This is a genomic window from Erwinia sp. 2186, from assembly GCF_057812255.1.
Genome location: NZ_JBSZSZ010000002.1, coordinates 1 through 95522, shown reverse-complemented (window position 1 = coordinate 95522; position 95522 = coordinate 1). Strand labels below are relative to the sequence as shown.

Annotated in this window: 101 protein-coding genes and 3 pseudogenes; 32 read left to right on the top strand and 72 right to left on the bottom strand. The window is 52.8% G+C overall.

Annotated elements, in window-relative coordinates; all coding sequences use genetic code 11:
* The first annotated feature begins 504 nt into the window (after positions 1–504).
* The 5 genes and pseudogenes from ACXKZG_RS24030 to ACXKZG_RS24010 all read left to right on the top strand — a co-directional run bounded on the left by ACXKZG_RS24030 (position 505) and on the right by ACXKZG_RS24010 (position 4670).
* Positions 505–828 (top strand): TrfB-related DNA-binding protein, encoded by a 324-nt coding sequence (locus ACXKZG_RS24030; protein ID WP_110412208.1) that lies wholly within the window; start codon positions 505–507, stop codon positions 826–828.
* A 14-nt stretch (positions 829–842) separates the two neighbouring features.
* Positions 843–1220 carry a S24/S26 family peptidase gene (locus ACXKZG_RS24025; RefSeq protein WP_133846937.1) on the top strand — a complete coding sequence of 126 codons (378 nt, stop codon included), beginning with the start codon at positions 843–845 and terminating at the stop codon, positions 1218–1220.
* A 58-nt stretch (positions 1221–1278) separates the two neighbouring features.
* Positions 1279–1506 (top strand): annotated as a pseudogene (locus ACXKZG_RS24020) (Y-family DNA polymerase); the annotation flags it as partial.
* 73 nt (positions 1507–1579) lie between these two features.
* A pseudogene (locus ACXKZG_RS24015) lies at positions 1580–2565 on the top strand (tyrosine-type recombinase/integrase).
* Complete coding sequence (locus ACXKZG_RS24010; protein WP_039389833.1) at positions 2565–4670, top strand: tyrosine-type recombinase/integrase; 2106 nt, start codon at positions 2565–2567, stop codon at positions 4668–4670. The pseudogene ACXKZG_RS24015 and the gene ACXKZG_RS24010 overlap by 1 nt, the downstream one beginning before the upstream one ends.
* A gap of 159 nt (positions 4671–4829) precedes the next feature.
* Here the strand turns inward: ACXKZG_RS24010 and copM are convergent, their stop codons facing one another.
* The 7 genes from copM to ACXKZG_RS23975 form a co-directional block, all read right to left on the bottom strand.
* Positions 4830–5180 (bottom strand): CopM family metallochaperone, encoded by a 351-nt coding sequence (copM, locus tag ACXKZG_RS24005; RefSeq protein WP_039389835.1) that lies wholly within the window; start codon positions 5178–5180, stop codon positions 4830–4832.
* Positions 5181–5308: 128 nt separating this feature from the next.
* Positions 5309–6718, bottom strand: coding sequence for a heavy metal sensor histidine kinase (locus ACXKZG_RS24000; RefSeq protein ID WP_039389837.1), 1410 nt, complete (start codon positions 6716–6718; stop codon positions 5309–5311).
* On the bottom strand, positions 6715–7395 hold the full coding sequence (locus ACXKZG_RS23995) for a heavy metal response regulator transcription factor (protein ID WP_039389839.1): 681 nt from the start codon (positions 7393–7395) through the stop codon (positions 6715–6717). The genes ACXKZG_RS24000 and ACXKZG_RS23995 overlap by 4 nt, the downstream gene beginning before the upstream one ends.
* Before the next feature lie 31 nt (positions 7396–7426).
* A complete protein-coding gene (copD, locus tag ACXKZG_RS23990) occupies positions 7427–8359 on the bottom strand; it encodes a copper homeostasis membrane protein CopD (protein WP_061716749.1) in 933 nt (310 codons plus the stop codon).
* 4 nt (positions 8360–8363) lie between these two features.
* Complete coding sequence (gene copC / locus ACXKZG_RS23985) at positions 8364–8744, bottom strand: copper homeostasis periplasmic binding protein CopC (protein ID WP_039389843.1); 381 nt, start codon at positions 8742–8744, stop codon at positions 8364–8366.
* 31 nt (positions 8745–8775) lie between these two features.
* The gene (locus ACXKZG_RS23980; RefSeq protein WP_488876437.1) at positions 8776–9705 is read right to left on the bottom strand and encodes a copper resistance protein B; all 930 of its coding nucleotides are present in this window, start codon (positions 9703–9705) and stop codon (positions 8776–8778) included.
* Between the two features lie 34 nt (positions 9706–9739).
* Positions 9740–11581, bottom strand: coding sequence for a copper resistance system multicopper oxidase (locus ACXKZG_RS23975; protein WP_192073427.1), 1842 nt, complete (start codon positions 11579–11581; stop codon positions 9740–9742).
* Between the two features lie 297 nt (positions 11582–11878).
* Here ACXKZG_RS23975 and ACXKZG_RS23970 point away from each other — a divergent pair, with 297 nt between their 5' ends.
* Entirely contained in the window at positions 11879–12109 is a 231-nt protein-coding gene (locus ACXKZG_RS23970) for a hypothetical protein (RefSeq protein WP_133846930.1), read from the top strand.
* A gap of 849 nt (positions 12110–12958) precedes the next feature.
* Here the strand turns inward: ACXKZG_RS23970 and ACXKZG_RS23965 are convergent.
* The 3 genes from ACXKZG_RS23965 to ACXKZG_RS23955 form a co-directional block, all read right to left on the bottom strand.
* On the bottom strand, positions 12959–13381 hold the full coding sequence (locus ACXKZG_RS23965) for a copper-binding protein (protein WP_192073428.1): 423 nt from the start codon (positions 13379–13381) through the stop codon (positions 12959–12961).
* A gap of 267 nt (positions 13382–13648) precedes the next feature.
* Positions 13649–15103 (bottom strand): Cu(+)/Ag(+) sensor histidine kinase, encoded by a 1455-nt coding sequence (locus ACXKZG_RS23960; protein ID WP_192073429.1) that lies wholly within the window; start codon positions 15101–15103, stop codon positions 13649–13651.
* The gene (locus ACXKZG_RS23955; protein WP_133846927.1) at positions 15093–15776 is read right to left on the bottom strand and encodes a copper/silver response regulator transcription factor; all 684 of its coding nucleotides are present in this window, start codon (positions 15774–15776) and stop codon (positions 15093–15095) included. Before ACXKZG_RS23955 ends, ACXKZG_RS23960 begins: the two co-directional genes overlap by 11 nt.
* 194 nt (positions 15777–15970) lie before the next feature.
* On the opposite strand from ACXKZG_RS23955, the gene silC reads away from it, so the two are divergent.
* The 4 genes from silC (at position 15971) to silA (ending at position 22302) form a co-directional block, all read left to right on the top strand.
* Complete coding sequence (gene silC, locus ACXKZG_RS23950; RefSeq protein ID WP_192073430.1) at positions 15971–17356, top strand: Cu(+)/Ag(+) efflux RND transporter outer membrane channel SilC; 1386 nt, start codon at positions 15971–15973, stop codon at positions 17354–17356.
* A gap of 29 nt (positions 17357–17385) precedes the next feature.
* A complete protein-coding gene (gene cusF / locus ACXKZG_RS23945) occupies positions 17386–17739 on the top strand; it encodes a cation efflux system protein CusF (protein WP_192073431.1) in 354 nt (117 codons plus the stop codon).
* 113 nt (positions 17740–17852) lie between these two features.
* Complete coding sequence (locus ACXKZG_RS23940) at positions 17853–19145, top strand: efflux RND transporter periplasmic adaptor subunit (RefSeq protein ID WP_192073432.1); 1293 nt, start codon at positions 17853–17855, stop codon at positions 19143–19145.
* Positions 19146–19155: 10 nt separating this feature from the next.
* Positions 19156–22302: a Cu(+)/Ag(+) efflux RND transporter permease subunit SilA gene (silA, locus tag ACXKZG_RS23935; RefSeq protein ID WP_192073441.1), complete on the top strand. Its 3147-nt coding sequence runs from the start codon at positions 19156–19158 to the stop codon at positions 22300–22302.
* Between the two features lie 199 nt (positions 22303–22501).
* Here the strand turns inward: silA and ACXKZG_RS23930 are convergent, their stop codons facing one another.
* Positions 22502–24952 carry a heavy metal translocating P-type ATPase gene (locus ACXKZG_RS23930; RefSeq protein WP_061704436.1) on the bottom strand — a complete coding sequence of 817 codons (2451 nt, stop codon included), beginning with the start codon at positions 24950–24952 and terminating at the stop codon, positions 22502–22504.
* Between the two features lie 259 nt (positions 24953–25211).
* On the opposite strand from ACXKZG_RS23930, the gene cadR reads away from it, so the two are divergent.
* From cadR to arsC, 4 genes are all read left to right on the top strand, one after another.
* On the top strand, positions 25212–25670 hold the full coding sequence (gene cadR / locus ACXKZG_RS23925) for a Cd(II)/Pb(II)-responsive transcriptional regulator (protein WP_192073433.1): 459 nt from the start codon (positions 25212–25214) through the stop codon (positions 25668–25670).
* A 262-nt stretch (positions 25671–25932) separates the two neighbouring features.
* On the top strand, positions 25933–26286 hold the full coding sequence (locus ACXKZG_RS23920) for a metalloregulator ArsR/SmtB family transcription factor (protein WP_006785991.1): 354 nt from the start codon (positions 25933–25935) through the stop codon (positions 26284–26286).
* A 96-nt stretch (positions 26287–26382) separates the two neighbouring features.
* Positions 26383–27666, top strand: a complete 1284-nt coding sequence (locus ACXKZG_RS23915) for an arsenic transporter (RefSeq protein ID WP_006785992.1) — start codon at positions 26383–26385, stop codon at positions 27664–27666.
* A 49-nt stretch (positions 27667–27715) separates the two neighbouring features.
* Positions 27716–28144, top strand: a complete 429-nt coding sequence (gene arsC / locus ACXKZG_RS23910; RefSeq protein ID WP_039389871.1) for a glutaredoxin-dependent arsenate reductase — start codon at positions 27716–27718, stop codon at positions 28142–28144.
* A gap of 56 nt (positions 28145–28200) precedes the next feature.
* Here the strand turns inward: arsC and arsH are convergent, their stop codons facing one another.
* From arsH to ACXKZG_RS23880, 6 genes are all read right to left on the bottom strand, one after another.
* Positions 28201–28923, bottom strand: coding sequence for an arsenical resistance protein ArsH (arsH, locus tag ACXKZG_RS23905; protein WP_061716754.1), 723 nt, complete (start codon positions 28921–28923; stop codon positions 28201–28203).
* Complete coding sequence (locus ACXKZG_RS23900; protein ID WP_039389876.1) at positions 28920–29255, bottom strand: ArsR/SmtB family transcription factor; 336 nt, start codon at positions 29253–29255, stop codon at positions 28920–28922. The genes arsH and ACXKZG_RS23900 overlap by 4 nt, the downstream gene beginning before the upstream one ends.
* Before the next feature lie 519 nt (positions 29256–29774).
* Positions 29775–30611, bottom strand: a complete 837-nt coding sequence (locus ACXKZG_RS23895) for an aminoglycoside O-phosphotransferase APH(6)-Id (RefSeq protein WP_000480968.1) — start codon at positions 30609–30611, stop codon at positions 29775–29777.
* Positions 30611–31414: an aminoglycoside O-phosphotransferase APH(3'')-Ib gene (aph(3'')-Ib, locus tag ACXKZG_RS23890; RefSeq protein ID WP_001082319.1), complete on the bottom strand. Its 804-nt coding sequence runs from the start codon at positions 31412–31414 to the stop codon at positions 30611–30613. Before aph(3'')-Ib ends, ACXKZG_RS23895 begins: the two co-directional genes overlap by 1 nt.
* A 106-nt stretch (positions 31415–31520) precedes the next feature.
* Positions 31521–32650 (bottom strand): IS3-like element IS1133 family transposase gene (locus ACXKZG_RS23885; protein WP_085959879.1). Its coding sequence is split into 2 segments (ribosomal slippage): positions 31521–32404 and positions 32404–32650, totalling 1131 coding nucleotides; the frame shifts between segments, so codons are not numbered across the junction.
* Between the two features lie 64 nt (positions 32651–32714).
* The gene (locus tag ACXKZG_RS23880) at positions 32715–33269 is read right to left on the bottom strand and encodes a recombinase family protein (RefSeq protein WP_096207643.1); all 555 of its coding nucleotides are present in this window, start codon (positions 33267–33269) and stop codon (positions 32715–32717) included.
* Positions 33270–33293: 24 nt separating this feature from the next.
* Between ACXKZG_RS23880 and ACXKZG_RS23875 the strand changes: the two genes are divergently transcribed.
* On the top strand, positions 33294–33998 hold the full coding sequence (locus ACXKZG_RS23875) for an IS6-like element IS26 family transposase (protein ID WP_001067855.1): 705 nt from the start codon (positions 33294–33296) through the stop codon (positions 33996–33998).
* A 351-nt stretch (positions 33999–34349) separates the two neighbouring features.
* Positions 34350–34478 (top strand): type VI secretion protein, encoded by a 129-nt coding sequence (locus tag ACXKZG_RS23870; RefSeq protein ID WP_001260374.1) that lies wholly within the window; start codon positions 34350–34352, stop codon positions 34476–34478.
* Positions 34479–34533: 55 nt separating this feature from the next.
* Here the strand turns inward: ACXKZG_RS23870 and tet(C) are convergent, their stop codons facing one another.
* A complete protein-coding gene (gene tet(C), locus ACXKZG_RS23865) occupies positions 34534–35709 on the bottom strand; it encodes a tetracycline efflux MFS transporter Tet(C) (RefSeq protein WP_000841448.1) in 1176 nt (391 codons plus the stop codon).
* 92 nt (positions 35710–35801) lie between these two features.
* Between tet(C) and tetR(C) the strand changes: the two genes are divergently transcribed.
* From tetR(C) to ACXKZG_RS23850, 3 genes are read left to right on the top strand one after another with little or no spacing between them, the layout of a single operon-like run.
* Complete coding sequence (gene tetR(C), locus ACXKZG_RS23860; protein ID WP_001038045.1) at positions 35802–36461, top strand: tetracycline resistance transcriptional repressor TetR(C); 660 nt, start codon at positions 35802–35804, stop codon at positions 36459–36461.
* Positions 36448–36741 (top strand): helix-turn-helix domain-containing protein, encoded by a 294-nt coding sequence (locus ACXKZG_RS23855; protein WP_089591181.1) that lies wholly within the window; start codon positions 36448–36450, stop codon positions 36739–36741. The genes tetR(C) and ACXKZG_RS23855 overlap by 14 nt, the downstream gene beginning before the upstream one ends.
* A 36-nt stretch (positions 36742–36777) precedes the next feature.
* Entirely contained in the window at positions 36778–37482 is a 705-nt protein-coding gene (locus tag ACXKZG_RS23850; RefSeq protein ID WP_001067855.1) for an IS6-like element IS26 family transposase, read from the top strand.
* Positions 37483–37527: 45 nt separating this feature from the next.
* Here the strand turns inward: ACXKZG_RS23850 and ACXKZG_RS23845 are convergent.
* Positions 37528–37641: pseudogene (locus tag ACXKZG_RS23845) on the bottom strand (recombinase family protein); the annotation flags it as partial.
* A gap of 125 nt (positions 37642–37766) precedes the next feature.
* Here ACXKZG_RS23845 and ACXKZG_RS23840 point away from each other — a divergent pair.
* Genes ACXKZG_RS23840 through umuC form a run of 3 tightly spaced genes read left to right on the top strand, consistent with a single transcriptional unit; the run spans position 37767 to position 42642 of the window.
* On the top strand, positions 37767–40652 hold the full coding sequence (locus tag ACXKZG_RS23840) for a Tn3 family transposase (protein ID WP_001138082.1): 2886 nt from the start codon (positions 37767–37769) through the stop codon (positions 40650–40652).
* 6 nt (positions 40653–40658) lie between these two features.
* Positions 40659–41570, top strand: coding sequence for a translesion error-prone DNA polymerase V autoproteolytic subunit (gene umuD, locus ACXKZG_RS23835; protein WP_488876439.1), 912 nt, complete (start codon positions 40659–40661; stop codon positions 41568–41570).
* Positions 41571–41607: 37 nt separating this feature from the next.
* Entirely contained in the window at positions 41608–42642 is a 1035-nt protein-coding gene (gene umuC / locus ACXKZG_RS23830; protein WP_316248559.1) for a translesion error-prone DNA polymerase V subunit UmuC, read from the top strand.
* Between the two features lie 403 nt (positions 42643–43045).
* Here the strand turns inward: umuC and ACXKZG_RS23825 are convergent, their stop codons facing one another.
* Complete coding sequence (locus tag ACXKZG_RS23825; RefSeq protein WP_128755156.1) at positions 43046–43297, bottom strand: hypothetical protein; 252 nt, start codon at positions 43295–43297, stop codon at positions 43046–43048.
* On the bottom strand, positions 43284–44078 hold the full coding sequence (locus ACXKZG_RS23820; protein ID WP_187493225.1) for a ParA family protein: 795 nt from the start codon (positions 44076–44078) through the stop codon (positions 43284–43286). The genes ACXKZG_RS23825 and ACXKZG_RS23820 overlap by 14 nt, the downstream gene beginning before the upstream one ends.
* 421 nt (positions 44079–44499) lie before the next feature.
* Between ACXKZG_RS23820 and ACXKZG_RS23815 the strand changes: the two genes are divergently transcribed.
* Both ACXKZG_RS23815 and ACXKZG_RS23810 read left to right on the top strand, forming a co-directional pair.
* Positions 44500–44679, top strand: a complete 180-nt coding sequence (locus tag ACXKZG_RS23815; protein WP_192073408.1) for a hypothetical protein — start codon at positions 44500–44502, stop codon at positions 44677–44679.
* A 61-nt stretch (positions 44680–44740) separates the two neighbouring features.
* Complete coding sequence (locus ACXKZG_RS23810) at positions 44741–45190, top strand: hypothetical protein (RefSeq protein ID WP_192073409.1); 450 nt, start codon at positions 44741–44743, stop codon at positions 45188–45190.
* Between the two features lie 53 nt (positions 45191–45243).
* Here ACXKZG_RS23810 and ACXKZG_RS23805 read toward each other — a convergent pair whose 3' ends face one another.
* Positions 45244–45999, bottom strand: a complete 756-nt coding sequence (locus tag ACXKZG_RS23805; RefSeq protein WP_244641256.1) for a hypothetical protein — start codon at positions 45997–45999, stop codon at positions 45244–45246.
* Positions 46000–46436: 437 nt separating this feature from the next.
* Entirely contained in the window at positions 46437–46649 is a 213-nt protein-coding gene (locus ACXKZG_RS23800; protein ID WP_192073410.1) for a hypothetical protein, read from the bottom strand.
* A 913-nt stretch (positions 46650–47562) separates the two neighbouring features.
* Between ACXKZG_RS23800 and ACXKZG_RS23795 the strand changes: the two genes are divergently transcribed.
* Positions 47563–48231: a recombinase family protein gene (locus ACXKZG_RS23795; protein WP_192073411.1), complete on the top strand. Its 669-nt coding sequence runs from the start codon at positions 47563–47565 to the stop codon at positions 48229–48231.
* Positions 48212–48610: a hypothetical protein gene (locus tag ACXKZG_RS23790; protein WP_110412217.1), complete on the top strand. Its 399-nt coding sequence runs from the start codon at positions 48212–48214 to the stop codon at positions 48608–48610. Before ACXKZG_RS23795 ends, ACXKZG_RS23790 begins: the two co-directional genes overlap by 20 nt.
* A gap of 32 nt (positions 48611–48642) precedes the next feature.
* Here the strand turns inward: ACXKZG_RS23790 and ACXKZG_RS23785 are convergent, their stop codons facing one another.
* The 16 genes from ACXKZG_RS23785 to ACXKZG_RS23710 form a co-directional block, all read right to left on the bottom strand.
* Entirely contained in the window at positions 48643–50151 is a 1509-nt protein-coding gene (locus ACXKZG_RS23785; protein ID WP_110412218.1) for a conjugal transfer protein TraG N-terminal domain-containing protein, read from the bottom strand.
* The gene (locus tag ACXKZG_RS23780; RefSeq protein WP_110412225.1) at positions 50151–50516 is read right to left on the bottom strand and encodes a hypothetical protein; all 366 of its coding nucleotides are present in this window, start codon (positions 50514–50516) and stop codon (positions 50151–50153) included. The genes ACXKZG_RS23785 and ACXKZG_RS23780 overlap by 1 nt, the downstream gene beginning before the upstream one ends.
* Before the next feature lie 14 nt (positions 50517–50530).
* Positions 50531–51985 (bottom strand): integrating conjugative element protein, encoded by a 1455-nt coding sequence (locus tag ACXKZG_RS23775; protein WP_140034358.1) that lies wholly within the window; start codon positions 51983–51985, stop codon positions 50531–50533.
* A 9-nt stretch (positions 51986–51994) separates the two neighbouring features.
* The gene (locus ACXKZG_RS23770; RefSeq protein ID WP_187508902.1) at positions 51995–52969 is read right to left on the bottom strand and encodes a TIGR03756 family integrating conjugative element protein; all 975 of its coding nucleotides are present in this window, start codon (positions 52967–52969) and stop codon (positions 51995–51997) included.
* A complete protein-coding gene (locus ACXKZG_RS23765) occupies positions 52969–53364 on the bottom strand; it encodes a TIGR03757 family integrating conjugative element protein (RefSeq protein WP_192073412.1) in 396 nt (131 codons plus the stop codon). The genes ACXKZG_RS23770 and ACXKZG_RS23765 overlap by 1 nt, the downstream gene beginning before the upstream one ends.
* A 238-nt stretch (positions 53365–53602) precedes the next feature.
* Complete coding sequence (locus tag ACXKZG_RS23760) at positions 53603–53860, bottom strand: hypothetical protein (RefSeq protein ID WP_313701544.1); 258 nt, start codon at positions 53858–53860, stop codon at positions 53603–53605.
* Between the two features lie 215 nt (positions 53861–54075).
* A complete protein-coding gene (locus ACXKZG_RS23755) occupies positions 54076–54471 on the bottom strand; it encodes a hypothetical protein (RefSeq protein WP_192073413.1) in 396 nt (131 codons plus the stop codon).
* Entirely contained in the window at positions 54468–57317 is a 2850-nt protein-coding gene (locus ACXKZG_RS23750) for a conjugative transfer ATPase (RefSeq protein ID WP_192073436.1), read from the bottom strand. Before ACXKZG_RS23750 ends, ACXKZG_RS23755 begins: the two co-directional genes overlap by 4 nt.
* Positions 57317–57733 carry a TIGR03751 family conjugal transfer lipoprotein gene (locus ACXKZG_RS23745; protein ID WP_110412167.1) on the bottom strand — a complete coding sequence of 139 codons (417 nt, stop codon included), beginning with the start codon at positions 57731–57733 and terminating at the stop codon, positions 57317–57319. Before ACXKZG_RS23745 ends, ACXKZG_RS23750 begins: the two co-directional genes overlap by 1 nt.
* 11 nt (positions 57734–57744) lie before the next feature.
* The gene (locus tag ACXKZG_RS23740) at positions 57745–59286 is read right to left on the bottom strand and encodes a TIGR03752 family integrating conjugative element protein (protein ID WP_192073414.1); all 1542 of its coding nucleotides are present in this window, start codon (positions 59284–59286) and stop codon (positions 57745–57747) included.
* Positions 59276–60193, bottom strand: coding sequence for a TIGR03749 family integrating conjugative element protein (locus ACXKZG_RS23735; protein ID WP_413787410.1), 918 nt, complete (start codon positions 60191–60193; stop codon positions 59276–59278). Before ACXKZG_RS23735 ends, ACXKZG_RS23740 begins: the two co-directional genes overlap by 11 nt.
* On the bottom strand, positions 60193–60849 hold the full coding sequence (locus ACXKZG_RS23730) for a PFL_4703 family integrating conjugative element protein (protein ID WP_110412169.1): 657 nt from the start codon (positions 60847–60849) through the stop codon (positions 60193–60195). The genes ACXKZG_RS23735 and ACXKZG_RS23730 overlap by 1 nt, the downstream gene beginning before the upstream one ends.
* Positions 60846–61211, bottom strand: a complete 366-nt coding sequence (locus ACXKZG_RS23725; protein ID WP_067437301.1) for a TIGR03750 family conjugal transfer protein — start codon at positions 61209–61211, stop codon at positions 60846–60848. The genes ACXKZG_RS23730 and ACXKZG_RS23725 overlap by 4 nt, the downstream gene beginning before the upstream one ends.
* 13 nt (positions 61212–61224) lie before the next feature.
* Positions 61225–61614: a TIGR03745 family integrating conjugative element membrane protein gene (locus tag ACXKZG_RS23720; RefSeq protein ID WP_110412170.1), complete on the bottom strand. Its 390-nt coding sequence runs from the start codon at positions 61612–61614 to the stop codon at positions 61225–61227.
* 29 nt (positions 61615–61643) lie between these two features.
* Positions 61644–61886, bottom strand: coding sequence for a TIGR03758 family integrating conjugative element protein (locus ACXKZG_RS23715; RefSeq protein ID WP_110412171.1), 243 nt, complete (start codon positions 61884–61886; stop codon positions 61644–61646).
* Positions 61886–62221 carry an integrative conjugative element protein, RAQPRD family gene (locus ACXKZG_RS23710; protein WP_110412172.1) on the bottom strand — a complete coding sequence of 112 codons (336 nt, stop codon included), beginning with the start codon at positions 62219–62221 and terminating at the stop codon, positions 61886–61888. The genes ACXKZG_RS23715 and ACXKZG_RS23710 overlap by 1 nt, the downstream gene beginning before the upstream one ends.
* 297 nt (positions 62222–62518) lie before the next feature.
* On the opposite strand from ACXKZG_RS23710, the gene ACXKZG_RS23705 reads away from it, so the two are divergent.
* On the top strand, positions 62519–62761 hold the full coding sequence (locus tag ACXKZG_RS23705; RefSeq protein WP_133846904.1) for a DNA polymerase III subunit theta: 243 nt from the start codon (positions 62519–62521) through the stop codon (positions 62759–62761).
* A 42-nt stretch (positions 62762–62803) separates the two neighbouring features.
* Here ACXKZG_RS23705 and ACXKZG_RS23700 read toward each other — a convergent pair whose 3' ends face one another.
* From ACXKZG_RS23700 to ACXKZG_RS23635, 14 genes are all read right to left on the bottom strand, one after another.
* A complete protein-coding gene (locus ACXKZG_RS23700; protein WP_192073415.1) occupies positions 62804–63574 on the bottom strand; it encodes a TIGR03747 family integrating conjugative element membrane protein in 771 nt (256 codons plus the stop codon).
* On the bottom strand, positions 63567–65672 hold the full coding sequence (gene traD, locus ACXKZG_RS23695) for a type IV conjugative transfer system coupling protein TraD (protein WP_192073416.1): 2106 nt from the start codon (positions 65670–65672) through the stop codon (positions 63567–63569). Before traD ends, ACXKZG_RS23700 begins: the two co-directional genes overlap by 8 nt.
* Positions 65665–66237 carry a restriction endonuclease gene (locus ACXKZG_RS23690; RefSeq protein ID WP_192073438.1) on the bottom strand — a complete coding sequence of 191 codons (573 nt, stop codon included), beginning with the start codon at positions 66235–66237 and terminating at the stop codon, positions 65665–65667. Before ACXKZG_RS23690 ends, traD begins: the two co-directional genes overlap by 8 nt.
* Positions 66237–66743 (bottom strand): integrating conjugative element protein, encoded by a 507-nt coding sequence (locus ACXKZG_RS23685; RefSeq protein WP_192073417.1) that lies wholly within the window; start codon positions 66741–66743, stop codon positions 66237–66239. The genes ACXKZG_RS23690 and ACXKZG_RS23685 overlap by 1 nt, the downstream gene beginning before the upstream one ends.
* A complete protein-coding gene (locus tag ACXKZG_RS23680; RefSeq protein WP_110412178.1) occupies positions 66740–67411 on the bottom strand; it encodes a lysozyme family protein in 672 nt (223 codons plus the stop codon). The genes ACXKZG_RS23685 and ACXKZG_RS23680 overlap by 4 nt, the downstream gene beginning before the upstream one ends.
* Positions 67390–68109, bottom strand: coding sequence for a TIGR03759 family integrating conjugative element protein (locus ACXKZG_RS23675; protein WP_110412179.1), 720 nt, complete (start codon positions 68107–68109; stop codon positions 67390–67392). The genes ACXKZG_RS23680 and ACXKZG_RS23675 overlap by 22 nt, the downstream gene beginning before the upstream one ends.
* A gap of 10 nt (positions 68110–68119) precedes the next feature.
* Complete coding sequence (locus ACXKZG_RS23670) at positions 68120–68863, bottom strand: DUF2275 domain-containing protein (RefSeq protein WP_192073418.1); 744 nt, start codon at positions 68861–68863, stop codon at positions 68120–68122.
* Entirely contained in the window at positions 68860–69480 is a 621-nt protein-coding gene (gene pilL2 / locus ACXKZG_RS23665; RefSeq protein WP_110412181.1) for a PFGI-1 class ICE element type IV pilus protein PilL2, read from the bottom strand. Before pilL2 ends, ACXKZG_RS23670 begins: the two co-directional genes overlap by 4 nt.
* Before the next feature lie 127 nt (positions 69481–69607).
* Complete coding sequence (locus ACXKZG_RS23660; RefSeq protein ID WP_064703432.1) at positions 69608–69856, bottom strand: DUF2442 domain-containing protein; 249 nt, start codon at positions 69854–69856, stop codon at positions 69608–69610.
* Positions 69840–70082 (bottom strand): DUF4160 domain-containing protein, encoded by a 243-nt coding sequence (locus ACXKZG_RS23655; RefSeq protein ID WP_064703431.1) that lies wholly within the window; start codon positions 70080–70082, stop codon positions 69840–69842. Before ACXKZG_RS23655 ends, ACXKZG_RS23660 begins: the two co-directional genes overlap by 17 nt.
* A gap of 103 nt (positions 70083–70185) precedes the next feature.
* A complete protein-coding gene (locus ACXKZG_RS23650) occupies positions 70186–70674 on the bottom strand; it encodes an STY4534 family ICE replication protein (RefSeq protein WP_110412182.1) in 489 nt (162 codons plus the stop codon).
* Between the two features lie 325 nt (positions 70675–70999).
* Positions 71000–73042, bottom strand: a complete 2043-nt coding sequence (locus ACXKZG_RS23645) for a DNA topoisomerase III (RefSeq protein ID WP_192073419.1) — start codon at positions 73040–73042, stop codon at positions 71000–71002.
* 15 nt (positions 73043–73057) lie between these two features.
* On the bottom strand, positions 73058–73612 hold the full coding sequence (locus ACXKZG_RS23640) for a hypothetical protein (RefSeq protein WP_476447762.1): 555 nt from the start codon (positions 73610–73612) through the stop codon (positions 73058–73060).
* 1 nt (position 73613) lies between these two features.
* Positions 73614–74327 (bottom strand): PFL_4669 family integrating conjugative element protein, encoded by a 714-nt coding sequence (locus tag ACXKZG_RS23635; RefSeq protein ID WP_110412185.1) that lies wholly within the window; start codon positions 74325–74327, stop codon positions 73614–73616.
* Positions 74328–74392: 65 nt separating this feature from the next.
* On the opposite strand from ACXKZG_RS23635, the gene ACXKZG_RS23630 reads away from it, so the two are divergent.
* Complete coding sequence (locus ACXKZG_RS23630) at positions 74393–74581, top strand: hypothetical protein (RefSeq protein WP_133846899.1); 189 nt, start codon at positions 74393–74395, stop codon at positions 74579–74581.
* Positions 74582–74602: 21 nt separating this feature from the next.
* Here the strand turns inward: ACXKZG_RS23630 and ACXKZG_RS23625 are convergent, their stop codons facing one another.
* The 6 genes from ACXKZG_RS23625 to ACXKZG_RS23600 form a co-directional block, all read right to left on the bottom strand.
* Positions 74603–75778: an STY4528 family pathogenicity island replication protein gene (locus ACXKZG_RS23625; protein WP_192073422.1), complete on the bottom strand. Its 1176-nt coding sequence runs from the start codon at positions 75776–75778 to the stop codon at positions 74603–74605.
* Positions 75779–75861: 83 nt separating this feature from the next.
* Entirely contained in the window at positions 75862–76110 is a 249-nt protein-coding gene (locus ACXKZG_RS23620; RefSeq protein ID WP_110412187.1) for a ParE family toxin-like protein, read from the bottom strand.
* A gap of 70 nt (positions 76111–76180) precedes the next feature.
* Complete coding sequence (locus ACXKZG_RS23615) at positions 76181–76762, bottom strand: DUF2857 domain-containing protein (RefSeq protein ID WP_110412188.1); 582 nt, start codon at positions 76760–76762, stop codon at positions 76181–76183.
* Positions 76752–78329 (bottom strand): ParB family protein, encoded by a 1578-nt coding sequence (locus tag ACXKZG_RS23610; protein ID WP_110412189.1) that lies wholly within the window; start codon positions 78327–78329, stop codon positions 76752–76754. The genes ACXKZG_RS23615 and ACXKZG_RS23610 overlap by 11 nt, the downstream gene beginning before the upstream one ends.
* Entirely contained in the window at positions 78326–79705 is a 1380-nt protein-coding gene (gene dnaB-PI / locus ACXKZG_RS23605; protein WP_110412190.1) for an SPI-7-type island replicative DNA helicase, read from the bottom strand. The genes ACXKZG_RS23610 and dnaB-PI overlap by 4 nt, the downstream gene beginning before the upstream one ends.
* A gap of 48 nt (positions 79706–79753) precedes the next feature.
* Positions 79754–79996, bottom strand: coding sequence for a hypothetical protein (locus ACXKZG_RS23600; RefSeq protein ID WP_110412191.1), 243 nt, complete (start codon positions 79994–79996; stop codon positions 79754–79756).
* Positions 79997–80264: 268 nt separating this feature from the next.
* Between ACXKZG_RS23600 and ACXKZG_RS23595 the strand changes: the two genes are divergently transcribed.
* Genes ACXKZG_RS23595 through ACXKZG_RS23585 form a run of 3 tightly spaced genes read left to right on the top strand, consistent with a single transcriptional unit; the run spans position 80265 to position 81678 of the window.
* Complete coding sequence (locus tag ACXKZG_RS23595) at positions 80265–80840, top strand: helix-turn-helix transcriptional regulator (protein WP_110412192.1); 576 nt, start codon at positions 80265–80267, stop codon at positions 80838–80840.
* Positions 80822–81292, top strand: a complete 471-nt coding sequence (locus ACXKZG_RS23590) for a hypothetical protein (protein ID WP_133846897.1) — start codon at positions 80822–80824, stop codon at positions 81290–81292. Before ACXKZG_RS23595 ends, ACXKZG_RS23590 begins: the two co-directional genes overlap by 19 nt.
* Entirely contained in the window at positions 81292–81678 is a 387-nt protein-coding gene (locus ACXKZG_RS23585) for an acyl-CoA thioesterase (protein ID WP_110412194.1), read from the top strand. The genes ACXKZG_RS23590 and ACXKZG_RS23585 overlap by 1 nt, the downstream gene beginning before the upstream one ends.
* 32 nt (positions 81679–81710) lie before the next feature.
* Here ACXKZG_RS23585 and ACXKZG_RS23580 read toward each other — a convergent pair whose 3' ends face one another.
* The 12 genes from ACXKZG_RS23580 to ACXKZG_RS23525 all read right to left on the bottom strand — a co-directional run bounded on the left by ACXKZG_RS23580 (position 81711) and on the right by ACXKZG_RS23525 (position 91917).
* Positions 81711–83483 carry a TraI domain-containing protein gene (locus ACXKZG_RS23580; protein ID WP_488876438.1) on the bottom strand — a complete coding sequence of 591 codons (1773 nt, stop codon included), beginning with the start codon at positions 83481–83483 and terminating at the stop codon, positions 81711–81713.
* A gap of 51 nt (positions 83484–83534) precedes the next feature.
* Positions 83535–84950 (bottom strand): UvrD-helicase domain-containing protein, encoded by a 1416-nt coding sequence (locus ACXKZG_RS23575; RefSeq protein WP_110412196.1) that lies wholly within the window; start codon positions 84948–84950, stop codon positions 83535–83537.
* 164 nt (positions 84951–85114) lie between these two features.
* Positions 85115–86047: a DUF1281 domain-containing protein gene (locus tag ACXKZG_RS23570; protein WP_133846895.1), complete on the bottom strand. Its 933-nt coding sequence runs from the start codon at positions 86045–86047 to the stop codon at positions 85115–85117.
* Between the two features lie 101 nt (positions 86048–86148).
* Positions 86149–87135, bottom strand: coding sequence for an ArdC family protein (locus ACXKZG_RS23565; protein ID WP_110412198.1), 987 nt, complete (start codon positions 87133–87135; stop codon positions 86149–86151).
* 74 nt (positions 87136–87209) lie between these two features.
* Positions 87210–87806: a hypothetical protein gene (locus tag ACXKZG_RS23560; RefSeq protein ID WP_110412199.1), complete on the bottom strand. Its 597-nt coding sequence runs from the start codon at positions 87804–87806 to the stop codon at positions 87210–87212.
* Between the two features lie 69 nt (positions 87807–87875).
* A complete protein-coding gene (locus tag ACXKZG_RS23555) occupies positions 87876–88487 on the bottom strand; it encodes a hypothetical protein (protein ID WP_110412200.1) in 612 nt (203 codons plus the stop codon).
* A 257-nt stretch (positions 88488–88744) separates the two neighbouring features.
* Positions 88745–89164, bottom strand: coding sequence for a hypothetical protein (locus tag ACXKZG_RS23550; RefSeq protein ID WP_476447764.1), 420 nt, complete (start codon positions 89162–89164; stop codon positions 88745–88747).
* Between the two features lie 68 nt (positions 89165–89232).
* Positions 89233–89577 carry a hypothetical protein gene (locus ACXKZG_RS23545; protein ID WP_192073424.1) on the bottom strand — a complete coding sequence of 115 codons (345 nt, stop codon included), beginning with the start codon at positions 89575–89577 and terminating at the stop codon, positions 89233–89235.
* Between the two features lie 13 nt (positions 89578–89590).
* The gene (locus tag ACXKZG_RS23540; protein WP_187501718.1) at positions 89591–89932 is read right to left on the bottom strand and encodes a hypothetical protein; all 342 of its coding nucleotides are present in this window, start codon (positions 89930–89932) and stop codon (positions 89591–89593) included.
* Positions 89933–90025: 93 nt separating this feature from the next.
* Entirely contained in the window at positions 90026–90373 is a 348-nt protein-coding gene (locus ACXKZG_RS23535) for a hypothetical protein (protein ID WP_110412204.1), read from the bottom strand.
* A gap of 78 nt (positions 90374–90451) precedes the next feature.
* Complete coding sequence (locus ACXKZG_RS23530) at positions 90452–90709, bottom strand: hypothetical protein (RefSeq protein WP_192073425.1); 258 nt, start codon at positions 90707–90709, stop codon at positions 90452–90454.
* Positions 90710–91023: 314 nt separating this feature from the next.
* A complete protein-coding gene (locus tag ACXKZG_RS23525; protein ID WP_192073439.1) occupies positions 91024–91917 on the bottom strand; it encodes an integrase domain-containing protein in 894 nt (297 codons plus the stop codon).
* Between the two features lie 938 nt (positions 91918–92855).
* Here ACXKZG_RS23525 and ACXKZG_RS23520 point away from each other — a divergent pair.
* Positions 92856–93482 (top strand): hypothetical protein, encoded by a 627-nt coding sequence (locus ACXKZG_RS23520; RefSeq protein ID WP_476447765.1) that lies wholly within the window; start codon positions 92856–92858, stop codon positions 93480–93482.
* Positions 93483–94835: 1353 nt separating this feature from the next.
* On the opposite strand, the gene ACXKZG_RS23515 is transcribed toward ACXKZG_RS23520, so the two are convergent.
* The gene (locus ACXKZG_RS23515) at positions 94836–95522 is read right to left on the bottom strand and encodes a replication initiation protein (protein WP_064691066.1); all 687 of its coding nucleotides are present in this window, start codon (positions 95520–95522) and stop codon (positions 94836–94838) included.

Below are 95522 nucleotides of genomic sequence, written 5' to 3'. Positions count from 1 at the left end.
AGCAATAATCTTTTATGGGTTAATTTATGTGCCCCACAATATCATTCAGTACACACAAGTCAACTAATTATTAATTTGTGTGTGATGTAGGGCTAATTCCCATAGCATGTAGGGCTGATTCCCATAAGAAGAAGGGCTGATTCCCATATTAAGTAGGGCTGATTCCCACAATATGTAGGGCTAATTCCCAGAAACAAGGCAATTTTCCTCAATAAAATCATTAATTTAAGCCACTCTAAAAAGCTTTAAAAAGATATAAAATACTAATTAAAAAGCTATTAAAAGTAGTGCTGTGGATAAGTGGATAAGTTAACCTCGGCATAGAAACCGGCTTCACTACGTTCACCCGGTCAACCCCTCTGCAGCGCAAAAACAAGTTTTGCACTGCCTCGCGGTTTTGATTCAAAACGAACGAATCTTCACAAGTACAGTGACTTTATACTTCTATTGACTATGACAAGCGCTACACTTAACCTTCTACAAAATGATGATTTTAGGTGACATATGGCGCAGAAAAAACAAATGACACAGCAGGAATGGGATCGATTAGTTCCAGCTATGGCAACTTATGCGCACATAACAACTGAGATCGGTTATGCAGTTTTAGTTGATGGCGAAAGGCAGACAGATGTAGCCGTTCGCGTTGGTCGGACAAAGCAAAACGTAGCGAATGCAGTAAAACGCATATGGGAACTGTACCAACAGGTGACAACTGATGATGGAGAAAACCTTGAATTAGTCAGTGTTTGGTTGCCAAAACCAGAAGCGGATAAAGTAAGAATGATCGCGGCTAAATTTTCGATCAACGGTGATAAAGTTAAATCGTAGAAGATGGAGCACAAATGGCGTTTCAATCCCCTGCAGCTAACTTCACAGAACAGCGTCTTGATTTTACTAACCTGGTAAACCTCTCCTCACATTCCTCATACGTCTTCAAAAGCGCAAGCGATTACCCTGATATTGGTATACTGAAAGGGTCATTGCTGGCAGTAGATCGAGCAATCCCCTTTAAACATGATCAAATCGTCATTGCTAACGTTGGTGATGATCTTGTACTTCGCCGCTTACTACTCACTCCGATAGCAGCTCTCCAAGAACTGGATGGTCCTAAAACAATCACACCAATGCCGTCCAACCAAGATGTACCAGTCTGGGGTGTAATCGCATACGTCCTGACTGATATGGCTGGCTCAGGCTTTAATTTCAACGAAGAAGCCTAACTAATCCCCCGCAGAACAAATACTGTATACATAAACAGTATTTTGATGAGCTATCCCTATGTTTGCGCTTGCTGACGCTAATAATTTTTATGCCTCTTGCGAAAGGATCTTCCGCCCTGACTTGAAGGGGAAGCCAATTTGCGTTGTGTCTAACAACGACGGATGCGTGATAGCACGCTCAGCTGAAGCCAAAAAGTTGGGAATCCCTATGGGTGCCCCACTTTTTAAAAATGAGCGTTTTTTCCGCGAAAATGGCGTGATTGTTTTCTCAAGTAACTATGCCTTATAGTAAGTTAAGTGGAATGCAACATTGACTGGGTAAACTTTGAATAGCAATGCTGCTGTCAGAGGTAAACACAATGATGATTCCACCAAATCAGGACGTTCTGGTACTGGCGGAGCGCTGGCTGAAACTGCTGTCCGACCTGGGCAGGGCTCAGGCCACACTCTCCGCCTACCGCAGTGCCCTCAGCCATTATTTTGCGTTCTGCAGCCAGAACAGCATTGAACCTGAAAAGGCCCGGTTTGAAGACCTGGCCGCCTACATCAGCCCTCAGCTACCCGGCATGCCTTTTCCCGCGGCCAGCGCCACGCTCCAGCTGCGCCTTTCTGCGATCCGTCTCTGGTATGACTTTCTGGTTTATCAGGATATCTGCAGTCTCAACCCGTTACCCCGTTCGGGTTTGCCGGGGAGCGCTTATACGGGACGCGGTCTGGTTCCCCGTATCACACGTCTGCCCGTTATTCCTGATGATGAGCAATGGCTAAGATTCCTGATGCATGTCTCTGCCGCCTCCCTGCGTGACAGACTGATGCTAGCCCTGGCGTATTACGGTGCGCTTCGTCGCGCAGAAGTAGCCTCCCTCATGCTTGAAGATATTGATCCTGCTCATCGTCTGATTCGTGTTCGCGCCGAAACGACGAAAAACAGGCGGGAAAGGATAGTCTGCTACAGTTCCGCCGTAACACCGGTGCTGACAAATCATTTCCGGCAGTTACGGCTCGCGGGTTACCGAGAAGGTGCATTGTTTCGCTCGGCTTCTGATCGTAACCACGGTGCCCCCCTGTCTTTCTGGAACTGGAGTAAAACTGTCCGGAAATGGGCACTTGATGCCGGCCTTCCACAAATCACCACACATACCTTCCGCCATCTTCGTCTGACGCACCTGCACGCTTTGGATGGAAACTCCATGAACTAGCCGCATACGCAGGACACCGCGATCCGCGTACTACCCAGATTTACATCCATCTTTCAGGTTCTGATTTGGCTGGTCGGATGGCCGCTGCAGTAGCTGAAATTGATCGAAAAGTTGCCGGCCTTATTTTTCAGACGGAGACTCGCTGATGAAAGAAGAAATAATCATGTGTACTTATAGCCCCTTTGAACGTACAGATTATCAGCTGAATGATGTGCTCACTGCTGAAGAACGGGCAGCGCTAAGTACAGGCCATCGCAGATCAGCCGCTCTCGAACAGCCGGATTCTTTGTCATTGTTACTGATGCCTTTGCAGGATATTGCCACTCGCAGTGGAACCAGTGACAGGCTGATCAGAATCATAATTCTTTCCGTTCTGGCAGAAACACACCGGACAGGGAAACCCTGCTGGCAGTGGCCGCAGGAAAAATGGATTTATCTGTTACAGCAGCATGAATCAGGCAGGCCGCTGCTTGCCGCTTTTGCCTTTCATCTTGGCCCATTTTCTTCTCCGTTCAGTTTGCCGCATCAGGGCGCGCCGTCGCTGTATGCCCGAGCCATTTTTGGACAGAACATTTTCAGTCAGGAGCTCAGCCGTCTGACTGAAGTTCTGGTTTCGCTTGGGTATAAAAGTCAGAACCAGAAAAATGCTCTGTCAGCCATACTCGGCGTACTGATGCTGATGAATAAAAATCCTCAACTTGAAAGCTTTACGATCGATCTGCTGTGGCGGGCGCAGAATTATCACGACCGGGGAATAGCAAAAACAGCTGGCAGGGTTTCACACGCACTTGCCGCAATGGGCATCATAAAAAATTCTGTGCGTATGCGGAATTATAAAGAATGGCATGAAAAACCCACGCAAGGTATCGCGGCAGACTGGGTCAGGTGGTGCCGGAAATGGAGGCATACGTCAGTGCTTCGCCCCCGATCGCGGGAGAACCAGTACAGTTTTATTCTCCGCTGTGGGCTGTGGCTTGCCCGTGAATATCCGGATATTCACGAACCGGCCGACTGGACAATGGAAACCTGTGCCAGCTTTATTGCGGCAGTTGGACGAATGAAGGTGGGCGAGCTGTCACTGGGCACCGAAGGAGGTGCCCGGCAATCTGCCCGGATAGGTGAGCCCTTGCTGCCGAATTCCCGTAGTGGATTTGTTTATGCGGTTCGCCGTTTCATGATCGATTATGAAAACTGGGGCTGGGGGCGACTGAAATTCAGTCCGGCACGACATCTCTCTACGCCTGGCACTCCACTGTTCCGTCAGAGTGTAAATCCCCGCGTCATTGATGATCCGGTCTGGCTGAAGCTGATCTGGGCAAGCCTCAATCTGCGCCATGAAGATCTCCTGAGTGACATTCACTATCCTCTGTCCATGTTGCAGGCGATGGCCGTTATCTGGACACATGCCGGGCTGCGCCAGAACGAGTTAATGCGTCTTACTGCTGGCTGCATCACTCTGCAGGCGGATGATATCAGGCGGGAGGATGGCAACATCATTCCGGCAGGAACGCTTTGCTACCTCAGCGTACCGGCAGGAAAAACGTCTAAAACCTTTGTAAAACCTATCTCTGCCGTCGTGAAAAAGTACGTTGATATCTGGCTCAGCGAACGTCCACAGGAACAGGCAGCTCTTACGGATGAGCGTACCGGTGAAAAAGTCCGCTTCCTGTTTCAGTTTCGGGGCAAACCTGTCGGCAGGGATGTCATAAACCGGACTGTCATCCCGGTTCTCTGTGCCAGAGCGGGTGTGCCTGCGCAAGACAGCCGGGGGCCAATTACCAGCCATCGGGGGCGCGCTTCAGCAGTTACAGCCCTGGCCAGTGTTCCACAGGGCATGACTTTGTATGAGCTGATGCAGTGGTCAGGTCATTCTACGCCTCAGTCCACCATGCATTATATTCGTATACGTCCTACCCAGCTGGCTGCGTCTTTTGTGAAGGCGGACCGGGTGGCGCATATGATGAGCGTGCTAATCGATCATGATCCGGAGGCTGTCAGCCTGACCGGACCGGCAACCTATTACGATTTAGGGGATTCTTTCTGTACGAACCCATTCTGGAGCAGCTGCCCTCACCGTATGGCCTGTATCGGGTGCGATTTTAACCTACCTAAAGAAAGCGCCAGAGGCCTGCTGCTGGAAAGTAAGGCTTCAGTGAAGCGTTATCTGGAGGAAGTTCCGCTGACAGCTGACGAGCAAGAAATTGTCGTTAACGATATGGAAAAACTGGATTATGCATTGAAAAAACAGTAAGGCACCCTGTTTCGCCCCGGATAAGCATTTTGCCTGAAAAATGAATGCTGGACCCGGGGCGAAGGTTCAGACAGGTTATATTACTTTCTCATTAAAGATTCCCAGAGGTCCTCCGCCAGAAACCTGCTTTACGTTAACAGACCCCAAAGCGGAAGATGATTATTTTTTCAGCCACGTTTCCATATGCTCAATTTCACCTTTTTGCGCTTTGATAATGTCCTCTGCCATCTTCTTCATTTCCGGATCTTTCCCGTATTTCAGTTCCGTTTCGGCCATGGCAATAGCCCCTTTGTGGTGCTCAATCATGCCCCTGGCAAACGCTCTGTCAGCATCCTGTTCCTTCATGGCATTCATCATGCCGCTGTGCATCTTTTGCATGCCAGACATGTACTCTTTTGAAGCCGGGGACATATTCATATCCTGGGACATCTTTGAGTCCGGCTGCTGGGCTATAACGGCAGCCGGCAGGGCAAAAATCAGTGAAGCAAAAACAAATTGCGTTTTTTTCATAACGTCACTCCTTCATGTATTGGATTCAGACTTCAGATTTTCCCGATATCCTTTAATGTGCCGGGAAACCTATTACTGATACTAAGGCAGTACAAGGCCATGAAAATTGCCGACCTGCCGGTAAAACGTTAAAACACCTCCCGGGGAGCCGGCATCATGGCCGTGAACGTAATTACATTATCGTTCATGGAAACCTGCAGATCGCCCTCATGAGCCAGTAAAACAGAACGGGTGATGGACAGCCCCAGCCCGGCACCGTCCGTATTATGCTGACGGGAAGCGTCGCCCCGGTAAAAGCGGTCAAAAAGCCGGTTCAGACTATCCCGGTTGATATTTTCTGTGGGGTTAGAGATATGTATAAAAACCCTGCCGGCGTGGTGTTCAGCCAGCACATTAATAGCTGATCCCGGTAATGAATATTTTATGGCGTTAGTTATCAGATTACTCATTGCACGACGCAGCATCAGGCGATCGCCTCTGACAACTGCCTCCCCCTGCAGAGAAAGCGTTTTGCCGCTGTCACCGGCAAGCGGTTCAAAAAAATCGAGGAGCTCTTCCAGCTCTGCGTTTAACGAAACGTCCTGTTTCTCCAGAGGCATCAGCCCGTTTTCAGATTTAGCCAGGAAAAGCATATCACTGCTCATTCTGGCGAGCCGGCTCAGCTCTTCCAGATTTGAAAAAAGTACCTCACGGTAACTTTCGGCATCACGTTCACGGGACAGCGCAACCTGAGTCTGCATCATCAGATTACTGACAGGGGTACGCAGTTCATGCGCGATATCCGAAGAGAACTCAGACAGACGACAGAATGAATCTTCCAGCCGTTCAAGCATGCTGTTAAATTCAGCTACTGTTACCTTTAGTTCGGCTGGCAGATTATGGCCAGGGAGACGTTTGCTCAGGCTGTTAATCGTAATTGCTGAGGCAAGCCGGTTTATTTCATTCAGAGGCCTGAGTCCCATCCGGGTGACGAGCCATCCCAGAAAAACGGAGATAAATATCAGGGCGACATTAAACCAGACCAGCCATTTTTTAAGCTGACCGATAAACTCATCATGAAGGCTGGTATCATAGGCGGCCGTAATCAGTACATCGTTTAGTTTTCCTGCGCTCTTCGCATTAATTTTTCTGACCATAACGTTATAACGCCAGCTATCTTCCTCTACCGTCTGCATAATACCCGGACGGGTAGCTTCGCCGCTAAAGCGCTCATAAGGCACCAAAAAACCGGGTGATGAATAGTCGGCCAGCATCTGGTTATCAGTTGTTTTAACGGAAAGATAAAGTCCGCTGTGACCAACCATGGCATCCGAAAGCTTTCGTGCAAGCGATGCGCTGTCGAGCTTTCCGGCGTGCACCTCGCCCTCAAGAAGCTCTGTGGCAAGTTCAAGCTTTCCGGTCAGCAATGTGGCATCCTGATGACGAAAATAACTGCTGAGGGCGGCTACAAGCAGCACACTCGAAAGAAGCCAGACGGACATCATCACGCCGGCAAAGATTATGCTCAGTCGTGATGTCAGGGACCAGTTACGCTTCACTCTTCCCGTATCTCCAGCACATATCCGATACCCCGTACCGTGTGAATAAGCTTTGGTGTAAAGTCATCATCCACCTTACTGCGAAGTCGTCTGACGGCCACATCAATCACATTGGTATCGCTTTCAAAATTGATATTCCAGACCAGAGATGAAAGCAGGCTCCTTGGCAGCACCTCTCCGGTCCGCTGTAACAGTAGCTCAAGCAGCACAAATTCTTTAGCAGACAAATGTATCTTTTTGCCGGAACGGCTCACACTCCGGCGGGTGACATCCATAACCAAATCAGCAATGCGGTGCGTACCGGACGTTTGCGTACGGTTGCGTCTGAGCAGGGTGCGGATACGCGCCAGGAGCTCGGCAAAATCAAAGGGTTTGAGCAGATAGTCATCCGCGCCAAGATCGAGACCTTTAATCTTTTCACTGACGTTATCCCGGGCAGTCAGAAACAGCACGGGCTCTTCGTGCCGGGCCATACGCATCTGCTGAAGAATATCCCAGCCGTCCATTGAAGGCAGCATTACATCCAGAATAATGAGATCATAATGCTGTCGCAGGATATGCTCCAGTCCCTGACGCCCGTCGTTTACAAGGGTTACATCATATCCCGCTTCCAGAAGCCCCTGTTTCAGGTAGGTACCGGTTTTCAGTTCATCCTCAACGATCAGCATAGTGGTCATGGGCAGCTTTCCTGCAGGCTACGGTTAGTCGTTATTCCATACCGGTACCCGGCGATAGCGTGCCCAGCCAGGCGACGGTTGCCAGTATCAGTACCGAAACAGTAAATTCCGTGATAATGCTTTTACGCATCAGGTAAATACCCATCTTATATTGGCCCTGAAGCAGGGCCGTTTCCAGTCGCGGTGTAAGCCGGAAGCGATTGGCGGCGGCCAGCAGCAGCATCAGAAAAAACAGAACAGTTTTTACCAGCAGCAGCAGACCATAGTCACTGCCCGGCAGGGTACTCAGAGGCTTTTCAACGATAAATACGAAGTTAACCACGGCGGTGATGACAATGCTCAGCACAATGATCGTGCCGGCACGGGCAAAACCCGACAACGCTGCGGCCAGCTGGCTGGCATAGACAGCCTTTTCAGCCTTTTTGATGCATAAGAGCAGAGTAAAAGCCGCCAGTGCACCGATCCAGGCCCCGGCCGCTGTCAGATGAATGATATCGCTCAGAAGATGAAGATAGTAGCTGATGCCGTCATTCATTGCCGCATGCCCGCCCCATGCCAGTGTAGCAAGTGCTATACCGCCGGACAGGGTAAGCACATAACGTGACAGCCCGACATGCCTGAGCCGCAGGCCAAGCCCGATAAACGCCATGACCAGTGCAGCGAAGCGGATAACCCAGCTCATGCCCACTGCAGTTTCCCCGACAACCATCTCCATAATATGGAGAGTCAGTTCGCCGGGATCACTGACGCCACTCATGGCCTGAGCGACAAGCAGCATATTTGCAAGGGACAAAACCATGCCAGCAGAGATGAGCGTAAAAAAGAACGACCAGACGCTGAACAACGATACCGATTTCTTCAATACTCCCTTTACCCCATAAATTTCGAATAAAGGCAGGCCAAAAAGAAGCATAAGATCAAGGTAAAGAAAAAAACGGATGATAATAAAAGTCTGATCGTTCATGGTATTACTTCACGCTGAAACTGTAGTTGCCGGTCCGGGGGTGAGTATCAGAAGATACCGCCCGCCATTCCACTTTATAGGTTCCTGCAGGCAGAGTTTTTGCCGGTGTGATAATCATCGTTTTCGGATCGCTGCCCGCTGAGACTTTAGCCGCAACCGGCATTGGCGCATGAGAAGACATGCCCGGCATGGCGGTCATTACAAGACGGGCACCGGAAAATTTCGTTACCAGATTTTCGGTGAAATGCAGTTCCAGTTTAGACGGTGCCGTTATCTGAGACTTATCAGCAGGGACAGCAGACGCCAGTTCCGGATGAGCCTGTGCAGCAAAAGCCGCGCCAGAAGCAATTAAAGCGAAGAAATATTTGGCAGATGAATGTTTCATAATAATACCTGTTTTGTTTGAATTAACTGCATCAGAACCACATGCGAGCCCCGAGGAGGAAGCGCACTTCATTATCTTTTTCACCTTCACGGGCAGCCATATCAGCAGTATTGCCATAGAGCTGGCTCCACGAAACCCCCACGTAAGGTGCAAATTCTCTTTTCACTTCATAGCGAAGGCGAAGAGCAAGTTCGGTACTGGAAAGGCCTTTACCGGTTTCCCGTGCTTCATCATCTTTCCCGTAAATATTTGCCTCAAAGGAAGGCTGCAGGATCAGGCGATTGGTCAGCAGCACATCGTATTCGGCTTCCAGCCTGAGCGCTGTCCGTCCCTTCTCGCCGGCAAACGCAGTCAGCTCGCTTTCAAAGTTGTACAACGCCATGCCCTGAAAACCAGCAGCCAGCCAGGTTTGCGGTTTTCCGGGCCTGAAATCCTGCCGGGCACCGGCAACCACGTCCCACCAGGGTGTCAGAGCATGTCCCCATAAAGCCTGAACTTCTGCGGATTCGGCTTTACCTCGGGTGGTTTCACCTTCGCTACGTAACCAGAGTCGATTGATATCCCCGCCAGCCCAGCCGCTTACATCCCAGCTGAAGCCACCCGGTTCACTGTTTTTTTGCCATTCCAGCTGATCGGCAAGCACAAAGTAATTTATGCTGTTGTCATGAACTTTATGCCCATGTACGTCCGGGAATGCTGCCTTACGGTCCGCCTCTGTAACCGGCGGAATGGGTGTACGGCTTTCTGCTGGCGCCGCGGGCTGCATGGATTCCATACCCTCCATACCGGATGTCCCAGGCGTCATTCCCTGCATAGCAGACTGGTCCATGCCTGACATATCATGCTGTTGTAAATTGTCAGATGGTCCCGTAGGTGCTGCAAACGCGGGCATCACTATCGCTCCGGCAAACGCAGTGCAGGCCAGCAAACCTGCAGCGGAACGTGAAAAATACTTTGTCATATCATTCCATCCTGAAACTGACATTATCGCTACCTCACTCTGTAACCCGGACTTCACGAAACATGCCGGTTTCCATATGGAAAAGAAGATGACAGTGATAAGCCCACCGCCCGAGTGCATCGGCAGTCACCCGATAGCTTCGGCGGGTACCCGGAGGCATATCGATAGTGTGTTTGCGTACCAGGAAATTACCGTCCTCATCCTCCAGATCGCTCCACATACCATGCAGGTGAATGGGGTGCGTCATCATCGTGTCGTTAACCAGCACCACACGCACGCGTTCGCCATATCGCAGCGTAACCGGTTCTGAATCGGAGAATTTAATACCGTTGAATGACCAGGCGAATTTTTCCATATGTCCGGTGAGATGTAGCTCGATGGTACGCGACGGCTCACGCCCGTCCGGATCTTCGAATGTGCTTTTCAGATCGGCATAAGTAAGGACTTTTCTGCCGTTATTACGCAAACCAATGCCCGGGTCACTTAATTTAGGCGCCGGCATCATGGCCTGCATATCAACCAGTGGATTGTCTGTTTCAGATGCAGGATGTTTCTGCATGTCCCCCATGCCACTCATGCTGCCGTGATCCATCCCGGCCATGGCGCTATGGTCCATATCCGGCATACTTTCTGCTGCTCCGGATACAGCTGAGCCATCCATAGCCTGCATAGCATTACCATCCATACCTGTCATGGTGTCGTTATTCATGCTCTGCATCTGGCTGTGATCCATACCTCCCATGCTGCCGTGATCCATCCCGCCCATCCCCATATCGTCCATAGTCAGCCAGGGGCGTGGATCGGGAGCCGGTACCGGAGCATAAAGCCCTTCACGGACAGCCAGCGTGCCGCGAGCGTAGCCGCTTCTGTCCATAGACTGCGCGAAAATAGTGTAGGCATCTTCAGCCGGCTCAACGATTACATCGTAAGTTTCGGCCACAGCGATGCGGAACTCGTCAACAGCAACAGGCGTGACATACTGGCCATCAGCCGCCACGACCGTCATTTTCAGACCCGGAATGCGCACATCAAAGTAGGTCATGGCGGAACCGTTAATGAAACGCAGGCGTACCTTCTCGCCTTTACGGAACAGCCCTGTCCAGTTTTTTCCTGGGCCCTGCCCGTTCATGAGATAGGTATATGTGGCACCACTGACGTCAGCCAGATCCGTCGGATTCATCTTCATTTCTGCCCACATTTTCCGATCGGACAACGTACTGCCGAGACCTTTTTCCCTGGCGTCACGGAAAAAGTCAGAAACGGTAGGTTTCGCAAAGTTGTAATAATCGGACTGCTTTTTCAGTTTGGCGAGAATGTCTGATGCTTTTTCATCAGACCAGTCGGTAAGCATGACTATGTGTTCGCTGTCCCAGACAAACGGTTCTGGTTCAGCTGCATCAATAATAATCGGGCCATAAACACCTTCCTGCTCCTGCAGGCCGGAATGGCTGTGATACCAGTATGTACCGTTCTGCTTTAGCTTAAAGGAGTAAACATAGGTATCGTCCGGCTCAATACCATGAAAACTCAGTCCCGGTACGCCATCCATATTCGCCGGCAGAAGAATGCCATGCCAGTGAATTGATGTCGGTTCAGAAAGGCGATTTTTGACTCTTAATGTAACGGTATCGCCTTCTTTCCAGCGCAACAGAGGACCTGGCAGGCCAGCATTAATGGTTTTTGCATACCGGGTTTTACCGGTGATATTAAGCGGCGTCTCGCCAATAAACAGATCAAAGTCTGTGCCGGTAAGTGTGCGGGACGGCATCAGGCTTACCGCCGAGAATGCATCGAATGTTCGCAGGCCCAGTCCGCCCACAATGCCAGCGGCAGTGATCCCTTTAATGAAATTACGTCGTGAACTTTTAAGCTGCATGACTGAACTCCGGCAATTTCCTGTTATCCCGGGAGAATGGCTCTCTCCGCATCGGAAGCACAAGCCGTGCTTACCGTTCAGGATGTAAATTTTTTTGTTACCGGAAAGCTACCACAGCTACAGACTTTGTGTGATTACAATTGTGTAATGTTGGAACGCACTGTTTATAAATTACATTTCTGTCATTTTTCGCCGTAACGTTTTTTCTTCTGTACGATGAACATCACTGAGGCCACAGGTAAACCCGGCCGGTAATTGTTTATTCTTATTTTACATTCAACGTTAAGGACTGCCACCATGAAAAAAGTAATGCTTATCCCTCTTGTGATCCTGATTTCCGCTTCGTCCGCATGGGCACAGCAGCATCCTGAAACAGCATCAGATAACACTGATAACCGTGTTTCTGTCTCTTCGATGAATGAGCATGAACGAGCCATTCTTGCGCATGAGAGCATGGATAATGCAAACTCAGCTGCACATCAGAGCATTATCGATCTGCACCGTAAAATGATGCTGGAAGAGAAATAACGGATAGTATGTGGACAGAAAATTCGCCCGGAGTTTTCTGTTCTCCTTTGCCACTGCATCCGGGATGTATTGTGTATTACCCTCATCATTAATGTATTTCCGGTAAATCTTCTTTCAGGCTGATTTCAGCCGGCCCGCTGACTGTGGCGGGCTACTTTTTTATATTTTAAACATTCTGTTTACTGCAGACCCCGGTTTACTCAACGTGCAGTAAGGTGTAACTGTATTTACCTTTTTTACCCGGTTCAGGTCTTATCTGCCAGCTGACTGCCCTGAACCTGCACTGCAATCTGCGATTTATCTTCCGGTTATGCCTGAAAGGCCTCATGCTGAAACGATAAAAGCATCGAAATGAATATACAGCCGCTTACAGAATGCCATCAGAACCAATAAAATTTGAAGGTCAGTTTTTTACGTTTCATGACGCATACACCGCTCTTATGCATAATGACAAATTCTAACCGTCAAGAAAAGCGTGCTCTTGCTTCGCCCGTAAATATTTAAAATAATTAACAGAGAAATTGATTAATGTGCTTTTATAGCACTCAAAAAATAAGCAGCATTAAGCAAGTAATTTATAGAGAAATAGCACATTTCGTCATATGAAAATACTAAGCTGGTTGAAATAGCTTCAACAAAATTCCTCAGCATTAGTTCAAAGCGATAAAGCCTCCAGTTGCAGCAGGAAACAAAAAAATAAATATCATAAAAATGCCGGGTGTTTATAAGCGTTGCAAAAAAGCCCCAGGCAGGGGCTGATTTGAATAAATGGTTCGTATCTGTAAGGTAAGGATTTCTGCATCTGAATAAAACATTAAGGACTGATATAGCAACCCGCTTCCGTCAGTTTTACTTCATGCCGCGATGTATTGCAGCCATTGACTGGTGTGCTTCTGACTGGCCGTTACTCATATTTTCGTGGACAACGGCGGCCCTTTCATGTTCATCCATTTCTGCAAAAGATGGCGCGGTACTTGATTTCATGCCGGCCATCTCATCTGACATCTTCTGATGGTTCTTCGCCATTTTCTGATGAGCATCAGAAGCACTATTTTTCATGGAATTATGAACGATAAGGGCCTGTTCATGCTGATCCATACTCTTCATTTGTGATACTTCTCCCCTGACAAATTCAGGAACGGATGAAGACGGTTGTTGGTGCGCTGCCGCCTGGGCATTATTAACATGCTCATGAATGTTAATGTTTCCATCGGCCCAGGCTGAAGGAATTAAGCTAAGTCCGACAAAGGAAGCGAAGATTAAACTTTTCATAATAAGGTCCCCATTGATAATGAAATAAATAACGGACTGTCAACGATGTCATCAACTAAAGAACTCACAAGCCAGACTGATTTCATTTTAAAAAAGATAATATACGTAACTCAGCGCCTGTATTCCGCTGATATTGATCCATAAAGACTGTTCCGCCTGCTTAGTGAGGACGATTCTACCTGCTTAATTCTGTTGAAGGCATGACAGCTTAATGACATCTCTGTAATATATTTATTATTCGTCGAAAAACTGGAGACATTCGGGACACTATGCAGCCATTCTGGGTAATAGCAAAATGAATCGTGTCGAAACTGTATCTGATTCGACCCACAGTTTCCCGTGATGAGCGTTTACGATTGACTTTACAATCGCCAGACCAATCCCACTGCCTTCTCCCTTTCTTTGCCGCGATGGATCGACGCGATAAAACCGATCAAACAAACGTGGCAGGTGTTCTGCAGGTATCGGTTTCCCTGGATTTTCAACTATAAGCTGAACGCTATTCTCATTCCCCGCAATGGTTACAGTCACTGTCTTCCCTGACTGCGTATAACGCAGAGCGTTAGAAAGAAGATTATTTAATGCCCTTCGGTACATAAGTGGGTCTCCTTTAATTAGGCAGCACGACCCGTTTAACTGCAGAGAAACATTGAGTTCTTCTGCCCAGGCTTCGAAAAAATCAAACACCTTGACCACTTCTGTGCGGAGATCAAACATTATCCGTTCGGGGATCAATTGATTATTATCAGCCTGTGCCAGAAAAAGCATATCGCTGACCATTTTTGTCATTCTGTTATACTCTTCCAGGCTGGAATACAACACATCCTCCAGCTCTTTCTGCGTTCTGTGCTGACTTAGCGCGATTTCAGTCTGTGTAACCAGATTGGTTATGGGCGTTCTGATTTCATGGGCGATATCAGCAGAGAAATTTGCCTGTCGCGTAAATACATCCTCAATCTTTTCAATCATATGGTTAAACGATATCACCAGTTGCTCCAGCTCGATGGGAACTTTGGACGGTTCCAGTCTCACATCCAGGTTCTCCGAGGTAATATTTTTAATGGCCTTGCTGACGTTGCGGAGAGGAAGATGTCCCTGCCGAACCGCTATGCGGATAATGAAAATAATCAACAGACTGATTACGAAGGCAATGGCAATTAAATTCTTTTTTAGTGCTTCCAGGTAATGAAGATGAAAGTCAATCGAGAGCCCAATTATCATCTGATACGTCTGTGGTTTTCCGTTAAGCGTTGCTTTGCCTGAAGATGCAACGATTCTGTAAGTCTGCATTTTCATGTCAGAGCCGTTGCGCATAAGTAAAGCTGGCTCTTTCACTGTCCAGAGGAATATTTCTCTGGCCCGACTATGCGCGGTAAAGTTTGATGCATTGACCGCAGAGCGTAACGTCGCCCCTTGTGGTGAGCTGAACAACACGTCACCCCCATCAGTCAAAATAAGAACAGCGACGTTGCGGTAATCTGAGATGGATTCTTTGATTTTACTTATTTTTTTTTGGTCCGGAGCTACAGGTGTCTGCAGTATTCTGTTCATCGTGATACTGATTTGTTTCAGATCCCGGACATCCTGCTCTGCAAAGTGTTTTTCAACGGAATGCAGCATAAACCAGGTAAAAGCAAAAAACGCAATTATGGTGGACAGGCTGATAAAGAAGGTCAGTCTCAGTGCGAGAGAGTAAGGGCGCCCTGAGAAATTAAAACGCATCCGGAACCTCCAGGATATATCCCACGCCGCGGACCGTCTGGATCAGCTTAGGCTCATAATCGTTGTCTACCTTTGCCCTGAGGCGTTTTACTGCCACATCTATAGCATTAGTATCGCTGTCAAAGTTCATATCCCAGACCTGCGATGCAATCAGCGAACGGGGCAGCACCTCTCCCTGATGACGAATGAAGAATTCCAGCAGGGAGAACTCCTTACTCGTCAGCAAAATACGTTTCCCTGCGCGGCTAACCTTCCTTGAAACGAGGTCTACCATCAGATCAGCCACCTTAAACTGGCTTTCCGTGATGACTGTGTTACCCCGTCGTAAAAGTGTCCTGACCCGGGCAAGAAGCTCAGCAAACGCAAATGGTTTAATCAGGTAATCGTCCGCGCCCAGCTCAAGTCCTTTAACCCGGTGCTCAATGGTGCCGAGAGCCGTAAGCAGCAAAACAGGCATACCTTTACCTGCGGCACGAAGCATACGAATAATATCCCAGCCGTTTACATCCGGGAGCATGATATCCAGAATCAGTAAATCATATTCGGCTGTTATGGCGAGATGATATCCGGTCAGACCATTATCAGCGTGATCAACTACAAATCCCGCCTCAGTAAGCCCTTTACTGAGGTACTCTCCAGTTTTTACTTCATCTTCAACGATCAGTATTTTCATCTTGCTCCCCTGGCTGACTACTCATGCCATTCATTCTATTTAGCCTAAGCATGTAATCAACGACTTACGTTAAAAATGACAGCATTGTCATTATCCAGTCACCTGGCAAACAGAGAGCATTCTGTAAAATCCCCCTATCAATACTCTGGACTTCATTTGAACCATTTACCAGGCCTGCCTGGAAGAGAAGCGTTATGTTCAAATTAAAACTATTAAGCATCAGCATGATTTTTATACTGACAGGCTGCGTTTCACTGGCACCTGAGTATCAGCGGCCGGCAGCGCCAGTACCACAGCAGTTTTCTCTGTCACGCAACAGCCTGACGCCAGCGGTAAATGGCTATCAGGATACGGGCTGGCGTAATTTTTTTGTCGATCCCCAGGTTACCCGGCTGATCGGTGAAGCCCTGACAAACAACCGTGATTTGAGAATGGCCGCCCTGAAGGTTGAAGAGGCCCGGGCCCAGTTCAACGTCACGGATGCAGATCGTTATCCCCAGTTGAATGCCTCATCCGCGATCACCTACCGCAGTAGTCTGAAAGGTGACAAGCCGACCGCACAGGAGTACGACGCGGGTCTGGAGCTCAGCTATGAGTTCGATTTTTTCGGCAAGCTTAAGAACATGAGTGAAGCTGACCGCCAGAACTTTTTTGCCAGCGAAGAAGCCCGTCGTGCCGTACACATCCTGCTGATATCGAACGTTTCACAGAGCTATTTCAGCCAGCAACTGGCGTCCGAACAACTCCGTATTGCGCGGGAAACGCTGAAAAATTATCAACAGTCTTATGCTTTCGTTGAGCAACAGCTGGTGACCGGGAGTACGAACGTTCTGGCGCTTGAACAGGCCAGGGGACAAATCGAAAGTACCCGCGCTGAGATAGCCAAACGAGAAGGCGATCTGGCGCAGGCAAACAATGCCCTGCAACTGCTGCTGGGAACCTACCACGCACTTCCGTCAGAAAAAACGATGAAAGGTGGTGAGATCGCACCAGTAAAACTGCCACCAAACCTGTCGTCACAAATTTTGCTGCAGCGCCCGGATATCATGGAAGCTGAATACCAGCTCAAAGCGGCTGATGCCAATATTGGCGCAGCGCGAGCGGCCTTTTTCCCATCCATTACCCTGACCAGTAGTCTTTCCGCAAGCAGTACAGAGCTGTCCAGCCTCTTTACGTCAGGAAGCGGAATGTGGAATTTTATTCCCAAAATTGAAATTCCTGTTTTTAATGCCGGCAGGAACAAAGCCAATCTGAAACTGGCTGAAATTCGCCAGCAACAGTCGGTGGTTAACTACGAACAAAAAATTCAGTCCGCCTTTAAGGATGTATCCGATACGCTTGCGCTGCGGGACAGCCTTAGCCAGCAACTTGAGGCACAGCAGCATTATCTCGATTCACTGCAGATAACCCTCCAGCGTGCCAGAGGATTATATTCAAGTGGTGCTGTCAGCTACATTGAAGTGCTGGATGCAGAACGCTCCCTGTTCACGACACAGCAAACCATTCTCGATCTTACATATTCCCGACAGGTTAACGAAATCAATCTGTTCACCGCACTGGGTGGCGGCTGGATTGAGTAAATTCATTTTATTAATCAGGAAATAAAAAAATGCGTAATTCATTTAAAGCCGTTTTATTTGGCGCCTTCTCTGTCATGTTTTCTGCCAGTCTTCATGCTGAAACACATCACCATGGTGATATGAATGCTGCCAGTGATGCTTCGACACAGCAAATTATTTATGGCAACGGTGTCGTTAAAGACATTGATATAAAAAGTAAAAAAATCACCATTTCGCACGGAGCTATCCCTGCGGTGGGCTGGCCTGCAATGACCATGCGCTTCACCTTTGTGAATGCAGACGACACCATTAATGCCCTGAAAACCGGTAACCACGTAGATTTCTCGTTTATTCAGCAGGGCAATATCGCCTTACTCAAAAGCATTAACGTTATCCAATCCTGACTGACAGCCCGGAGCGAATATATCCAGTGGGCCTGAACACTTATAAAGATATTTCTGTGAATTAATGATCAGACGCATATGCCAGGTGTTTTGATTTTTCAGCGAGAAATTGTATGGCCTCTTTAAAGATAAAATATGCTGCAATAATTATCAGCAGCCTGATAGCAGGAGGGCTGATATCCGTTACTGCCTTGCAGTATGTAAACCCGGAACAAAAAACAGTACAAACGGAACAAAAGGCACCGGAGCGAAAGATACTTTTCTGGTATGACCCGATGAAACCGGATACGAAATTTGATAAACCCGGAAAATCACCCTTTATGGACATGGACCTGGTGCCAAAATATGCAGATGAAAGCGGCGAGAAAATAAGCGATGGGATCCGTATTGATCCAACGCTGGTTCAGAACCTGGGATTAAAAACGCAAAAAGTCACACGCGGAATGCTGAATTATTCTCAGACAATACCGGCCAATGTTAGTTACAACGAGTATCAGTTTGTCATTGTGCAGGCTCGCTCTGACGGTTTCGTCGAAAAAGTGTATCCCCTGACGATTGGCGATCATGTGAAGGAAGGTACACCGCTTATCGATATTACCATTCCGGAATGGGTGGAAGCACAAAGTGAGTTTCTCCTGTTATCTGGCACCGGAGGGACGCCAACGCAAATTAAAGGTGTGCTTGAACGACTTCGTCTGGCCGGAATGCCGGAAAAGGATATCCAGAAACTGCGGTCAACCCGGAGTATTCAGACCCGGTTTACCATTAAGGCACCGATAGATGGTGTCATTACGGCGTTTGACCTGCGCACTGGTATGAATATCTCAAAAGATAAAGTAGTGGCACAGATTCAGGGGATGGATCCGGTCTGGATCAGTGCGGCAGTACCCGAATCCATCGCCTATCTCCTGAAAGACACCTCTCAATTTGAAATTTCAGTACCGGCCTATCCGGATAAATCGTTCCATGTAGAAAAATGGAACATTCTTCCCAGCGTCGATCAAACCACCCGGACTCTGCAGGTACGTCTGCAGGTATCAAACAAGGACGAACGCCTTAAACCGGGCATGAATGCCTATCTGAAACTGAATACCCGGAGCCAGGAAATGTTGCTGATCCCATCGCAGGCCGTTATTGACACCGGTAAAGAACAGCGCGTGATCACTGTCGATGCAGAAGGTCGGTTTGTGCCAAAAAGGGTCCACGTTCTCCACGAATCTCAGCAACAGTCCGGTATCGGCACCGGCCTCAATGAAGGCGATATGGTGGTAGTCAGCGGCATGTTCCTGATTGACTCCGAAGCCAACATTACGGGCGCACTGGAACGTATGCGTCATCCGGAAACAACGGACGGCACAATGCCGCCAATGTCCGCTCCGTCTGCAAATACACATTCCGGTCATTGAGGAGACGATGATGATTGAATGGATTATACGGCGATCGGTTGCCAACCGTTTCCTCGTTATGATGGCCGCTCTGTTTCTTAGTGTCTGGGGCACCTGGACTATCATCAACACCCCTGTGGATGCGCTACCCGATCTGTCCGATGTACAGGTAATTATCAAGACCAGCTATCCTGGTCAGGCTCCGCAGATTGTTGAAAACCAGGTTACATATCCGCTCACGACCACCATGCTGTCGGTACCCGGAGCCAAGACCGTGCGCGGTTTTTCCCAGTTCGGCGATTCCTATGTGTATGTCATTTTTGAGGACGGGACCGATCTGTACTGGGCCCGCTCACGTGTGCTGGAATACCTTAATCAGGTTCAGGGGAAACTGCCTGCCGGTGTAAGCTCGGAAATAGGGCCTGATGCCACAGGTGTGGGCTGGATATTTGAATATGCTCTGGTTGATCACAGCGGAAAACATGACCTTTCCGAACTGCGCTCCCTGCAGGACTGGTTCCTGAAATTTGAACTGAAAACTATCCCTAATGTCGCGGAAGTTGCATCAGTAGGCGGCGTGGTCAAGCAGTACCAAATTCAGGTTAACCCGGAGAAACAGACCCAGTACGGCATCAGCCTGCCTGAAATAAAACAGGCCCTTGAGTCATCTAACCAGGAAGCCGGTGGCTCATCCGTTGAAATCGCCGAAGCGGAGTACATGGTCCGGGCCAGCGGTTACCTCCAGTCCATAGACGATTTCAATAACATCGTCCTGAAAACCGGAGAAAACGGTGTACCGATTTATCTGCGGGACGTGGCCCGCGTGCAGACCGGGCCTGAAATGCGGCGTGGTATAGCAGAGCTTAACGGTCAGGGAGAAGTCGCCGGCGGCGTCGTGATCCTGCGGTCGGGTAAAAATGCGCGCGACGTTATCACTGCAGTGAAAGATAAACTGGAGACCCTGAAGGCAAGTTTGCCTGAGGGCGTTGATATTGTGACTACCTACGATCGCAGCCAGTTAATTGACCGGGCCATTGACAACCTCAGCTACAAACTCCTGGAAGAGTTTATCGTGGTGGCCATCGTCTGCGCCCTGTTTCTGTGGCATGTTCGTTCTGCCCTGGTGGCGATTATTTCTCTGCCCCTTGGTCTGTGTATCGCCTTTATTGTCATGCATGTCCAGGGGCTGAACGCCAATATAATGTCGCTGGGAGGGATCGCCATTGCGGTAGGGGCGATGGTGGATGCCGCCATCGTGATGATTGAAAATGCGCATAAACGGCTGGAAGAGTGGGATCATCAGCATCCGGATGAGCAGATTGACAACGCAACCCGCTGGAAGGTTATCACCGATGCCTCCGTTGAAGTGGGACCTGCGCTGTTTATCAGTCTGCTGATCATTACCCTGTCCTTTATTCCTATTTTTACCCTGGAAGGACAGGAAGGTCGTCTGTTTGGTCCACTGGCCTTTACGAAAACCTACTCCATGGCGGGCGCGGCCGCGCTGGCCATCATCGTCATCCCGATTCTGATGGGATTCTGGATCCGGGGGAAGATTCCTGCCGAGACCAGCAATCCTCTGAACCGGCTGCTGATCAAAGCGTATCATCCTTTGCTGCTGCGGGTACTTCACTGGCCAAAAACAACCCTGCTGGTTGCGACCTTATCCATCTTCACGGTTATCTGGCCCCTGAGTCAGGTGGGCGGCGAGTTTCTGCCGAAGATAAACGAGGGCGACCTGTTGTATATGCCCTCAACATTGCCGGGCGTATCGCCGGCAGAGGCCGCTGCGATCTTACAGACCACGGATAAGCTCATCAAAACCGTACCTGAAGTAGCTTCTGTTTTTGGCAAGACCGGGAAGGCCGAGACCGCGACGGATTCCGCGCCGCTCGAAATGATGGAAACCACGATCCAGCTCAAACCAGAGGATCAGTGGCGGCCCGGCATGACGATTGACAAGATTATTGACGAACTCGATAAAACGGTCCGTTTACCCGGACTGGCTAACCTCTGGGTGCCCCCCATCCGTAACCGTATTGATATGCTCTCAACCGGGATCAAAAGTCCGATAGGTATCAAGGTGTCAGGTACTGTTCTGTCCGATATCGATGCAACGGCGCAGAGCATTGAGGCGGTAGCCAAAACCGTGCCGGGCGTGGTATCTGCTCTGGCTGAGCGACTGGAGGGTGGGCGCTACATTGACATCGATATTAACCGTGAAAAAGCCTCCCGCTACGGGATGACGGTGGGTGATGTCCAGCTGTTCGTCTCCTCAGCTATCGGCGGCGCGACGGTTGGGGAAACGGTTGAGGGCGTGGCCCGGTATCCGATTAATATCCGCTACCCGCAGGATTACCGGAACAGTCCGCAGGCGCTGAAACAGATGCCGATCCTGACACCGATGAAGCAGCAAATCACGCTGGGGGATGTGACTGACGTTAAGGTCGTTTCCGGACCAACCATGCTGAAAACGGAAAATGCCCGACCTGCCAGCTGGATTTATATTGATGCGCGCGGCAGGGATATGGTTTCGGTGGTAAACGATATTAAGACGGCCATCAGCCAGAAAGTGAAACTTAGACCGGGTACCAGTGTGTCATTCTCCGGTCAATTTGAGTTACTTGAGCACGCCAACAAGAAACTGAAACTGATGGTACCGATGACGGTGATGATCATTTTCATTCTGTTATACCTCGCCTTCCGCCGGGCTGATGAAGCCCTGCTGATCCTGATGAGTCTTCCGTTTGCCCTGGTCGGAGGAATATGGTTCCTCTACTGGCAGGACTTCCACATGTCTGTGGCGACCGGAACCGGATTTATCGCCCTGGCTGGGGTGGCGGCAGAATTTGGAGTGGTCATGCTGATGTATCTGCGTCATGCCATTGAAGCACACCCGGAATTGTCCCACCGCGAGACATTCACATCTGAAAGTCTTGATGAAGCCCTCTACCATGGTGCAGTTCTGCGTGTCCGGCCAAAAGCCATGACCGTGGCAGTGATCATTGCGGGTCTGCTACCCATTCTCTGGGGAACGGGAGCAGGCTCAGAAGTCATGAGTCGGATTGCAGCACCCATGATTGGGGGGATGATCACAGCTCCGCTTCTATCACTGTTCATTATTCCTGCTGCCTACAAATTAATCTGGCTGCGTAGGCATAAAGCAAGGATATTATGATATCAAAAGGCCCTCTGTCAGAGAGGGCCTTTATATCAGGATAGGTATCAAAACTGCACTATGGCCATTATGAAAAGAGCGGTGTCAGTGATGCTGTCCCTCTCTTTTTCAGAGCCGACCTTGGTAGCATAACGCAGACAATATAAGCCAACTACGTCTCCTGTCACTGCCCGCCCTAATCCGATAGGCAGCAGCCCTGCTAATTACGCAACAGGCGCAGGCCGTTTGCTACAACAAGCAGGCTTGCTCCCACATCCGCGAATACCGCCATCCACATGGTCCCCATACCTGCAATGGTCAGGGCCAGGAACACTGCCTTGATCCCAATAGCCATAACGATATTCTGAACCAGAATGTTATACGTCTGCCGGGAGAGTCGGACAAAAGCCGGAATTTTACGCAAATCATCATCCATGAGGGCCACATCGGCAGTCTCGATGGCGGTATCCGTGCCCATTGCACCCATGGCAAAGCCGATATCGGCGCGGGCCAGCGCCGGTGCATCATTGATGCCGTCGCCCACCATGCCGGTCGTGCCCTGCGCCGTAAATGTTTCTACAGCACGCAGTTTATCTTCCGGCAGTTGATCCCCCCGCGCCTCATCGATACCAACCTGACCGGCAATGGCCTGCGCAGTGTGCGCATTGTCTCCGGTCAGCATGAGCGTTTTAACACCCAGACTATGCAACTGACTTATCGCCTCGCGGCTGCTTTCCTTCACCGTATCAGCCACCGCAAACAGCCCTAGCACCTGATGAGTGTCACAGAGCATGATGACCGTTTTACCCCCAGTCTCCAGTTCCGTTAGTGCAGCCCTGACCGCTTCCGGACAGCGCACCGTTTCTTCAGCCAGCCTCAGATTGCCCAGACTGTAGGTTTGACCGTTGATGACGCCGCGCACGCCGCGGCCTGGCAGAGCCTCAAAGTTTTCCACTTCATAACGCTGAATGCCATCTGATGCCGCCGATACAGCCTGCGAAACCGGATGATCGGAGTAACCTGCCAGGCTCACAGCCAGACTGCGCCCCTCATCTTCTGCCACCCCGGTATAGATAATCACATCCGTCTGTACCGGCTTACCGTGCGTCAGGGTGCCGGTCTTGTCGAGCGCCAGCCACTTCAGCTTTCGGCCTTCTTCAAGATAAACGCCGCCCTTGATCAATATCCCCCGGCGGGCTGCTGCCGTCAGGCCACTGACAATGGTCACTGGCGTGGAAATGACCAGCGCACAGGGGCAGGCGATAACCAGCATCACCAGCGCCTTGTAAATCCACTCCTGCCAGCTTTCACCTGCAATCAGCGGTGGGAGAACGGCAACTGCGACGGCAATAGCAAACACCACAGGGGTATAAATTTGTGCAAAGCGATCAACAAAGCGCTGCGTAGGGGCTTTTGCCCCCTGCGCTTCCTCCACGGCATGAATGATACGCGCCAGCGTGGTATTTCCGGCAGCGGCCGTTACACGGTACTCAAAGCCACCGGAGCCGTTGACCGTCCCGGCGAAGACCGGGTCACCTTCCCCTTTATCCACCGGCAGACTTTCGCCGGTAATAGGTGCCTGATTAATGGCGGTCCTGCCCCGGACCACCGTGCCGTCGAGAGCGATACGCTCGCCCGGTTTTACCCTGACCACGCTGTTAAGGGATACAGACCTGGCCTCAGTTTCTTTCCAGGAGCCGTCCGGTTGCTGAACCGTGGCCGTTTCAGGCGTCAGCTTCATCAGAGAGCCGATGGCATTGCGGGCGCGATCAAGAGATTTCGCTTCAATCAGTTCCGCAATCGTGAACAGCACCATTACCATGGCGGCTTCAGGCCACTGTCCGAGCGCCAGCGCCCCGGTGACGGCAATACTCATCAGGGCGTTGATATTCAGGTTGCCGTTGCGAAGAGCAATCCAGCCTTTTTTGTACGTGGACAGGCCACAGGCCGCAACGGCAGCCAGAGCAAGAGCCGCTTCCAGCCATTCCGGCATGCCCGCCCAGTGCATGGCTTCGGCGGCGATTGCCGCCACACCGGCAAGCGCGAGCGGCCACCAGTGTTTTTTCTTTTCCTCAGTGACCGCGTGCCGGCCATTACTGTCAGGAAGTTCAGGTTCAAAGCCCAGAGAACGAATGGCGGCCAGAACCGGCTCCAGCGTATCCGGTGCGTGAACCACCGTCAGTACACGCTGCATAAGATTGAAATCCAGTTCCTTGACGGCTGACATGCCGTCCAGCTTTTTACGGATCATGCCCTCTTCAACCGGGCAGTCCATCTGCATGATCCTGATACTGGTACGCACCCCGTCAGCGGTCACCTGCTGCGTCTGCAGCTCACCGAATGTGACAGGGGCAGGCGAGCAGCAGGAACCGCCGGTATTTTCCGCCTCACGGCCTGAGCAGCAGCTGCCTTCAGGCTGCATTGCTTTATCAATCGGTTCCGGGTCAAAACCCAGCGAGCGCACCGCCTGCAGAACCGGTTCCAGCGCCTGCGGTGTATGGGTCACGGTAAGCACCCTCTGTATCAGATTGAATTCAAGATTGCTGACGGCAGGTAATTTTGCCAGTTTTTTTCGGAGGAGCGTCTCCTCCGTCGGGCAGTCCATCTGCATGATGCGCAGACGCGTCTGAACGTCATCGTTGCGGGGAAGCTCTGCAACCGGTTCGGACATCTGGCTCAGTCCGTCCGTTGAGCAGCAGCTCCCGGTGCTGCAACAGGCCGGTGTGGTCTGAGTCGTTTTTGGTGGCATTTTCCCTGAAGCCTCAGTCGGGGCAGTGGCGGTATTTTTAACAGACGCCTCCTCTCCGGTTGCGGCTGATCCACATTTTTTATTACTGCAGCAGTCACTCATTTTTTTATCCCGTTCATAACGTATACTGGCATTAAAGACCCTGATGTAACTACAGGGTCAAGCTCAGAAGAGGTGTGATATGAAAATTGGTGAACTGGCCCGCCAGGCGGGATGTCCTGTAGAGACGGTACGTTATTATGAGCGAGAGGGGCTTCTGCAGGCCGCATTGCGGGACCAGACTAATAACTACCGCCATTACGATAGCGCACATCTCGAAAGGCTTATGTTTATCCGGCGCTGCCGGGCGCTCGATATGACCCATGAAGAAATCCGGGTGTTGCTGCAGGCGCGCAGCCAGCCAGACGCAGACTGCGGTACGGTTAATGCCCTGATAAATGAACATCTGAACCACGTTCAGGCCCGTATTCGTGAACTGAATATACTGGAAAAACAACTATTTGAGCTCCACAGCCACTGCAATGCCAACCGGGCAACACGGGACTGCGGTATTCTGCGCGAACTGGAGCAGGCAGAAGAGCCTGAGGATATCGTGCCGGTTATCACTGCAGGTCATCTGGCCGGAAGACACTCTTACTGATGCTGCTTTCTGCCATAAGTAGAACGGTTCACTAAAGAAACAGGCTTTTTTTGTGATGTTACTTCGTCATGCCCGACCATTAAGGCAGCTGAAAGTGTGCTGCCGTTAAAATCTGTGTGATATCGTTTAACCGCTATTCCCTCATTAAGCTGTACTGAAAAGCCTGTAAGCACGTCAAAACATATATGAATTTATAAATATAAAGTTGACCTTTCGTCTGCAGCAGACGAGACTTGTTGCTGTCCGCCACGAAGGAGAAATTATGCCGTCACTTCTGCCCCTGCAACTTTTTAAGAATCTTTCTGACGAAACCCGGCTCAGCCTGGTGCTGTTGTTGCGCGAAAAAGGGGAGCTTTGCGTCTGCGAGCTTGTATCTATCCTGAAAGAAACACAGCCAAAAATATCGCGGCACCTGGCCCTGCTCAGAGAGAGTGGACTGCTTATCGACAGGCGCGACGGCAAGTGGATCCATTACCGGTTATCGCCACACATGCCTGCGTGGGCAGCAGCGGTCATTGAGCAGGCATATCTGTGTCAGCGGGATGAAATTCTTCATCTCAGTCAGCAGGCTGAGCGTGATAACGCAACCACCAACGGCAAAGCTGTCTGCATGTAAAAATTTTATCTAAACACATTCGATTAAACGCATATATTTACAGGGTACAGTTAGCAGCCCGCTTCAACGGGCAGTTATAATTAAGAAGGAGAGGGTATGTTTCTGGCGGGTGCGATTTTTATTCTGACGCTGGTACTGGTTATCTGGCAGCCGAAAGGACTCAGTATTGGCTGGAGTGCCGTTATCGGCGCCGCGCTGGCGTTGCTGACCGGCGTAGTACAAATCGGGGATATTCCGGTGGTCTGGCAGATTGTCTGGAACGCCACGGCCACGTTTATTGCGGTCATCATTATCAGCCTGCTGCTCGATGAGTCCGGCTTTTTTGAATGGGCCGCGCTGCACGTTTCCCGCTGGGGAGGCGGCAGGGGCCGGCTGCTGTTCACGTATATCGTTCTGCTGGGTGCGGCAGTGGCGGCGCTGTTTGCCAATGACGGAGCCGCGCTAATTCTGACGCCGATCGTTATCGCCATGCTGCTGGCGCTGGGCTTCAGCCCCGGGGCCACGCTGGCGTTTGTGATGGCGGCCGGGTTTATCGCCGATACCTCCAGCCTGCCGCTCATCGTGTCAAACCTGGTCAACATCGTCACGGCAGACTTCTTTAAACTGGGTTTCAGCGAGTATGCCTCGGTGATGGTGCCGGTGAATATCGCGTCCGTGGCCGCCACGCTGGTGATGCTGCACCTGTTTTTCCGCAGGGACATCCCGGACACTTACGACCTGGCGAAGCTGAAGGCGCCGCGTGAGGCCATTCGCGATGCGCGTACCTTTAAAACCGGCTGGATTGTTCTCATCCTGCTGCTGATCGGCTTCTTTGCCCTCGAACCACTCGGCGTGCCGGTCAGCCTTGTGGCCGCGGTGGCGGCGTTTATTCTCTGGCTGGTAGCCCGGAAAGGCAATGTGATTGATACCGGAAAGGTACTGAAAGGTGCGCCCTGGCAGATCGTTATCTTCTCGCTGGGCATGTACCTGGTGGTATACGGACTACGCAATGCCGGGCTAACTGATTACCTTTCTGCCGCCCTGAACCGGTTTGCAGAGCATGGCGTCTGGGGCGCAACGCTCGGCACCGGCTTTCTGACGGCGGCGCTTTCATCAGTCATGAACAACATGCCTACCGTGCTGGTTGGCGCGCTCTCCATTGACGGCAGCACCGCTCAGGGCGTGGTGAAGGAGGCGATGATTTACGCCAACATCATCGGCTGCGACCTCGGTCCGAAAATCACCCCTATCGGTAGCCTCGCTACCCTGCTGTGGCTGCACGTCCTGGCACAGAAAAACATTACCGTCAGCTGGGGCTACTACTTCCGCGTGGGCATCGTGATGACCCTGCCGGTACTGTTTGTGACGCTGGCTGCGCTGGCCTTGCGCCTGTCTGTTTAACCTTAACCCCGGAGCTGTGCCTGTGCAGCGCCTTTATGGAGTAACGCTCATGACTGACATTACCATTTATCACAATCCGGCCTGCGGGACGTCCCGCAATACCCTGGCGCTTATCCGCAACAGCGGCACCGAGCCCACGGTGATTCTGTATCTGGAAACACCGCCGTCGCGCGACGAGCTGAAAAAGCTGATTACGGACATGGGCATTAGCGTGCGTGCCCTGCTGCGTAAAAATACCGATCCCTACGAGCAGCTCGGCCTGGCTGAAGACCGGTTCAGCGATGAAGAACTGCTCGATGCGATGCTGGCTCATCCGATCCTCATTAATCGTCCGGTGGTGGTGACGCCGCTGGGAACGAAGCTCTGCCGCCCCTCCGAAGTGGTTCTGGACATACTGCCGGACCCGCAGAAGGGAGCGTTTACCAAAGAGGACGGCGAAGCAGTCATTGATGAGCAAGGGAATCGCGTCAGCCACTGATGTTTCCCTTGGCTGTGACAGGAAAAATGTGAAAAAGCCGGCAGATGCCGGCTTTTTTATATGCTGCGCTGGTTTACCCGCTCAGAGAGCTGCGCAGCACTCTCCTTCCTTTCGCTGTAGCGGTCGGTGAGATAACCATTACGACCGCGCGTCAGCAGGGTGAACTTCATCAGTTCCTCCATGACGTCCACTATGCGGTCATAATACGGAGAAGGCTTCATGCGGCCGTCCTCATCAAACTCGGCCCAGGCTTTTGCAACGGATGACTGGTTCGGGATAGTGATCATCCGCATCCAGCGCCCAAGAATACGCATCTGGTTTACGGCGTTGAAAGACTGTGAGCCTCCGCTGACCTGCATGACAGCAAGGGTTTTCCCCTGCGAGGGCCGGACCGCCCCGGACGTCAGCGGTATCCAGTCAATCTGCGTCTTCATGATGCCGGTCATGGCACCGTGACGCTCAGGAGAGCACCAGACCATCCCTTCAGACCAGAGTACCAGCTCGCGCAGCTCTGCGACCTTCGGATGCGTCTCAGGTGCATCATCCGGCAGCGGCAGGCCGGACGGATTGAATAACTTCACCTCCGCGCCCATGGCCGTCAGCAGCCGTGCGGCCTCTTCCGTGGTGAGTCGGCTGTAAGAGCGCTCCCGAAGCGAACCGTAGAGCATCAGTATGCGGGGCGGATGCGCCACCTCTTCGGCCTTTAATTTCTCTTCCGAAAGGGGCGTATCCAGGAGTGTCAGATCGATATTGTTCAGGGCATCATTCACGTTATTCACAATGGAGTCTCTTTATGGGAAATCTCGGCAGACAGGCTGCAGCTACTGCCACCGGCGCAGCACTCTTCAGTGAGAAAAGCCATCAGCTGCTCAAGCTGCGCATAGCAAGGTCTGCAGAACAAGGTACGACTCTGCCGTTCCTGGCTTATGAGTCCAGCGGACATCAGCGCTGAAAGATGATGGCTGAGCGTGGAGGCAGGAATAGCCAGTCTTTTCTGGATGTCACCCACGGGCAGTCCTTCTGGCCCGGCTTTCACCAGTTCACGGTAAATTCCCAGTCGCGTCACGTGTCCCAGTTCCCTGAGAGCAGCCGCAGCATTTTGTATGTCCACATCATCACCAAATCTATATTTCCAGAATAATGGAAATATAATTTAAAGCGGACTGAATGGTCAAGCCTCTTCCCGCCATAAAAGTGCTGCGCTCAAAAAGAAAGCCTTTTATACCCTGCTAATCCGGCTGCAGTGGCAGAGCATATAAAGCGGCCATAGCTCAGCATTTCGGTAAAATTCCAGCGCTCTGACAACAGCTTTAGCCATAACCGTTTCGCTTCCTCTTGCCAGAAATTCCTGACTCAATAATACTGTTCATATAACCAGTATAATTTAAAGGGGGATTTTTATGTGCTTTACATTTTTTTTTCTAATCCGTACACGGCAGCACCTCCGGGACGCCGCGTTATGAAAGCGGTCTGTTACGCTCAGGGTCTGACACTGTTATGGCCGCCGATTTTTACCCCAAAGGTGGGGTCGTTTGCGGGAGAGGGCGAAATCCTACGCTAAGGCTTTGGCCAACGATATTCTCCGGTAAGATTGATGTGTTCCCAGGGGATAGGAGAAGTCGCTTGATATCTAGTATGACGTCTGTCGCACCTGCTTGATCGCGGCCGCGATAGCTAGATCGCGTTGCTCCTCTTCTCCATCCGCGTTCCAAGCTGCGGAAAGGCACCCATAAGCGTACGCCTGGTCGAGCAGGCGACGCGGATCGACGTCCAGCGCACGAGAGAATGCGTCCGCCATCTGTGCAATGCGTCTAGGATCGAGACAAAGGTCGTCTCTGTCAGCCGGATCGTAGAACATATTGGCGGCGCCAAAGCCCACTTCACCGACCAGACCGACGGGATCTATCACCAGCCAGCCGCGACTGGAGAACATGATGTTTTCATGATGCAGATCGCCATGTAGCCCACGCAGTTCCGAGGCATTGCTCATCATTTGATCGGCTATAATCGCCGCGTGGACGTAGTCAGTTTGACAACCTGCGTTTTGATCATCGCGCGCCCGCTGAAACAAAGCTGCAAAGCGATCCCGGATCGGGAGAAGGGCAGAAGGCAGGGGTTCCTCAGATGCGGCATACAGCTTCGCCATTAGTTCCGCTGCAATTTCGGTCGCCTGGTAGTCGCCGTGCTCGGCAACGATGTGAGAGAGCATTCGCTCCCCGGCATATTCGAGCAACATCAGATTGTTCTCACGACCGAGCAACCGGACTGCTCCCCTCCCATTGCGCCATACCAGATAGTCGGCCCCGCGCAGTTCATCAGCAATGTCTTCTATAGGTTTCAATCCCTTGACGATTGCAGGAGTCCCGTCTGGCAATGAAACTTTCCAAACGAGGCTGGAAAAGGTGTCCGCAATGAGAACAGGTTGCGAAACGTGCCAATGAGCAGGAAAAACAGGCGGCATGAACATCAACCCCAAGTCAGAGGGTCCAATCGCAGATAGAAGGCAAGGCGTTCGCGGTCGGGGGCTTCGATCCCCAATACATTGAATAGGACAGCGAAGGCGCGCTCTGCTTCATCTGGCGCTGCCCAGTTCTCTTCGGCGTTAGCAATCATGAGTGCCAAATCGGCATAGCGATCTGCTGTTCCGAGCCGCCCAAGGTCGATCAGACCCGTGCATTGAAGAGTTTTAGGGTCCACCATGAAGTTCGGCATGCAGGGATCACCATGGCAAACAACCATATCGGTGCGCTCTTGGTCGAGCCGCACCGGTAGCTCTCGTTCGACACGAGCCAAAAGATCGAGCTGCGGCGTACTCTTGTCCTCGTCCGGTAAGAAGTCGGGATTGACGGCATTGCGGGACACCACATCAACGGCGCGTCCGAACATTCGCGACAGCCTGCGCTCAAACGGACATTGATCAACCGATAGGCTGTGAACAGCGCCAAGTTGCTGCCCCATTGACGGCCACGCTTTGAGCAAATCCGCTCCAGACAGATCAGCCGCCGGTACTCCCGGAATTGCCGTTATCACCAAGCATGCACCCTCCTGTTCCTCCTGCCAGTTGATCACCTCGGGGCAAGCCACACCTCGACCTTTGAGCCAAATGAGGCGGTCACGCTCTCCAGCGAGCTCACCGCGGCGGGAAGCAGGTGCGATTTTCGCGAAGGCATGCCCGTCACCACGTCGAAAAACAAAATCACCAGATTCTCCGCCTCTGACAGGCAACCAGTCAGAATGCGATTCACCAAAAAAAATATTAGTTCGATTCAATGGAGGTTCCTTCAGTTTTCTGATGAAGCGCGGAGGTGGCTCAACCTGCGAAAAGAAACGAGTTGCTATGGACTTGCACCGGTTGTGTTCCGGTCTATCTCTCATTTTAAGCGGCTTTTTTCTCAAATGCCACCGGCGATTTCCAGCCGAGTGTTGAATGTCTTCGGCGTGGATTATAAAAGCCATTTATATATTCGAAGATTGCAATCTCAATATCTCGCCTTGTTTGCCAGTGTCTGCGCCAAATCAACTCAGCCTTTAATGATTTAAAGAAGCTTTCTACTGCGGAGTTATCAAAACAATTGCCTTTCCCGCTCATGGACGGCAGCAATTGATGTTTGAGCAGTAGCTTTTGATATTCATGAGCGCAATATTGGCTCCCACGGTCTGTGTGTTGAATACAACCCGGTGGTGGTTTGCGTAAAGCCAACGCCATATTCAGTGCCCTTAATGCAAGATCCTGCTTTAATCGATCACCTGTTGCCCAGCCAATCACGCGACGGGAATACAGGTCAAGGATAACAGCAAGATAGACCCATCCTTCTCTGGTCCAAACATAAGTGATATCGCCTGCCCATTTCTGGTTGGGTGCGCTTGCGCTAAAGTCTTGTTTTAATAGGTTCGGTGCAATGTTGAAGGTATGATGACTATCCGTTGTCCGTTTGAATTTACGCGTTCGAACAACTGTAATGTTATTCTGGCGCATCAAACGTCCAACCCGACGCTGCCCAACCTGCAGGCCCAGCGCTTTCAACTCTTCTGTCATACGCGGCCTACCATAGCTCCCCAAACACAACCGATGCTGCTCACGTATATGCGCTAGAAGTATAAGATCACGACGCTGGCGCAGTGATGGAGGACGGCGTTTCCATGCACGTAAACCACGATCTGTTACGCCCATCAAACGACATATGCGTGAACGTGAGAGAGAGCCACGGTAATCCGTAATAAACTGAAATCTCACAGCTTTTGTACTGCGAAAAATATTGCTGCCTTTTTTAATATCTCCCTCTCCTCCCGAAGGATACGGTTCTCTTTGCGTAAACGTTCATTCTCACGCAGAAGATCAGTGTCTTGGGTAGGAATTTTAGTTTCATCGGAAATTGATGCGATCCATTTCCCAAGCGTGGAAAGCCCAATACTTAAATCTGACGCAACTTGACGGCGTGTTAAGCCACTAGTGAGTGCTATGCGAACTGCATCACGCTTAAATTCATCACTATGCTTTAATGACATATATGGTCTCCTTGATAACAAATAATGCTCTCAAAAAGACCGGAACGAAACCGAGGCAAGTCCACTACGTAAGTCCGAGAACATGCTTTCCATGGTCTCTGAGCTCGCCTTTGGGACCGACATATCGGTAGAGAGTGACGCGCTCGATGCCGAGTTCCTTGCAGAGATCGGAAACTGAAGTATCGCGCTGGGCCATGGCGGCTTGCGCGAGACGCACCTGAGCTTTGGTGAGCGCGAATTTTCGTCCGCCCTTGCGACCGCGCGCTCTCGCGGAGGCGAGACCCGCCATGGTGCGCTCTCGGATCAGATCCCGCTCGAACTCGGCCAAGGTGGCGAAGATTCCGAACACCATGCGACCGGACGCAGTCGTGGTGTCGATCTGAGCGCCCTTTCCAGTCAGAACCCGCAGGCCGATCTTGCGGTCTGACAGCTCCTTCACCGTGTTGACCAGATGGGCAAGCGATCGTCCGAGGCGATCGAGCTTCCAGACCACCAGCACATCGCCGTCACGCAATGACTTGAGGCAGGCAGTCAAGCCAGGGCGATCATCACGACCGCCGGAAGCAAGATCATCATAGATGGCACTGTTGCAAATAGTCGGTGGTGATAAACTTATCATCCCCTTTTGCTGATGGAGCTGCACATGAACCCATTCAAAGGCCGGCATTTTCAGCGTGACATCATTCTGTGGGCCGTACGCTGGTACTGCAAATACGGCATCAGTTACCGTGAGCTGCAGGAGATGCTGGCTGAACGCGGAGTGAATGTCGATCACTCCACGATTTACCGCTGGGTTCAGCGTTATGCGCCTGAAATGGAAAAACGGCTGCGCTGGTACTGGCGTAACCCTTCCGATCTTTGCCCGTGGCACATGGATGAAACCTACGTGAAGGTCAATGGCCGCTGGGCGTATCTGTACCGGGCCGTCGACAGCCGGGGCCGCACTGTCGATTTTTATCTCTCCTCCCGTCGTAACAGCAAAGCTGCATACCGGTTTCTGGGTAAAATCCTCAACAACGTGAAGAAGTGGCAGATCCCGCGATTCATCAACACGGATAAAGCGCCCGCCTATGGTCGCGCGCTTGCTCTGCTCAAACGCGAAGGCCGGTGCCCGTCTGACGTTGAACACCGACAGATTAAGTACCGGAACAACGTGATTGAATGCGATCATGGCAAACTGAAACGGATAATCGGCGCCACGCTGGGATTTAAATCCATGAAGACGGCTTACGCCACCATCAAAGGTATTGAGGTGATGCGTGCACTACGCAAAGGCCAGGCCTCAGCATTTTATTATGGTGATCCCCTGGGCGAAATGCGCCTGGTAAGCAGAGTTTTTGAAATGTAAGGCCTTTGAATAAGACAAAAGGCTGCCTCATCGCTAACTTTGCAACAGTGCCGTTGTAACTCAGAATAAGAAATGAGGCCGCTCATGGCGTTGACTCTCAGTCATAGTATCGTGGTATCACCGGTTGGTTCCACTCTCTGTTGCGGGCAACTTCAGCAGCACGTAGGGGACTTCCGCGTTTCCAGACTTTACGAAACACGGAAACCGAAGACCATTCATGTTGTTGCTCAGGTCGCAGACGTTTTGCAGCAGCAGTCGCTTCACGTTCGCTCGCGTATCGGTGATTCATTCTGCTAACCAGTAAGGCAACCCCGCCAGCCTAGCCGGGTCCTCAACGACAGGAGCACGATCATGCGCACCCGTGGCCAGGACCCAACGCTGCCCGAGATGCGCCGCGTGCGGCTGCTGGAGATGGCGGACGCGATGGATATGTTCTGCCAAGGGTTGGTTTGCGCATTCACAGTTCTCCGCAAGAATTGATTGGCTCCAATTCTTGGAGTGGTGAATCCGTTAGCGAGGTGCCGCCGGCTTCCATTCAGGTCGAGGTGGCCCGACGCAACGCGGGGAGGCAGACAAGGTATAGGGCGGCGCCTACAATCCATGCCAACCCGTTCCATGTGCTCGCCGAGGCGGCATAAATCGCCGTGACGATCAGCGGTCCAATGATCGAAGTTAGGCTGGTAAGAGCCGCGAGCGATCCTTGAAGCTGTCCCTGATGGTCGTCATCTACCTGCCTGGACAGCATGGCCTGCAACGCGGGCATCCCGATGCCGCCGGAAGCGAGAAGAATCATAATGGGGAAGGCCATCCAGCCTCGCGTCGCGAACGCCAGCAAGACGTAGCCCAGCGCGTCGGCCGCCATGCCGGCGATAATGGCCTGCTTCTCGCCGAAACGTTTGGTGGCGGGACCAGTGACGAAGGCTTGAGCGAGGGCGTGCAAGATTCCGAATACCGCAAGCGACAGGCCGATCATCGTCGCGCTCCAGCGAAAGCGGTCCTCGCCGAAAATGACCCAGAGCGCTGCCGGCACCTGTCCTACGAGTTGCATGATAAAGAAGACAGTCATAAGTGCGGCGACGATAGTCATGCCCCGCGCCCACCGGAAGGAGCTGACTGGGTTGAAGGCTCTCAAGGGCATCGGTCGACGCTCTCCCTTATGCGACTCCTGCATTAGGAAGCAGCCCAGTAGTAGGTTGAGGCCGTTGAGCACCGCCGCCGCAAGGAATGGTGCATGCAAGGAGATGGCGCCCAACAGTCCCCCGGCCACGGGGCCTGCCACCATACCCACGCCGAAACAAGCGCTCATGAGCCCGAAGTGGCGAGCCCGATCTTCCCCATCGGTGATGTCGGCGATATAGGCGCCAGCAACCGCACCTGTGGCGCCGGTGATGCCGGCCACGATGCGTCCGGCGTAGAGGATCCACAGGACGGGTGTGGTCGCCATGATCGCGTAGTCGATAGTGGCTCCAAGTAGCGAAGCGAGCAGGACTGGGCGGCGGCCAAAGCGGTCGGACAGTGCTCCGAGAACGGGTGCGCATAGAAATTGCATCAACGCATATAGCGCTAGCAGCACGCCATAGTGACTGGCGATGCTGTCGGAATGGACGATATCCCGCAAGAGGCCCGGCAGTACCGGCATAACCAAGCCTATGCCTACAGCATCCAGGGTGACGGTGCCGAGGATGACGATGAGCGCATTGTTAGATTTCATACACGGTGCCTGACTGCGTTAGCAATTTAACTGTGATAAACTACCGCATTAAAGCTTATCGATGATAAGCTGTCAAACATGAGAATTCGCGAATGAACAAGCTCCAACGCGAGGCCGTGATCCGAACCGCGCTCGAACTGCTTAACGACGTGGGCATGGAAGGTCTAACGACGCGCCGACTGGCTGAGCGCCTCGGGGTGCAACAGCCAGCGCTCTACTGGCATTTCAAGAACAAGCGTGCGTTGCTCGACGCACTTGCCGAAGCCATGCTGACGATAAATCACACGCATTCGACGCCAAGGGATGACGACGACTGGCGTTCGTTCCTGAAGGGCAATGCATGCAGTTTTCGACGGGCGTTGCTCGCTTATCGCGATGGCGCGCGTATTCATGCCGGGACGCGGCCAGCCGCGCCGCAGATGGAAAAAGCCGACGCGCAGCTTCGCTTCCTTTGCGATGCTGGCTTTTCGGCAGGTGACGCGACCTATGCGTTGATGGCAATCAGCTACTTCACCGTCGGCGCTGTTCTTGAGCAGCAAGCTAGCGAGGCAGACGCCGAGGAGCGGGGCGAAGATCAGTTGACCACCTCAGCGTCTACGATGCCGGCGCGCCTACAGAGCGCGATGAAAATCGTCTACGAAGGCGGTCCGGACGCGGCATTCGAGCGAGGCCTGGCTCTCATCATCGGCGGTCTTGAAAAAATGAGGCTCACTACGAACGACATTGAGGTGCTGAAGAATGTTGACGAATGACAGGGGGCGGCAGGTGCGGAGGGCGCGGTTGCTTCGTCATATGAAGCAAAGTCACCTAGCTGAATTAATGGGTGTGGATCAGGCAACCGTGTCGCGCTGGGAGCGGGGCACCCTTGCATTGTCGGATGGGAGGTGGTCAGCGGTTCTTCAATTGCTTACCGGGCCTTCCGATTCATCGTACGACGCTGCGCTGAAGCGTCTGGTGCAATCCTCCGCCCACAAAGTCCATCTGGTAGCGACCGGACACATTGTTGGCACTGTTGCAAATAGTCGGTGGTGATAAACTTATCATCCCCTTTTGCTGATGGAGCTGCACATGAACCCATTCAAAGGCCGGCATTTTCAGCGTGACATCATTCTGTGGGCCGTACGCTGGTACTGCAAATACGGCATCAGTTACCGTGAGCTGCAGGAGATGCTGGCTGAACGCGGAGTGAATGTCGATCACTCCACGATTTACCGCTGGGTTCAGCGTTATGCGCCTGAAATGGAAAAACGGCTGCGCTGGTACTGGCGTAACCCTTCCGATCTTTGCCCGTGGCACATGGATGAAACCTACGTGAAGGTCAATGGCCGCTGGGCGTATCTGTACCGGGCCGTCGACAGCCGGGGCCGCACTGTCGATTTTTATCTCTCCTCCCGTCGTAACAGCAAAGCTGCATACCGGTTTCTGGGTAAAATCCTCAACAACGTGAAGAAGTGGCAGATCCCGCGATTCATCAACACGGATAAAGCGCCCGCCTATGGTCGCGCGCTTGCTCTGCTCAAACGCGAAGGCCGGTGCCCGTCTGACGTTGAACACCGACAGATTAAGTACCGGAACAACGTGATTGAATGCGATCATGGCAAACTGAAACGGATAATCGGCGCCACGCTGGGATTTAAATCCATGAAGACGGCTTACGCCACCATCAAAGGTATTGAGGTGATGCGTGCACTACGCAAAGGCCAGGCCTCAGCATTTTATTATGGTGATCCCCTGGGCGAAATGCGCCTGGTAAGCAGAGTTTTTGAAATGTAAGGCCTTTGAATAAGACAAAAGGCTGCCTCATCGCTAACTTTGCAACAGTGCCTCATAGATATTGTCCCGTTCGACACCTGCGGCGCGCAAGGCGTCGTGCTGCAGGTCGAGAGACTGCGAGCCATCGGCTTTGGAGACGCGGGCATATCCGATCAGCATGTATCACAAACGTTGGTTTGAGGCGGCGCTTCGGCCACGATTGCATTGACCTCTGGAAATGTATCTCAACCAGCTTCATAAACAAAGCGTCTTGAACGCTATCAGATTTTGAAAAAGGAACATGTATGCCGCGTCGCGTCACTCTAACCGATCGGCAGAAAGACGCGCTGTTGCGCTTGCCGACTTCACAGACGGATTTGCTCAAGCACTATACGCTGAGTGATGAAGACCTTGGGCATATCAGGCTGCGTCGGCGCGCTCACAACAGGTTCGGCTTCGCCCTGCAATTGTGTGTCCTGCGCTATCCCGGCCGGGTGCTGGCTCCAGGCGAACTGATCCCTGCAGAGGTCATCGAATTTATCGGAGCGCAGCTTGGCCTGGGTGCCGACGATCTCGTAGACTATGCTGCCCGCGAGGAAACACGGCACGAGCATCTTGCCGAGTTACGGGGGCTCTACGGCTTCCGCACCTTCTCCGGACGTGGTGCGAGCGAGCTGAAGGAATGGTTGTTCCGAGAAGCCGAGATGGCGGTGTCGAACGAGGATATCGCCCGTCGCTTCGTAGCCGAGTGCCGACGCACCCGCACTGTCCTTCCCGCGACATCCACGATCGAGCGGCTTTGTGCCGCGGCTCTCGTCGATGCCGAGCGACGCATCGAGACGAGGATCGCCAGTCGGCTGCCTATGTCGATCCGAGAACAGTTGCTGGCATTGCTCGAGGAGACGGCTGATGATCGGGTGACCCGTTTTGTGTGGCTGCGCCAGTTCGAGCCTGGCTCGAACTCTTCGTCGGCCAACCGGCTGCTCGACCGGCTCGAATATCTGCAACGCATCGATCTCCCCGAGGATCTGCTTGCCGGCGTTCCTGCCCATCGGGTGACTCGTCTGCGCAGGCAGGGTGAACGGTATTATGCCGACGGCATGCGCGATCTCCCGGAGGACAGGCGGCTTGCGATCTTGGCTGTTTGCGTCTCGGAATGGCAGGCGATGTTGGCCGACGCAGTGGTCGAAACCCACGACCGGATCGTCGGCCGTCTCTACCGTGCTTCGGAGCGTATTTGCCATGCAAAGGTCGCAGACGAAGCGGGGGTGGTGCGTGACACCCTGAAATCCTTCGCCGAGATCGGGGGCGCCCTGGTCGATGCACAGGATGATGGCCAGCCGCTGGGCGATGTCATCGCGAGTGGGTCAGGGTGGGACGGCTTAAAAACCCTTGTTGCAATGGCAACCAGGCTGACCGCCACCATGGCCGACGATCCGCTCAATCATGTGCTCGACGGTTATCACCGCTTCCGCCGATACGCTCCACGCATGTTGCGCCTGCTCGATCTGCGAGCTGCGCCCGTTGCACTGCCGCTTCTGGAAGCGGTGACGGCCCTTCGTACCGGTTTGAACGATGCCGCGATGACCAGCTTCTTGCGGCCCAGCTCGAAATGGCATCGCCACCTTCGGGCCCAGAGGGCTGGCGACGCTCGCCTATGGGAGATCGCGGTGCTGTTCCATCTGCGCGATGCGTTCCGCTCCGGAGATGTCTGGCTTACTAGGTCCCGGCGCTATGGCGATCTGAAACACGCACTCGTTCCGGCACAATCCATCGCGGAAGGCGGTCGTCTCGCTGTGCCATTGCGGCCGGAGGAATGGCTGGCAGACCGGCAAGCTCGCCTCGACATGCGGTTGCGCGAGCTTGGCCGTGCCGCTCGCGCAGGCACGATCCCGGGCGGGTCGATTGAAAACGGCGTTCTGCATATCGAGAAACTCGAAGCCGCCGCGCCGACAGGCGCCGAAGATCTGGTGCTCGATCTCTACAAGCAGATCCCGCCCACGCGCATCACCGATCTCCTGCTGGAGGTGGATGCGGCGACCGGCTTCACCGAAGCGTTCACCCATCTGCGCACAGGAGCACCCTGCGCTGACCGGATCGGGCTAATGAACGTTATCTTGGCGGAAGGGATCAACCTCGGCTTGCGCAAAATGGCGGATGCGACAAACACCCACACCTTCTGGGAATTGATCCGCATTGGACGGTGGCATGTCGAGGGCGAAGCCTATGACCGGGCGCTGGCCATGGTGGTCGAGGCACAGGCAGCGTTACCCATGGCCCGGTTCTGGGGCATGGGCACGTCGGCTTCGAGCGACGGACAGTTCTTCGTCGCTACAGAGCAAGGTGAGGCCATGAACCTGGTCAACGCGAAATATGGCAATACCCCGGGCCTGAAAGCCTATAGCCACGTCTCCGACCAATATGCGCCGTTCGCAACCCAGGTGATTCCTGCAACGGCAAGCGAAGCGCCTTACATCCTCGATGGCCTGCTGATGAACGATGCTGGACGCCATATCCGCGAGCAGTTCACCGACACGGGCGGCTTCACCGATCACGTCTTTGCCGCATGTGCCATTCTCGGCTACCGGTTCGCTCCGCGCATCCGCGACCTGCCATCCAAACGGCTCTACGCGTTCAATCCGTCGGCCGCCCCGGCGCACCTGCGAGCGTTGATCGGCGGAAAGGTCAACCAAGCCATGATCGAGCGCAATTGGCCCGACATCCTGCGCATCGCCGCCACCATTGCTGCCGGGACCGTCGCGCCAAGCCAGATTCTGCGGAAACTCGCCTCCTATCCGCGGCAGAACGAGCTCGCGACAGCCCTGCGGGAAGTCGGTCGCGTCGAGCGCACCCTGTTCATGATCGACTGGATTCTGGATGCCGAACTCCAACGGCGTGCCCAGATCGGGCTCAACAAAGGCGAAGCTCATCATGCGCTGAAGCGGGCAATCAGCTTCCACCGCCGCGGTGAAATCCGCGACCGTTCCGCCGAAGGCCAGCATTACCGCATCGCCGGCATGAATCTGCTCGCCGCCATCATCATCTTCTGGAACACCATGAAGCTCGGCGAGGTCGTTGCAAACCAGAAACGCGATGGAAAGCTGCTATCGCCCGATCTCTTGGCCCATGTTTCGCCGCTCGGATGGGAACACATCAATCTCACCGGAGAATATCGCTGGCCAAAGCCTTAGCGTAGGATTCCGCCCCCTCCCGCAAACGACCCCAAGGTAAAGGTACCGCTGTACGCAGATCCCTGCTCAGCCGGCTTTCCCTCCCCTGCTCAGGATTATGTAGAGAAAGAGCTGGACCTGAATGAACTCTGTATTCGCAGACGGGCGTCCACATTCTTCGTACGGGCCAGTGGCAACAGCATGCAGGAGCTGGGGCTTTATGACGGTGATGTTATGGTGGTCGATCGCGCGGAGCCACCCACGCATGGCGACATCGTCATTGCCGAGGTTGGCGGTGAGTTCACAGTTAAGCGCCTGCAGCTGATCCCGAGGGTGGCACTGCTGCCAATGAATCCTGCTTACGCCGCCATCTATCCGGAAGAGCTTCCGCCGGCAAAACAGCAGATAGTCTGTAGCCGCAGCTTCGGAGAGCGCATTACTACAAAAACAGCCATGCAGCAGGCACTGTGTCAGTATGCTGCACGCGCAGCGGAAAAGCTGCGCGGGGAATGTCAGTACTCTCGCAACATCTGCGTGTTTATCCGGACGTCACCACATGCAAGCGGTGAGATGTTTTACGGAAACAGCACCGGTGAGAAGCTGACACTACCAACACAGGACACGCGGGACATCATTGAGTCTGCGATGCGGTCACTCGATCGTATCTGGCTTGAGGGGCGCCGGTACATGAAAGCCGGCATTATGCTTGATAACTTCACGCCGAACGGCGTAAGCCAGCTAAATCTGTTTGACGATAATCGGCCACGGGCTAACAGCGCACAGCTGATGAAGGTATTGGACGGCATTAACCAGTCAGGACTGGGAAATGTGTGGTTTGCCGGACAGGGGATTAGCATGGAATGGAAAATGAAGCGTGAAATGCTTAGCCCTGCCTGGACCACGCGCTGGTCAGACATTCCTAAAGCACGTGTGCTCTGAGGCGGTTATTAATTAAGCTGTTGAATCTGTATTCCACATAAACGGCGATATGAGCAATCGTATGATGTCGATTCTTGGGGATATGGCACCTGGTCAGGAAATTTATTCGATCGACGAAAGCTTTTTGGACTGTACCGGTATTGCCAGTTACATGCCTTTAGAGGAATTTGGTCTTCAAATGCGTAGCCGTGTTAAGAAAGAAACCGGATTAGTAATTGGCGTTGGTTTTGGGCCTACAAAAACCTTGGCTAAGCTGGCTAATCATGCGGCTAAGAAATGGAGTAAAACTAATGGCGTGGTTGATCTCTCATGCCCGGAACGTCAGCGCAAACTGATGGCGATAGTTGACATAGATGAAGTCTGGGGTGTCGGAGGGCGTATCAGAAAACGGCTGGAGGCCATGGGCATTAACAAGGTGCTGGATCTGGCTAATTGCAACACCACGATGATAAGAAAAAATTTTAACGTCGTTCTTGAGCGTACAGTTCGAGAATTGAATGGAGAGTCCTGTATAGCTCTTGAAGAGGCTCCCCCACCCAAACAACAGATTGTATGCTCCAGGTCATTTGGACAGCGCATAACTGGGCTGGAGGACATGCAGCATGCGGTTGTAACGTATGCCACCCGAGCGGCAGAAAAAATTCGAGAGCAGGGTTCAAAATGTAGGCACATCAGTGTCTTTATAGCCACTGGCCGCTATGGCGATGAACCTCAGTATGCTAATACTTCATCCTTAACCTGTGAATATCCAACCAGTGATACGCGTGACATCGTGGGTTTTGCTATCAGGGGCTTAGATAGCATATGGCGTGATGGTTATCGATATGCCAAAGCAGGCATCATGTTAGGTGATTTTTACCAATCCGGAATCGCACAGCTTGATATGTTTAGTGAAAACCAGCCTAAAGCCAATGCGGATGCCTTGATGGCAGCTCTGGATACAATCAATAAATCCGGGCTTGGGAAGGTTTGGTTTGCCGGGCAAGGAGTTGATAACCCCTGGCAGATGAAAAGAGAAATGCTGTCGCCCAGATATACAACAAGCCTGAAGGAATTGCCCATCGCTAAATAATACACCTAGCTATATAAAGATGGAGCTGATCACATTTATGTTAGTTACATCATTCTAATAAAGTGTTTAATGCACTAGGAGCTTTAACTTCAAGATTTGTATCGTATTTAATTCTATTATGTATATACATATACATATACATAAATCTGCATTCAAGTATACCCATTTGTATATACATAAGAGAGCTCGATGAGATTGCCTGTTCTTTAGTTAACGTCAGGAAGTTAAATTGACTAGGTTTTATGTATATACATTTGCATATGCATAAATCTGCATTTAAGTATACCCATCTGTATATACATAAGAGAGCTCGATGAGATTGCCTGTTCTTTGCTTAACGTGAGGAAGCTAAATCGATGTGGCGCAATGTATATTCATTTGTATATACATTGCGCTACTAAAATTATGTGTTTTCAACAAGTAGCTGAGCAAGCTTTTCAATGAACTTATCGTCTTCAAGATAACAAGCTGCCCTGAGAACTCGCGAACGAGTAATGTTTTTTTGAGGCAATTTCTCCTGAACTTTTTCAACCAGCATCGACAGAGCGTCATCATCAAGGCCAGTCAGCCGAAGATTCATTTGTTTGCCAGTAGTAATATTTCTTCGCTCAGTTACACGCGTGACACCCTTAGCTATACGATCACTTCTTGCCACTTTCAGCCTCCTCAATCTGCTGCAGAAGCTCTTGTGTTAGCGCTTTATAGTCACGGTAAGGACGTTCGTTTTTAGCAAACATCATCACTGGCCGATGAACCTCGGTAGCCTGCTTAAAAAGTTCGCTCTGACGTATTTCAGTTTTTGCTACTCTGTAACCAGCATCACTGATGTAACCATCAATAGCTTTTTTCATTTTTGAGTGGGATTCGTTAACTTTTGTCTTTACAAGTGTATATACAAAATCTTCGTTACGTCTTACTTCTCGTACCACCTGGAATAAATCATCTATACCTTTCACAGCCCTGCGATCCATGTCTACAGGCACGACAATTTTATCGGTTATAAGAAGAGCATTCTCAATACTTAGGTCGATAGCTGGTCGAAGATCGATAAGTATAAAATCGTATGTTGTTTTAAGTCTGCTTAGTCCTTCGTCCAGAATATTTAAACGGTGACGAAAGCGTTCGGCACTACGCGCCTCAACAGCAAGGGTAATGTCGGCAGGTATGACATCTAGGTTTTGAATAACGGTTTCACCATCAAGAGCGGTATAAACCAGCTTGTTTGTATCAAACTTGGGGTCTTCAAAGAGATCGGTGATTGTAAAATCCTCCTCACCTCGGCCAACGTCATCACTAAGGTTACCCTGATGATCCAAGTCAACTAGCAGAGTCTTATAACCTGCAGCAGCCAGTGCGCAACCCACAGCAATACAGCTGGTTGTCTTAGCCACGCCACCTTTACTGTTTGCAAAAGAAATTATGTAGGGCTTTTTCATTTGGAGTCTCTATGTATATACAAAGGTATATGCATATTACAGGCACTATGCTAATTGTCAATGTATATACATAAGTATATGCATGAAAGATTAAGTGTGTATGCACGTGTATATACACAAATTTTTTCATATTGTTGATATATAGGTATTTTGTAGAAAATATCTGACTGTATTTCATATCAATGTATGGGTGAGTTTTAAGGAGAGAGCTCATTTTGTGTGGTCTTTAGAGGGGAGTAGGGGAGGGGGCAACGTTTCTACTATAGCTACGTTATTCGGCTGATAATCAGTACACTCTGAATTATCAGACGCCGTCTGAATTTGCAGCGAGCTGGAGAAATGGTAATTCTGAGTGTGAAGGATCCGACATTACTAACTGACTTTTGTATTTAATCCTGGGGGCAGGTCATATGCACTGTTCATGCAGGATGAAAGGATTCCGTATCTGCTGACCGAGTTGCTTGACGAGAAGACTACTATGGCTGAGATTATGCAGGTTATTGGCAGCGTTAACCCTGACATATTGGGCGGAACTCAGCGGCAGGAAGCAACCCATGCTTTGCTCGAAGCAATCCTTGCTCAAATATCTGGTATCTTATAGCCAGTCCAGAAAGCACATCAAAATTAATTTTTTTTATTCAAAGACAGGTAGCGATAATAAAATGACAACTTTAGATAATGTTTACAGGAAGTTTGGTCAAGCATCTGAAGCAGCGCAGCTGCTGGAGGTTGAATTAGTTAATGTGTGTTTAGATTATGGTTTTAAAAGCGGACAATGTGTTGATGACATGAGAAAAGAGTTCGAATTAATTGATAGATTTACGCTTGAAAAACTAATTAAAAGATTAAAGAGTTTAGGTGTTATAAACGAAGAAAACTGCGTCCTCATTGAAAAAGCTAAAGAAGCAAGAAATGATCTTTCTCATAACTTTTATCGTAGGCATGGTTTTAGACGATTAAGTGAAGAAGGTTGTCAAATAATGCTAGAGAATTTGGAGGAACTTCACTGGAAAATTTTTGAAGGATACCGGCATGTTCTACTCCTATCAAATATTGATATCCCGCGTCTTTCAGATAGCCATGAAGAATATAAAAGATTTGAAAATCAATAAGTTAAACTGAATTTAGCATTAGCAATAATTCCAAGTGATGCCGGTGAAATATATTAGAGGATTTTATCAAATAGATCATTTTTCCAGTCATCATCATCATTTGAAATATAGTGAGGCCTCCATTCTAAACTCTCCCAACCATACACAAGGAACATGATCGAGAAAGTTTCTTCATAGTGCCCTATAGAGTTAGGACCAATATTTACTTTTTCAAGAAATCCCACCGTATTAAGGAATGGAATCGCTATCATGATCTCTTGATACGATAAATTTAGCCTAGATTTAATAGTTTTTAAAGTTACCGTAGAGTGTGCTTTTCCGCCAGAACGTACCATAAGTACATACAGGTAAATCTTTAGAGCATTTAACTCAACTAAATTTCTATTACCTATTGATTTAAAAGGTATTATATCTCCATGCTCATTGATAAAGCTTCTATATGGAAGTTTGCACCAATGTCCATTTGAAGTATTAAATCGTGATAAAGATAACTGGCCTTCATTTTTTCTACAGTTTAATAAGACATATGTTTTTTTTCTATCCCCAAGAATCTCAATAACTTTATTTGTCTCAAGGCACTTAAGACCTTCACTAATAAGTTTTCTGCTCAATGAGCAGTATTCATTTATTTGATCGTATGTAAGTGACGAACTATAAATGCCCTGTTCATTTTTTTCAGATTTTAAACAAATCAGAATGAATATTTTTAAAGCTGAGACTCCTGTCGATACTTTATTTCTTTTTAAGTTTTTTAAAAAACAAAGATCACGCATCACATAATACGGCATTGGTTTCCATAGAGGTGTCATATCATTGCCCCAGTACAACGTAGTAAACAAGTAATAGAACGGCAAGCGATAGCGAGAGCCTAGTCAGTTTGTCGGAAATTTTTGCTACGCGCTCTAACAACTTTACCTTATTTTCTAATGACATAGCCACATCCTCGTTAATGTGCATTTCGATTTTTAACGAGTATGCCGGGTTACTAAAAAGACTGTAAGTCTTTTTAGTAACCTCTTTCTAGAATAAGAGGTTGAAAAAATTCTTTCTATTCAATGGTATAGTTATAATTTATAGTTCACGGCAGTACCATTATAGTTCACTAAAACGAGTAGATATTGAAAGCCTAGATAGACAAATGAGTCATATCAGAGCTTTTGCAGTTTGAATTGAGTTAGAAAGGACAATTGCAGTATTTTCGTCATGAAATGGAAAAGCCCCCTCAACGGGGGCTTCGCCTTTACTTCTACTTCGCTAGAGGAGGGGGAGATGTCATCGTCACATTGCCGTTTATCACGTTTCCGTTAATGACGGTCACATGGAAAAGCTGGTTTCCAGTAAAGCTCATTTCTGGCTTTCCTGGTTCCGGAGATTGCCCCACGACATGCAGCATCAAACTTACCAATACTGCAACTGCGCCGTTTTTCACCTTACTAACATTACTCTTCTTCTTACTCATCTTACTTACCTCGCGGGTTAGGCGAGCTGCCGTCAGTAAGTGTGTAGGGGACACCCAATCAGGGAAGACCAGATTGTTGAATTCACAGTCCCAGCTCAGAAAGTGGGTTCATCACTTAACCCCCACTCACCTCGCTAAAGGCGCAAATCACCCGGTATTTTATCGTATTCATCAATCGGTGATCGTCGTCGTCCACCGATGATGCGCTTAAATTAGCGTGCTAGCCCCTCGCTAAGAGGGGCTGCACAAAATGAATTACACATGCTGGCATCCTCTTAGTTGGTGACATGATAGTTTCCATAAAGAATCGAACTTGTTGCTCCTGCTCAATCTTCATGAACGATACGACTAGGTCGCACTATAGTTGTCTCGGTTAACATAACGATGGTTACTGAATTTGCTGTTATATCAGCATGTTCAAGTTTAACCCTGGCTGAGCTGCTTTATTCAACTTCTCTGTTGAGTGAATACAAGTAACAGGCGGATTATACGATTCTTCCTCTAACATACAAATCAAATTTATGGTTAGGCATTGGGATCGTCAGAACTTGCTCAACATGTGGGAAGCTTTCCAATACTTGACGTTGGCGTCAATTTGTTCAACAATTGTGTTGTTGAATTCACGGTCCTAGTAGTACCTACTGCAGTTAGAGCATATAAGCTGCAAGTGAAATCAAGCGCTAACTTGTTTTTACTAATATGTAGTTTTAATGCCTCTGCAGCATGTGGAACCAAGCGCTAACTTGCTTCCACCGGAAAACCGCCCACATGGGGCGGTTTTTTTGTCATTTATGAATGACATTTGAGTATACCCAAATGTCACCCCCTAAAAATAGGCGTTTTTACCTTTAAGTCATGATATAAAAGTCATACTATCTTTAGTCATAACCTAAAAGTCATTTAGGGGTAAAAAATGTACATTTTTGCTTATCTGCGTGCTTCCACGCGAGAGCAGGACGCTGACCGCGCCAGAAATCGTCTTCAGCAGTTTGTTGCCGAACGTGGACACCGGATTGCCAGTTGGTACGTTGAGAATGTATCTGGCGCGTCACTGAGGCGACCTGAGCTGATGCGACTGCTTGAGAACGCGGCTCCGGGTGATGCGATACTGATTGAACAGGTTGATCGCTTATCCCGCCTTGATGATGATGGCTGGAAAACACTTAAAGAGCTTATAAGCAGTAAAAGCCTGTCGATCATCAGCCTGGACCTGCCCACAAGTTATATCGCGTTCGAGAACCATCGCGGAGACGAATTCACGGCCGCCATGTTGCGCGCTATAAATGCAATGATGCTGGATATGCTTGCAGCTATTGCACGCAAAGACTATCAGGACAGACGTCGCCGGCAGAGCGAAGGAATAGTTAAGGCAGTAGAGAGCGGAAAATTCAAAGGTCGTCAGCCGAATCTTCAGATGCATCAGAATGTCATTAAGTTGCGTCTGCAAAACGGGATGAGCATCAGGGAGACAGCTTCAATATGCGGCATCTCAGAGCGTCAGGTGATTAGGATTACGCAGCGCCATCTCATTAACAGTGATCCGGAAGGACAGGGGGGTGAGAGTGAACAAAACAGCATTTAAAAGAGGAGCTAAGGCGGCTGCATTCTATAAGAGCGTTTCCAGAACGGCCAAAACTCTCAATTCAGCTTCAGTAAGTTGGACTGTGCGGCACGGCATGCCGTCTTTTATAGGACGCCTGCCTGTACCTCTTATCGGAATCATATTAGCCATATTAGTACTTATGAGCGGGCTGGTTTTAGGCACTATCGTGCTTTTGAGCTGCGTTTTTATTTACATGTTAAGTAACATCATCATTGCAAGCTCTGAAGATTCTGATACTTCTGAGCCTTTAGCTGGACACCAATATCGTGATGGCAATGAAGGGTTTGGTATGTACAGTGGTCCTGAAAGCGCAAATGTCACATCGTCACGGCTGGATTTAGATGATGAAGATGACTAAGAGCAGCATCCTTGCCGCTTGTGATCAATTTTTTAGAGCTTAACTGCTTTTTTTGCTAATTCAGCTGCACTACCTCCTGCTTGCTGTACTTGCGAAGTTCCGTTTCTGAGTGCGCCATCGAGTGCACCACCCACTCTGATACCTGCCCATGAAAGCGCACCCATCCAGAACGCCGGCAGCACCAGAAACATGGTTGCCATCACGAAGTTCATGATCAGATCATCCGAACTATTCTGGAAGCCGGCCATGTTGAAGCTGCTGTGCGTGTCCGAGCTGTAGAGCGCCGTCAGCAGCCAGCTGTCCAGCCAGCGCGCCAGCTCCCACCAGAACGTCAGGAAGTTCAGAGCGAATACCACAAACGTCAGCGTGATAACCGTCTTAATCTCATATGCTGAGAAGGCCAGAATAAGCGGCAGAACCACCACCACGGCCATTAGCAGTACGGCCTGAACCATAGGCAACGCCTGCCGCATGGCGTCAAACGCCGGAAATGCCGCGACGCTTCCCAGCGCGGTTCCGCCGATCGCCGCGACGCGCGACACCGAGTTATCCAGGGTGAAATCCGCATTGCCGCCGTAGCCGGCATAGACGTGGCCGCCCTGTGAAACCGTCAGGCTTTCCGGGCTCACCAGGCGGCGTATTACGGCCTCCCGGTAGTCGGTCGCATTGCCGCCGATCATGGTCATGGCCGCCGAGAGGCGGGTCCATAAGCTCGGATCAGCCTGGTCCACGACGCGGGCCTGAAGGCCGGTTTCGGCCTTGCTCCACCATTCGCTGCAGGTCGGATAGCCGCCCCGGCCGGTGTCCGGCCGTCCGCTGTCCCGGCTTTCGCTCCACGGAAATGCGGCGCGGGGCGTTTTTGACTGCAGGCTGCCGTAATAGCTGCCAAGAAACGTCTTACTGCCAATCCACTCAATGTCGCGCAGGGTGGATTTATCCTTCGTCTGCCCCTGATCCTCGCGCTTCCACATGTACAGTGCCAGGGAATAGCAGTCGTTGGTGAAATCCTGCAGCTCCTCGGCGAGCCCCTTGTTATTTATGCGCGTATGCTGCACCTCAAAGCGGATCTGGCGCATGTCAGGACGGCAGGGAATAGTGGCGACGGACGCCTGAGTAATACCCTTTGCCAGCTTGTGCATCAGATACCACCACACGGGAGCGGCGGCCGTCTGGTCGTTCAGGCTGGAGATCACGGGCGAATAGCCGGTGTCGTCCGGCGCCTTGGGAGTCCAGGTGCCACACGTCTGCGCGCGGGAGGCATCATATTTGATGGTGCTCATGTCCACGTTCATCAGCGGCATGCAGCAGGCAATTATGACCAGAAAGGAGGTGTAAATGGCGTGCTCCATCCGGGGAATGGACAGTGCGCCCTTGTTTCCCTCATCTTCACCTTCCTCCCGGACCTTCAGCCAGATGCCGATAAGACGAAAGGCCACCGGGGCGGCAAAAAGGCCGGTACTGAGCAGGATATTCCACAGGCCGTTATTAATGACCCAGCCGAGCAGGGTCAGAAAATACTCCAGGTAACTGTTAGTCAGCATTATGACGCTCCCGTGCCGCTGAGCAGCACCAGTTCACACACCAGAGCAAAAATAACGCTGACGGCGGCAATCCGCATAAGCGGCTGCCGGTACTGCGACCTGAAGCCCGGCGCGCGCAGGATTTTCAAAAATCCCCACGTCAGGGCGCCGTATATCGTCAGGCGCCACATCATCCAGCCGTATTTCGCCTGTTCCATCCACTTGCTGAAGGCGGCCGCCTGGTCAGGATTTTTGATCACACTGTCTGCCATAACCATCGCGCCCAGCATCAGAACCAGCAGCGTGCCGGCAATAATCAGCGTGCGCTGCAGAACGGGATGACGACGGAAAAACGAGGCGCGGCGCGCCTCCTTTACAGGTTTCATGGTGCGGGCCTCGCTCATTTGCTTTCAGTCTCAGGCACCGCCAAGCGGTTCATGCGGCTGTCAGTGTTGTCATCGCTTTGGGTCTGCGGGTTGCTGTTTACGCGGCCATTTTCGCGCTCGATAATGGTCAGCACGGAGTTGCGGGACAGCTCGCGTTTGAGCTCCATTTCGTTACGCAGCGCGGTAATTTCCCTGTCGATGGCAGTTACCCGGCGGTCGCCTTCTTCAATGGCGGCTGTCTGGGAGGCGGCGTTCGGCTCTGACATGCCGGTGACGATCATACGGCGCATAATCAGCGCCGTTTCTACCGTATCAGCCATTGCCAGCTCGCCCGCAAGCCGGGCTGTGAGTGCGGCATTGTCAGGATCACGCTGCAGCGCCCTGATGACGCCGGCTGTGATTGGCAGGCTGCCGGTTTTAAGCTTCGCCAGGTTGGTGGCGTTGGGCGGCTCAGATCCGTTAACCAGTTTCACAAGCTGATCCGTATTCTCTTTTGTTGTTTCCTCAAGAATGGGGGCAAAGCCGGTGCCGGCCTGAGTGGCTCCCGGCTGTTGTTCGTCATCGCCACTGGTGCACTGGGATGCATCAGCGCAGGTACGCAGTGAGCTGTCGCCAACCACCTGGACCACGGCTTTTGCCGCCTCTTCTGCGCTGCCATATTTTGCGCACGCACCGCCGTTGCAGCTGCTGTTGCTGATTGGCGTGTTGCTTAACACGGGCTGGCTGTTCATCATGTTGTAGCCGGCGGCGGCCAGATCGTGCGTAGGACGAATGGCCGGCTGATTTTGCCCGCCGCGCTTCTGTCCACCTATCCAGTTCTGTCCGGACTTGCCCTGCAGCTTTTCAGAGGCGTTGTTAACGCGTACCGCGTCGGCATCGCCACTGTTGACAAGCGATTTATACTCATCCATGACTGCGCTCTGGTTCCACTTGTTGTTGCCAGCAAAGTTCATCATGCGTTTGGACATGTTCTGACAGTTAAGCTGGGCCTTATCAAATGCAACGCTTCCCTGCAGCACGCCATTGGTCAGCATGTCGTACAGGCCCGGATTGGCGCGCTGTATTACCATGGCCGGCAGGCTGGCGACCGCGCCGGTGGCCCCCTGAATAACGTCGCTCATCAGGTTTTTATAGCCGCTGGTCACGCCGTTCAGCTGGTTACCCACTGTAGTTTTAAGATCGAAATTGCCGCACATCAGGTCACTGCTCCAGCCTAAATCCATTCCCAGTTTGCGCATGCTGCTGCGCGTGGCTGGCTGGGAAATTACGGAGCCTCCGCCGAGGGTGTAATAGAGCTTGTCAGATACCGCGCCGCTGACGTTTTTGCCGTAGCCGAACGCACTGTCGTTGACCGACGGCAGTGAAATGCCAAATGCGCCGGACCGGTTATCGTCATCAGCCTGTGCCATGCCGATCGATATGCTGACCAGGACAGCAAGAAACGCTGGCCTCAGTGTGGTTGTGTTCATGGTTGCCTCTTAAAAATTGGTTGCATACAGAAAGGTCTGGCCGCGACGTTTGCAGCAGCTGTAGGGCTGCCAAAGGGCATAGGCTTCGTTGCCGTCCTGCGCCGTGGGATAGGCGCCGTCGGGGAATACGGCACAGGTAGCCGACAGCGTGGGCGACAGACGCTGCCATTTATGGTTAGCCGTGCCGGTGTTTTCTTTCACCTCGCCCGGCGGCCAGTAGCCCGGCTTACGGGTGCCCTTCAGCTGCTGATAAACGTGGATCTGCCCGGATCGGGTGATGATGTCGGCCACGCGCTGGGCGACGACGGCGGAAGCCTTGTCATCGTCCGTCTGGCTGACGAAGCCCGATCGTGGATAGAGGTTGCCCCACATGTTGGCGGCGGCCTGGCTGCCCAGCTCGCGCTGTCCGGGAATAAGCGCCTCCGGATAAAGCGATTCCGGCAGGCCCGTGCGCCACATAAGCGAATCGAGGGTGCTGAGGAAGTAGGGGTTAAATGCCCGGGCAGCGGTGTCGCAGGAGTAGCCGGCGATGCTGCCGCCAATCAGGGAGGTCGCCGGATGCCCGATGGCGTCTGCGTATTTAAATTTGATGTTTGACTGACGACGCCCTGCGTCCTTGATGTCGGCGGCATTCCCTCCGCCGGCGGCCGCGCCGCTGGTCAGCCCGCCGTCAACCACGCCGGCAGCCCCGCTCATAAAGGCCATTTCATGCCAGGGATTGCCGCCCGGTCCGGTGTAGGTCGATACCACCACCTCGGGGATGTAGTGCGTCACCTTAACCGAAGTTTTGACCGAGCAGCCAAAGGGCGTACACATCAGCCAGTAACAGACGCCACTCACGCGCCAGCTGATACAGTCCTGCGTCACCGCGCTGGCGATAATCCCGGCGGTATTGATGGCGGCAAACGTGGCGGGCGCGGCGGCCACGGCCAGAACCGAGGCCGTGCCGGCGGCGGAGAGGTGCTTTCTGAATGACCCTGGCATCAGCCTGCCCCCTGCGTGCGGTGCAGGCTGGCCTGCGCCACGTCAGCCGTGCCGTATACCACGTCCCGATCATCAAATACGACGGCAGGGTACTTGTGCAGGCCAATTTCCCAGGCGTGGACCACCTGACGATAGGCGCCGGCAATTTGCGCCTGCTTCCGGGGCCAGTCGGGTGACTGAATGACCTGCTGAGCCTGCAGAGCGGCCTGCTGAGGATCTGACGACAGATCACCGAATATGGCCTGCTGCAGACGATCTGGCCCATCCAGCCAGACAACTTCAGTATCGGCGGTAAGGTTCAGGGGAGGGTGCTGAGCGTCGGTAAAAACGACGGTGCCTGCCATTACCTGGATCGGTATCAGCAGGGAAAAAACCAGGAGTGTCCTGATGCGCATTGCAAATCTCCGTCACGGGTATCAGGATGCCAGCGTGACAGCGTGTGCTCAGGTATTCAGCAGTAAACTCTATTTCGGATTTTGAAAATTTTCAGATCACACCAGAATTCGGCACCTGAAAAAAAGTATGCGACAGAACATTTGTAGTGACAGGTTTAACCAGGATGGAAAATTGCCTCCTGCGCTTTCAGGAGGCATTTGGACAAACAGATAAATGCTGGACAGTGCAGATTTACTGTTAAATTTTCTTATTCATCTGAGCCATGCCAATGTCGAACTTATGATTTTTTGCTGCGTCCAGCACCTCTCCGAGCCCCTGACGTTCAGGTCCGTCCCGGCCATCAAGACCCTCGCCTTCAGAGCGATTAAATTTAACAAATTTATAAATGGTTTCAACGCAAAACTCAGCCAGTTCGGCTCGCGAGCTGGCACTATCATTTTCGCGATTGTTTAAAAAATTCTCCAGTTCCTGAGCAATACCAGTTGTATTTTCCACTAAGTAACCCTCTTTGTGATTTATTGAAATAACATGATTGGATCATTGTTGATTAGTGAAGTTAATGTATTCAAGCATTTGGGAGCAAGATGAGACCAAGTGTTAATTGAAAGCGGATGTTAATTAACGCGGATTAAAAGATTTGATTTGATGTTTTGTAATTGCAAAAAAAACCGGCCAGATCGGCCGGCTAATTGATGCATCTGAGGCGGGCATTACTCCTGAAAAACACTGCTAACCCAGAGCGTCATATAAACCATATCCGCCGCATCGGGCACGTTGACGTACCAGCGAGGCGAGTCAAATTCATTATCCAGTGGCAGGCTGGCACGACCTTCCTGAGTCAGAAGAATGTCTACACGCTTTCCCCGGCCATCTTCCAGATGAATGGCAACACAGCTGTTTTTCCCGATCCGGTGAGGGTTACAGGTAATGGCGACCGGCGGCTGCAGGCGCTCCTTCAGTGCGCCTTTCATCGCCTCAAGCCGCTCCTGGGTACTCTGCGTGGCTACAGGCTCACCCTGAGGATACAGACCGAAAAGAGTCGGCGTGGGCGTCTCATCGGCCGCGGGGGTATGTGTTACAGGGCTCGCGTATTTAAGCTTAATCATGCGGTCAGCTTCTCTCTTTTATCGTTGTATTCCGGCATCCCAGCCGACTCAGCCGTCATCAGTCCACGCAGACGATCCAGTTTTCTTGCTACGAGAATAGCAGCATCGAGCTCTGAACAGTTATGTTTACGCATCAGTGCCTTGCGCTCCGCTTTCTCTTCCTTCTCCGTCATGCCCAGCGCCAGAAACAGACTGGGCGGTACGGCCCGGAACAGCGCCTCAATTTTTTTCGACAGCACCACGCCCTCGGTATAGCACCCGGAAAGCTTGCTGGCGGAGAGCAGCACGGACTTTTGCTCCTCGGAAAGCGTACGGAAGCGGGCGATGTCCTCCACCTCTTTTTTCGGCATAGTCAGGCAGATCCACCATTCGGCCATGTTCAGCATTTTGCCTGCAGCTGCCGGGTAATCCTCAAGGTTCTGGGTGGCAAGCCAGAGCCAGGCACCGAGCTTACGCCACATCTTGACCACCTTGGTCATGTACGGCGCCAGGAGGGCGTTAACGGTCACGATATGCGCCTCATCCACCGTAAACACAATGTCGCGCTCAAGGTACTGGTCGCGCTCCGCGATGTTGTTGATGGTGTTGGTCAGGGAAACCATGGTCAGCGCCATCTGGGCCTCGTACCCCTCGCGGGCAAGGTGGCCCAGGTCGATGAGCGTGACGTCTGCCTCCGGCCACAGCGATCCTTCCTGATTAAACAGCTCAGCCTCAAAGCTGCCGGACTGGGTAAACATGCCCAGCGATTCCGCCATCTCCGCCGCCTTTGCCCGGCGTGATTCGTTACGGGCCTGCCCGCCGTCGGCGGCCTCATCGGAGGAAATGCGGTTCAGGGCGTTCTGCAGGTCGCTGGGCAGCATCTGCCGGTTTTCATCCAGGGTCTGTCGGGCGGCCATCAGCAGGGCTTCGCGGATCATGGCCCGGTCGGCGCGCCTGAGCGCGGCGTCTTCCTTCGGATCGCCGCCGGTGATCATCATCCGGGCGGAAATTTCCATTTCGCCCAGGATGTCGCGCTTTTCATTGTCCTCGCCCTCGTCGTCCTCATCGATCTCCGGCAGGTCGCTTTCGGCCACCGCCAGCGGCGGGGCGTCGCTTTCAAACAGCTTGTGCGCGTCGGCGAACGGCGGCAGGGTCACGCCGCTGCCCGGCTTGACGCTGACCTTGTTCACCGTAAGACCGAGGCTTTCAAAGTAGTCCGCCGTCAGGCCGAAGCTGTTGCCGGCCTCAGCGATAAACAGGCGCGGGCGCTGTACGGCCATCAGCTGGCAGAGCATCGAGCACAGGGTGGCCGACTTGCCCGCCCCGGTTGGCCCGAACAGCAGCATGTGCGCGTTCTGCGAACGGTCGTGTTTGTTCAGGGGATCGAAGTTCAGCACGTCGCCGCCCCGGTTAAAAAAGCTGAAGCCCGGGTTGCCGGTGCCGGTTTCCCGGCCGGTCACGGGCAGCAGGCCGGCCAGGTGCTGGACCCACGTCAGTCGGGTGTACCAGTTCTTTTTGTCGTGCTGCGGGTTAAAGCACATCGGCAGCGCGCGCAGCCAGGCATTCAGCGGGCCGACCTCGTGCTCGGCGCGCACGGGCTGCAGCCCCTCGTTGAGCAGCACCGTGGAAAGCTCGATGCGCTTGCGGTTCATCTCCTTCATATCCCTGGCCTGCAGGAAAAACGTGATGCCGGCGCGGTACAGCTTGTGCCGGTTGCCCAGCAGCTCCTTCACGGCGGCCACGTCCTGGCGTACGCGCCCCGACTCGGTATTTTCCCCGATGGCGTTCTTTGCCAGCCGGTTAAACTTCTCCTCAAGAGTATCCTGCGGCTCCGCGATGATCGTCATGCACAGCATGGTGCCCTCGGGAAACATGTCCATCAGGGCGTTAACCTTTTTCTCGCCCCGGCTTTTCTCACCCGTCAGCGTGCCGGGCTCGGGTGGCTTGCGCAGCCGCTCAACCGTCAGGGCCGAGTGGGCCAGGTTATCCAGCCACCACACGCCGTTTTCCACGTCCGAGCGCGGCGGCGTGAACAGCAGCGTTTCGGAGAAGTCGTTTTCCACGGGGATCATGCCGTCGGGCGTGTTGCGGGTGTCCTCGTAGGCTGCCGCGCGGTAAAACTGCTCCCGGTCCATGCCTTCCGGCGCCGGGTTAAACAGGCGCAGGAGCCAGGCGTGCACCTGCAGGCCGTTCTGCCGCGTGCAGCCGATGTTGACGCTGGAGAGCGCGCCGCACAGCCTTTCGCACGCCTGGTTCAGCATGCCGACCGGCGGCATTACGTCGCGGTTGTTTTTCTCCACCCAGCGATATACCACCATGCGGGTCCGGCGCTGCTGGCCGCGCCACGGCTGGCCGGTGATTAGCTTGTCCACAAACAGCCCCTGCGGGCGAGCGATGCCGCGCAGGTGGCTTTCGGTTTCCTTCAGCCACGCCTCGGTAAAATCCGTGTGCTGCGCGTGCGGCTTAACGTACCCGCGCAGCCTGTCCAGATAGGCGTCCACGTCGTTTTCGTCCTGGCAGAAAAACTGCACGATCCAGGGGTTCGCTTCAATGTCGTCAAAGCTGTCCTGCAGCGCGTCTTCAACCACGTCCCGGATCTGCTCCAGACGCGTGTCGGGACGCCCCTCGGTGGCAACCGGGGTGATATCGTACACCGCTCCGACCGAGACGCCGTCGTCCAGCAGCAGGCACTGATCCTCGTCCAGGAACTCCGCCCACGGCAGGTAATCCACGATCGACGGATTGTGCGAGTACACCTGCCTTTCGTCGCCCTGCGTCATTTTTCCCGGGCGCGCTAGCGGCTCCGGGCCGTCCTGCTCCGGCGCATCCTGTCCGGCCGGCCGGTTTTTCCTGAAGAGTCCAAACATCACAGCGCCTCCGTGCGTTCACCAGGCATCGCGTACTGCGTCTGGTCATAGAAAGGGAAAACGGTGCTGTAGCCCGGCACGGGCGTGTTGCCCTGCGCCAGGTGCGGGAAAACGTACATCACCATGTCGGGATTCGGCAGGCGCGGGAACTGCTGGCTGATCTCCGACTCCTGGGTGCGGCTGTAGCTGCGATCGTCGCCGGCCGCCGCCTGTTGTTCGTTATCGGTCAGTGCGCGGCGCAGGGCGGCGCGCCCCTCCACGCCGCGCGACGGGCCGCTTTCGCCGTCCGTGCCCTTCCACAGCTCCAGCATGTTGCTGTCGCCCGCCGGAAGCATCTCATCCTTTGACGTGGAGCAGCCCGTCAGGGTGGCGGCCGCAACCAGTACAAAAACGCCGAGCGTTACTGAAATCTGCATGTTATTTCTCCTCAGTCGAGCCCGCCGGTGCTGCCGTCTTCACCGGGCAGGGTGAAGTCGTAGCGCACCTTGCGGCCTTTGTCTTCATAGTCGATTGCCAGCTCGCGGGTGATGTGCACGGCGAGGTGCGCGCCCGGCTGAACGTAAATGGCGTCAAAGGTCTGGCCGTAGCGCTGCTTCACCCACTCGGTGATCTCGTCGGAGCTGCCGGAAAGCGCCTTGCCGAGCACGGCCTGTCCGGCGTCGCCGGTCAGCGTGGAGGTGACGCCGCCGTAGGCGTTGGTCTGGCTGGTCTGCTGGTTCTGGCCCACCGCATCGCCGGCCGCGCCGGCAGCGCCCAGCAGGCCCAGCGTCGGCAGGTACGTGGACGCGTTGGATTTACGCGTGCCGGAAATGCATGGAATGCCGTTCTCATCGGAAATCCAGCCGATGCCGCCGTTTGTTCCGGTGTCTTTACCGCCGTTCTGTGCGTTCTGACCGTTGCCGGACTTTCCGCTGCGGTCGGGCTTCGGCAGCGTTCGCACCGTGCCGTCGGTGAACACAAAGGTAATGCTGCTGACCTGGCCCCTGACGCAGGACAGGGTCCAGTCGCCCGAGGCCGTGCCGGACACGATGGCACCCTCGACGTCCGGGAGCTCGATGCCGTTGGCGGTCAGGTTGTCTTTGCCGATAAGCACCTTGAAGGGATACGGATCGGTCACGGTGCCGTTAACCGGCACGCGGCCCAGCAGGGCGGTCATGGCGCGGCTGCCGATGAGCGTGGAGTTTTCTGGCAGGGTGTAGACCGGCTCGGCCTCGTCTTCCTCACCTTTTTCGCTGGTTGAGCCCTTAACCTGCTGTTCGTAACTGGCCTTCTGTCGGGTGACGGCATTTTCGCTCATGAAGGAGGTCGGGAAGGCCGTTGTGCCGCCGGTGCTGGCTGAGCCGTTGCTGCTGCCGCCCTGTCCGGACTGGGTACTTTTGCCGTCCTGCGGCGTTACCCACATCAGGCCGCCGCCGCCCGCCGCCGCCGCGCCGCCGCTGCCGGCGCCCATGCCGTCCAGCCCGAGGCCCAGCGGAATGTCGCCGTCCTGGCCGCCGGCCTTGTCGGCCAGCCCCTTGCCGGTTTTCTGCAGCTGGGAGGTCAGGTCGTTGATTTTTGACGTCAGCGCGTTCTGCTGCTGGCGCAGCTGCTTCTCGCGGTCGCTGAAGCCCTTCTGTACGCCCTGAACGGCCTCGTTAACCTGCCCGGACACGTTCTGATTCCGCTCGCGCAGCTTTTTATTCTCGTCCAGCAGGTCGGCGTTCTGCTTGTTTAGCGAGGCCTGCTGTTGCCGCACGGCGTTCAGGGATCCCACGATGGTTTTCAGCGTGTCCTGCGGCGTGTCACCTTCGACGCCGAGCGCCTTCAGCTCCTGCGGAGAGAGGTTCGCTAAAGCCGGGTCGGCCTGCGCTGTTGTCTGCGCGGCGGGCTCGGGCGTCTTGCTGTTGTGGCTCTTGACCGCGATAAAACCGCCGGCGATGAGAACCGTCGGCACCAGGACCTTTACCAGTCCGTTTGACTTAATCTTCATAGCGGATCACCTTCTGGGCGGAACGGGCGGCCTTGCGGGCGGTGGACGGCTCGCGCACGAACGCCTCATCGGCGCGGCCGGCGGTGACCAGGTACAGCGTGGTGGTGTCCTCCGGCGTGCCAGCGGCGCCCAGCCAGCGGTGCTGGAAGGTGGCGGTGATGAACTGGCCCTGCAGCTCACGCGGATCGAGCACGATCTTTTGGGAAGAGGTGTTGCGCACCCGCAACGCCACCACGGTTCTCCCTGCCGCGCCCCAGCCGGCCACGGGTGACACGGTCACGGGCGCCGTGGGGTAAAGCGTGGTGATGCGGGACGGCAGGTGCGGATTAACGGGATGAATCCCGGGCACGCCTTCGACCGTGCGTACCGGGGCGTACAGGTTCTGCGCGGCGTAGCGCGTCAGCAGTACCGGAATGGGCGCCTTGTAGCTGACCTTTTTGCGCCGCGCAGGCGCTTTGCTGGCGTCCTCGCCGGACGTCGGGGCAGCGTCAGCGGCGGCGCTGCTGGCCGTGCTGACGTCGCCGCTGTAGATGATTTTTACCGGCTCGGTCGGGCCCGTACCGGCGGCGCGGACGTCCAGCAGGATCACCTCGCCTGATTCCATGTCTTGCAGCTGCAGGCGGGTAACCGGGAAGTCGCTGTCGGCCTTCAGGTAGACCGCGCCGCCGGTGCTCTGCACGCGCAGCTTGCCGTTCAGCGCGGGCGGAAAGCCGACGCGCACGTTTTTATCGGCAAAAATAACGCGCTCGGTGCCGGTTTTCAGGGGGATCTGCAGGGGAACGCGCTCCCACTTCATCAGCTCGTCGGCCCGCGCCGGGGCCGTGCTCAGTATGGCTGCCGGTATCAGCGTAAGCGACAGCGCCACCAGGCAGGCGCGGGAGCTGAAGGTTAACGTTGAGCACATCATCAGAACATCCCCTTGTTGGTGTGTTTTGGCAGCTCCGGGGCGGCGGAGAGACGCTGTGGAATGCCGTCGTAGCAGTCCAGGGCCATGCCGAACGGGTTGGTCTCGGAGTCGCCGTCCCAGCGAACGACCCTGATCGGGTAGCGCACGGTCACACGCTTGACCGGCTCGGTGAGGTAGTATTCATCCGCGACCAGATCGAGCTTCACGACCCAGTTATCGCGGTCAACCACCTTCACGCTGTTGGTGTCGTAGCCGCGGCCGGGAATTTCATAAACCACGCGGACGCGGTCGGTGAGCTCGTTTTTCTCACCGCGCTGCTTAGCGTCTTCCTCAAGAAACGCCTTACACTGCGGCGTGAGGTAGGAGGACAGCGACTGAATGCGGGCGGGATAGTCCACCTTGCCGTTTTTGGGCCAGGCATTGAGCTGCTGAAAAATGTAATAGGTAAAGCCATATACCGTCGGCGGCGGGATTTCCCACCAGGGGCGGGTGCTGCCCTTGCGTAAGTCCGGCGGGTTGTGAATGGTCAGCTTTTCCGGGGCGCGCATCCAGCCGCCCAGGGCGGTCATCAGCAGTAACAGCAATACAACGCAAGCCGCCCGCAGGGTAAAAATATGCTGATCGCGGCCCTTAACCGCGTGGCGAAAACGACTCATTTGATGCTCCTGATGCTCTTGCTGCGACGCAGGGACCAGCCCCGCGAGTCGATGATTAGTGAAGGATCGCCGAAGCCCGTGCGGCGCATTTTTAGCGCGACCTGCTGCCACAGGTAGTTCTCGGGCTTGCCGCGCTTTCTGGCGGCGAGCCATCTGCCGCCAAAAGCGATCAGCACGAGCGGGAACAGCAGGGCCACCGTCGGGACCGCCAGCCAGCCAAAAATGAAGGCGAAAGGCAGGGAGAGCACAAAACCGATCCCCACCCCCGCCAGCGCCGCCATTCCCAACTCGGGGGTGGTAAACCCCCGAAAAACAACAGGCTCAGAGTTCAGGCGATCCGGCAGAAAGCGAATGGTCGCCATCCGGATGCGCTCCTTAGCTGATAACTTCGGAGGACTTGCCCAGCAGCCAGATAACGGCAACGAGCAGAACGATCCCCACCACCACGATGGAACCGAATTTGGTCCAGGAGGCGCGGTCATTACGTACCTCGCCGAACGTCACTAGGCTTGCCTCGGCCACCTTGAAGAAGGCAAAGCCGCAGAGTACCAGGCCGCCCAGCACGAGGCCGTCCTGTACGTGGCCGCTCAGGGTGCCCATCAGGCCGGTGCCGGCGCCGCTTGAGGTTGGCCCCTCAACCTGAGGCAGATCGGCCAGGGCCGGGGCGGCGGCAAACGCGCTCAGCAGGCCCGCGGTGAAGACGCGTGCCCAGGCGGATTTGGCCTTACCTGAAACGCGGGACAGAACGGAAGAAAATTTAGACATGATTTCACCTGTATTGGGTTGATTAAGGGTTAACTGCAAAACATCCAGATACTTACGACTAACAATAAAACCGTGCGGACCACGGCCCTGCCCATGGCGGCTGACTTAACGCGATCCCCGGACCAGCCCGACCAGACGTCGACGATGGCCCAGGCGGCCCAGAAAAAAAGGAAGCCAATCAGCAGGCCAAGGCACAGCAGGTGCATCCCGCTGGGTTCCAGATTTCCTGAGGCGGCTTTAAAGGCCGCTTCCTGCGCGGCGGTCATCGCCATCAGGGGCGTTCCCGGCGGTAGTTACCGGCTACGCCCGATAGATCGCGTGGCTGAGCGCGGGAAGGCTCAAGGTAAAGATCGATACCGGCGCTGATGGTGCGCAGGTCGGCGTTGGCGCGCTGGTAGTCAAAGAAGTAGCGGCCACGTTCTGCGGTATCCTCCTGAGCGGCGGCCACCCGGGCACGCTCCAGCGACGCCTGCACCTGAACGATCATGCGCTGGGCAGACGCCAGCTCATCCTTTTCAGATGCCTGAGCTGACAGCGCCGTGAGAGATGAAAGGCCCAGCACGCCGCCACACAGAAAAAGTCGGGCTACCGGGCGATAAGATTTCATATGCACCTCCAGTGGTTGTTTGGTGCGGTAAGGATGCGGAATCCGGCTGGACGGGTCAGCCGTTAACTCATTACCCGAAAATGAAAATTAATTAGGAGAGGCTGATGTAGGGCGAAGTGATTAAAATATATAAGTGTGTTGTAACTATTAAGTTCGACTGTCGCACCGCTCCGCGGCTTGCCTGCTGACGACATCACCCGAAACGAGTTCAGGTAATGTCGTCCAGCCTGATAAAGGCGGTGGTAAGATGTCCGGCATCGTCAAAGGAAAACTAACTGGCTTATTGAGGACACATTTATGTCGCATAACCTGGCAGCCCGTACCAAAGAAGAGCGTGAGCGTATTAACGTCGATTTAGCGGCTTCGGGAGTGGTTTACAGAGAGCGCCTGAACCAGCCGGTGATCCCCAGAGAGGTCGAACTGCAACAGCCTGTAGAGCTCAGGGAATATTTTAATGAGCGGCTTCAGCATTACAGGAAAGTTAGCCAGCAGTATCCGCGAGGCACGGATCCTGTGTATCAGAAAGAAGAAAGTAAGTGACCTGAACCGACTAAAAGGCCCGCAACTGCGGGCCTGGGGAGATCAAAGGTACTTTTTAAATGACGCGGTGGTTACCGTAATGGCAAGCCCGAGCATAATGGCCGCGGGCAGCAGCAGAAGGTTGGGATAGACCGCTGACGGCCACGACAGGTACGCCATTGCCGGTATGTAGACCGCCGGCTTAATCAGCCTTTTTGCCCGGTGATATAAAAACGACGACTCATAGCCCGCCCCGTAGCGACGCAGGTCGCGGCGTCCCAGCCCTTCCACCACGGCTACGCCGATAACCAGCACAAACAGCGGGATGGAGAGCGTCAGTATCGTGACACGGATAAGCGTTACAACGGCCACCCAGACGGTGGCAAGCAGATACTGCTGCAGATAGCCGGCGAGCCAGCTGCTGCCTGACTTCAGCTGACGGGATATCTCGTTGCCGCTGTTCATTTCCGATTCATACATTGACTGCACCCAGCCCACAAAACCGCTGTCAACGAAGGCCCACTGATACGCAAACGTGATCCAGTGCGTAACGGTGACGGAGGGTTCAGAGAGCAGCAGGCTGCGGGTAAAATCCGATGACAGGTAACTCATTTCCGTCGTCATCACCTGCTGACTGTGTGCGGCGCCCATTTCCGGCCAGAAAAATGCGATCCCGATGTATTCCACAATCAGGCTCAGAAAAAGGGAGGCCAGGATCATGCCGGCCAGCTTCCACGGCCAGCCCCAGACCAGGTTGTAAATAAGCCCGTGCTCGCGCGGCGGAACCGGCTGCTGCGGATTCTGTGGCGTGACGTTGCGGCGCGGTTCAGCCATTGTCCTCTCCTTTCGTCACGGCCGGGGCAACGTGGCCGGCGCCGCCGTTCCACCACCCTTCGCTGCTGTGGTAATTACGGCGCATCTCTTCGGCCAGGCGGGTAATATCGTCCGGCATGTGCTCATCGGCGGCGTCGCCGGCGGGCAGCGGCATGCGGATTTTCCAGAGCTGCCCGCCCTCAAGCAGGGCGAATGCTTGCCCTTTCGGCAGCGACACGATATCCGACGGTTCCAGCAGCGGCACCTTGATCGTGCCGACGCGGTCCTGCGTGCTGGAGGTAAAGTCGTGATTAACGGTGACGTCTGCTGAATCCTGGTGCCCGGAGACCAGCGTTTTGCTGTAGATTTCAACCTGCGGCAGCTGGGTGGTCAGCAGCTCCGCCGTCCGGTTCTCACGTACGCGCAGCATGATGAGGTTGTTAAAGTTACCCTGCACCTGGGACGTTTTGGCCGCGCTGCCGATACGCGCCTCAATATCAGAGGACGTCTGCGTGTAGGCCGTGACCTGCATCCCCGCGCCGCCGCCCTTGTTGATCAGGGGGATAAACTCATCGCCCATCAGCTCGTTGAACTCATCACAGTGAAGGTTAATCGGATTTTTTCGGTCGTCCGCTCTCGGCAGGCCCGCGTTGATGCCGTGCTTGTAAATGTGGCCGGCAACACTCACCAGGTCGGCAAACATACTGTTGCCCACCGCGCTGCCCACCTCACTGTCGCTGAGCGCGTCGAGGCCGATGTACACCACCCCTTTTTTACGGATCACCTGCTCCCAGTCAAAGATTGGGCGCGGGTCTTCCATGTTGAGGTAATCAGGCGACAGCAGCTCGGCGGTTTTGCCCGTGGTCAGCTTCTCCAGCAGCGGCAGAAGGGACGCCACTATCTTGTCGAAGTAGGTCCGGTCGTAGCGCACGGCGGAGCGCAGGCCGTCCAGTATCGGGTCGTACAGCTGCTGCCCCTGTTCGGAGCTTAGCGCCACCTCATATGCCCAGATGCGCACGGCGTCCGGCTGTCCCTGCATGTTGCGGGGCACGTCATCCTCACCGAAGAGTTTAAGGTTGTTTTCGATCTGCTTACTCAGATCGGGAAGTTTGTCCGTAATGACTTTCACCGCGTAGCGCAGGTACAGGTCCGCGATGTTGTTCACGTAGCGCGTGATCAGCGTGTAGTCGGGCCGTTCGCCCAGCGCAACCAGCGCCCGCGCTACGATGTTCACGAATCGCCAGGCAAACTCCCGGAATGCCGCGCTGTTGCCTTCGCCGCTCAGCTGCCCGGCCACGCGCGATGCGACCTCAGAGACGCGCCCGAACCGCCCCACGGCGTTATAGCGGGCAGATATGTCGGGCCACCCGAGGTGGAAGATGGTCAGCTCGTCGCCGCGACCGGCGCGGTGCGCCTCCGCCCACACACGCTTGAGCAGGTCAGCGTCCCCTTTTGGATCAAACACGATCGTCGTGTCGCCGCGCCGGATGTCCTGGGTGATCAGCAGCTCGGCCAGCCGGGTTTTACCCACGCGCGTCGTGCCGTAGACCACCGTGTGCCCCACGCGCTCGCGCAGATCAAGCGTGACGTCGATTTCATTGGGTTCGATACCGTGTATGGCCGGGTTGCCGCCGACTGGCGGCAGCGGGCGGACCGGATTCAGAACGGAGTCGGCGTTCAGCAGTTTGCTCAGTGCGGGCAGCCGCTTTTCCGTAGCCTCCTCGGCGCGGCGCGCCAGCTGGTACAGCCTGGATGGCTGCAGGTAGTGGGCGACCTCGGGGCGCAGTGTGTCGCGCAGGCGCTGGGTATGCGTCTGCGTCCAGCGAAATCCCCGGCCGATAAAGAGCCGTCGTTTGCTCAGCGGGATCTGCCGGGAGGTCATCACGTAGCGCGGCAGCCGGCGCAGGTTGCGCCGGTAGCGGATCACCTGCATGCCCTGACGGGCGCGCACGATGGACAGCACGGCAAAACCGCCTGCCGTAACGTAGCTGACGGAGGGGGCAAGGGCGACCGCCCAGGGCGCGGTGACGCACACCACGGCGGCGGTGCCCGCCACGGCGGCCGTGTTCAGCTCAACGGCCGGGCGCAGCAGCGCTTCTATAACGTAGCGGTTACTCATGGGACCATTCCTTCAGTGAAATGCCGGACAGCAGCCTCAGCAGATTTTGCCCGCTGATGATCTTCAGCCGGGAAGAGGTCCGGCAGACGGCCCGGCTCATCTGCCCGGTTCTGCCGGTATGGATAAAAAAACCGCGCTGGCCGGCACGGGAAAGCAGCGCATCAAAATCCCGGACGTGCCCGGGGGAAATGGCCCGGCTGTAGCGCTTGGCCTGTATCAGCCAGCACTCACCGTTGATAAACACCTTCCCGTCCAGGCCGCCATCGCCGCTGTAAGAAGCGTTGCGCTCGACCTTCAGCCCCTGCCGCTCAAAGGCCAGCAGCAGCAGCTCCTCAAAAACGTAGGGATTAATTTTGCGCAGGTAACTCATCCGCTGGCCGTCGCCGTTCAGTTCGCGCAGGCGCTGATGCACGCGCGCGGCGGTGGCGCGATAGCGACGGTGCCGGCGGGCGGTGGCCGTCTCCCGGCGAAACAGCCACGCGACGACGATAAGCAGGACGACAAGCCCCGCGGCAAGCAGCGGATTGACCGACAGCAGCAGGGCAACGGCTTGGGGCGTGCCCATCATGGCGCGGGCTCCTGGGTCAGCCCGCCGTCGGTAATTAGCACGGGGTAATGCGTCAGTTGCAGGCGGCGCGCCAGATCTGAACCGGAGGCCGGGGCAAGGGTCATGCCGGGCGCCAGGCCGCGCAGTCCGTCAAGGGCGTCCTGGCTGTCCACGTTCACGACCAGCCCCACGGCGCCTCTGGCCGACAGGCGCTGCGCGTTATGCCGCAGCCAGGACCGGGATACATCATCGTCTCCGATGACGAACAGCGCGCCGATGCCGGGCAGCTGCAGGTCGCGCGGGTTGACCGCGCCCGGCGACATTTCCGGCGTGGTCACAGGCAGCATGGCCGCTTCGCCCTGGGCGGGCGGCGCAGAAACGGGTGCCGGCGAGTCCTGCCGGTTAACCGCGTCAAAAATGGCCTGCGTGCTCTGTCCTCCGAGGTCGGCCAGCACGTTCAGCTCCGCGTGGGCCGAGAGCGACAGCAGGATGAGGGGCATGGCAAAAAAGCGGACGTTTTTCATGGTCTCGGGCTCCTGGGTTCAATCCAGACGAATCCGGTGTTGGAAGTAGCAGCGGGCACAGGGGCATTGTCCGCCAGCTGCACGGGAGCCGGTGCCGGGCTGTTATCCACGGGGGCCGGCTGCGAAGGCGGCGACTGCAGCGTGGCAAGCTTTGTTCTGATAAAGGAGCGGTAGCGCGCGGCGGCCTGTCCGCCGGCGGGATGGTGATAGCAGCCGGCGGCGTCCAGCCAGCTGCCGGGCTTACGGTCCCAGCATTCGCGCAGGATGACGGCGGCGGCGTTGAGGTTGGTGTACGGATCCAGCGCTTCCCAGGTGGACGTGAAGTGATCGCCGTTCCAGCCAAGGTTGACCTGCGCAATGCCCACGTCAATGCGCTTCAGGGAATGGGTTTTCATGAACACCTGCAGCGCCTGCCAGGCCTCAAGCCGGGTTTTGTAGCGATACCCCTTGCCCGCCACGTTCAGCGTCCAGGGCCAGGGACGTACACCCCGAGGCAGCGTGCGGGAGGATTCCTGCAGGGCAACAGAATACAGCGCCTCCGGTGGCACGCCGTGCTGGCGCGCCACCTTTGTATAGCCGTCGGGTACGGTCTGCATGCCGGATGACCAGCAGTTTGCCGACGCCAGCAGCAGCAGGGCCGCGCCGGTCAGTACGCTGCGAGTTGCCATCCGTTTTCCCCCTGCTGCAGCACCACGGGCATCATGCCGTTGCCGAACCGCATCCAGCGGCCGCCGTCGTGATTAAGCGTGATCTCACGGCTGCGTACCCTGTCCAGCGGGATGTGATGCGCTTTGGCCCAGCTGCGCAGCGCGTCGTCATCGCCCTGGCTGTCAACCAGATAGATATCGACCGGACGGTCGTCGGCCAGCACGGCGGACAGTCGCGCGTCACACTGCGTGCATCCGGCAGACTTCACGAACAGCGCCAGTCGCCCGCCGGTGTCGTGGGCAATGCCGGCGGCATTACCCATGTTAACCGCCAGCGTGTTGGGGTACAGCCGCTGCCAGGCGCTGTTCACCTCGCGCTGAAATTCCATTTCTTTCTGCGTGCGGGCAAACTCCTGCTTTACCCACTTCTCGGCGTACTGACGGCGCTCTTCGGCGCTGCGTGCCTCGATGCCGAGCGTGGAGAGTGGATCGAGGCCGGGCGACTGCGTGCCCCGGGGGCCGTTCATCAGCTGCTTATAGCGCTGATAGTCCTGCTGGTTCAGCCCCCACTGCCCCGCCTGCTGCTGCAGATCCTGAACCGCGCTTTGACCGGTGTGCTGCGCGTCCGTAGCCTGGCCCTGGCTGTCAGTGGTCTGGATACTCGCGTACGCGGTGCCGCCGCAGGTAAGTAGCAACAGAATCAATGCTTTTATCTTCATTTCGACTCCGTTAGTGAACGTTAACGGTGGTTACATGCCCGTTTACCCGAAACTGCGCCTGTCCGTATCCGGCGCTAATCAGCGTCCAGCCCTGCACGGACTGGCCTTCGCCGATAAGGCGGATCTGCGACAGGTCGCTGAAGCCCTGCGGGGCTACGGCGGCAAAGGACGTTGTGCCCCGCTTTTCCACGCCGGTCAGCACAAACGGCGCGCGGCGTGCCACTTTCAGGGCGGCACGATGTGGCTTAGCGGGTGCCGGCTTTTTTACGGCGGGCGGGGTGTTGGCCTCGGGCGTCTTTTTCGACGTGTCCTGTAGTGCGTTCAGCTGCGCGTCAAGCCCGGAAAGCTGCGCCTGCATGCTCTGCCGGGCGGCGCTGAGATCGACGACGGCCTGCTGCAGGGCACCAAGCGCCGGGCCGCTCCGGTCCTCCTTCAGCGCGGCCTGAAGTGCGGCGATCTGCTGCTGCTGCCGTTTCAGATCTACGCCGTACGCCTTCAGGCTGTCCTGCAGGGGCGTAAGATCGGACTGGGTCAGCGCCTGCGAATACACCACGTTTTGCTGTTTTTCGACGTGGGCGAGACGTTGATCGAGCGCGCTCACGCTTTTAAGGGAAATAAACGTCAGGCCGGCCACGGCCAGCGCCACCGCGACGCCGCCATAAAGCGGCAGTCGGCGCAGAATCGCCGCGCCTTTGCGTGGCTTCTGCTGCACTTCACCGGCGAAATCTTCTTCATCAAGGGCGGGATTGCTCATTTTGTCAGAAACCCTCCGCGTACGGGCTGGCCCTGAATCACCGGCGGGGCAATGGTGTTGCCGGACGCCTCAGGCAGTGCGGCGGTGCGCGGCGACAGCTGGGTGGCCGGAAGCTGATAACCGGCGCGCAGGCTGTGGCACACCACGCGCTGCACGTCGTCCACCTCAAGCTGCCAGGCCGCGCCGGCCATTACCTGTAGCGCGGTGCGCAGACGCATCGGGCCGAGCTGATACTGCACCGCCGGCAGCGGCTGCCGGTATAGCACGCCGTTGGCCTGGCCGGTCTGACAGAGCGAGTAACCGGACTGCTTCAGGGCATAGCGCATGGCGTCGGCGACCGTAGGTTGTACGGACGGGGGAATGCGGATGTCGATAATCTGGGAAAGCGGATCCTGCTGGGCTGCCTGCGGGTCGGTGCTGACCAGAAGGTAACGGTCGTAGCGCACCACCTCCGGCGCGCGCCCGTAGGGATCGTCGGCCGGAGTCTGGACGTTGCGGGAGACGCTGACCGACGGCGTCGGCTGGACGGGCGCCCGCTCCTGCAGCTTCTGGGGCGGCGTGGCGCATCCCGTCAGCAGCACGAAGGGCAGAACGGCGGCGAGGGCGTGTAGTTTCATCTGAAGATTCCTGTAGGTGACAGAACAGGCATCACTGTGCGGAACTCTTCAGCGGGCTTCCACGAACAACTCTTTTTCCGGATCCAAAAAAAAACGCCGACCGGGGTCAGCGTTCAGGCAGGGCGCGTCAGGCGACCTGATGAGGAGGGTGCGTGATGTCACCGCGCCCCTGTATCAGCCCCTCAACGGAGATGTCTTCGTCAAGGGCGTCCCAGTGTATGCCACGGGGAGATAGTTCGTAGTCGTTGCGCTGCTCGGGCGTGGCGTCAAGCAGCCGCGGAAACCAGGACAGCGGTACGCCAAGCGTGCGATCGTCCGTGAGTTCAACCCACATGGTGGAGTCATCGAACCGGACGTCTCTAGCTGAAATAGTCATTCCAGGCCTCCAGTAGTGTCGTTTTGTGTAGCTTCACCAGTACGAACAGCTCTTTAAGGGTCCGTGAGTCAAATCCGTCATTTCTTGCCAGCGCCACCACGGGTTCAAGCCAGAACTTAGCTTCAGCGCCAGATTTGGAAACGTGGATATGCGCGGGTTCACGCGGATTGCCTTCGTTGGAGTAGAAAAAGAACCGAAAACCGTTCAGCCGAAGTATGACAGGCATCGTCAGTAACCTTTAGGGAATTATGGTGGAGATTACAGCGGCAGTCAAAACCCTGCAAGCGCCGTAAAACTGCCCGTGAAAGGGCAGATTTGGGAGGATAAAATCAGAACGAGTTGTCAGCGTAGGACGGCGCCTGCTCTGAGCCACTCTGTGCCGGCGGCGCATCGCTGCGTTCCGGTTTGTAGACCATGTCCTGACCGATTTTAATCCAGTCTACCTTGATCAGTCGGGCCTTCAGGCTGACGCGGCTTTCGCCGGCGTGCTCACCGTTTTTCAGCTGAAAAATGTCGGTTGACGGGTTGCTCAGAGAAAACCCGATCAGCACCTTCTTGTCCTCATCAACCGCCTTCTGGCAGCGGTTAATCAGGCTACTGGCTTCTTTGCCGGCAACCGTTACGTCAAAACGAACGTAGGAAGGACTGTCACTCGGGCCGGATAGCGCGTTAATCACGCAGCTGATGAAGGTGCCGGACTGCGCGTTAACCTGCCGGACGTTACTCAGGTAACCCAGGCCTTTTATGGTCAGGTTAAAGTAATCGTTGCGGCTGGCGGCGGACGTGGTGGTGGCGGACTGCGCGTTGTTTACAGACATGATGTTATCTCCGGGGGGCAAAAAAAATCGACGGAGAAAACTTCGGCCCGGACGGGAGAAGTCTTCCCGTCGGGGAGTCAGATTCAGGTGAGTCTGACTGTCTGGTTAGTTGAATAAACCCTGATCGTCAGGCAGTAGGTGCCATATGTTGACGATATCTGCTTCCAAAGGTGCGCAGATGTACCACACAGTGTGCGCTCCCTTTCAGGCTACAGGAGCTTTCTGTTCAGCCACCCGAAGGCGATTCTCTCAGGCTGATGAATCATTGGTGGTCGTCAGAGACGACGGATAAGCCCTTTTATTTTTAGGCCGCGCGTTCGCAATGTCAACCGTCCACCTGTAAAACGCCCGGGGCTTTTGGCCCGCTGCTCCTGCGCTTCCCGGCGGCCCGGCGTTTTGTTTTGCGGTTGGCCTCACCAACGATCCCCTTGCATTCCGGGTACTGAACGCAGCCCCAGAACGTGCCCTCTTTACCCGTTCGCTGACGCATCGCCTTGCCGCAGAGCGGACAGTCTGGACCGACCGGCACTGTGACGTGAAACGGCTGCGCGCGCCCCTTTTCAATCAGGTGACGCGTCCACTGCGCCTGTTTTTGCATAAAGCCGTGCAGATCCGATTTCCCCTGCGCGATATCGTCCAGCGCCTGCTCCCAGAGAGCTGTCATGCCGGGGCTGGTCAGCGTCTCCGGTAGCGCGGCGATCAGCTCGCGGGCCATCTGAGTGGAGTGGATGTGTTTCCCTTTTTTCTCCAGGTATCGACGCTTGAAAAGCGTTTCCAGCACGCCGCTGCGCGTGGCCTCCGTACCCAGCCCGGCGTTTTCCCGCAGCACCTTTTTGAGCTGGGGATCGCTGACCAGGCTGGCGGCATTTTTCATGGCCGCAATCAGCGTGCCCTCGGTCATGGGCGCGGGCGCTTTCGTCACGTTGTCTTTTACGGTCCCGCCCTTAACGCGGCATACGTCGCCTTTATCGAGCGGCGGCAGGCTGGCCGGCGCGTCCTCTTCGCCTTCCGCCTCGTCGTCGTCCTGCAGGCCGCTGAACAGCGCTTTCCAGCCGGGCACCACGGTAACGCGTCCGCGCGTCCGGAACAGCTGGTTTCCCAGGTTAAACGTCGCGCCGGTGACGTCAGATTCCTGCAGCGGCATAAACTGCGCCAGATAGTGCTGACGAATAAGCTGATAAACCTTCAGCTCATCTGAGCTGAGGCGCGCCAGGTCAAATGCCTGGCGCGTGGGAATGATGGCATGGTGAGCGGTGATTTTTTTATCGTTCCATACCCGGGACATAAAGCTTTTGTCCAGGCCCGACAGCGCCGGACCGACCGAAGGGTCGGATGCCAGAACAGCGCGGAGAACGTCCGCCACCTCGTCCCGCATGGACAGCGGCAGGTAGCCGCAGTCGGTACGCGGATAGGTTGTCGCCTTGTGGGTTTCATAAAGCGCCTGCGCGATGGTCAGCACCTGGCTGGCCCCCATCCCCCACTTTCGGGAGCACACCTGCTGAAGCGTGCCGAGATCGAAGCACAGCGGCGCGGGCGTTTTTTCCCGTTTCTTCTCCGCGGTCAGAACGGTAGCCGATCCGGTTTTCTGGCAGAGCTGCAGAACGGCATTGGCAATCGGCTGATTGATGCAGCGCTTTTCCTCGTCGCAATATTGTTCTGCGCCGACCCACTCGGCGTGAAAAGTAACGCCGTCTTTTTCCAGCTGTGCCCTGACCTGCCACCAGGGTTTGGGGGTGAAGTTCGCGATCTCATTGTCGCGATTAACCACTATAGCTAGTGTCGGCGTCTGTACCCGCCCCACAGAAAACATCTCCGCATGGCCGGCCTCGCCGGCCTTCAGGGTGTACAGGCGCGTCAGATTCATCCCGATAAGCCAGTCGGCCTGCGAACGGCCGACGCCCGCCTGATACAGTTTTTCGGTTTTCTCGCCGGGCAGCATGTTCTGTAGCGCCTGGCGAATGCTGCCCTCGTCCAGCGCGGACAGCCACAGGCGGCGAATAGCGCCACGGTAGCCGCAGTACGTCATCAGTTCCCGGGCAATCACTTCGCCTTCGCGATCCGCGTCGGTGGCGATCACTACCTCGCGGGCTTTTTTCAGCAGCTTTTTAATCACGGCAAACTGATCTGCCGTTTCTTTCTTAACCACCATCTGCCAGGTTTCGGGGATCACCGGCAGCACGTTTGCCCGCCATGGCCGCCCGAACTGTTCACCGTAAGCCTCAGGCGTGGCCGTTTCCAGCAGATGCCCCACCGCCCAGGTGACGGTGACGTTCTCGCCTGAGATATATCCCTGCCCGCGCTGGCTGACGCCCAGCACTCTGGCGATATCCTTTGCCTGTGACGGTTTTTCACAAAGATAAAGCTGCACAGCTGACCTCCCGGATTAACGGACCTTGCCTGAGGCGACTTGCTTAACTTCCGTCATCAGCTTTTCAAATGCGCTGCCGGTCAGGTGCGATGCCGACGGCGACCGGTATGTGACATAAGCGCGCGTGCCGGCTCCGTTTTTTTCCAGCTCAATCTCCATATGATCGTTGTCACCTACATCACTGCCCATTCGGTAAGAACTGCCCTGTACAGCTTCCCAGACCGGATGGCTGTCTTCTATCGCGGCAGCGGCCCAGCGGCTGTTACGGTCTTTATTGCGAATATGGGCGATCTCATCAGGGGTGACATAGCCGTAATGTCGCTTGAGACGGGCGGCGGCGGTATCGATGTCAACCGGCAGGCTGAATTCGCGGTTGACACTTTCTGTTGCTCCTGTTGACGCTTTTGTCATTACAGGCATGCCATTGCCTGGATCTTCGCCACCGCCACGCAGGGTTTTACTGACGCTGAAAGCGGTATCGCTGATGTTCTTGTTTATGGCGGCCAGCTCGGTGCCGGCACAGCCGGTAAGAAGTGCGCAGACGGCGCCGGTAAGCAGTATGTTTTTCATGTCAGACATTCTCAGCAGGGGTTGTCAGAAGCGGGGAAAAAGAGGATCGCTTTTCACCGGAAAGGATGGCCGGATCAATTTTGCCAAGCTTTTCAGCTGCGGCGATGCCCCGGGCGGTGTTATTGCGGATATCGTCATAGGTCACCGGCACGGTTTTGTATCCCTGAATGACGCCGTAGACCTGACGCACGGCGTGACCACCAACGTTAAGGTACTGATCACGTTCCGACAGGGAAATCAGACCGTAATGGAATGCCTGGAAAACCTTGAGGGCTAGCTGGTCAAAGTGCACCAGGAGCCACACGCAGCGGTAGCCAAGAGGCGATCGGCTGAAGACATCCAGATTCAGGGGCTCAACGGATGAGACGTCAGACAGATTGATACCTGCCGGGATAGCCGAAAGGACGCGTTCAACCTTTTCAATGGTTTCATGTACCCGGTCGGTAGCGGCTTTAAGCGCATCCTCAAGACGTACGAGAACCTGATCGGCATAAGGGTTGCCGGCGGCAGAATCACGCCCGGCCAACCCTGCGCGCGCTATAGCCTGCGGCATGCCGATAATTTCTGGTCTTTTTTTACCCTGATTCGGTATTTCATCCCGGCGCCGGCCTTCCCACAGGCGAATGGCGTAGTGTGAATGCAGGTCGATAGAAAGTGATGACTGCAGGGCTCCCGAGCGGCGTGGTGCGGCCTGAGGGGTGGTTTGTTCGGCCATAGCTGTCTCCTGTTAGGCAAAGGCATCGATTATGCTGAAGGGGCATCCTCATTCCTGAGGAGCGAATGAACAATTCAAAATCAGTTTTCGGAAACAGAAAATTTCCGCAGGAACAGGAGTTTCGGAGCGGAGTGCTGCTTACGTTTCGTACTTTGTTGCAGGCTGCAACACTGCTCACTTTTCGTACTTTGTTGCAGGCTGCAACACTGCTTACTTTTTGTACTTTGTTGCAGCGTGCAACACTGAGCGCCTGACACTCCCATCCGGACGCTGACTTAGTCATTGTCAGAGCGGTCAGAATGAATGTGAGATCGCACACGCTTAATGATGTCCCGCACGCGGGCGTCATTAGTGACCTGCCGGCGCAAAGGCCGTTCGGACTGGACTGGCCGGTACTCAGGCCGGGCGGGTACAGGTTTAGCGATGGATTCCCTCTGCGGCTGGTAAAGCTCGCCCTTTCGGGCTTTCTTGAGCACGGTCAGCATCCATCCCACCGGATTTTGCAGAGTGCCATCTTTCATGGCCCTGGCGAGGTTTTGCAAAACCAGCAGTGCCTGCTCTGGCTGAAGCGCCTGAAGCTGTGCGCTCAGCATTTTATGGTCCTGCTCACTCAGCAGGCTGGCAAATTTCTCCGGCAAAGCAGACGACTGCTGTACGTATGTATTTTTAGTATTGTTATTAACAATACGTACGTAACTGTTCGGTTTCCGAACTCTGTTGTTTTCAGAGGCTTTTTCACCGGGTTCGGAATCCGAATCCGGTAATGTTTTATGGCCTTTGTCACCGGGTTCGGATTCCGAACCCGGATGCATTAACTGCATACGATTTTTCATGTCAGAGGGGTTTTGCGCTGCCCCCAGGCGCCCTTCTATAACCGCCAGGTGACTTCGGTGATGACGCATGGCGGGATCAAGGCAAACATCGTTGATAATGGTTTTCGCCGTCTGGCTTATTGTCTTATTGCTGTTAAAACACGCCTCCGCTACCGTCTGAAGCCAGCGAGGATCAAGTAACTCGGCATCTGCAAATGTCAGAGGTTCGTCATGCTGCGCATAAATGTTTCCCCTTATTCGTCCCTTTTCATCTCGGACGCGCTTACACAGGCTCAGCCAGCCGGTAATGCGCAGCATAAGCAATACCCGGCTGATGGTCTCTCTGGAGGCTTTACCTTTGCCCGGCGTTGCCAGCTGAAGCTGCAGATCGTCATAAGAAGGAAATACCGCGCCGTCGTTATGCTGGGCGTGCAGGCGAATAATTATCCAGGCCATTTTATCGAGAGGTGATAACCGGGTATCCAGCAACAATCGTCGGGGAAGTGCATCATGTACGTTACCCATAAACAGCAGCCCGCCGCGCGCAAAGTTATTTTGCTCTCCCGACTCACGCGCCTGCAGGCGGTCATTCATTTTTTTGACAGCGTGGCTAATCAGGCTGTCATCCGGAAGCTTCATTACTCTCCCTTATGCGGATCGTGGCTATAAAAAACACTTAGCGCTATGCCTGGAAGCGTACCGCTAAGCAGTCTCTCTCGCGTTCAGTTACGAATCGCAGTGTTGTATCTTTCATGATTCATCATTATCCAGGTCTGGCCTTCATCTCTGCTGAGTAAGCGCCAGAACGGGCCTATATCTATTTTGTAATAACCAGTCCGATTTTCATGGAGCAGCTTAAAGTTACGCTCTCCCTTATAGAAACCGTGTACCGCTCTGGCGGCCTTGTTGCAAATGGCAGATGGAGCCGTAGCCGGCGCTTTCAGACCCGGGATAATTTCATTTAGCTTCACGATGAGTCCCTTAGCTTACTTATTACAGTGAATGTTCATGCCCGTTCTGTCTCAAGCCGCGGGCAGGCTCTTATGCCATTCTTCGACTCGCAGCGGTCAGCTTTTCACTTTCCCATTTACGGATCGTATTCCAGACGGCGGTAAGCGGAATGTTCATTTCCTCAGCCGCAAGCAACATGATTTCAAGGCCTTCTTCCGTGTCGCAGGAGACCGCCTTGCCGCTGTTATCCCAAATCGACCAGAGCCGGGCGCTCTCATCGTCAGATATGACCGTTCCACGACCGGCACGAACTTTTATGCCGGCAATGCGGCGGCGGGTAGCAACTTCGCTGCTTGGTAGGCCAAAGAAGTGGGACAGCAGCGCAATTGAGCCACCCAAGGCCAGGGCACGATCGAGCCTTTTAAGCCGTGTCTGCTCTGTCCGCGCCTGATTCAGCAGCCGGCTGAGGTTTTCATGGTTTATCTGGAACGACAGCACAGAAACCTCACTGTTACAGATGTAGTGAATATCCTCGATCGTCATATCCTTGAGTGCGGCAATTTCCTCCCCAGTCAACCCCATTTTGTCACAGCGACGAATGAAACCATTTTTAAGCTCCATAACGAGATCGAGCAGAAAACCGTTAGCAGCGCGGGATAAATTAGTGTTCATTGTGCAACCCTTCAGTTGTTAAGGCATAAGTCGGAGCAGCGGCCTGTCGCTGCAGTTCGCGGAGGCGACGAAGCACCCTGACCAGGCGAAATAACGTCAGGGTCATATCGTCATTGAGTAAAGGAGGATGAGATTCAGATGTACCGATCAGCAGATTTACAACGAGCTCCATATTCACGGTGTCAGCACCGGTGCCAGTGAGCGAAGCCAGAAGTAGTGCAGCTGGATGTGAAGTTTCTGCAGATGCCATACGATAACCTGGGGCGTTTTCGTCTTCGCTCGCCGGCTCGAAACCTTCAGCACAGCCTAACGCTTCGCTGATATCCCAGCACAGTCGATAGGCCATGCTTTGCAGATGTTCGATATCGTCCTGAAGGGCATTTATTTGCCAGAAAGAAACATCTGATTGGTTATTTGCAGTGAATTCAGCTGACTGAGGGGATTGTCCATCAGTTGCAGTATGTGTTTCAAACGCTGAGGAAGCGACTTCTGCATGTACAACCGGAGATGACTCGCTTTGAATATCATCAAGCAAATCAGAGGCTTTAGAGGGAGTCTTTTCTTCTGTAATGTGGAGTTCGTTATTTCGCGGTATATCAGCAGCGATTAGTTCAACCTCTGTTTCTGCCGTATGAGCAGCTGCCTCATCATTGGCCCCAACAATTGGCACGACTGACGCTTGAGGTTGATGCAAGACCTCCTGATCAAGATCCCCAGCGTGTAACATTGGTTTTCTGGCGTCTCGAAGTTCCAGCAGCCAGCGGTCATAGTCCATTTCATCATCAGGCAGCGCATCAGTCAGATCACCAATAAGCTCGTCAAGGAACATGTCCTGAGACCAGCTTTCAGGATCGTCGAATTTTTGGCAGCAGCCGCCGTACACCTCTGCGAAGGTTTTAACAGGCTCAATGCCTTTATTAAGGCAGCAGTTGTCCCATACTTTTTCGGCACTTTGCCTGAGCGACAGAAGCTGGTTGATACTTTCTCGTTTAAAACCGGATGTCAGCAGGGTCGGCATCCAGGGAAAAAGATGCTTCAGAGTGTCTTCCATCCGACTTATTGTGGAATAGTGAACGGGCAGACCTTCCTTCGCCAGAATAGCTGACAGCTCACGTAAGGTTGCTTTTCGGCCAACCGTTTCCTCGTGAATTTTTCGGACATTCTGCACGCCAAAAGCTTTATCGATAAATGTCAGTGACCCGCGCCCTTCATTTTCGGCCAGATGGCCAACCAGGCAATTTAATCTGCCAGGCCAGGGTTTAATGGCGCATAAAATCTCATTGAACCGGCTTTCACCCGTTTCTTCCCAAAGCTCTTTAAGAATTGCATACCGGGTATTACCCCCGTCACTGAACGTCCATATCCCATCAGGATGGCGTGGGTCACGAGTAACAATCGGCACGGAGGCAAGTCCGCGAGCCCTGATTGACTCTTTTATATAGTCGAAGCGCGGATTACGCGTTTTGCGCGGATCGTCAGGATTAGGACGTAACTGATCAAGCGTAAACACCCGCGTAAGAGTGCTTTCTACTCCAGCAATTGAACTTTCAGGCAGGATTTTTTTCATCGGTACTGCTTCCTGTCATCGTATCCGAGGTCATAACTGCCTTCAGGGTACTCAGAAAACAGCGTGTATTTTCCATCAAACTGCACTTTCAGGGTTCCGGTTGGCCCCTGGCGCTGTTTACTGATGATGATCTCTGCCTGCCCTGGACAGTTAGTGTCGGCGTTATAAACCTCATCCCTGTAGATAAAGCTAATCAGGTCAGCATCCTGCTCAAGCGCGCCGGAATCACGAAGATCGCCATTATTAGGGCGTTTATCAGCGCGTTGTTCTACCTGACGATTAAGCTGGGAGAGCGCAAGCACCGGGCAGCCGAGTTCTTTGCCCAATGCCTTAAGAGAACGTGAAATCTCGGCGATTTCCTGCGTGCGGTTCTCCATGCCAGGACAACGTACCAGCTGCAGATAATCGATCATGATGAGTGAAGGCTGCCCGTACTTACGGATATAACGGCGCGCACGGGTACGAAGCGTTGCCGGGGTTTGGGCGCTGTTATCATCGATGATAAGTCGATTGCGCCATTCGGCCAGTTCGTGAGCCCCTTTACTAATGAGATTCCATTCAGTGTCACCAAGATCACCGCTGCGCAGACGACTAAGCTCTACCTTGCTACGCATGGAAAGCAGCCGCATCATCAGCTGTTCGGTAGGCATTTCAATACTGAAAATGAAAACGCTTTTTTTCGGTCGTCCCAGCAATGCGCCAATGCACCAGCTCAGCGCCATAGAGGTTTTACCCATTGATGGCCTGGCGGCCAGCAAAATCAGATCCCCTGGCTGAAGTCCGCAGGACATGTAATCCAGCGCTGCCATACCTGTTGGAGTGCCGGTTATAAAATTGTCTGATCCTGTAACTGATTCAAGTTTGCTAAGCAGTAAGTCCAGCGCTTCCGTTACTTCAATCTCTTTTGCATTCTGAAAAACGCCCTGCTCACTTAGTTTGAAAAGGGCATTTTCAGCATGCTCTGCAACCTCCGGCGCGCTAAGGCGATGGTGATGCACGTCGGCAAGAATGGCATTGCCAACCACAAGCAGCTCCCGTAAACGACTTTTCTCCACCATGACGGCGGCATAGCCCATAATGTTGGCAGCTGAAGGGGTATTTTTAGAGAGTTCCGCCAGATAAGCGAAACCGCCACAGCGCTCAAGATCATTACTGCGCTCCAGTTTCTCGCTAAGCGTGATCAGATCAAAAGGCTGGGACGCGGCAGACAATGTAGACATAGCCATATAAATGGCGCGATGCCCGGAAATGAAGAAATCTTCCTTCTTCAGCAGTAGATTGACGTCATCCCATCGATCATTTTCCAGCATCAGCGCACCAAGCACGCACTGTTCTGCCTCAGTCGAAAAAGGTATATCAGTAGCTTTTTCAGGCATGAAATTCCCCTCTACCGTCAAGTAGATATAAAGAAGTAAACAATCAGATTATTTAGTTTTGCGGGCCGTTATTTCATTCACGTAAATATCTAAATAACGGTCGATCAGGCCTTGTACGAGCTTTGATGACGTCATAACTCTTCCGAACGCGGAGCCGGCTGACATAGCAGCCTGCTCGGTTTTGACTCGTCTTGCGGGACCTATGTAAACCAGAGGGGCTAATTTTTTATCGTTTTCGAGCGAGGGCATAGCTTCTGACTCCTTGTTAAGTTTTGTTGTGGAATTAGCCATAAATAAAATTCCATATGAAAACGAACTGAGCCCCTGAAATTTTAATGCGCTGCCATTTAAACCGCGCTAACCCTCGCTCAAACAGGTGTGTGTGTTAAGAAAGAGCAATATTATGATAATGTTAAACACTAAATACCTTTAGTGTTTACATATTAACATTACTGATGAAAAAAACGCAATTATTTTGCGTTCGATTGTTTTTTATTTACCTTTAATGCTTATAAATTTCCTTTAAAATCATAAAATTAATTAGCCTCATGGTGTGTGCATGTTAGATACGATTGGGAAGCGGCTTAAATGCTGTAGAGCTGCAACCGGCACTTCTCCTCAGGAGTTAGTTGCCTATGTTCATGAAAAAAAACTGGACCTGTCTTACACTTCTTACACACGCTGGGAAGCCGGCAGTGCTTTTCCTGTCAAAAAAATCCAGGCACTCAATGTGATTGTTGAATTTTTCAACAATCATGGGCTTCATGTTGAAACGGAATGGATCTTAACTGGCGAAGGATTTCCTCCTCAGTTTGCTGAATACACCACGCTAGACGAAGACACTCTTTTTATACTTGCAAGCCGGCAGCTGGCTGACGTCGAGCTAATACAAATTGGCGGCGTCTATGGTGAGCCGTATGTAAATTTCGGAGAGTTCTGCATTGTATCTAATGAGATAAATATCGACCCTAATAATGGTAAGTTGTGTTACATCAGGCATGCTGATGGCATAAAGATAGGGGTTATCTTAGTTTTGGATGAAGATACAATTCAGATTCAAGGCAAAGAAATAATAAATGTAAAAAAAGAGAACGTAATAGAGTGTCGGAGAATAAAGTGGATTCAAAAGAAATAAAAATTAACTTCCATCGTTGTAGTAACGAGGTAATTAATTTTTTAGATAAATTTGAGCGAACCACATACGTATCTACCTTACTTGTAGAGAATAATCTGATCTCTGCTCATCAGAGCAATGGTTACGCAGATTGGGATAACAAGTTTTATTATGAAGGTAAATACAAAGACAGTCTTCTGATAAAAATAGGTATAGAATTAACCAAGATACGTAAGGGTGATGTTAGCACCGTTATTTGGGATGAAGCCCTTAAGATTGACAAAGATAATATTATCGACAAACAGCGTCGCGAGCATAATATTTATCATGGCATAAGTTTTATTTACGGCATTGAGGACAATGTAAGTATGGCCCTCAATGTCTGCACTGGAGAAGACACATCGCAAAAGGAGTTTGAAAATTTGATGCTCCCAATGCGCTTTGCGCTTCTGAATTATTTTAAGGATTTATAATGTTTACTAAAAATTTTACTGTTGACGAAAAACATGTTGATTTTCAAGGTGTTGTTGACGGACTTTACTATCCGTTCTATATGGAATGGACGCGCCATGCGTTTATGAAAGATGAGCTTGGTCTGGATCTGGAGCAGGAATTCACTGAAGGTAGAATTCACATGATTCTTGAGTACACGATGAAATTCAAGAAAAGCCTGCAAAAAGGTGATGAAATGCAGGTCACATGCTCCGTTGCGGAAAATGAAAAAAAGAACCGTATCAACTTCGTTCAGCAGATATTAGTAAATGGTTCAGTGTACGCAGAGGCTGTATTTGTAGCAACCTGCCTTGTTAAAGGGCGCCCGTCTGTCCCTGATGTCGTAAAAAACGCTCTCGCTAATTGATATTAAGGGAATCCGTTCGGATTCCCTATTAACTAAACATCTATAAATATATATTTTCCATCCACACCGGTAAGCCCCTCCCTCCCTAATACCTTTGAAGACTTCAACATATAACCGCTCTTTTTCTTAAACTTCCCCTGAAATTCAACCTCTTCATATATACGAGCCCTGAAAAAACGATTATCATTTTTAGAATGTAAAATATTCATTTTCTCTATTGCTGATTGTACTTTCCTTTTATCTACTTCAAGAGAGTTAGAATTGATGAATTTGAATATGGTGTCGGGTAACGATACGAATAAGAACCCACTTACTGTATGCACTAAGCTTTCATTCTCATTAATACTCAGGTCTCCGCTTTCAATTCCCTCTGATAGCCATGAAATAAACTGGGGACCTAAATCATTAATGTTATTTATATTATTTTTTGGTTCTTCAATGACAGATTTAAGGTTTCCATTATTTAATTTTTCCTTAACGCAAATTTCCAGATCTCCATCCTGGGCAACAGTATCTTCCAAGTCTAAATTATTGCTTTTTACTGTAGGATCAATGGCTAGGCATGCCTCCTTTAGGAGAGGTACTGGCTTCAGTTTTGACTCCTGCGAATTTTCCGAAAAATCGGGTGCGTTAATAGGCATTTCAGCATGGTGATCTGTGTCTAATCCTTTGTCGTCATTATCGTTATCAACAGCAAACATGCTAAGTAAAAGAGCAGTGTCGTCCTCCGGAACCTGAGCAGCGTCCTCCCACACCTTTTGCTCTGGCTCTGTATTTTCTATGCTTTGTTGCAGTTTTTCTGGTACCAGATTTAGGTCAGTTTCAGAATGTGGTAAAGCCGATGAGAGCAAAGCGTCCATATTTTTTGCAAGTTCTGGATTAGCAGATAGAGCCTCCCCTGAAGATGTCGAGCCGAGTTGGTGACTCTTCGCAATGCTTACATCAATTGCAGGTTCCAGACTCGCTCCTGAAGCTGTCAGACTTAGCGTATCTTCTAAGCCTGGAATCGGCGATGTCTCCTTCGTAGAAGGATGACTTTCTGCAGTCGTCAGTGTGTTGTCTAAAACACCTGGAGCACGCAATTCAGGTGAGCGCACCAGTTCCCTTGCCTTTGCAATGATCTCCTCAATTAAAGGTATTCCACTTATCCCCTGATGCATCAGAAGAGTCATAGCCCCAAAAGCAGCAGGTTTGGAAGAAAGCCATAAAACTCCGTCTTGCGGCAAAAGTCGGGCGGCGATAAATGTTGCTAATGGCTGTCCACTGGCATTGCCGGCATCTTTAGCAATATTCCGGAACCTGAAAATACTGTCTGGTGCTTTAACCCCGGGAGGCCAGGAACTACCATCCAAAAGCTCGCCTTCGTAGTGAGCCAGTAATGGCAGATGATGGAATAAAGCCGCCCAAAAAATCACAGCATTCCATAAAGAATTTTGCGCCGCCTGCTCCTCAGGAGCAGCTCCGGGTGGAAACATATACCCCTTCGCTAATCTGACGCTATAAGCTGTAAACTTGATCGTCAAATCAAGATATCCGCCTTCTGAGCTCCATTCTCCAGCTGAAGTGGCTGGGACATTCTGGGTAGCTTGCGCGAGCGTTCTGAGGGGTTCCAGATAAAGTCTTTCATACACATTTTCAGGAAGCGAAGTATTATCCCAGAGCTGTTTTAAAAGCTTTTTTCGGTGTGGCAAAGCCAGCAACTCAGCGCCTGTGGAAGGGGTAAAGTATCCTGAAGGAGATTTTTTTGCTGAACTGTCTTCAGCTGCATCCTTACCTGAAAATAAATTTTTCAGCTTGTTTAACATACTGAAATCCTGAGAAGTTGGTGTTGGTTCGTATGAGCTATACAGAGGGATTTATGGTGTTTTTTTGACGACTTGCCTGACTATTTCATTGAGGATCAGCATTTTTCTGGCTCGTGTCGCTGCAACGTACAGCAAGTTCAGCTCATCTCTTCTGTCTTCTGCGCTTATCAGCGGATTATTGATGTCATTAAAATCGTCGTTAAGAACAACCGTATCCCATTCCAGGCCCTTACTGCGATGAGCCGTTACTACTGTTAAATCCGCGTCGCTTTCGTTATGTGCTATCTGTCGCTTCAAAATCACGAGTTTCTGCGGAAGTGGAAAGTACATTTCCAGCAGCTTTATAGCCTGCCCCATATCTGCATCTTTTGTAGCTTTTGCTATCGCTTTGTACTCATCAAAATCCCTGTAATCTTTGGTAAGCAGCGACTTTTGCATTCGCTCAGGCATATCAACAGAGAACCAATATAAATCCTCCAGATCCTCGACCCGATATCCTTCGATACCGCCTATCCATAAGACCCTTTTTCCTGAAAGGCTTGCCGTAAGCGCTACCCCAATAACGCCGGCTATCGTTCTGCTGATCACACAGTGATGCTCTGCATTTTCCGGAAGCGTATCAGCAATACTGTCTTCACCACCGCAGCCAGTGACTTTCCGTTTTTCTCCTGCCTCTCTCAATAATGCATTTGCCACTTCTGCTACAGCCGGTCCAAACCTAAAGCTGTTTGTTAGCCAGAGTCGATCTGCGTCTGCCAGCTCAGTAGCATTAAGAGCATTTTCAGCCCCCCTGAAACGGTAAATCTGTTGATACTGGTCACCGACCAGAATGACGCTACATCTCTGATTAAGCACAAAATGACTGGTCACGGGATTTGCATCCTGAGCCTCATCAAAAAGGATGAGATCCCATTTCAAACTAAGATCTGGAGTTGAAAGCTGGAATAATTTCAGATAGGTATCGTGTGTGACGGGAAAGCGGGAATCAGAGCAGCTCATTTCTCGCCATAAAACCTGTACGGCGCCCAAAATTTTGCCAGCATCAAGGCCGCTACGATCGTTCTCATCAGGCAAATGAGCAAGACTCGGAGCTAAATCAGCACTGTAGAGAAAGTTATTCAGCGAAGTGAGGCATGCTTTTGCAAGAGGCCAGTATCGTGAGTTCAACAGCTTTGCAACGTCGGTTATGCGAAGAGACGTTGTAAGTCGATGCTGAAAGAAACGACCGAACTGGGACCAGGCAAGCTGATGCGACGTTTTGCATTCAACATTGAAAGGAAAACGGCGTTCAGCCTCATCCCGGATGGCACGGTTATATGCCAGATACAGCATTCGCCGTTCCGGGTTCGCTCTGGCAAATGCTTCAAGCGTTGATGTTTTTCCGGTTCCGGCAAAAGCACCCACGACAAGCTTGTTTCCCGTCCACGTAATGATTCTTTCCTGTTCGGGAGTCTGTTTAAAAGACATAGCTCGGCAACCTCTAACAATGGGTAGTCTCAAGGCTGACGGTTTTCAGGGCAATAAACGACCATAAACTGAATGTTGAGATTGAACATTTTCTTCTTCCGCTTTTTTCCTGATACAGGACAATAAAAAAACGCCTCCGAGGAGGCGTTATGGTTCAGGCAGCGTTATGAAGCGGTGAACGATGACTGCGCACTGTCAACGGTTTCAGGTTCATCCACATTATCAGGAACGACCACCTCTACTTCCGCGGCCAGTTCGTCAATGGTGACTTCGCCGCTGCTGACGTGTTGCCCACGATCGTAGCAATCGAAACCTTCCAGTTCATGGGCTGGCTCGCTGTACCAGTGACGAATCTCGCAATCGAACATAGCCGATAGCGCGGCCACTGATTCACCGGACGGTGGAAACCAAGGTGAGTCGAAGGACAGTTTTATGCTGTTTATCCCTTCACGCTGAAAGCGAACGTTATGGCCGGCGGGCCATTCCATTCCGTACAGCCGACAGTAAAGACTGGTTGCCGTAGACATACCGGCCAGCAATCCGCCGCTCCCGTTTATCTCAGCCGCAAGCCGGCTGGGAATAATCTGCAGCAGATCGCAGGGCTGGGATCGTTCGGGTAACTGCCCGAGTTTTTCCCAGCACAACGCAAAGTCAATGTCTCGCGAAAGGGATGCTACACCAAACCAGTCGGCATACCGATCTTCCATGAGCCTGCAAATCTGTCTGCGCGACAACTCTGGAATGCTTTCCCACTTTATGGCGCCAATACCCGACTGATGATAAACACGATTTATCAACCGGATATGATGACCGTCCAGGGGTACGTCTTTTTTCAGATATTCCAGCCACTGTTCATATGCCTGATTAGCCAGCGTATTCTGCCCGACCCCAAGTTTTATAAGCTCCGGGAAGGGTGAAAAATGTGCCGTTTTAACGGGGCGGAGCAGGCCGCTATAGCCAGCAAGAAAAATTTTTATGCTCTGCATAACGGCATGACGGTAAAGAGGCTCTGTTTCGCCTTTTATCCATTCCTCCGCAACGGCCAGAAGCGGAGATTTACCGGTAATTTCAAAATGATTTCTGCACCAGTCAGACATGGTTGATTTCCTCTCAGGTAAAAAAAGAGGGCATCATCCCGTGAGGAATAATGCCCTCACGGGATGGCTGCGCACGAAGTGAGCGCTACCGGTTTGGTTAATTAAGCAGCCTGGGCCGCTTTTTCAGTTGACTGCAGTAAAAAATCTGACGCTTCTCTCGCGTGCCGGCAGGCACGAAAAAGGGCTTTTTTGTCCTCTTTTAGCGCCTTCAGCCAGGAGTCGATATAGCTTTCGTGCTGGACCTCACCATAAACGCCAAGATGGGCGCAGAGAAACGCGCTGCCCATTTCGGCTATCAGCTCCTCAAATGCATAAACCGGATCGCCAAACTTTCTGGATGATTTGGTTATGCCTTCGCGGTTGAGTCGTTTCTCATGGCCTGATGCATGCACCATCTCATGCAGCAGCGTGGACCAGTAATCGGCCTCGGTAAAAAATTGCTTCGCCTCCGGCATCACAATTCTGTCGGTGCCAGGGCTGTAGTAGGCGCGATCCTGTAAACGAATGCTGATAGCCACGCCTGCGGCATCGATCAGTTCCATTATTCGCTGTTCGGTCGGCCAGTGAAGCCCGCCCTGCTCATCTTCATCAGGGGAGGCATGCGGTATATCAACAGCAGATTCGGGTAACCCGTCACACTGATCGACGTTAAACAGGAAGTTGGGCTTTATCATCACCCGCGACTCCATCAGCGGATTACCTTCGGCATCGAAACGCAGGTTTCCACTGAGATCTTCAGCCTGTTTTTCAAAAGGCTTGAAGATAACGGCCTGCGCGCAGGTTTCACCCTTGCGAACCTGGCCGCCCATGTCCTGAGCCTGTTTGTACGTCACCCAGCGATCCGTTTTGTAACCCTTCTCTTCGGCCTCAAGCCAGAGAAGCAGAACGTTAACACCGCTATAGGCGCGCCCCGTCGATGCATTGACCGGCAGGGGGCCTGCGGCGGCGTACTTCTTTGTCGTGCGCCATGGTTTTTTCCAAGGCGTTACGCCTTTCTCAAGTGCTTCAACAATGCGATCCGTTACCTTCTGATAAAGATCGACGGTTTCTTTTTTCTTTGCGCGACGCGCTTTGATTGGTTTTTTCACGGGATACTCCTTCAGTAAAAAAAGGGCGTATCCCTCCCCTGATGGGCGAGAAATACGCCCATCAGGGAAAGTGGTTAACGCACCGGAGAAATGATCTTTCCGTCGGCGGTTATGCTGTTTAGTCGCAACCGGAGTTGTCGCCTGGAATGATAGAAAGCGTGGCGGTCTTGCCGCTTACTGTCAGTAAAAATTGCTTCTTCAAGCATTGAAGCTGCCGAACCGAACCACCGGGCCCGCTCTTCGTCGCAGCTGCAGTCACAAAAATCCGAAGTCCTCATCAGGTCCATCCGTTCACGGAACAGCCCGAGTTTACGCTGACTGAGCCAGCTGATGGTTTTGCGCTTCAGCTGATAGGGTGAACGGACAGATAGAACAACCACCTTGTCTGCCGGCGTTATGGGACTGAAAAAGGCCGGGTCATCTACAGTGAGATCGTACGTCTCAGAGATCTGACCAAAATTCAGTTCTACCTGCACGCCCGGGTCGGCACTCCCACCGCTGTATTCAAGGGCATAAATGCGCTCTTTGCGGTAGAAAAGCTGACCGGGTAATCCGTTCCTGAATTCCAGGAACAAACCTTCCTGCGAACAGATAACAAGCCTGACTGACATAGCCTGATGGTAGGTTTCATGAAACAGCTGCGCGAGCGCGTCACTGTTGAAAGTAAACATAGGATCACCTGCTGTAATAGCGGGATCTGTCTCCTTCCGGAGAGCAAATCCCGGAAGGATGGGTATAGGTCAGTCGTTATGCTGCTGAGAAAGCCAGAACTCAATGCCTGATATAGCTTCCCACTCTTCAGTGGTGATCTGCTTGCCGGGACCGGAGGTTTTTACCAGCAGCAGGTGTTCAATTGCGCCAGGTATAACAAACGATGCCGGTATTTTTTCAGGTGCTTTGGTAAACATATCCATATTCCATGCCAGCCATCGCTGCGCGAAAAGCCAGCTTTTTGGACAGGAACTGGTTATGTGATAGCTGTCCGGGCATAGGTTATGCAGAAGAACCAGCACGATGCGCACAAATAAATCCTGTTTGCATCGCTGGCTCTCCACTTTGCGGTACGGCCGAAAATTATCCGAAAGTGTCTGCCTGAGGTAGAACGGATTAAGGCAGTAGCCTTCACCGTCCTTATGGTTGAACGTGACTGAACCCTCTTCGTCAAAAAGTTCTGACGCGCGGTTCATGTCAAAACCCAGCTGCTTATAAGGCCGGAGCTGAGCGGGAAGAAGCCAGAATGCTTCTTTAACTGCGTCGGTAAATCTGAACCACTGTTCATCATTTATGGACGCTCCCTGCTCAAACTGGTAAACGCCTGGAAGGACCAGAGGCTCGGATGGTGTATGTGTCATGGTGAATCTCCATTAAAAATGGGGATTTACCGCCCACAGGGAGGTAAATCCCCGTTGGGTTAAGTTAAAACGATTGCCGGATCAGCGTTTGCGGGTTTTCTGTTCTTCGAGTGTGAACTCAAGTTCTGAAACCAGTCCCCAGTCAGCCGTCGTAAACGGACGTTCACCCCCGGAAACGCTTCTGATAAGCAGTTCATCAGCTGCGCCGGTAATGAAACCTTCCGTGCTGAAAGGCTGAGGAGCATTACTGCCACCAATCAGTTGGTGACGTATTGCCCAGCGAACAGGAAGCGCCCAGCTGATGACGTTATCTCAAAGCAGCCTGAGCAATGGTGATACAGCATTAGCAGCGCAATGCGCGTGAAAAAGTCGATGGGCTGACCTTCCGTTTCAATACGCAAATCAGGGTTCATATCCAGGGTAAACATCACGCTTTTGGATATGTAATTCCCTTCGTCTTTTCCACCGAATTCAAAAGCATCGGGGTGAGTAAACATCATAGATGCACGTTCCAGACGTGTACCGTCAGTTGGCGAGCACGGACGGAGATGTACCGGTAACAGCCAGAATGCTTCAGTGACCGCCAGGGTAAAACTGTGCCACTGGCTAGGGGATATCCATTCGCTCTGCTTCACGGTATAGGTAACGTGTTGGGGCGGTACGGAGATTGGTGTCATGATAAATCCTCAAAAAAAGGGGATTTATCCCCCTGATGGGGAATAAATCCCCACAGGGTTAAGTCAGATTAGAAAGATTCTAATCGGCTAATTGCCAGATCGCCCAAGCCTTCAGAGCGTCCATTTAAGGAAATCCGTTCATGCAAAGAGCGGTCAAGCCTGATGCTGATGGCACGGATGGAGTCAACCAAATCAGCACAGCCAGAACTGAGAAAACGATCCTGAACCATACCGAACTCAAGGTTGTATATGACGTTGATCTGAACAGCTATCGTGAAGGGCAGCTCACCGTATAGGTGCACCTGCTCGTCAAGGTCGTCCAGACCAAATCGCTGATAGGCTAATGCCGTAAGCATGTCGCACTCGTATTTAGCTAACTGCAGCATATCTGCCAGGTTTGTTGAAATAGCCATATTCCACGTCCCTTTACTGATATGCATAACGCAGGTTTGCCATCTGATTCGCCAGCTTCAATGCAAAACGGCGAGCCTGACGGTAAGAGCGGAATACCTCATCCGGTTTTTTCAAAGAACCAAACCGGTGATTACCGTAAAACGTGCCGGAACGAGTAAGTATGCCGGCCGTCCATTTTCCTGAAGGTAACTGATGAACCTGAACCTTAAAGCTGAGTGAGCCACTCCGGTTCGTTATCCACACTTCTTTTCTTTTGCCGGCCGCAACGCGATCCCGCAGGGATAACGCTGCAGCGAAGGCTGCTGAAAAGATGCCTTTTATGGAAAGGGAGGTTGGTAATAAAAGGGTAATCATGGTGTTTCTCCTGTAAAACGGGAAACACCTGCCCTGTCGGGAAAGATGTTTCCCGAGGGGCTCCGCTGAGCGGATGGATGGTAAAGAAAGTAATCAGTCCTGACGCGTTAAGACGGTAAGTGTCGCCAGTGCTGACGTTGCCATTTGCGCCGTTTTACGGGCCGCTCTGAACGTATGAAACTCACCGTGACGGCTGTGCACAAATGCTTCCGACGGCTGTCCGTCGATCATCTTACGGGCCATAACAATGGCGTGGTAACGACGATCGTCAAACCAGACGTGGGAGCGGTATTCATGCAGACCGGAGGGTGAGGCAAGCCAGGGCGTTCTTCTGATAGCAGCTTTCAGTCGGGGACAGTCTGAAACAACGCGAGTTGTGGCAGAACGGGCCAAATCAAACGGTTTGCTGAGCTCAGTAAGAAACGAACGGATAAGTGACATGATTTCTCCTGAAAACGGGAGAAACATGAGCCCGCTCGGGAATGTTTCCCCGAAGGACGTAAGGCCGAAGCCGGATAGTTAAGAAACTACATGTACCCCGTTTATTTCCCGTGCGAGAGTTTGTATTGAGCACACCAAATCTGCACAGGCCGGGGCGAGAAAATGTCCTAACTCAATTCCGTACTCGAAGGTGAAAATAGCGATTTCACTATCGATATGCACTTCATGATTAGGATCATCTATGCCGAGTTTTTTATAAGCTAATGCCGTGAGCAATTCGCTCTCGAATTCAGCTAATCTCAGCATATCGGACAGAGTTGTTGATAGATTCATCATAGGTATAGTTTCTCACGATAAATGGAGAAACATTAGCCCGATCGGGAATGTTTCCCCGAAGGACAAAGGCCGAAGCCGGATAGTTAAGAAACCTCGATCGTCACGCAGTAGGAGCGAAAACTGACGATATCTGCTTCCAGAGGTGAGCAGATGTACCACACTTTACGTGTACTTCCTTGCAGGCTTTGGAAGTGTTCGTTTGTAGCTACCCGAAGGCGGTCATCTCAAGCTACGAGACCATTGGTGGTTGTCCGAAGACAACGTGTGAAACAGTTTAATAATAACGTTTATTGTACTTATTGTTCAAGAAAATATTATTCATCATTGATCATTCGATTATATACGCGGGCAACATATGCACCCCGCCCGTCGCCATGCCCGAGATCCATTGAAACAAGCGCCTCAGCCTCCTTACGACTCATTCCATTTTCAACATGAAAATTAACAGCGTCACGAGCATAAGCATATCGCAGGCTGTGCGGGGCATTAACGCCGGTCATACCATTTTCTCTTAGAACATTATGAAAACGGTCAAGCGACTGATGAAGAGTAGGTTTATTAATCAGCTTTCCATTATTTTCATTTGCATAGGAAATGGCTTGATTCAATAAGTGCATGACTTTCTCACGCTCAAATATTGTGACGTCCCGTGCCCGTCCACCTTTTGATCCAAAAATAACGCTAATTTTATTTTCACCGGCAGCTAAAGTTTGCTTCCAGGTTTTCAGGGATTTTGCTGCCTGGACAACTTCTTCTGCACGAAGACCTATATATCTTGCAAGCTGAACACCGATCGCCACTCCTTCATCTTTGAGCGAGACAGCGGCCACGATTTCGGCCAGTCTTTCATCAGTAATTGCAATTTTCTTCCCTTCCCTGCTCGCCCCTGAAATATTCAGCGCCTCGTTGCTTAACTTTTCATGCGAGGGATTAGCAAGGATATTTCTGCCTCCCTGTGAAAGCACAGACCGAATAGCAGCCATTTCATTCTGCAGCGTTCGGGAAGATATATTCTCTTCCTGTCGGCTTCTTATATAATTCTCGATATGCTTTGTTTTAACATGGCTTACGTCCCGAATCTGAATATTAAGGGTTGCCAGTCGCTCCGAAAAGCGGCTGGCAATCTTAGAACGATCTGAAACAGTTTTAAAACTTCCTCCGCCCTGGCGTGCCAGCGTCACGAGTTGTTTACTTAATTTATTGGACATATCTACCTCTCCCAGAATCCAGAACATTCAGCACGCCTGTGCTGACCGTTCTGTAACTCTGTACGCTTACATCTCTTCCCCGACGGCGTGGTTGCCTTTGCGCTTCCTGCGGCTCAACTGGTATCTGTGCATCGGGGCGGCGAAATGTTGAGTTCTTGCGAGGCTTCCCCAGGTCTCTGACCTGTTTGCGGCTTGCGCCGTGCTGACGTGAGTCAGTCTGCCTCCGTACATCAGTTTCCTGATGTCGCCATCGATACCGAGTCGATCATTCTCCTTCTAGTTAAACGCCCCTGACGTTTCGTTCGTCAGTGCCGCGTTGTGGTTGATAAATAGCCAGAGTTGTTCTGAAAACACGTACTACGTGCACGTCAGATTGTACCGGCCCGTTGAAAACCGCACTGTACGTGGGTTTGGGCGTTATGCGCTGCGCGCGTCACTTTGTTCTCGTTTCACTCGAACCAAAGTGACGCCGCGCAGCTTCATGCTCCTAATGCGTCTTCCGCAAGCGCCCAAATGTTCCAAATGGGCTTATGCGTCATAGCAAAAGTCGGATGCAGCTCAGGCCGTACACCTGAAAAGCTTCATAACGGAAGTGTGCGAAGCAGCATAAGCTATGCCGTTCGTGAGATGCCTGGCCTATTTAAAAGCCGTGGCTGAGATGTGTATATAAACCTTCATCGTCTGCGATATAGATGCGCTGTTAAAGACGATATCCGCTTCCAAAGGTGAGCAGATTTACCACGCTTTTGCGTTCTCCCTTTCAGGCTGCGGGAGTGTTTCTTGTAGCTACCCGAAGGCGATCCTCTCAAGCTACCGGACCATTGGTGGTCGTCATTGACGACATAGAACAGTTGAAAATATATCAATCAATCTGTAGAAATGTCAAATGTTAGATTTGCAATTAATATACAAGACTAAAGTTCATTACAGGAGTAATCGTGAATATTGAATGGTTTAAGTTTGGTAGTTATGTATTACCTGCTATTGCGATGGCACTTAATTTTGCTGCAAGATTTAAGACAATTACAAATGAGAGAATATCTATTTATAAATATATCAAACCGCTTTGTACAGCAATAGAAATGAAACCATATGAGATAAAAGCGATTGACAAAGAAATAAAAAACCTAATTCTATTTGAGGCCACGAGAATTAGAAACCCTCATTTAGCTCAGCAACACTTAAAAATATTAAGTTGCAATTATCTTAATGATATTCAAAAATCAAGAATTAAGAAGCTTGCACATTGCATTGATCAGGAGGCTAATGACACCGAAAAAGGAAATAAAGAAGTAAAATTCACACTCAATAAGGAAAAATACAAAAAAAGACAAATGGAGGGATTCGGTTATGTAATCACTTGTCTTATTGCTTATTACATACTTTTCTTTTCGGCTCTTAGCTTTCCCAAAGAAGACATTCCAATTGCAATAGCAATGCTTATTATGTCTCTTGGCCCTGTCTGGATTCTATTAGTGACAATTGCCACATATCCCGTATTTGGGTTTTATAAAGGCAACAAAGATATAATCGATTCATTGAATACTTTCTACGATGAAAGCTAATCTTGGTCAGATAAAGAACAAAAACAATGGATGCATTGTTTTTTTATCATGAGGACATCAACATGAGAGAGATATTAACAGGAAAAAATAAAACATTTATAAATCAGTAAGATTTTTTGCGGCAACTGAATTTCTATGTAATTTTGATCAATCTGTCAGGTCGTTAAAGATCACTATATTAACAGTATGGGGCCGGAATAACCCCCCCTACTTTTGCTGCCACGTTCTACCAGTAATGCGCCATAGTGGTCGATATGAGAATTGCCTCTAATTTGGCTGCCAAGTTTTGCCAGTGCAGCGCCCAATAAGCCGGTATGGGAATCCCCCCTACTTCTGCTATCGGGTTCTTTCCAGTACAGCGACCAATAGGCGGTATGGGAATAGCCCCTACTTCTGCTATCAGGTTCTGCCAGTGCAGCGCCCAACAGGCTGGTATGGGAATCACCCCTACTTTTGCTGTCAGGTTCTGCCAGTGCAGCGCCCTATATGCCGATATGGGAAACCGCCCTACTTCCGGGGGCGCAGGAACGGCAGCTGGGCCGCCGGCGCCAGTTATGGGAAACCGCCCTACTTCCGGGCGTGCCGGAACGGCAGCTGGGCCGCCGGCGCCAGTTATGGGAAACCGCCCTACTTCCCGGCGTGCCGGTACGGCCGCTGGGCCGCCGGCGCCAGTTATGGGAAACAGCCCTACTTCCCGGCGTGCCGGAACGGCAGCTGGGCCGCCGGCGCCAGTTATGGGAAACCGCCCTACTTCCCGGCGTGCCGGTACGGCCGCTGAGCCGCCGGCGCCAGTTATGGGAAACAGCCCTACTTACCGGCGTGCCGGTACGGCCGCTGAGCCGCCGGCGCCAGTTATGGGAAACAGCCCTACTTACCGGCGTGCCGGTACGGCCGCTGAGCCGCCGGCGCCTGTTATGGGAAACAGCCCTACTTACCGGCGTGCCGGTACGGCCGCTGAGCCGCCGGCGCCTGTTATGGGAAACAGCCCTACTTACCGGCGTGCCGGTACGGCCGCTGAGCCGCCGGCGCCTGTTATGGGAAACAGCCCTACTTACCGGCGTGCCGGAACGGCCGCTGAGCCGCCGGCGCCTGTTATGGGAAACAGCCCTACTTACCGGCGTGCCGGAACGGCCGCTGAGCCGCTGGCACCTGTTATGGGAAACCGCCCTACTTCCGGGCGTGCCGGAACGGCCGCTGAGCCGCCGGCGCCAGTCATGGGAAATCGCCCTACTTACGGACGCTACGTGATGGTAGCTGGCACCTTGGTGCAGAATATGGGAAACAGCCCTAGTAAGAATATAGGGCCGTAGTGAGGAAGGTACAGCTGAGGATCTGATAAAAAAATTAAATATCTTATTGTTTTGGATAGATATTAAAAATTAACTTCCCGTTAGAATCTGCTTGATAAGAGACTCGCAAAGGGGTTTTATCATTGATCTGTCTTAGAGCAGGTTCTAAAAATGTACGTTTGAGTTCTGCGAGATTAGATTTCTGAGACTCGGGCAGCATGAATCTTTCAGAAAGCCAATCATGCGAAGTGACCCAAATCTGAGAGCTTCTGAACTGGCAGAGGCTCTCATAAAGTCGCACAGTACGCGGGTTTTTGAGGCTTCCACAGTCCCTGAGTGAGTAGGTAGTGAACTGACTTCCCAGTACGTACAGATAAGGCAAAACCTTATGGTTAAACTCTATTTCCCATAACCCTTTACTGGAACGTCCTCCTGCTTCTGTTAACCAAGGACGTGCGATCACATCGTGGCGGCCAGTCTTGGGATAGAAGATGATGGCAGAACGTGAGAGCTCGAACACACCTTCTTTAACGTCACGACTAGCCTGATTACGGCTTACATTGAAGATATCTTCGTAATCTGCAACAGCAACGGTAAATATTGGATTTGCAGACTCCTCTTCATCAGTGAAGTAAGTTTGCATAAGACATAGCCACAACACACGTTTTGCCTTCAAAGATAAATGATAAGCAGCTTCAGTCAGCTCATTAGATTGCTTAACATTTATCTTTTTTTTCAACACATTAGCCAT

Bases quoted from the DNA above. Each gene is read 5' to 3' on its own strand.
- ACXKZG_RS24030 (WP_110412208.1), top strand. From the start codon at position 505: ATGGCGCAGAAAAAACAAATGACACAGCAGGAATGGGATCGATTAGTT.
- ACXKZG_RS24025 (WP_133846937.1), top strand. From the start codon at position 843: ATGGCGTTTCAATCCCCTGCAGCTAACTTCACAGAACAGCGTCTTGAT.
- ACXKZG_RS24010 (WP_039389833.1), top strand. From the start codon at position 2,565: ATGAAAGAAGAAATAATCATGTGTACTTATAGCCCCTTTGAACGTACA.
- copM (WP_039389835.1), bottom strand. From the start codon at position 5,180: ATGAAAAAAACGCAATTTGTTTTTGCTTCACTGATTTTTGCCCTGCCG.
- ACXKZG_RS23995 (WP_039389839.1), bottom strand. From the start codon at position 7,395: ATGACCACTATGCTGATCGTTGAGGATGAACTGAAAACCGGTACCTAC.
- copD (WP_061716749.1), bottom strand. From the start codon at position 8,359: ATGAACGATCAGACTTTTATTATCATCCGTTTTTTTCTTTACCTTGAT.
- copC (WP_039389843.1), bottom strand. From the start codon at position 8,744: ATGAAACATTCATCTGCCAAATATTTCTTCGCTTTAATTGCTTCTGGC.
- ACXKZG_RS23980 (WP_488876437.1), bottom strand. From the start codon at position 9,705: ATGACAAAGTATTTTTCACGTTCCGCTGCAGGTTTGCTGGCCTGCACT.
- ACXKZG_RS23975 (WP_192073427.1), bottom strand. From the start codon at position 11,581: ATGCAGCTTAAAAGTTCACGACGTAATTTCATTAAAGGGATCACTGCC.
- ACXKZG_RS23970 (WP_133846930.1), top strand. From the start codon at position 11,879: ATGAAAAAAGTAATGCTTATCCCTCTTGTGATCCTGATTTCCGCTTCG.
- ACXKZG_RS23965 (WP_192073428.1), bottom strand. From the start codon at position 13,381: ATGAAAAGTTTAATCTTCGCTTCCTTTGTCGGACTTAGCTTAATTCCT.
- ACXKZG_RS23960 (WP_192073429.1), bottom strand. From the start codon at position 15,103: ATGCGTTTTAATTTCTCAGGGCGCCCTTACTCTCTCGCACTGAGACTG.
- ACXKZG_RS23955 (WP_133846927.1), bottom strand. From the start codon at position 15,776: ATGAAAATACTGATCGTTGAAGATGAAGTAAAAACTGGAGAGTACCTC.
- silC (WP_192073430.1), top strand. From the start codon at position 15,971: ATGTTCAAATTAAAACTATTAAGCATCAGCATGATTTTTATACTGACA.
- cusF (WP_192073431.1), top strand. From the start codon at position 17,386: ATGCGTAATTCATTTAAAGCCGTTTTATTTGGCGCCTTCTCTGTCATG.
- ACXKZG_RS23940 (WP_192073432.1), top strand. From the start codon at position 17,853: ATGGCCTCTTTAAAGATAAAATATGCTGCAATAATTATCAGCAGCCTG.
- silA (WP_192073441.1), top strand. From the start codon at position 19,156: ATGATTGAATGGATTATACGGCGATCGGTTGCCAACCGTTTCCTCGTT.
- ACXKZG_RS23930 (WP_061704436.1), bottom strand. From the start codon at position 24,952: ATGTCCGAACCGGTTGCAGAGCTTCCCCGCAACGATGACGTTCAGACG.
- cadR (WP_192073433.1), top strand. From the start codon at position 25,212: ATGAAAATTGGTGAACTGGCCCGCCAGGCGGGATGTCCTGTAGAGACG.
- ACXKZG_RS23920 (WP_006785991.1), top strand. From the start codon at position 25,933: ATGCCGTCACTTCTGCCCCTGCAACTTTTTAAGAATCTTTCTGACGAA.
- ACXKZG_RS23915 (WP_006785992.1), top strand. From the start codon at position 26,383: ATGTTTCTGGCGGGTGCGATTTTTATTCTGACGCTGGTACTGGTTATC.
- arsC (WP_039389871.1), top strand. From the start codon at position 27,716: ATGACTGACATTACCATTTATCACAATCCGGCCTGCGGGACGTCCCGC.
- ACXKZG_RS23895 (WP_000480968.1), bottom strand. From the start codon at position 30,611: ATGTTCATGCCGCCTGTTTTTCCTGCTCATTGGCACGTTTCGCAACCT.
- ACXKZG_RS23880 (WP_096207643.1), bottom strand. From the start codon at position 33,269: ATGATAAGTTTATCACCACCGACTATTTGCAACAGTGCCATCTATGAT.
- ACXKZG_RS23875 (WP_001067855.1), top strand. From the start codon at position 33,294: ATGAACCCATTCAAAGGCCGGCATTTTCAGCGTGACATCATTCTGTGG.
- ACXKZG_RS23870 (WP_001260374.1), top strand. From the start codon at position 34,350: ATGCGCACCCGTGGCCAGGACCCAACGCTGCCCGAGATGCGCCGCGTG.
- ACXKZG_RS23855 (WP_089591181.1), top strand. From the start codon at position 36,448: ATGTTGACGAATGACAGGGGGCGGCAGGTGCGGAGGGCGCGGTTGCTT.
- ACXKZG_RS23850 (WP_001067855.1), top strand. From the start codon at position 36,778: ATGAACCCATTCAAAGGCCGGCATTTTCAGCGTGACATCATTCTGTGG.
- ACXKZG_RS23840 (WP_001138082.1), top strand. From the start codon at position 37,767: ATGCCGCGTCGCGTCACTCTAACCGATCGGCAGAAAGACGCGCTGTTG.
- ACXKZG_RS23820 (WP_187493225.1), bottom strand. From the start codon at position 44,078: ATGAAAAAGCCCTACATAATTTCTTTTGCAAACAGTAAAGGTGGCGTG.
- ACXKZG_RS23815 (WP_192073408.1), top strand. From the start codon at position 44,500: ATGCAGGATGAAAGGATTCCGTATCTGCTGACCGAGTTGCTTGACGAG.
- ACXKZG_RS23810 (WP_192073409.1), top strand. From the start codon at position 44,741: ATGACAACTTTAGATAATGTTTACAGGAAGTTTGGTCAAGCATCTGAA.
- ACXKZG_RS23805 (WP_244641256.1), bottom strand. From the start codon at position 45,999: ATGACACCTCTATGGAAACCAATGCCGTATTATGTGATGCGTGATCTT.
- ACXKZG_RS23800 (WP_192073410.1), bottom strand. From the start codon at position 46,649: ATGAGTAAGAAGAAGAGTAATGTTAGTAAGGTGAAAAACGGCGCAGTT.
- ACXKZG_RS23795 (WP_192073411.1), top strand. From the start codon at position 47,563: ATGTACATTTTTGCTTATCTGCGTGCTTCCACGCGAGAGCAGGACGCT.
- ACXKZG_RS23785 (WP_110412218.1), bottom strand. From the start codon at position 50,151: ATGCTGACTAACAGTTACCTGGAGTATTTTCTGACCCTGCTCGGCTGG.
- ACXKZG_RS23780 (WP_110412225.1), bottom strand. From the start codon at position 50,516: ATGAAACCTGTAAAGGAGGCGCGCCGCGCCTCGTTTTTCCGTCGTCAT.
- ACXKZG_RS23775 (WP_140034358.1), bottom strand. From the start codon at position 51,985: ATGAACACAACCACACTGAGGCCAGCGTTTCTTGCTGTCCTGGTCAGC.
- ACXKZG_RS23770 (WP_187508902.1), bottom strand. From the start codon at position 52,969: ATGCCAGGGTCATTCAGAAAGCACCTCTCCGCCGCCGGCACGGCCTCG.
- ACXKZG_RS23765 (WP_192073412.1), bottom strand. From the start codon at position 53,364: ATGCGCATCAGGACACTCCTGGTTTTTTCCCTGCTGATACCGATCCAG.
- ACXKZG_RS23755 (WP_192073413.1), bottom strand. From the start codon at position 54,471: ATGATTAAGCTTAAATACGCGAGCCCTGTAACACATACCCCCGCGGCC.
- ACXKZG_RS23750 (WP_192073436.1), bottom strand. From the start codon at position 57,317: ATGTTTGGACTCTTCAGGAAAAACCGGCCGGCCGGACAGGATGCGCCG.
- ACXKZG_RS23745 (WP_110412167.1), bottom strand. From the start codon at position 57,733: ATGCAGATTTCAGTAACGCTCGGCGTTTTTGTACTGGTTGCGGCCGCC.
- ACXKZG_RS23740 (WP_192073414.1), bottom strand. From the start codon at position 59,286: ATGAAGATTAAGTCAAACGGACTGGTAAAGGTCCTGGTGCCGACGGTT.
- ACXKZG_RS23735 (WP_413787410.1), bottom strand. From the start codon at position 60,193: ATGATGTGCTCAACGTTAACCTTCAGCTCCCGCGCCTGCCTGGTGGCG.
- ACXKZG_RS23730 (WP_110412169.1), bottom strand. From the start codon at position 60,849: ATGAGTCGTTTTCGCCACGCGGTTAAGGGCCGCGATCAGCATATTTTT.
- ACXKZG_RS23725 (WP_067437301.1), bottom strand. From the start codon at position 61,211: ATGGCGACCATTCGCTTTCTGCCGGATCGCCTGAACTCTGAGCCTGTT.
- ACXKZG_RS23720 (WP_110412170.1), bottom strand. From the start codon at position 61,614: ATGTCTAAATTTTCTTCCGTTCTGTCCCGCGTTTCAGGTAAGGCCAAA.
- ACXKZG_RS23715 (WP_110412171.1), bottom strand. From the start codon at position 61,886: ATGGCGATGACCGCCGCGCAGGAAGCGGCCTTTAAAGCCGCCTCAGGA.
- ACXKZG_RS23710 (WP_110412172.1), bottom strand. From the start codon at position 62,221: ATGAAATCTTATCGCCCGGTAGCCCGACTTTTTCTGTGTGGCGGCGTG.
- ACXKZG_RS23705 (WP_133846904.1), top strand. From the start codon at position 62,519: ATGTCGCATAACCTGGCAGCCCGTACCAAAGAAGAGCGTGAGCGTATT.
- ACXKZG_RS23700 (WP_192073415.1), bottom strand. From the start codon at position 63,574: ATGGCTGAACCGCGCCGCAACGTCACGCCACAGAATCCGCAGCAGCCG.
- traD (WP_192073416.1), bottom strand. From the start codon at position 65,672: ATGAGTAACCGCTACGTTATAGAAGCGCTGCTGCGCCCGGCCGTTGAG.
- ACXKZG_RS23690 (WP_192073438.1), bottom strand. From the start codon at position 66,237: ATGGGCACGCCCCAAGCCGTTGCCCTGCTGCTGTCGGTCAATCCGCTG.
- ACXKZG_RS23685 (WP_192073417.1), bottom strand. From the start codon at position 66,743: ATGAAAAACGTCCGCTTTTTTGCCATGCCCCTCATCCTGCTGTCGCTC.
- ACXKZG_RS23680 (WP_110412178.1), bottom strand. From the start codon at position 67,411: ATGGCAACTCGCAGCGTACTGACCGGCGCGGCCCTGCTGCTGCTGGCG.
- ACXKZG_RS23675 (WP_110412179.1), bottom strand. From the start codon at position 68,109: ATGAAGATAAAAGCATTGATTCTGTTGCTACTTACCTGCGGCGGCACC.
- ACXKZG_RS23670 (WP_192073418.1), bottom strand. From the start codon at position 68,863: ATGAGCAATCCCGCCCTTGATGAAGAAGATTTCGCCGGTGAAGTGCAG.
- pilL2 (WP_110412181.1), bottom strand. From the start codon at position 69,480: ATGAAACTACACGCCCTCGCCGCCGTTCTGCCCTTCGTGCTGCTGACG.
- ACXKZG_RS23660 (WP_064703432.1), bottom strand. From the start codon at position 69,856: ATGACTATTTCAGCTAGAGACGTCCGGTTCGATGACTCCACCATGTGG.
- ACXKZG_RS23655 (WP_064703431.1), bottom strand. From the start codon at position 70,082: ATGCCTGTCATACTTCGGCTGAACGGTTTTCGGTTCTTTTTCTACTCC.
- ACXKZG_RS23650 (WP_110412182.1), bottom strand. From the start codon at position 70,674: ATGTCTGTAAACAACGCGCAGTCCGCCACCACCACGTCCGCCGCCAGC.
- ACXKZG_RS23640 (WP_476447762.1), bottom strand. From the start codon at position 73,612: ATGAAAAACATACTGCTTACCGGCGCCGTCTGCGCACTTCTTACCGGC.
- ACXKZG_RS23635 (WP_110412185.1), bottom strand. From the start codon at position 74,327: ATGGCCGAACAAACCACCCCTCAGGCCGCACCACGCCGCTCGGGAGCC.
- ACXKZG_RS23630 (WP_133846899.1), top strand. From the start codon at position 74,393: ATGAACAATTCAAAATCAGTTTTCGGAAACAGAAAATTTCCGCAGGAA.
- ACXKZG_RS23625 (WP_192073422.1), bottom strand. From the start codon at position 75,778: ATGAAGCTTCCGGATGACAGCCTGATTAGCCACGCTGTCAAAAAAATG.
- ACXKZG_RS23615 (WP_110412188.1), bottom strand. From the start codon at position 76,762: ATGAACACTAATTTATCCCGCGCTGCTAACGGTTTTCTGCTCGATCTC.
- ACXKZG_RS23610 (WP_110412189.1), bottom strand. From the start codon at position 78,329: ATGAAAAAAATCCTGCCTGAAAGTTCAATTGCTGGAGTAGAAAGCACT.
- dnaB-PI (WP_110412190.1), bottom strand. From the start codon at position 79,705: ATGCCTGAAAAAGCTACTGATATACCTTTTTCGACTGAGGCAGAACAG.
- ACXKZG_RS23600 (WP_110412191.1), bottom strand. From the start codon at position 79,996: ATGGCTAATTCCACAACAAAACTTAACAAGGAGTCAGAAGCTATGCCC.
- ACXKZG_RS23595 (WP_110412192.1), top strand. From the start codon at position 80,265: ATGTTAGATACGATTGGGAAGCGGCTTAAATGCTGTAGAGCTGCAACC.
- ACXKZG_RS23585 (WP_110412194.1), top strand. From the start codon at position 81,292: ATGTTTACTAAAAATTTTACTGTTGACGAAAAACATGTTGATTTTCAA.
- ACXKZG_RS23580 (WP_488876438.1), bottom strand. From the start codon at position 83,483: ATGTTAAACAAGCTGAAAAATTTATTTTCAGGTAAGGATGCAGCTGAA.
- ACXKZG_RS23575 (WP_110412196.1), bottom strand. From the start codon at position 84,950: ATGTCTTTTAAACAGACTCCCGAACAGGAAAGAATCATTACGTGGACG.
- ACXKZG_RS23570 (WP_133846895.1), bottom strand. From the start codon at position 86,047: ATGTCTGACTGGTGCAGAAATCATTTTGAAATTACCGGTAAATCTCCG.
- ACXKZG_RS23560 (WP_110412199.1), bottom strand. From the start codon at position 87,806: ATGTTTACTTTCAACAGTGACGCGCTCGCGCAGCTGTTTCATGAAACC.
- ACXKZG_RS23555 (WP_110412200.1), bottom strand. From the start codon at position 88,487: ATGACACATACACCATCCGAGCCTCTGGTCCTTCCAGGCGTTTACCAG.
- ACXKZG_RS23550 (WP_476447764.1), bottom strand. From the start codon at position 89,164: ATGACACCAATCTCCGTACCGCCCCAACACGTTACCTATACCGTGAAG.
- ACXKZG_RS23545 (WP_192073424.1), bottom strand. From the start codon at position 89,577: ATGGCTATTTCAACAAACCTGGCAGATATGCTGCAGTTAGCTAAATAC.
- ACXKZG_RS23540 (WP_187501718.1), bottom strand. From the start codon at position 89,932: ATGATTACCCTTTTATTACCAACCTCCCTTTCCATAAAAGGCATCTTT.
- ACXKZG_RS23535 (WP_110412204.1), bottom strand. From the start codon at position 90,373: ATGTCACTTATCCGTTCGTTTCTTACTGAGCTCAGCAAACCGTTTGAT.
- ACXKZG_RS23530 (WP_192073425.1), bottom strand. From the start codon at position 90,709: ATGATGAATCTATCAACAACTCTGTCCGATATGCTGAGATTAGCTGAA.
- ACXKZG_RS23525 (WP_192073439.1), bottom strand. From the start codon at position 91,917: ATGTCCAATAAATTAAGTAAACAACTCGTGACGCTGGCACGCCAGGGC.
- ACXKZG_RS23515 (WP_064691066.1), bottom strand. From the start codon at position 95,522: ATGGCTAATGTGTTGAAAAAAAAGATAAATGTTAAGCAATCTAATGAG.